Consider the following 110,378-nt stretch of genomic DNA (forward strand, 5'->3'; position numbering starts at 1 on the left):
AAGGAACGGACGCTTCCTTTGTACTCACCCGAGAGACTCTCTCAGGCTTTCCTCCGGGCGCTTCCCTTCGGTCTTGCGTTTCCGACTCTATCAGACCCTTTCGGCGTCCGATTCCCGGTCGGCGGGTTTGTCTTCGGGCTTCCGGCTTTCGCCTGTCGGCCTTTCGACATTCACTACGCTAGCCGATCCCCTCGCCAACTCATAATCGAGTCATTCGAGATTCGAATTCAGGCATGCGGACATGACGAATTCGACCCCGCTGAGGGGCGTCGTAGGTAGTGGGTTGGCCGCTTCCAGTCACTGGCGAACGCCGTAACCGGTCAAGCGGCTCGGGCTACGTTACGCCCCGACCCGAGGCGAGTCAACTTCGCCGACGCCTCGGTACATGGGCCCGGTAAGGGCTCACCGTCGGGTCGTCAGCTGCCCAGTAGCGCCAGGGGTGCACGGCCCCTTCGCCGGAGACTCCGGTGCGGGGGCCGTTGCGCACCTGGTCGGACGCAAGGGGCGTACCCGCCAGGACGCGCAAGGGGGTGTCCCCGACGGTGCAGGCGTCCGTGCCGTCGAGGGACCGGTCGACGTCCAGAGCGGTCGCCAGGCGGGCGGGACCTTTGGCGAGTTCACTGTCGTTGCGGGCCGAGAGGCGACGTTTGCGCGCCGGCTCGGCCCCCTCGACGATCTCGCCGGCACGAAGCAGGACCGCGCTCGCCCGCCCCTCGGGACCGCACACGAGGTTCATGCAGTGCCACATGCCGTAGGTGAAGTAGACGTACACGTGTCCGGGCGGGCCGAACATCGTGTCGTTGCGGGCCGTGCGGCCGCGATAGGCGTGTGAGCCGGGGTCGTTCGGGCCGTCATAGGCCTCGACCTCCGTGAGGCGCAGGGTGATCGGACCGTCCGGGGTCGTGCGGACGAGGAGGCGGCCGAGGAGGTCGGGGGCGACTTCCAGGACGGGGCGGTCGAAGAAGGACCGGGGCAGGGGCGTACGGTCGGGGGTCGCGATCATGCCCTCCGAGCGTAGTGCAGCCGGGTGGGTGCGTCGGGGGTGGTCAGCGGGCACTCGGCTTGCGAGGGTGGGATCGCGGAACCGGCCGCGGCCGGATCGCGTTTGTAGGGATCAGGGATCCCGTCACAGAGGTCGTAGGTCGTAGAGGGAGAGTCATGGCGTTCAAGAAGCTGCTCGCGAGTCTCGGAGCCGGCGGTGCTTCGGTGGAGACGGTGCTGACCGAGGCCAACGTCGTCCCGGGTGGCGTCGTCCAGGGCGAGGTGCGCATCCAGGGCGGCTCCGTCAACCAGCAGATCGAGGGGCTGTCGGTCGGTCTGCAGGCCAAGGTCGAGGTGGAGAGCGGCGACCAGGAGTACAAGCAGGACATCGAGTTCACCAAGCAGCGGCTGGGCGGGGCGTTCGAGCTGCAGGCGGGCGCGGTGCACGCGGTGCCGTTCGGGCTGGAGATCCCGTGGGAGACGCCGGTCACGATGATCGACGGTCAGGCGTTGCGCGGGATGAACGTCGGGGTGACGACCGAGCTGGAGATCGCCCGGGCCGTGGACTCCGGTGACCTGGACCCGATCAACGTGCACCCGCTCCCGGCGCAGAAGGCGATCCTGGACGCTTTCATCCAGCTGGGCTTCCGTTTCAAGAGCGCGGACCTCGAGCGCGGCGTCATCCGGGGTACCCGGCAGAAGCTGCCCTTCTACCAGGAGATCGAGTTCTACCCGCCGGCGCAGTACCGCGGGCTGAACCAGGTCGAGCTGAGCTTCGTGGCCGACGCGCACGCCATGGACGTCGTGCTGGAGATGGACAAGAAGCCCGGGCTGTTCAGCGAGGGCAGCGACACGTTCCGTTCCTTCCAGGTGGGGCTGCACGACTACCAGGGGACCGACTGGGCGGCGTACCTCAACCAGTGGCTCTCCGAGGTCGGCAGCAAGCGAAACTGGTTCTAGCCTGTTCTAGGCTCGGCACGGAACGGAACTACTGACTCCAGAACCGATTCAGGAGGTACCGAGGTGACCGAGCTCAAGCGGCGGCCGCTGCCCCACGACTTCCATCCGCCCGTGCCGTCGTTCACGGTGACGAGCGACGACGTCGTGGAGGGGGCGACGCTCAGGAGTGCTCAGGTCCAGGCGGCGGGGAACACCTCGCCGCACCTGCGGTGGGAGGGCTTTCCGCCGGAGACCAAGAGCTTCGCCGTGACCTGCTACGACCCCGACGCTCCGACGGGGAGCGGGTTCTGGCACTGGGTGGTCTTCGATCTTCCGGCCTCGGTGACGGAGCTGCCGGTCGGTGCGGGCAGCGGGAAGTTCGAGGGGCTGCCGGAGGGTGCCGTGCACGCGCGCAACGACGCCGGGACCAAGGAGTTCGTGGGGGCCGCTCCGCCGCCCGGGGACGGTCCGCACCGGTATGTGTTCACGGTGTACGCGGTGGACCAGGAGAAGCTGGGGCCGGACTCCGACGCGTCACCGGCCGCGGTCGGCTTCAACCTGCGCTTCCACACGCTCGCGCGGGCGCAGCTGATCGGTGAGTACGAGGTTTCCGCCGGGAACTGACCTCGTCATCGTTCATTCAACGTTTGCCCGCCTCTGGTCTTGGAATTGATCAGGGGCGGGCATTTTTGTTGCCGGGGGTCGCGGGGGTCACCCCGCTTCGGAGCAGCAGATATTGCGTTGTCCATCTCGGCGTGCCCGGCCAGAGTTGATCCCAGCCCGCCAGGGGGTGGGCCGGTGCACACAGGAGGTGGGCTGGTATGCGGGACACGCTGGTACTGAACGCGAGCTTCGAGCCGCTGTCGACGGTGACGTTGAACCGAGCCGTCGTTCTCGTGCTTCAGGACAAGGCTGTCGTCGAGCAGGCCCACCCCGAACTGCGGATGCGGGGAGCCGCGGTCGACATACCGGCGCCCCGGGTGATCCGGCTGTGCAGGTTCGTACGGGTGCCGTTCCGAAGACAAGCTCCTTGGTCGAGGCGGGGTGTGCTGGTCAGGGACCGGCACCGGTGCGCGTACTGCGGGCGGCGGGCGACGACCGTGGACCACGTGGTGCCGCGGGCGCAGGGCGGGCGGGACTCGTGGCTGAACACGGTCGCCTCGTGCGCGGAGGACAACCACCGTAAGGCGGACCGGACTCCGGAGCAGGCGGGGATGCCGTTGCTGCGGGAGCCGTTCGAACCCTCGCCGCAGGACGCGATGTTGCTGGCGCTGGGGCAGGAGGACCTGGCCGCGTTGCCGGAGTGGCTGTCCGTGGACGCGGCCTAGGCATGTCTCCCTGGGGGCCCTGAGGTGGGGTGCCGTCAGTCGATCGACGGCTTCTCGCGGCGTTCCGGGATGCGCTTCTCGGTGCTGCCGCCGTTGGTGCCGCTGCTCGAATTGCCGCCGAGGTTGCCGAAGTTGCCCATGGCGCCGGAGAGGCCCTTGAGGGCGTCGCCGATCTCGCTGGGGACGATCCAGAGCTTGTTGGCGTCGCCCTCGGCGATCTTCGGGAGCATCTGGAGGTACTGGTAGGAGAGGAGCTTCTGGTCCGGGTCGCCGGCGTGGATGGCCTCGAAGACCGTGCGGACGGCCTGGGCTTCGCCTTCGGCGCGCAGGGCGGCGGCCTTGGCCTCGCCCTCCGCGCGCAGGATCTGGGACTGCTTCTCGCCCTCGGCGGTGAGGATGGCCGCCTGGCGGGTGCCTTCGGCGGTGAGGATCGCGGCGCGCTTGTCGCGGTCGGCGCGCATCTGCTTCTCCATCGAGTCCTGGATGGAGGTGGGCGGTTCGATGGCCTTGAGCTCGACGCGGTTGACGCGGATGCCCCACTTGCCGGTCGCTTCGTCGAGGACGCCGCGCAGGGCCGCGTTGATCTCCTCGCGGGAGGTCAGGGTGCGCTCGAGGTCCATGCCGCCGATGATGTTGCGCAGGGTGGTGACGGTGAGCTGCTCGATCGCCTGGATGTAGCTGGCGACTTCGTAGGTGGCGGCCCGGGCGTCGGTGACCTGGTAGTAGATGACCGTGTCGATGTTGACGACCAGGTTGTCCTGGGTGATCACCGGCTGGGGCGGGAAGGGCACGACCTGTTCGCGCAGGTCGATGCGGTTGCGGATGGTGTCGATGAACGGGACGACGATGTTGAGGCCCGCGTTGAGCGTCCGCGTGTAGCGGCCGAAGCGCTCGACGATGGCGGCGCTCGCCTGCGGGATGACCTGGATCGTCTTGATCAGGGCGATGAAGACCAACACCACCAGGATGATCAGGACGATGATGACCGGTTCCATCGCGTTCCCCGTACCCTTCTCCGCCTCGGCGCTTCTGGAAGATCTTATGCTTGTCGAAGATCTTGCTGGTCGAGTCTGACAGACCGTCGTGTGGCTCGTGGGCCGTTCGGTTCACTTACGTCGTGCGGGAGTTGTGCAAGGTCAGCTGTGCGGGGCCGGAGTACGGGGTCAGATGACGATCGCCGTGGCCCCCTCGATCTCCACGACGTCGACCTCCTGTCCGACCTCGTAGGCGCGGTCCGTGTCGAGCGCGCGGGCCGACCAGACCTCCCCGGCGAGCTTGACGCGTCCGCCCGAGCCGTCGACGCGTTCCAGGACGACTGCTTGCTTTCCGCGCAACGCGTCCACTCCGGTGGCGAATTGGGGGCGCTGGGTGCGGTGCCGGTTCGCGATGGGGCGGACGACGGCGATGAGGGCGACGGACACCGCGACGAACACGAGGACTTGGGTGACGGCGCCGAAGCCGAGTCCCGCGGCGACCGCGGCCGCGACGGCGCCGGCCGCGAACATGCCGAACTCCGGCATGGCGGTCACCACGAGAGGAATGCCCAGCGCTGCCGCGCCGACGAGCCACCACACCCACGCGTCGATGTCGTCCACGCGTTCATCGTAGGACCGAGGGTCCCGCTGCCGACAGGGCGCGAAAGGGGGCGGTCGCCGGGATGTGCCGTCCGCGGGGGCGGGGTCAGGACATCGGGAGGCCCTGGGCGGTCCAGCGGTCGCCGACCTGTTCCACGACGAGGGGCAGGCCGAAGCAGTGGGAGAGGTTGCGGGAGGTGAGCTCCAGCTCGACCGGGCCGGCGGCGAGGACCTTGCCCTGGCGGATCATGAGGACGTGGGTGAAGCCGGGGGCGATCTCCTCGACGTGGTGCGTGACCATGATCATCGAGGGGGCGATGGGGTCGCGGGCGAGGCGGCCGAGGCGGCGTACGAGGTCCTCGCGGCCGCCGAGGTCGAGGCCGGCGGCGGGCTCGTCGAGGAGGAGCAGCTCGGGGTCGGTCATCAGGGCGCGGGCGATGAGGGCGCGCTTGCGTTCGCCCTCGGAGAGGGTGCCGAACCTGCGCTCCAGGTAGTCGCTCATGCCGAGGCGGTCGAGGAAGGCGCGGGCGCGCTGCTCGTCGACGGCCTCGTACTCCTCCTGCCAGCCGGCCGTCATGCCGTAGGCGGCGGTGAGGACGGTCTGCAGGACGGTCTGGCTCTTGGGCAGCTTGTCGGCCATGGCGATGCCGGCCATGCCGATGCGGGGGCGCAGCTCGAAGACGTCGGTGCCGGGGGTGCCGAGGGTCTCGCCGAGGATGGTGGCGGTGCCCTTGCTCGGGTAGAGGTAGCTGGAGGCGACGTTCAGCAGGGTCGTCTTGCCGGCTCCGTTGGGGCCGAGGATGACCCAGCGCTCGCCCTCCTTGACCGACCAGGAGACCTGGTCCACGAGAGCCCGGCCCTCACGGACCACGGATACGTCCTGAAGCTCCAGAACATCGCTCATGAGCGCGTTGTCTCCCCTTGCAGTGTGGCCGGACTCGGTCGTCGCGTACGCCTGTGGCTCGGACCGCCGCGCGCGGGTGGGCGCGGCCCTCCGGGAAAATCTACGCCACCGGTCGGGGGACCCGTCCCCTCGGTCCGGTCCTTGGGCCCTTCCGACGGTTGCGGGCGACGCCGGGATGGGTTTCGATCAGTGCGCCTGGGCGTGCTTCGAAAGCGGCGTCGTCCGCCCGGAGGGCGGGGCTCGCGGCGTCCGGTGCGTGTGATCGCAAGGCGGAGGGGCGCCCTCGTACCGGGTGTACGAGGGCAATCCCGACCACGCGGCGAGCGCGTGTGCCGGAAGCCGCGAGTCAGACGGGGCTTTCGAAGCACGCCCTAGGGTGGGGGGATGCTTTCGGAACCGCGCTCTGGTCGCCTTGCTGCTTGGGGAAATGCCCTTTTGGCCGGACTTGTCTCGCCGGACGACGCCGTGCTCGCCATCGTCGGGGAGGACGCGGTGCACCGGGTGGAGGGGCTGCCCGGCGAGACGGCGCCCGTCGGGCTCACGCTGGCGCTGGGTCGGCTGCGGGCACTGGGGGTGCGCGGGCTGCGGCTGGCGCTGCCTGCGCCGGGGCACCCGCTGGGGTTGAGCGGGCCGCCGGAGTTCAACGCGCGGGCGCTGGACGCGCGGGAGGCGGTGGTGTGTCAGGGGGCGGCGTTCGGGCTGGTGCCCGAGGTGTCCGAGGCCGGGCCCTCGGGCGATGTGCACGTGGAGGTGGTGTGGCACTGCCTCGCGGTGCGGGAGGCGCCGCCCGCGGATGTTCCGTCGCTGGGCGAGGCGGAGCGGGAGTTGGCGGAGGCGTTGCGGGAGGCGACGGCTGTGCTGTCGCGGCTGGACGTGGCGGGGTCGGGGCCGGTGGCGGAGGCGGCGATCGACGCGTACCGGGCGCGGGCGGAGCGGGGGCGGGAGGTGCTGGCGCCGGGGTATCCGCCTCGGGCGGTGCGGGTGCTGGAGCTGGCGCAGCGGGTGTCGTTGCTGGTGTCCCTGGCTCAGGAGCGGGGGGAGGGGGGCGCGGTGAGCGCTGCCGAGATGGCGGCGCGCGGGGAGGCGTTGCGGCCGGTGGAGCGGACGGCCCGGCGGGCGCAGGTCGCCGCGTACAACTCCGTCGGGGAGGCGTGGGGGTGAGGTGAGGGTGCGTCCGCCGGGGTGCCGGGCCCGGCGGGGTGCCGCCTGCGCCCACCCTCCCCCATCGCCCCAGCGGCACGACTGCCCGCAGGCTGGGCGGGTGTCAGCCGACCGCTCCGTGGCGTACGGCCCACAGGGCGGCCTGGGTGCGGTCGGCGAGGTCGAGTTTCATCAGGATGTTGGAGACGTGGGTCTTGACCGTCTTCTCCGAGAGCACCAGGGCGCGGGCGATCTCGCGGTTGGAGCGGCCGTCCGCTATCAGGCCCAGCACCTCCCGCTCCCGCTCGGTGAGCGAACCTCCCCTGCCCTGGCCCGAGTTGGCTTCCTCTTGGGACAGGAGCGCGCCCGCGACCTCCGGCTGGAGCAGGATGTGCCCGGCGTGGACGGAGCGGATCGCGCCGGCCAGCGCGTCGGGGTCCACGTCCTTGTAGACGTATCCGGCGGCGCCGGCGCGCAGGGCGGGGACCACCGTGCGCTGTTCGGTGAAGCTGGTGACGATCAACACGCGTGCGGGGTTGGCGAGTTCACGGAGGGTGCGCAGCGCCTCCACGCCGTCCATGCCGGGCATCTTGACGTCCATCAGCACGACGTCGGGCTTCAACTCCTCGGCGCGGGCGACGCCTTCGGCGCCGTCGGAGGCCTCGCCGACGACTTCGATGTCGTCCTGCACCTCGAGGAACGTGCGCAGTCCCCGGCGGACGACCTGGTGGTCGTCGACGAGCAGCACCTTGATTGGGTCAGCCACCGGGGGCCTCCATCTCGATCGTGGTGCCCTTCCCGGGCGCCGATTCCACCGTCAGGCTGCCGCCGATCCCGCCGGCCCGGTCCCGCATCGAGACCAGGCCGAGGTGGCGGCCGGCGCGGCGGACCGTGGTGGGGTCGAAGCCTTTGCCGTCGTCGGTGATGCGCAGCACCGTGTCGGGGCCGCGTTTGTGGAGGGTGACGTCGACGTGGTCGGCACCGGAGTGGCGCAGGGCGTTGTGCAGCGCCTCCTGGGCGACGCGCAGCAGGGCCTCCTCCTGTGCGGCGGGGAGGGCGCGGACGTCTCGGCTGGTGAAGGTGACGCGCGCGGTGTGGGCGCGGTCGAGGACCTGGGCGTGGGTGCGCAGGGTGGCGACGAGGCCGTCCTCGTCGAGTGCGGCGGGGCGCAACTCCACGACGGCGGCGCGCAGTTCGTCGGCGGCTTCGGCGGCGAGCGTGGTGACCTGCTGGAGTTCGCCCTTGGCGCGGGAGGGGTCGCGGTCGACGAGGGCGGCGGCGGCCTGGGCCGTCAGGCGCAGGGAGAACAGCTTCTGGCTGACCGCGTCGTGCAACTCGTGGGCGAGCCGGGAGCGTTCCTCGGCGATGGTGAGTTCGCGGCTGCGCTCGTAGAGGCGGGCGTTGGTGAGGGCGATCGCGGCGTGCTGGGCGAGGATGGAGAGGAGTTCCTCGTCGTCCTCGGTGAAGCCGCAGCCGCTCTCGGGCTTCCGGTGCGGGGAGTCCGCGTTCTCCGGGCGCAGCTTGTTGGCCAGGAAGAGGGCGCCGATGATCTCGTCGCCGTCACGGATGGGCAGGCCCAGGAAGTCGGACATGTCGGGGTGGGCGGCGGGCCAGCCCTCGAAGCGGGGGTCCTCGCGGACGTCGGCGAGGCGCTCGGGGCGGGCCTGGTGGAGCATGGCGGCGAGGATGCCGTGCTGGCGGGGCAGGGGGCCGATGGCCTTCCACTGCTCCTCGCTGACGCCGTCGACGACGAACTGGGCGAAGCCTCCGTGGTCGTCCGGGACGCCGAGCGCGGCGTACTGCGCGTCGAGCAGCTCACGGGCGGAGGCGACGATCGTCTTGAGGACGTCGCGCACCTCCAGGTGCCTGCTCATGGCCAGCAGCGCGGAACTCACCGCGGCAAGGCCGGACCGGGGGCCTTGAGTCATGTCCTCACGGTACCGGCGGGGTGCGACACCGCGGATCGGACCCGTGACGCACCGGGGTAGGGCCGCGGACCTAGGTCCGGGGTCCCCCTCTCGTGGACGTGGAGCGCGGGGTCTGGGCACCGGGGCGTACGACGAAGGGTCCCGGTGACGCCGGTCGGACGGCCGAGGCGGTAGGGGCGGGGCCGTTCCTAGCGTGAGGGGACCGCCGTGCGGCGGTTCGGACGAGGGGACGGTTTGTCATGCCGGTAGCGATCATCACTGGGGCGTCGAAGGGGCTGGGGCGGGCGCTGGCCGAGGCGCTGGCCGCGCGGGGGTGGGACCTGGTGCTGGACGCCAGGACCGCGGAGGTGCTGAAGGAGACGGCGGCGGCGGTCGCGGTGCACGGGACGAGGGTGGAGGCGCTCGCGGGGGACGTCGTGGACGCGGGGCACCGTTCGGCGCTGGTGGCGGCGGCCCGGGGGCTGGGCGGCTGCGATCTGCTGGTGAGCAATGCGAGCGCGCTGGGCGCCGAGCCGCTGGTGCGGCTGGAGGAGCTGGCCGTGGACGGGTTGCGGCGGGCGCTGGAGGTGAACGTGGTGGCGGCGCTGGGGCTGGTGCAGGAGGCGCTGCCGCTGCTGCGGGCGGCCCCGGCCGGGGCGGTGATCGCGGTCAGTTCGGACGCGGCGGCCGAGGCGTATGCGACGTGGGGCGGTTACGGGGCGTCGAAGGCGGCGCTGGATCAGCTCGCGGCGGTGCTCGCGGCGGAGGAGCCGGGGCTGCGGGTGTGGGCGGTGGATCCGGGGGACATGGCGACCGACCTGTACGCGGCGGCCGTGCCGGGGGACGGGGACGCGCGGCCGGAGCCGGGCGATGTGGCGCCGGCCTTCCTGCGGCTGGTCGAGGAGCGGCCGGCGAGCGGCCGGTACGCGGCGCCGGCGCTGCTGGAGGTGCGGTGATGCCGTCGGCCGTGCGGGCGCCGGGCGGGCTCTCGGCGGGGAGGTCGGCGCGGGTGCCGGCCGAGCGGCGCGGGCCGGGGCGGGAGCGGGACGACGTACGGCTGCTGGTGTCGCGGGGCACCGAGGTGACGCATCACGCGTTCCGTGAGCTGCCGTCGGTGCTTCGGGCCGGGGATCTGCTGGTGGTGAACACCTCGCCCACGCTGGCGGCGGCGGTGGACGGGCGGATCGGGTCCGTGCCCGTGGTGGTGCACTTCTCCACCCGTGGTGACGACGGCCGGTGGGCGGTCGAGCTTCGGGATCCGGACGGGAAGGGGACCACGCGTGCGCGTGCGGGCGGGCCGGCGGGCGCGCGGGTGGGGCTGCCGGGCGGTGCGGGGCTGGTGCTGGAGGAGCCGCTGAGCGGGGGCAGTGGGCGGTTGTGGTGGGCTCGGGTGTCGGGTGGGGCGGTGCCGGGGCTGCTGCGTGCGCACGGGCGTCCGATCCGGTACGCGTACACGGAGCGGGACCAGCCGTTGTCGGCCCACCAGACGGTGTTCGCGTTGCCGTCCGCGGACGGGGCGGGCAGTGCGGAGATGCCGAGCGCGGCGCGGCCGTTCACGGCGCGGCTGGTGGCGGAGCTGGTGAGCCGTGGTGTGGGGTTCGCGCCGGTGACGCTGCACACGGGGGTGGCCTCGGCGGAGGCGCACGAGCCTCCGTATCCGGAGCGGTTCGCGGTGTCCGCGGCGTCGGCGCGGGCGATCGGCGCTGCGCGGGCCGCCGGCTGCCGGGTGATCGCGGTGGGGACGACGGCCGTGCGGGCCGTGGAGTCGGCGGTCGGGGCGGACGGGGTCGTACGCGCGCGTGAGGGGTGGACGGATCTCGTCGTCACTCCGGAGCGGGGGGTGCGGGCGGTGGACGCTCTGCTGACCGGGCTGCACGAGCCTGAGGCCTCGCATCTGCTGATGCTGGAGGCCGTGGCGGGGCGGGACGCGCTGGAGCGTGGATACGCGCAGGCGGTGCGGGGACGCTATCTGTGGCACGAGTTCGGCGATGTGCACCTCCTCCTGCCGGGGACGGGCGTCGTGGAGGGGGCGTGAAGCAGTCGCGCACACTCACACAGAGCATTGCTTGCGCAACTGCCGGTGAGAACGATCGAGGGGGCATGTGAGCCCGCACATAGGGCGCACATCACGTACGAAAGTCAATAGGACACAAACCACCCCCTTCCGAACGGGACAGACGTGTTGGTCTGTCCCGTTTTGCCCTTCCCTGATCCACTATCGGGGATCGTACGTCACACCTTTGCCACCGGATTTTGCGGCCGCTAAGAATTGCTCTCGTCGCTCAGCGCCGCGGATTTCGGTCCGCGGCGTTCGTGCCGGAAAAGCACCCGTGTCCGCCGTCGGACGAAAGAGCGACCTCCCGTCTATTCGAAGAGGTCCTTCCGCATGCCCAAGAACACTCACAGGATCGCGATCGCCGGTGCCGCCACGCTCGGCGCCGCTGCCATCGCCTTCTCGGTGGTCCCGGCCGACGCGCACACGACCACGACGGACGCCGCCCCCCTGTCCCACGTCGCCTACAGCTCCGAGCCGGTGCGGGACGTCAAGGCCAGTGTGACCGACCAGCTGGCCGGCGCCAGCCTGAAGGTCCAGGCCATCGAGGCGAAGAAGAAGGCGGCCGCGGACGCGGCGGCCGCGAAAAAGGCGGCTGCTGACGCGGCGGCCGCGAAGAAGGCCGCCGCTGCTGCCGCCGTGGCGAAGAAGGAGGCGGCCGCCGCTGCCGCCGCCAAGAAGAAGGCCGCCGCCGAGAGGGCGGAGGAGCGCGCCGCGAACCGGTCCGTGAAGCGCGTCGCCGTCCAGCAGGTCGCCGCCAAGCGGGTCGCCGCCAAGAGCTACTCCAACAACCTCGACGGCTGGATCCGCGAGTCGCTCGACATCATGAAGAAGCACGGCATCCCCGGCTCCTACAGCGGCATCCACCGCAACGTGATGCGCGAGTCCTCCGGTAACCCGAGGGCGATCAACGACTGGGACATCAACGCCATCAACGGCATCCCGTCGAAGGGTCTGCTGCAGGTGATCCCGCCGACCTTCGCGGCCTACCACGTCCCGGGCACCTCCTGGAACATCTACGACCCGGTCGCCAACATCACCGCCGCGTGCAACTACGCGGCCGACAAGTACGGCTCGATGGACAACGTCGACAGCGCGTACTGATCCTCCTTACGGACACACGGACACACGGACACACGGAAGGGCGGCCCCCCGGACCGGGGAGCCGCCCTCGGGCGTCGTACGGGCGCGGCCCGCGGCGACGCTACTTGCGCATGACCTCGGGCTCGTGCCGGCGCAGGAAGCGGGACACGAAGAACCCGCAGATCACGCCGAGGGCGATCAGGGCGGCCATGTCCAGGCTCCAGGCGCCGACGGTGTGCTCCCACAGCGGGTCGTTGTCGCCGGGCGTCTCCGGCGGGCTGATCCGGTTGAAGTCCAGCGTGGCGCCCGCGGCGCCGACCGCCCAGCGCGACGGCATCAGGTACGAGAACTCGTTGGCGCCGATCGAGCCGTGCAGGGCGAACAGGCAGCCCGTGAAGACGACCTGGATGATCGCGAACATCACCAGCAGCGGCATGGTCTTCTCGGCGGTCTTCACCAGCGCCGAGATGATCAGGCCGAACATCATCGACGTGAAGCCCAGGGCCATGATCGGCAGGGAGAGCTCCAGCAGCGTGAGCTTGCCGAGGACCAGGCCCTCCTGCGGGATCTCCCGGCTGGACAGGCCGATGACGCCGACCAGCAGGCCCTGCAGCACGGTGATCATGCCCAGTACGAACACCTTGGACATCAGGTACGCCGAGCGGGACAGGCCGGTCGCACGCTCCCGCTCGTAGATCACCCGCTCCTTGATCAGCTCACGCACGGAGTTGGCCGCGCCGGCGAAGCACGCCCCGACCGCGAGGATCAGCAGAACGGTGGTGGCCGTGCCGTTGGGGATGATCCGGCCGCTGCGCGGGTTGACCGGGTTGGGCAGCAGCCCCCGGTCCGGGTCGATCAGCAGGCTCACCGCGCCGAGGACCGCCGGAAGGATCACCATCAGCGCCAGGAAGCCCTTGTCGGAGGCGATCACCGAGGTGTAGCGGCGCACCAGTGTGACGAACTGCGACATCCAGCCCTGCGGCTTCGGCGGCTTCATCGCCTGCATCGGCGGGACCTGTACGGACTGCGGCGCGATGGCGTCGATGTCGGCGGCGTACATCTGGTAGTGCTGCGAGCCCTTCCAGCGGCCCGCCCAGTCGTAGTCGCGGTAGTTCTCGAAGGCGGAGAAGACGTCGGCCCAGGTGTCGTAGCCGAAGAAGTTCAGCGCCTCCTCGGGCGGTCCGAAGTAGGCGACCGCGCCGCCCGGGGCCATCACCAGCAGCTTGTCGCACAGGGCGAGTTCGGCCACGGAGTGGGTGACGACGAGGACCGTGCGGCCGTCGTCGGCGAGGTCGCGCAGCAGCTTCATGACATCGCGGTCCATGCCCGGGTCGAGGCCGGAGGTCGGCTCGTCCAGGAAGATCAGCGACGGCTTGGTGAGCAGTTCCAGGGCCACCGAGACACGCTTGCGCTGGCCGCCGGAGAGGGAGGTGACCTTCTTCTCCTTGTGGATGTCGAGCTTCAGCTCGCGCAGCACCTCGTCGATGCGGGCCTCGCGCTCGGCGGCCGTGGTGTCGGCCGGGAAGCGCAGCTTGGCCGCGTACTTGAGGGCCTTCTTGACGCTCAGCTCCTTGTGCAGGATGTCGTCCTGCGGGACCAGACCGATGCGCTGGCGCAGCTCCGCGAACTGCTTGTACAGGTTGCGGTTGTCGTAGAGGACGTCGCCCTCGTTGGCGGGCCGGTAACCGGTCAGCGCCTTGAGCAGCGTGGACTTCCCGGACCCGGACGGGCCGATGACCGCCACCAGGGACTTCTCCGGGACGCCGAAGGAGACGTCCTTCAAAATCTGCTTGCCGCCGTCGACCGTGACGGTCAGATGGCGGGCGGAGAAGGACACGGCGCCGGTGTCGACGAACTCCTCGAGCCGGTCGCCGACGATCCGGAACGTCGAGTGGCCGACGCCCACGACGTCGGTCGGGCCGAGCAGTTGCGAACCGCCCTTGGCGATCGGCTGGCCGTTGACGTACGTGCCGTTGTGGGAGCCGAGGTCGCGGATCTCCATGCGGCCGTCGGGCGTCGAGTGGAACTCGGCGTGGTTGCGGGAGACCTGGAGGTCGGAGACGACGAGGTCGTTCTCCAGGGCACGGCCGATGCGCATGACACGGCCGAAGGAGAACTGGTGGAACGTGGTCGGGCTGCGGTCGCCGTAGACCGGCGGCGCCCCCGCGCCGTCGCCGGCCTCCTTGGACACGTACGACTCGCTGGGGCCCGGCTGCTGCGGGACGTGCGGCGCGGGCTGCTGCGGCTGCTGCGGCTGCTGCCAGTCGGCCTGCGGCTGGGGCGGGGCCGGCTGGGACCAGCCGGCGTTCGCCGACTGGGCGGCGTACGGCTGCTGTTGAGGCTGGGCGACGGGGTCCGCCGCTCCGGAGAGGTTCAGACGCGGCCCGTCGGTGGCGTTGCCCAGGTGCACCGCCGAGCCGGGGCCGATGTCCACCTGCTGGACCCGCCGGCCCTGCACGTACGTGCCGTTGGTGCTGCCGTGGTCCTCCAGGACCCAACCGCGGCCGTTGAAGCTGACCGTGGCGTGCCGCCAGGAGACCCTGGCGTCGTCGAGGACGATGTCGCCCTGCGGATCACGTCCGAGGGTGTAGTTCCTGGACGGATCGAGCGTCCAGGTGCGTCCGTTCAATTCCAGTACGAGTTCCGGCACTCCACGCCCCACTGAGTAGTCCCCCGAGATACCCCCGTCGCAGGGAGTCTAGGGATGTCGAACATCGTCGGGAACTATTTCAGGCGGTGCCCCCTGTCCGAAAGTCGGGCCTTGTGAAGACCGCACGGACGGGCAACGGCCGGTGCCGTTGACGGGGTTGAAACCGGGCCGGAGAGTGGTAAAAGCACGCGAGGGGGGACGGAAGCGGCGATCTTCGCCGCCACACCGTGGTTCGCCGCGGATCGGGGGGTTCTGCATGGGTACCCACAGCGGAGTCGGGAGCGACGGAGCCCGGCGCGGGGGGAACGGGCGGGGCGGGGGGAAACGCCGGGGCGAGGGGTACGGCCGGAACAGGGGGCGCGGCCGGGGCGAGGTGGGCGTGCCCTGGGCGGATGTGCTGGTGTGCGCGGTCGCCGCGGTGAGTTGGGCGTTGATCGCGATGGCGGGCACGGCGGCGCTCGGGCTGCGTCTGCTGGGGGCGGACGCGGCGGGCTCGCTGGGTCCGATGACGGCCGCGGTCGTGGCGCTCGGCGCGGGCGGCTCGGTGAAGCCGTCGGGCGATGTGTCCGCGTTCGGCCTGACGGGCGCGCAGGCGACGACGGCCATCGAGATCACGCCACTGGGCGTGAGCCTGGTCGGGGCGCTGCTGCTGTCGTGGTTCTTCCTGCGGTCGCTGCGCACGGCGGGAGCCGTGATCGCGCCGGCCGAACTCGTGGCGCGGGCGGGGTCGGTGGTCGCGCTGTTCGTGGCGACGATGGGCGGGCTGGCCTGGGCGGGGCACGACGTCATCACGTTCGACGGCTCGTCCCTGGGGCTGGACGACCTGTCCGGCGGAGGTGGGGGCTCGGGCGGCGGGAGCGGCGTCACGGTCCCCGGGCTGGGCGATCTCGGTGATCTGGGCGGTGTCGGCGGGCTGTTGCCGGAGCGGCTCGGCGATCTCGTCGACGCACGGGCGGCGGTGGGCTTCAGCGTCGACACCGTGCCGACGCTGCTGGGCGCGCTGGGCTGGTCGGCGGGGGTGCTGCTGATCGCCCTGCCGGCCTCGCGCCGCACGCGGCTGCCTCGTGGGTGGGAGGCGGTGCACCGGGTGGTGCGGCCCGCGGTGTCCGCCGTCGTGACGGTGCTGCTGGTCGCCGTGGCGGCCGGGTTCGCGGCGGCAGCGTACGCGGCGGCCGGTGACGATCATCCGAAGCGGATCGCCGGAGCGGCGGTGCTCGGCGCGCCGAACGGGGTGTGGCTGGGCGTCGGCCTGGGCCTGTTCGTCCCCTTCGACGGCCGTGCGACGGGCGCGCTGACGCACGTGCTGCCGGATCCGCTGGACGACTTGCTCGCCGTGCACACCGACCAGCCGGTGACGCTCGCACGCCTGACCGAACTGGACTCCCGCGTCTGGCTGTTGGGGGTCGCTGTGGCCGCGATGATGCTGCTGGCGGGGGTGTTGACGGCGGTGCGGACTCCGGTGCGGAGGGGTGCGGTCGGCCGTGAGCCGGGGTTGGCCGGCTTCGTCGCGGGGTGCGCGCTGCCATTGGGGGCCACTACGGCGGTGGCGTCGCCGCTGCTCGCCTGGCTGACGGGTGTGTCCGTGGACGCCTCCCTGTCGGTGCTCGGCTTCGACGCCTTCGGGGCCGGTCTCGACCTGCACGGCCGCCTCGGCATTGCGCTGCTTCTCGGCGCGGTGTGGGGCGTGGCGGCGGGAGCCGTCGGCGCGCTTCTGGCGTGGGCGACCGGAGCGGCGGGTGGACGGGCGTCGGCATCGGCCCGGGGAGAGGTGGCGGTGACCGCGGCTCCTCCGTACCGGGGTGGGCGTGGCCCGGGGGCCGGCGAGGGCGGCTCGGCGGCGGGTGGCTCGGGCGGGGGCGGCTCGGCGGCGGGCGGTTCGGGCGGGCCATACACCCCGGGTGTGCCTTACCGGCCGCCCAACCCGGCGACGAATCCGTATCTGCGGATGCCGGAGACCCTGCGGGAGCCGGAGCCCATGCGGGAGCCTGGGGACGCGCGTCCGGGGGGCGGTCTCCACAACGCTCCGACCGTGATCGGGCCCGTCGGTCCTCCGCCGCGTTCGCCGGCGCGGAGGGACGACTCCGAGGAACGTTCGCCGGGCGACTGCCGGCTGCCACCGCCGCCTCCCCCGCCCCGGTCCCCTCCCGCTCCCGACCGGTGACCGGTCGGGGCGGCCCCTCGGTGACCGGCCGGGGCTCACTCGATGTCACCCGCACGACACCTGGAGTTCGCTGTCCGTCAGGCGGACCTCGGCGGCGGTGGGCACGGCGTCCCGGATACGGTGGATACCACCATGAACGCTTCACAGATCACGTCCTCCGACGTCCCGACTCTCCTCGTCAAGATTTTCGGCAAGGACAGGCCGGGCATCACGGCAGGTCTCTTCGACACCCTCGCCGCCTACTCCGTCGACGTGGTCGACATCGAGCAGGTCGTCACGCGGGGACGGATGGTGCTGTGCGCGCTCGTGACCGAGCCGCCGCAGGGGATGGAGGGGGAGCTGCGCAAGACCGTCCACAGCTGGGCTGAGTCGATGAAGATGCAGGCGGAGATCATCTCCGGCATCGGCGACAACCGGCCCCGTGGCCTCGGCCGCTCCCTCGTCACCGTGCTCGGGCATCCGCTGACGGCGGAGGCGACGGCCGCTGTCGCCGCCCGGATCACCAAGGTGGGCGGCAACATCGACCGTATCTTCCGGCTCGCCAAGTATCCCGTCACCGCAGTCGAGTTCGCCGTGTCCGGCGTGGAGACGGAACCGCTGCGCACGGCCCTGGTCACCGAGGCGGCGGCGCTCGGCGTCGACGTGGCCGTGGTGGCGGCGGGCCTGCACCGGCGGGCCCAGCGGCTCATCGTGATGGACGTGGACTCCACCCTGATCCAGGACGAGGTGATCGAGCTCTTCGCCGCGCACGCCGGCTGTGAGGACAAGGTCGCCGAGGTGACCGCGGCGGCGATGCGCGGCGAGCTCGACTTCGAGCAGTCGCTGCACGCGCGTGTGGCGCTGCTGGAGGGACTGGACGCCTCGGTCGTGGAGAAGGTGCGCGCCGAGGTGCGGCTGACGCCGGGCGCGCGCACCCTGATCCGCACCCTCAAACGGCTCGGCTACCAGGTGGGCGTCGTCTCCGGCGGCTTCACCCAGGTCACCGACGATCTGAAGGGGCGGCTCGGGCTGGACTTCGCCCAGGCCAACACGCTGGAGATCGTCGACGGCAAGCTGACCGGCCGGGTCACCGGCGAGATCGTGGACCGCGCGGGCAAGGCGCGATTGCTGCGCCGGTTCGCCGCGGAGGCGGGCGTGCCGCTCTCCCAGACGGTGGCGATCGGTGACGGCGCGAACGACCTGGACATGCTGAACGCGGCCGGTCTCGGCGTCGCCTTCAACGCGAAGCCCGTCGTACGCCAGGCCGCGCACACGGCGGTGAACGTGCCGTTCCTGGACACCGTCCTGTACCTGCTGGGCGTCACCCGCGAAGAGGTGGAGGCGGCGGACACGCACGTCGAGTAGTCCCGGTCGCCGGGGCCCGGTGGGATGCCGGGCCCCGCGTCACCGTCACGGGATCTTCACTCCGAGGGCGCCCAGTAGTCGAGCAGCGTGGCCGTGCCGGGCTCCAGGGACTTCCAGGGGCCGTCGAAGGAGACGACGGCGAAGGCTGCGGCGGGGAAGCCGCGGCCGTTCATCCGCTCGCGAGCGTCCCCCTCCGACGTGCCGGAGAGGATGTCGGCGAGGCCGTGGACGCCGGGGTTGTGGCCGACCAGGATGAGGTTGCGGACGTCGTCCGGGGTCTCGTTGAGCACGGCGATCAGCTCGCCCGGGGAGGCCTCGTAGATCCGCTCCTCGTAGACGGTCTTCGGCCGGTGCGGGAACTCATGGACGGCGAGCTTCCAGGTCTCCCTGGTCCGGGTCGCGGTGGAGCACAGGGCGAGGTCGATGGAGATGCCGGTGTCGGTCAGCTTGCGTCCGGCGACGGCGGCGTCCTGGCGGCCCCGCTCCGCGAGCGGCCGCTCGTGGTCGGTCACCTGTGGCCAGTCGGCTTTCGCATGCCGGAAGAGGACGATCCTGCGGGGTTCTGCGACGCTCATGGCTCCCAGCTTCGCATGAAACACGCCATGTGGCGCAGGGAGTTGACATGGGTCTTCACCGGTGACCCGGGGTGTGTGAGGCGTGTGCCCGGGGCGTGATCGACTTTCCTACCGCGCGAGCAGTTGCCGCACGTGGTCGGCGAGCTGTGCGATCACCGGGTCGTCCGTGGCGGCGTGGGCGTCGGAGGGATTGATTATCAGCAGGAGCAGGCCGACGAAGGCGAGGACGGGCAGGGCGAGCGCCCACCAGGGCAGCAGGGCGCCGACGCCGCCGCGCTGGGCGGCCGGGTGGGGCCGGGTCTGCGTGTGCGCCGACATGGGTGCCTCCGCTGGTCTTCGAGTGGTCCGTGGACCGCCCCCTGCGGCCACACTTCGAAGATACGGACGCGGAGGCCCTCGGCCCATCCGGTGATCCACCCACTTGACCCTGACCCTGACCCCCTAGGGGATGGGGGGTTAACCCCACCGTCGTGCGGACGATCCGGGCGTGGGCGGCGGGTGCGTCAGGGCGAGGCGATCGTCGCGATGACGGCGATGACCACAAAGATGAGGAAGAACGAGCCGAAGACGAGCAGCATCTTCTTCTGGCCGTTCCCGGGGTTCGGATCGAGCACTGGCATGCACCAAGTCTCGCACCCGGCGCACGTGGGCATCGTCCGGGGGTACGCCGAAGATCCGCCGGGACCGGGGCCCGGTTCGGCGGGGTCGTCCGGCAGGGCAACGGTCCCGGGGGGCTGCGACGGCCGTGGTGGGCAGCGGGGCGACCGTTCGGGAGGCCTGGGGGCGGCCGCCGGCTAGCGGGCCGGGGCGGTCCGGGTCCGGGAGGTCGTCCGTCGGGGCCAGCGGGAGCGGCCGCCCGGCAGCAGGCCCGAGGGGCGGCAGCCCGCCGGCACAAGCAGGGCCGCCGCCTCGATCAGCCGGCCAGTCGCTGGACCGGCGGGCGGGGGCCGCCGCCCTCCGGGTCAGCGGGGAGAGGTCAACCGGGTGTCACCGGGGCGGTCGCCGAGGTCAGTGAGGAGCCGCTACCCCGCGTCAGCGGGTTGCCTCGTCCTCCACCGTGCGGTCTCGGCCTGCCAGGACTCCTACCGCCATCTGCGGGACCATGAGCGCCGCCATCAGCGCGAGCGGCAGTCCCCAGCCGCCGCTGTGCTGATAGAGCACCCCGACCAGCAGCGGGCCCGGGATGGAGATCAGGTAGCCGGTGCTCTGCGCGAAGGCCGACAGCTGGGCCACGCCCGCGCCCGTCCTGGCGCGCATCCCGACCATCGTGAGCGCCAGCGGAAACGCGCAGTTGGAGACGCCGAGCAGCAGCGCCCACGCCCAGGCGCCGCCGGCGGGAGCGACGTAGAGGCCGGCGTATCCGACGAGTCCGCACAGGCCCAGCGCGATGACGATCGGCCCCTGGTGCGGCAGCCGGGTCGCCACGCGCGGGATGACGAACGCCAGCGGCACGCCCATCGCCATGGTGACGGCGAGCAGCAGACCGGCCGTGCCGGCGGAGACTCCCGCGTCGCGGAAGATCTGCGCCATCCAGCCCATGGTGATGTAGGCGGCGGTGGCCTGGAGGCCGAAGAACACGGCGAGCGCCCAGGCGGTGCGGCTCCGGGTCATCCGCAACCCACCGGCAGCCCCGCCGGTGGCGGCCTCGGTGCGTGCCGCGGTCGCCTCGCCACGCTCGCGTGTGAGCGCCAGCCACGGGAGGACGGCCGCCGCGGCAAGGGCGGCCCAGACGGCGAGTCCCAACCGCCAGTCGCCGCCGAGCGCCTCGGTCACGGGCACGGTGGCCGCGGCGGCGGTCGCGGTGCCGAGGGCGAGGGCCATGGAGTACAGCCCGGTCATGGAGCCGACCCGGTCGGGGAACCAGCGCTTGACGATGGCGGGCATCAGGACGTTGCTGACGGCGATGCCCATGAGGGCGAGGGCGCTGGCGGCCAGGAAGCCGGCCGTGCCGCCGGCCCAGGGCCGTATGAGCAGACCCGCGCCGATGGCGGCCATGCCCGCGCAGACGACCGCGCCCGGACCGAAGCGGCGGGCGAGCCGGGGTGCGGCCAGGCCGAAGACGGCGAAGCAGAGCGGCGGCACGGAGGTGAGCAGGCCGGCGACGCTGCCGCTCATGCCGAGGTCGACGCGGACCTCTTCGAGGAGGGCGCCGAGGCTGGTGATGGCGGGGCGGAGGTTGAGGGCGGCCAGCACGATGCCCACCACGACCAGTCGCGTCCGCCACGCGCGCGTGGGCGCACCGGGCGGCCGGCCCGCGGACAGGGACGTGTCCGTCGTCCGCATCGGATCGCCCGTGGCCGCCCGGGCCCCCCGGGCGGCGGGCAGGGTCGTGGACGTCGACGTCCGTGTCTCCTCGGTCTCCTCGCTCACCATGTCGCCCATCATAGAATCATAGGATGATTGACTGTCCATTCCGTCCGGACGAAGGTGTGCCATGCCCCTGAGCCATCCCCGCCGCTCGGCCCTCTCCGAGCAGGTCATCGCCGCGCTGCGCACCCAGATCACCTCGGGCGAGTGGCCGGTGGGCTCACGCATCCCCACGGAACCGGAGCTGGTCGAGCAGCTCGGCGTCGCCCGGAACACGGTCCGGGAGGCGGTCCGCGCACTGGCGCACAACGGCCTGCTGGACATCCGGCAGGGTTCGGGCACCTACGTCGTCGCCACGAGCGAGCTGGCCGGCGTGATGCACCGCCGTTTCGCCGACGCCGACCCCCGGCACATCGCCGAGCTGCGCTCCACGCTGGAGTCGGGCGCGGCGAAGCTGGCCGCCGAGCGGCGTACCGAGAGGGATCTCAAGCAGCTCGACGCGCTGCTGCTGCGGCGCGAGGAGGCGTGGCGGTCGGGCGACGCGGAGGCGTTCGTCGCGGCGGACGCCACGTTCCACCTGGCGGTGGTGGCCGCGTCCCACAACGACGCGATGACGGCGATGTACGCGGACCTGGGCGAGGTGCTGCGGGACTGGCTGCGCGCCGACGTCGGCGAGGAGCTGACGCCGGAGACGTACATGGACCACGCGCCTCTGGTGGACGCGATCCGGGCCCGGGACGCGGCGGCGGCCGGCGCGGAGGCGGCGGGCTATCCGTTCCAGTGCAGGACCGGACGCTTCACCGCGCCGGCATGAGGTGCATGAGGGTTCACCGCCACTGATGGCTGACCCAGGCCGCGCGGACCTCCATCCAGCAGCGGCCGGCCAGTCGTACGGTCATGGCGGGCCCGGCGTCGGCGGGGGCGGTGTCGGTGTCGAGGTCCCACCAGCGCGCGCACTCGATGTGCAGGCGCACGCGGTCGACGCCGGCGTCGGGATTGTGGCAGTGGGCGACCACATGGGAGCCGCGAACGTCGATCCGGCACTCCGCGCCGAGCGACTCCCGCGTGGCGGTGGGTTCCGGTGCCTCCACGCGTGTGTGCGACATCGCGTCGTACGGCAGCGCGAGGACGAGGCAGACGGCGACGGTCAACGGGGCGAGGCTGCGAGACAGGCGCACAAGGGAACCTCCTCGACCGTGCTGGGGAGGGGACCGCGGTGACGAACCCGCACCTCAGAGTGGCGTGCCGGACCCGCCCCGCGCCCGGTCAGCTAGGCCGAACGGGTGAGGGCCCGCGCCCTCCCGGACGCGGGCCCTCACCCGTGCTGCGCGCTGTCGGACGTCAGGCGCCGATGGCGTGCAGACCGCCGTCGACGTGGATGATCTCGCCGGTGGTCTTCGGGAACCAGTCGCTCAGCAGCGCGACGATGCCGCGGCCGGCCGGCTCGGGGTCTTTGAGGTCCCACTCCAGCGGGGAGCGGGTGTCCCACACGGAGGCCAGCTCGCCGAAGCCCGGGATGGACTTGGCGGCCATGGAGCCGATGGGGCCCGCCGAGACGAGGTTGCAGCGGATGTTCTGCTTGCCGAGGTCGCGGGCCATGTAGCGGCTGGTGGCCTCCAGGGCGGCCTTGGCGGGGCCCATCCAGTCGTACTGCGGCCAGGCGAACTGCGCGTCGAAGGTCAGACCGACGACCGAGCCGCCGTTCTGCATCAGCGGCAGGCAGGCCATGGTGAGCGACTTCAGGGAGTACGCCGAGACGTGCATGGCCGTGGCGACCGACTCGAACGGCGTGTTGAGGAAGTTGCCGCCGAGCGCGTCCTGCGGGGCGAAGCCGATGGAGTGGACGACGCCGTCGAGGCCGCCGAGCTCCTCGCCCACGATGTCGGCGAGGCGCCCGAGGTGCTCGTCATTGGTGACGTCGAGCTCGATGACCTTGGTCGGCTTCGGCAGCTTCCTGGCGATGCGCTCGGTCAGCGTGGGCCGCGGGAACGCGGTGAGGATGATCTCGGCGCCCTGCTCCTGGGCCAGCTTGGCGGCGTGGAAGGCGATGGAGGACTCCATCAGCACACCGGTGATCAGGACGCGCTTGCCCTCGAGAATTCCGCTCATGGTGATCAGTGACCCATTCCCAGTCCGCCGTCAACGGGGATGACGGCTCCAGTGATGTACGAGGCGTCGTCCGAGGCGAGGAACCGCACCGTCGCGGCGATCTCCTCCGGCTGCGCGTACCGGCCGAGCGGCACCTGGGAGACGATGCCCTCGCGCTGCTCGTCGGTGAGCGCCTTGGTCATGTCGGTGTCGACGAATCCGGGCGCGACGACGTTGAAGGTGATGTTGCGCGAGCCCAGCTCACGAGCCAGGGAACGCGCGAAGCCGACCAGACCGGCCTTGGAGGCCGCGTAGTTGGCCTGGCCCGCGGAGCCGAGCAGCCCGACGACCGAGGAGATCAGCACGACGCGGCCCTTCTTGGCGCGCAGCATGCCGCGGTTTGCGCGCTTGACCACACGGAAGGTGCCGGTGAGGTTGGTGTCGATGACGGACGCGAAGTCCTCCTCGGACATGCGCATCAGCAGCTGGTCCTTGGTGACGCCGGCGTTGGCGACGAGGACCTCGACGTTGCCGTGGGCTTCCTCGACCTCCTTGTAGGCCTGCTCCACCTGCTCGGGGTCGGTGATGTCGCACTTGACGGCCAGGAAGCCGGCCGGCGGCTCCCCCGAGCGGTACGTGATCGCGACCTTGTCGCCGGCGTCGGCGAACGCGCGGGCGATGGCGAGGCCGATGCCCCGGTTTCCTCCGGTGACGAGAACCGAGCGGCTCAACGGATCACCCTTTCGATCGGCAGTCTGGTACTCGTCGAAACTATCCTTCCGAGGCACCGGCCGCCGAAGCCGGGGGCGACAGGGCGTTGCGGCGGGAACTGTGGGGTCCCCACAGTCACCACCCGGCCCGTCCTGCCGTCATCGGCCGCAACGCGCTCGGAAAGTTGTGGTCGGGAGTCGTTCGGCGCGACATGATCGGGGCATGCACGCGCGACGACCACAGGGAGCTACGCAGGTGCCTCATACGATCGACGAGAGTTTCACGGCACTACCCCTGCGCGCCCTCGCCGACGCCGCGCTCGCTCGCGCGCGGGCGCTCGGGGCCGAGCACGCCGACTTCCGGTTCGAGCGGGTGCGCAGCGCGTCCTGGCGGCTGAGGGACGCCAAGCCGGCCGGGTCGTCGGACACGACCGACCTCGGGTACGCGGTGCGGGTGGTGCACGGCGGGACCTGGGGGTTCGCGTCGGGCGTGGACCTGACGATGGACGGGGCCGCCAAGGTGGCCTCGCAGGCCGTCGCGATGGCCAAGCTGTCGGCGCAGGTGATCAGGGCGGCCGGCTCGGACGAACGCGTGGAGCTGGCCGAGGAGCCGGTGCACGCCGAGAAGACGTGGGTGTCGTCGTACGAGATCGACCCGTTCACGGTGCCCGACGAGGAGAAGGCGGCGCTGCTCGGCGACTGGAGCCACCGGCTGCTGGCCGCCGACGGGGTCGATCATGTGGACGCCTCGCTGCTCACCGTCCACGAGAACAAGTTCTACGCCGACACGGCGGGGACGGTGACCACGCAGCAGCGCGTGCGGCTGCACCCGTCGCTGACGGCGGTGTCGGTGGACGAGTCCAGCGGCGAGTTCGACTCGATGCGGACCATCGCGCCGCCGGTCGGGCGGGGCTGGGAGTACCTGACCGGGACCGGCTGGGACTGGGACGACGAGCTGGAGCGGATCCCCGGGCTGCTCGCCGAGAAGATGCGGGCGCCCAGTGTGGAGCCGGGGCTGTACGACCTGGTCGTCGACCCGTCCAACCTGTGGCTGACCATCCACGAGTCCATCGGCCACGCCACCGAGCTGGACCGCGCGCTCGGCTACGAGGCCGCCTACGCCGGCACCTCCTTCGCCACGTTCGACCGGCTCGGCAAGCTGCGCTACGGCTCGGAGCTGATGAACGTCACCGGCGACCGCACCGCCGAACACGGCCTCGCGACGATCGGGTACGACGACGAGGGCGTCGAGGGCCAGTCCTGGGACCTGGTGAAGGACGGGACGCTCGTCGGCTACCAGCTGGACCGGCGGATCGCGAAGCTCACCGGGCTGGGGCGTTCCAACGGGTGCGCCTTCGCCGACTCCCCCGGGCACGTGCCCGTGCAGCGCATGGCCAACGTGTCGCTCCGGCCCGACCCGGCGGGCATGTCGACGGAGGATCTGGTCGGGAGCGTCGACCGGGGCATCTACGTCGTCGGGGACCGGTCCTGGTCGATCGACATGCAGCGGTACAACTTCCAGTTCACCGGGCAGCGCTTCTTCCGGATCGAGAACGGGCGGATCACCGGGCAGTTGCGGGACGTGGCCTACCAGGCGACGACGACCGACTTCTGGGGTTCCATGGCGGCGGTGGGCGGGCCGCAGACATACGTCCTCGGCGGCGCGTTCAACTGCGGCAAGGCCCAGCCGGGCCAGGTGGCCGCGGTGTCGCACGGCTGCCCCTCCGCCCTGTTCAAGGGCGTCAACATCCTCAACACGACGCAGGAGGCCGGCCGATGAGCGCCCGCATCGAGTCCGGCCGGGGGTCCGGGGGTCGTCCCCCGGGCAAGCACAGTCTCAACATCACTCAGGAGGCCGGCCGATGAGCGCCCGCATCGAGAAGCCGCACGAGGTCGTGGAGCGGGCGCTGGAGCTGTCGCGGGCCGACGGCTGTGTCGTCATCGCGGACGAGCAGTCGAGCGCCAACCTGCGCTGGGCGGGCAACGCGCTCACCACCAACGGCGTGACGCGTTCCCGCACGCTCACCGTGATCGCGACGGTGGACGGCGCCCAGGGCACGGCCTCCGGGGTCGTCTCCCGGACGGCGGTCACCCCGGACGAGCTGGAGCCGCTGGTGCGGGCCGCCGAGGCCGCCGCGCGCGGTGCCGGCCCCGCGGAGGACGCGCAGCCGCTGGTGACGGGCGTCGCGCCGTCCCCGGAGTTCACGGAGGCGCCCGCGGAGACCTCGTCGGCGGTGTTCGCCGACTTCGCGCCGGCGCTGGGCGAGGCTTTCGCACGCGCGCGTGCGGGCGGCCGGGAGCTGTACGGCTTCGCCAACCACGAGCTGGTGTCGACGTACCTGGGCACCTCGACGGGGCTGCGGCTGCGGCACGACCAGCCGAACGGGACGCTGGAGCTCAACGCCAAGTCGCCGGACCGTACGCGTTCGGCGTGGGCGGGCCGGTCGACGCGGGACTTCAAGGACGTCGACCCGGCGGCGCTCGACGCGGAGCTGGCCGTACGGCTGGGCTGGGCGCGGCGGCGGATCGAGCTGCCCGCGGGGCGGTACGAGACGCTGCTGCCGCCGACCGCCGTGGCGGACCTGATGATCTACCAGCTGTGGTCGGCGTCGGGGCGGGACGCGGTCGAGGGCCGGACGGTGTTCTCCAAGCCGGGCGGCGGCACGCGGGTGGGCGAGCGGCTGGCCGCGCTGCCGCTGTCGTTGCGCAGCGACCCGTACGAGCCGGGTCTGGAGTCGGCGCCGTTCGTGATCGCGCACTCCTCCGGCGGCGACCGGTCGGTCTTCGACAACGGGCTGCCGATCGCCTCCACGGAGTGGATCCGCGGGGGCGAGCTAAAGCGTCTCAGCACCAGCCGGCACAGCGCCGCCCTGACCGGCCTCCCGGTCGCCCCCGGCGGCGACAGCCTGATCCTGGACGGCGGCGACGACCGCTCCCTGGAGGACATGGTGGCGAACACCACGCGCGGGCTGCTGCTGACCTGCCTGTGGTACATCCGTGAGGTCGATCCTGCGACGCTGCTACTCACCGGTCTGACCCGGGACGGCGTGTACCTGGTGGAGAACGGCGAGGTGGTGGGTGAGGTCAACAACTTCCGCTTCAACGAGTCGCCGGTCGACGTGCTGGGCCGGGCGACCGAGGCGGGGCGCACGGAGAAGACGCTGCCCAGGGAGTGGAGCGACTGGTTCACCCGGGCCGCCATGCCCGCGCTGCGGGTGCCGGATTTCAATATGAGCTCTGTCAGTCAGGGCGTATAACCTCGTAGCCGGCGGTCACTCGACCGGCCGAGGGCGTCAAGAAGATCATCGAGGAGACACGAGAACCGTGACGGACATCGTCGACGAGCTGAAGTGGCGGGGGCTGTTCTCCCTGTCCACCGACGAGGACGCTTTGCGCAAGGCGCTCGCGGACGGTCCCGTCACGTTCTATTGCGGCTTCGACCCGACCGCGCCGTCCCTGCACGTCGGGCATCTGGTGCAGGTGCTCACCGTGCGCCGGCTCCAGCAGGCCGGTCACCGGCCGCTGGCGCTGGTCGGCGGCGCCACGGGTCTGATCGGCGACCCCCGCCCGACCGCCGAGCGCACGCTGAACGCGCCGGAGACGGTGGCGAGCTGGGTGGACAAGCTGCGCGGCCAGATCGAGCCGTTCCTGTCCTTCGAGGGCGAGAACGCGGCCGTGATGGTCAACAACCTCGACTGGACGGCCGGTCTGTCCGCGATCGAGTTCCTGCGGGACATCGGCAAGCACTTCCGCGTCAACAAGATGCTGACGAAGGACTCGGTGGCCCGCCGGCTGGAGTCCGACCAGGGCATCAGCTACACCGAGTTCAGCTACCAGATCCTGCAGGGCATGGACTTCCTCCAGCTCTACCGGCGCTACGGCTGCACGCTCCAGCAGGGCGGCAGCGACCAGTGGGGCAACCTGACGGCCGGCCTGGACCTGATCCACCGGCTGGAGCCGACGGCGTCGGTGCACGCGATCGCCACGCCGCTGATGACGAAGGCCGACGGCACCAAGTTCGGCAAGACCGAGGGCGGCGCCGTCTGGCTCGACCCGGAGATGACGACGCCGTACGCGTTCTACCAGTTCTGGCTGAACGTGGACGACCGGGACATCTCCCGGTACATGCGCATCCTGTCCTTCCGCTCGCGGGAGGAGCTGGAGGAGCTGGAGCGGCAGACCGAGGAGCGGCCGCAGGCGCGGGCCGCGCAGCGTGCGCTGGCCGAGGAGCTGACCACGCTGGTGCACGGCGCCGAGCAGACGGCCGCCGTCATCGCGGCGAGCCGTGCCCTGTTCGGCCAGGGTGAGCTGGCCGGCCTGGACGACCGGACGCTGGCGGCGGCGCTGTCGGAGGTGCCGCACGTCAAGGTCGCCGAGCTCGGTCCGGTCGTCGACCTGTTCGCCGAGGTCGGGCTGGTGCCGAGCAAGTCGGCCGCACGGCGGACGGTGAAGGAGGGCGGGGCCTACGTGAACAACGTGAAGGTCACCGCCGAGGATCACGTCCCGGCGCGGGAGGACCTGCTGCACGGGCGGTGGCTGGTGCTGCGGCGCGGCAAGAAGAACCTCGCTGCGGTGGAGGTCGTCACCGGCGGATGAGGTTCGCTCCGCGGGTAGCGCCGTAAGGGATGCGGTGCGCTCCGCGGGGTGCGCCGTGAGGGTGCGGGTCTGTTGCGGGCCGCGCGTGCGTCGTGGCCGGTCGCGCAGTTCCCGCGCCCCTCATGTGCGGCGCCCTTCGGGCGCCTGCAAATGGCTTCCTGTCACACCCTCTGCTTCCTCTTGCCCAGGGTCCGCGTGTACAGCATGTCGCCGAAGGCGACGATGATGATCGCGGCGATCAGCTGGAAAATGTGCCGGCTCCAGTCGATGCCGGGGGTCTCGTCGACGCCGAACCCCCGGGCGACGGCGTTGCCGACGACCGCGCCGAGGATGCCGAAGATGGTGAGCAGCCAGAGCGGACTGTGCTGTTTGCCCGGGATGATCGCCTTGGCGATCAGGCCCAGTACGAATCCCACGATGATCGCCCACAACCAGCCCATGGCTGCCTCCTCGTACGGCTCGACGTGAGCATTGCCCCCAGTTTCAGCCCGCCTGCCGTACGGCGCATGTCGGGTGATGTCGTACACGGGACGGCGTAGCGGTCTCCCGCGTGCCGGGGCGGCCCCGGTCTCGAAGGCGGCCGGACCGCGGCGTACGGTGGATGCCGGGGAGTGTTCGACGCGGGCGGATGGTGGAACGCGATGCGGAAGCAGAGTGGCGGCGGGAACGTCCAGGTGTTCCGGATCACCGGGGCCCGGCAGGGGCTTCAGGACGACGTCCGGGCCCGTCAGCGGCGGTATGTGATCTCGATGTCCGTCCGTACGGTGTCGGTGGTCCTGGCCGCGGTGCTGTGGAACGTGGAACGGCATGTGGCGATCGTGGCGCTGGTCCTCGGCCTGGTGCTGCCGTACATCGCGGTGGTGATCGCCAATGCCGGGCGGGAGAACGCGCCGGGGCTGCCGACGACGTTCGTGACGATGCCGACGCGGCCGATGATCCAGCCGCCCGAGGCGGACGGGCGCGGGTCCCAAGAGGAGCGTTCCGCGGAATCCGGAGGGCGGGGCGCGCAGTCCCTCCACGAGGAACCGCAGGGCGGTCCGGCCGAGCCGCGGCCGTGAGGCGGCGGCGGGTCGACTGTGAGCCAAGCTCAAGAAAAGCTCAGATCAATCATGTTGTTCCGGTGCCCCGGGGCCAGTTGGCCGTGACATACTTCGTACGACGCTCCGCATCCCCCGTCGGAGCGACAGACCGACGCCGGGCAGCTCCCCCCGTGGCTGCTCGGCGTCGCCTTTTGTGTGCATCCAGGCGAGACGAATCTGTGAGTGACGTCCGTGAGTGACGAGACCCCCATCTGCTCCGCCAAGGGCTGCCGCGTCGACGCGGTGTGGGTGCTGGCGTGGAACAATCCGAAGATCCACCCGCCGGAGCGGCGCAAGACGTGGCTGGCCTGCGAGGAGCACCGCGAGCATCTGTCGCAGTTCCTCGGCGTCCGGGGCTTCCTGAAGGACGTGGTGCGCTTCGAGGACTGGCAGGCGCCCGCGGGGTCCTAGGGCCGCGGCAGGCAACGTCTGCGGGCTCCCGGGTGGCCTCAGCCGCCGATGGCGGACATCGGCCGGTCCGGCTGGACGAACGAGGGGTCGTCCAGGCCCGCGCCGGCCTTCTTGCCCCACATCGCCTCACGCCAGAGGGCGGCTATCTCCTCGTCGGGGGCGCCGGAGCGCAGGGCCGCCCTGAGGTCGGTCTCCTCGCGGGCGAAGAGGCAGGTGCGGACCTGGCCGTCGGCGGTGAGGCGGGTGCGGTCGCAGGCCGCGCAGAACGGGCGGGTGACCGAGGCGATCACGCCCACGCGGTGCGGGCCGCCGTCGACGATCCAGCGTTCCGCGGGGGCGGAGCCGCGCTCCTCGACGCTCTCCGCGGTGAGGTCGAAGCGGGTGCGCAGGGAGGCGAGGATGTCCCCGGCCGTGACCATGCCGTCGCGCTTCCAGCCGTGCTGGGCGTCCAGCGGCATCTGTTCGATGAAGCGCAGCTCGTAGTCGTGCTCGACGGCCCAGGCCAGCAGGTCGGGGGCCTCGTCCTCGTTGAGGCCGGGCATCAGGACGGAGTTGACCTTGACCGGGTCGAGGCCCGCGTCGCGGGCGGCCCGGAGGCCGTCGAGGACGTCCTTGTGGCGGTCGCGGCGGGTGAGGGCCTTGAAGACGTCGGGGCGCAGCGTGTCGAGTGAGACGTTGACGCGGTCGAGGCCGGCGGCCTTCAGGGCCGTCGCCGTGCGCTTGAGGCCGATGCCGTTGGTCGTCAGCGAGGTCTGGGGGCGCGGGGTCAGGGCGGCGACGCGCTCCACGATGCCGACGAGGCCGGGGCGCAGCAGCGGTTCGCCGCCGGTGAAGCGGACCTCCTCGATGCCGAGGGAGGTGACCGCTATGTCGATCAGGCGGACGATCTCGTCGTCCGAGAGGAGGTCGGGCTTGGCCAGCCACTGCAGGCCCTCCTCGGGCATGCAGTACGTGCAGCGCAGGTTGCAGCGGTCGGTCAGCGAGACCCTCAGGTCGGTGGCCACTCGGCCGAAGGTGTCGATGAGCACGGGGCCCCCTCCCTCGTCGCGGAACAGTCCTCTTCTTCCGTCATCTGCGAGCCTACGCGACGGCTACGACATCGGGGGCGGCGCGATCACAGGAACGCGGCGCGGGGCCGTCGCGGTGGTACGCGACGGCCCCGCGTGCGGGCAGGCGGGTCAGTGGGCGCCGGTGCCCGTGAGGGAGCGGACCTCCAGCTCGGCGTACTTGCCGGTGTCCGGGCTCTCCTTGGACAGGATCGTGCCGAGGAAGCCCATGAGGAAGCCGAAGGGGATGGAGATGATCCCGGGGTTCTTCAGCGGGAACCAGGCGAAGTCGGCGTCGGGGAACATCGCCTTGGGGTCGCCGGAGACGACCGGCGAGAACAGCACCAGCCCGACGGCGACGACCAGGCCGCCGTAGATCGACCACAGGGCGCCCTGGGTGGTGAACCGCTTCCAGAACAGGCTGTAGAGGATGGTCGGCAGGTTGGCGGAGGCGGCGACGGCGAAGGCCAGGGCGACCAGGCCGGCCACGTTGAGGTCGCGGGCGAGGGCGCCCAGGGCGATGGAGACGACGCCGATGAAGACGGTCGCCCAGCGGGCCGCCTTCATCTCCTCCTTCTCCGTGGCCTTCCCCTTGCGGATGACGTTGGCGTAGATGTCGTGCGCGAAGGACGAGGAGGAGGCGAGGGTGAGGCCGGCGACCACGGCGAGGATCGTCGCGAAGGCGACCGCGGAGATGGTGGCGAGCAGGATCGCGCCCCAGGTCGAGTCGACGCCGCCGAGGTGCAGGGCGAGCAGGGGGGCGGCGGTGTTGCCCGACGGGTTGGAGGCGATGATCTCCTTCTGGGAGATCAGGGCCGCCGCGCCGAAGCCGAGCGCGATCGTCATCAGGTAGAAGCCGCCGATGATGCCGATCGCCCAGTTGACGGACTTCCGGGCCGCCTTGGCGTTGGGGACGGTGTAGAAGCGGATCAGGATGTGCGGCAGGCCGGCGGTGCCGAGGACCAGGGCGATGCCCAGGGACATGAAGTCCAGCTTGGAGGTGCCGGTCGCGCCGTACTGGAGGCCGGGCTCCAGGAAGGCGGTGCCCTTGCCGCTGTTCTCGGCGGCCTTGCCGAGCAGGTCGGAGATGTTGAAGTCGAACTTCAGCAGAACCAGGAAAGTGATCAGCAGGGTGCCGCCGATGAGGAGCACGGCCTTGACCATCTGGACCCAGGTGGTGCCCTTCATGCCGCCGATGGAGACGTAGACGATCATCAGGACGCCGACCAGGGCGACGATGAGGATCTTGCCGGCGTCGGAGGTGATGCCGAGCAGCAGGGAGACCAGGACGCCGGCGCCCGCCATCTGGGCCAGCAGGTAGAAGATCGACACGACGATGGTGGAGGTGCCGGCGGCGGTGCGGACGGGGCGCTGGCGCATGCGGTACGCGAGGACGTCGCCCATGGTGTAGCGGCCCGAGTTGCGCAGCGGTTCGGCGACCAGGAGCAGGGCGACCAGCCAGGCGACGAGGAAGCCGATGGAGTAGAGGAAGCCGTCGTAGCCGAAGAGGGCGATGGCTCCGGCGATGCCGAGGAACGACGCGGCCGACATGTAGTCGCCGGAGACCGCGAGACCGTTCTGGAAGGCGCTGAACTGGCGGCCGCCCGCGTAGAAGTCGGCGGCGTCCTTGGTCTGGCGGCCCGCCCAGACGGTGATGACGAGGGTGGCGACGACGAACAGGCCGAACAGGGTGATGATCAGGGGCCGGTGCTCGCTCGCCTCACCGGCCGCCAGTGTGATCGCGGGGCTCATGCGCCGCCCTCCATCCGGGACTTGATGGCGTCCGCCTTGGGGTCGAGCTTCGCGGCGGCGTGCCGCGAGTACCACCAGGCGATGAGGAACGTGGTGCCGAACTGGGCGATGCCGAGGGCGAAGGCGATGTTCACGTTGCCGAAGAGCTTGGTGCCCATGAAATCGCCGGCGTAGTTGGACAGCAGGACGTACAGCAGGTACCAGGCTATGAAGGCGACGGTCAGGGGGAACGCGAAACCCCGGTGGGCGCGGCGCAGTTCACCAAACTCCGCGCTGTCCTGCACCGCGACGAACTCCTCGGTGGACGGGAGTCGGGCTTGCGTCTTCGAGGGGGGCGGTGTCTCGGTGGCCACGGAGTCTCCTCGCGTTGCGGACGACGGGTGGAGCGGGGGCTCGATCGTAGGCTCCCTGCCCAAGGTCACGGCGGGCAGCAGCCAACGGTTCACGTCGATTCTGCGCCGCCGACCAACCAGCTATTCCTCCGCCCGGAACCTCAGATAAAGCTCAAGGGCCAATGATCTCCATTGCACCGCCCTTGGCGTCATGTTCATGATTGAAGCGCTAGCGATCAAGGCCTGACCAGCCGTATCACGGGAGTCGATGTGAATCCAGGCGCCACCCCCCGCCATGAACCGTCTCACGACGCGGCAGCCCTGCTGCTGGACCTCCTACCCACAGTCCAACGACGAGCAACGGCTGTCGCTCCCGCCTCGTCAGCCGACGACGCCACTCAGCTAGCCTGCGAGCGACTGCTGAGACACTCCGCCGAGTTCACTCGTCACCCCAATCCTCGCGCTTACGCGATTCGCACCGTCACGAATATCGCCTACGACATGTTTCGCTTACATCAGCGCGAGGTGCTGACGCCTCAGCCCCCGGAGACCGCGCCATCCCAGGACGACCTGAACCATCGCGAGGCGACGTGGGAGGCCACCCGCCTCATCTCAACACTCCCACCAGCGCAGAAGACCGCCGTGCTGCTCGTCGACTTGTACGGATACACAATCGATCAGGCAGCGGGTCTGTTAGGGGTGCATCGCGGCAGCGTGGCCCGCTCTCGTACCCGTGCACACGAGAAGCTCCGGTCGTCCGTCCGTCCAGCAGGAAGAAAACCCAGCGTCCCTGTCAGACAAACGCACAGCTGAAACGTTCCCACATCAGAGACATGACGCAGGAGGACATCCTGCCGTCATCTCCGGGTGCGATCACAACAGTACGCATCCCTGCACACGGTGACTGAAAGGTCAGCCACATGAGCGCAAGCACCAGAACGGTCGGTCTAGCTGCGGGCGTTGCGGCGACTATGGCCGCTTCCCTTCTCACGATGGCCGGGACGGCTCAGGCCAAGCCCGACGTCATTTGGGAAGAGCCCTACGTCATCTCCATGGTCGAGACTGCCACCGGGACCTCCGACATAGTCCGCAACTCCTCCAGTGACGCGGACAGCGCCGCCATCGTCACGACAGCAGCGGGGACCATCGACGTCCCCAAGAACAGCAGTTCTCGCGTCACTCTCACCAATGACAACAACGTACAGATCGGCTTCAACCTTCCCGAGTCCGGCCTCGTCAGCAAGTCCAAGTCAACGGCTGGGACGGTGGCTTACGTAGACAGCGACAACCCGGTCGCCCCCGCCCTTCAGCCCACCACTGACGGCGGAGTCAGGGCGCTCGTCGGGGTACGCAACGCCGCTGCCCCCAGGAAGTTCAACTTCAAGCTTCATGTCCCCACAGGCGCCATGGTCATGGCCAACGAGACCAACGGCTTCGACATCGTCAAGCCTGCGAACGGCGCAGACCTTGACTTGAAGTTCACCGGCGAGGATGGCGCTGTCGACCCGGAGATCAACCCCCGCACCGAGGACGTCTGGGAGGTTGTGGGACACATCGACGCTCCGTGGGCCAAGGACGACAACGGGCTCTCGGTCCCGACGTCTTACCGCATGGAGGGCGACACCCTTGTACAAGAGTTTCAGCCCACACCTTCCACGGTCTTTCCCGTCGTAGCTGACCCAAAGGTGAGCTTTGGCCGCGGCGTCTACATCAAGTTCAACAAGTCCGAAGCCAAGTCCGTCGCGCGGTACGCCGATGCTTCGGCACTCGTCGTGGCGGCGTGCCAAAAGGCACCCAGTAGGGTCCGAAACGTCCCGGTGCGTACGATATGTCGGGGAACCCTCGGTTACGCTGCGTCGAGTATCGCGAACACCTTCAAGGACGCAGCACGAAGCAATAGGTGCGTCGAGCTTCGAGTCCCGTACCCGTCACCGATCGGAATCGTCATCGGACACCCGGCCTGGAAAGCCTACTCGTGCTAGCTGACCATGAAAACCGAGACGGCAAACCGAAAACCCTCTGGGTTCGAGCCCTGATCGAGTTCTCAGGTGTGTTCGGCGTGATCACGGCTATCGACCTAGTTCTAGATCACACCGTCAACGCCAGGTCACTTCTGGTAGCTACCGCAGCAGGTATCGTCGCCGCCATCGTTGATCCGCTGTGGAGTGCATGGCGAAATAGGAGTCACTGACTCCATCGGAGGCTCAAAAGCACCGAAAGCTGGGAAGGTCAGGGTTCGCACATCACCCTAGCGTTGGCCGATCCCTATGCAGGATGTCAGGGGCGGCGCTGTGGCGCGGGCACTTCACCACGTCGACTGCACGCCGACAGGACGTGTTGCCCACCCGTGGGCGTCGCCGGAGGCCCTGCATAAGCTGCTCAAGGAACAGGCGAGCATCCCGAGTCGTGTCGTATCAGGAGTCGAGGGCCGGACGGTTCGCCGTCCGGCCCTCGCACTCCCCGGACTCACGCGGGGACGCGTGGCGTCCGTCGCGGCCGGGTGGGCGCGGGCCGTGTGCCGAGGACGCCGTGCGTCAACAGCGACTGGGCCGCGATGTACGTGAGCATGATCCAGAGGTCGGGGCGCGGGAGTTGGGGCCAGTCGGCGACGCCGGTCGCGATGAGGCTGTCGGACAGCAGGAACAGCGCGCCGCCGAGCCCGGCGACGAGCCCGAGCCGGGCCGCCGCGGTGAAGGCCGTCACTGTGAGAAGCGTGCTGTAGCCGGCGACGGGGACGCGGAGGTCCGCCGGGAGGTCGGGCCACAGCAGGGCGACGGCGACGACCAGGGTGACGGCGTAGCAGGGGGCCAGGAGCGCTGCACGCGCGCGGGGCGGGCCGGGCGCGTGCCGGTGGAAGAGGGCCAGGTAGCAGACGTGGCCGGCGGCGAAGGAGGCCATGCCGGCGAGGAAGGCCGGTTCGGCGCCGGAGAGCAGCAGGACGTCACCGCCCCAGCCGCAGAGGAGGGCCGCCAGGAGGAGCCGGGGCGCGCCGCGGAGCGCCGCCCAGGCGGCCAGCAGGGGCATGAGGAGGGGCTTGGCCGCCTGGTGGCCGGGGGTGAACCCGGCCGCGAGGCTGAGGAGATCGACGGCGGCGGTGAGGGCGAAGGCGGCGAGGAGGATCCCGGGGAGGCGGCCGGAGGCGAGGGGGCGACGGGGGCCGGTCACGCGGCCGGACTCTTCTCGGCCGGCTCGACGGGCGTCGCCCGGGCAGCCGCCGGGGCCGTCGCGGGCGCCGGCTGCCAGCCGGGGCCGCCGAACACCCGCCCGGCCCGCTCCCGCCAACTGCGGGCCGCCCGCAGGTCCTTGGCGATGGCGACGTACTCGTGGGTGGCGACCTTCAGGGGGTTGTAAGTGTGGATGTTCTTCGTCAACCCGTAGACGGGCCGCTGCACTTCCGGCACGAACGACCCGAAGAGCCGGTCCCAGACGATGAGGATGCCGCCGAAGTTGCGGTCCAGGTAGCCGCCTTGGGAGGCGTGGTGGACACGGTGGTGCGAGGGGGTGTTGAAGACGAACTCGAACCACCGGGGCATCTTGTCGATGCGCTCGGTGTGGATCCAGAACTGGTAGACGAGGTTCGCCGAGGAGCAGAACGCCAGGGCGGCCGGGTGGACGCCGGCGGCGACGAGCGGGAGGTAGAACGGCCAGACGGTCAGCGAGGTCCAGGGCTGGCGCAGGGCGGTGGTGAGGTTGAACTTCTCGCTGGAGTGGTGGACGACGTGGCAGGCCCACAGGATGCGGATGACGTGGTGGCCGCGGTGGGACCAGTAGTAGAAGAAGTCCTGCGCGAGCAGCATCAGGGGGACCGTCCACCACAGGACGGGGACGCGCAGCGGCGTCAGTTCGTACACCGCCGTGTAGACGGCGACGATGGGGATCTTCCACAGGAAGTCGAAGACGAGGCTCCCGAGCCCCATCCCGACGCTCGTGGCCGCGTCCTTCACCTCGTATCCGGCCGCGTCCTCGTCGGGATGGAGGCGGACGCTGATCATCTCGACCACGGAGAGCAGCACGAAGGCGGGTATCGACCACAGCACGACATCGGGCAGGTTCGGCATGGGGGCACGGTATTTCCGCCGGTGGCCTGCGGCTAGTCGTTGTTACCCACAAGTATCAAGGGGGGTACGCGCTTGCTTCTTGGCGATCTCCGCCAACGTCTCCCGCCCGAGGGGGCGGGGCAGTTCGGCCCGGTCGAACGCGACGGGCGTGTCGGGGGCCACGTGCGGCGGGTCGGCGGCCCCGGTCAACTGCAGGTCGACGCCGCCGATATGGGCTCGTGCGGCGGGCGGTGTGCCGGAGCTGTCGGTGGGGGACCGTATCCTCAGTGACCATGCTCGAAGACCGTACGACCACAGCGCCCTCCCCCATGGAGTGGCCGGCCGCCTATCCCCAGGGGTACGCGGTCGTCGACGTGGAGACCACCGGACTGGCCCGCGACGACCGGATCGTCTCCGCCGCCGTCTACCGGCTGGACGGGCGCGGCGAGGTCGAGGACCACTGGTACACGCTGGTCAACCCCGAGCGGGACCCGGGGCCGGTGTGGATACACGGTCTGACGAGCGAGGCGCTCGAAGGGGCGCCCCTGTTCCGGGAGGTGGCCGAGGAGTTCGCCGAGCGGCTCGCGGGCCGGGTGCTCGTCGCGCACAACGCGGTCTTCGACTGGCAGATGATCGCGCGGGAGTACGCGCGCGCGGAGCGCGAGGCGCCGGTGCGTCAGCGGCTGTGCACCATCGCGCTGTCCAAGGAGCTGAGGCTGCCGCTGCCCAACCACAAGCTGGAGTCGCTGGCCGCCCACTTCGGCGTCGTCCAGCAGCGGGCGCACCACGCACTGGACGACGCGCGCGTGCTCGCGGAGGCGTTCCGGCCGAGTCTGCGGGCCGCGGCGGCGGGCGGGGTGCGGCTGCCGCTGCACGAGTGCCGTCCGCTGACGGAGTGGCAGGACCGGCCCGTGCCGCGCATCGGCCGGCAGGCGAGCGGGCCCGGCGACCACGGGGCCGGCGGATACCGGCCGGGCAGCTGGCGGCCGTCCCGCAAGCGTCCCGCCTGCCCCTACCCCAACCCCGGACGGTACGAACCGGGCGAACGACTCAAGCAGGGCATGCGGGTCGCGTTCTCCGGGGACACCTCCGTCGAGCGCGAACTGCTGGAGGACCGCGCGACCGAGGCGGGCCTGCACGTGGCCACGTCCCTCTCGCGGCTGACCAGTCTGCTGGTCACCAACGATCCCGACTCGGGCACCTCGAAGGTGGTCAAGGCCCGGCAGTACGGAACGCCGGTGGTCGACGAGGCGGCGTTCGGACAGTTGCTGGGCGACGTGGAGCCGGCCTCGCAGGGGTGACCGTACGGACGGGTGATTGACGGGCGACTCGCCTGGAGCCGACTCGCCCGCACCGCGCCGACGGCTCACCCTGTGGCGCATGGCGACATGTGAAGTCTGCGGCAACAACTACGGCATGACCTTCGAGGTGCACGCGCAGGGCGCGGTGCACGTCTTCGACTGCTTCTCCTGCGCGATCCACCGCATGGCACCGATCTGCGAGCACTGTCGTGTGCAGATCATCGGGCAGGGCGTCGATGTCGAGGGCCACTGGTACTGCGGCGCCCACTGCGCTCGCGCGGAGGGGAAGGTGGGGATCGTCGACCGGGTCTGAGACCGCCCCCACCCGCGTGCGCCCCATGGCAGAGTTGTACGGTCGTGGGGTGTACCGCTTCCTGTTGTCCCGGCAGTGGGTGATCCTCACGCTGGTCGCCCTGCTGCTCATCCCCACGATGATCAGGCTGGGCATCTGGCAGATGCACCGCTACGAGGAGCGCACCGCCCGCAACCAGCTGGTCTCGGACGCGCTCTCCTCCGCACCGGTGCCGGTGGAGCGCATGACGTCCCCGGGGCACGTGGTGACCAGGGACGAGCGGTACCGCAACGTGAGCGCCACGGGCCGGTTCGACACCTCGCGGGAAGTCGTCGTCCGGCGGCGCGTCAACGCCGACGAGGCGGTCGGCTTCCACGTCCTCACCCCGTTCGTCCTGACGGACGGCAAGGTGCTGCTGGTCAACCGGGGCTGGGTCCCCGCCGACGCCCCGACGCAGACCGCGTTCCCCGAGGTGCCCGCGCCGCCCGCCGGGCGGATCACCGTCACCGGGCGGCTCATGCCCGACGAGACGACCGCGGCGAGCGGCATCAAGGACCTCAAGGGCCTCCCCGACCGGCAGGTCATGCTGATCAACAGCGAGCAGGAGGCGCGCCGCCTCGGCGCGGTGGTGCTCGGCGGCTACATCGCGCTGACCTCGCCCGCGCCCCGGGGCGACACCCCGCAGCTCATCGGCCGCCCCGGCGACGAGGACGCCGCGCTGAACTACGCGTACGCCATCCAGTGGTGGCTGTTCTCCGCCGCGGTGCCGGTCGGCTGGGTCGTGCTGGTCCGCCGCGAGCTGCGCGACCGGCGGGACAGCGCGCAGGAGCAGACGGAGCGGACGGAACCGGCGGCGGTGTAGCCGGCGGGAGCCACGCGTCACTCCACGTGTCACTCCCCCGGCCGCATCCTGATTGCCCCCGGGGCCCGCCGGGAACCCGCACCCCGTGCACCCCCGCATCGAGGACTACGCCGTCATCGGCGACGAACAGACCGCGGCCCTGGTCGGCAGGGACGGCTCGATCGACTGGCTGTGCCTGCCCCGCTTCGACTCCGGCGCGTGCTTCGCCCGCCTCCTCGGCGACGAGGACAACGGCCACTGGCGGATCGCGCCCTCCGGCGCCGAAGGCCCCTGCACCCGCCGCGCCTACCGCCCCGACACCCTGGTGCTGGACACCGAGTGGGAGACGGCCGACGGCGCGATCCGGGTCACCGACCTGATGCCGCAGCGCGACCGGGCCCCCGACGTCGTACGCGTCGTGGAGGGTCTGCGCGGCCGGGTCACCGTGCGCAGCACGCTGCGGCTGCGCTTCGACTACGGCTCGGTCGTGCCGTGGATGCGGCGGTCCGACGGGCACCGGGTGGCGGTCGCCGGGCCGGACGCGGTGTGGCTGCGCAGCGAACCGGAGGTGCTCACCTGGGGCGAGGACTTCTGCACGTTCTCCGAGTTCACCGTCGAGGAGGGCGAGTCGGTCGCGTTCGTCATGACCTGGCACCCCTCGCACCATCCGCGTCCGCCGCTGGTCGACCCGCGTGAGGCGCTGCGCGTCAGCGTCGCCGACTGGCAGGCCTGGTCGGCGCGCTGCCGATACGACGGGCCGCACCGGGACGTCGTCGTACGCTCCCTGATCACCCTGAAGGCGCTCACCTACGTGCCCACCGGCGGGATCGTCGCCGCACTCACCACCTCCCTGCCCGAGGAGCTGGGCGGGGTGCGCAACTGGGACTACCGCTTCTGCTGGCTGCGCGACTCCACCCTCACCCTCGGCGCCCTGCTCGCCGTCGGCTACGAGGAGGAGGCCGAGGCCTGGCGGAACTGGCTGCTGCGCGCCGTCGCGGGCGACCCGGCCGACCTGCAGATCATGTACGGGCTGGCGGGTGAGCGCCGGCTCCCGGAGTGCGAGCTGCCGTGGCTGTCGGGCTACGCCGGCTCCGCGCCCGTACGCATCGGCAACGGGGCCGTGGACCAGCTCCAGCTGGACGTGTACGGCGAGGTCATGGACTCGCTGTCGCTGGCCCGGGTCGCGGGGATGACGCCGCGGCCGCACATGTGGGCGCTGCAGTGCGCGCTGATGAAGTGGCTGTGCGAGCACTGGCGGCAGCCGGACGAGGGGCTGTGGGAGGTGCGCGGCGGCCGACGGCAGTTCACGCACTCCAAGGTGATGGTGTGGGTGGCCGCCGACCGCGCGGTGCGCACGCTGGAGCGCTATCCGGCGCTCGACGGGGAGCCGGAGCGGTGGCGGGAACTGCGCGACGAGGTGCACCGTGAGGTGTGCGAGAAGGGCTACGACCCCGAACGGAACACCTTCACGCAGTACTACGGCTCACGTGAACTGGACGCGTCCCTGCTGCTCATCCCGCGCGTCGGTTTCCTGCCCCCGGACGATCCGCGCGTGATCGGCACGGTGGACGCGGTCCGGGCGGAGCTCGGCCACGACGGGCTGGTGCGCCGCTACAGCACCGAGCGGGCCACCGTGGACGGCCTGCCGGGCGACGAGGGCGCGTTCCTGGCCTGCTCGTTCTGGCTCGCACAGGCCCTGCATCTGACGGGCCGTGCCGACGAGGCGCGGGAGCTGTTCGAACGGCTGGTGGGCCTCACCAACGACGTGGGGCTGCTGGCGGAGGAGTACGACCCGGTGGCGGGCCGTCACCTGGGGAACTACCCGCAGGCCTTCAGTCACCTCGGCCTGGTGAACACCGCCCTCACCCTGTTCGACGGCGAGAAGGCAGGATAGGGGCCATGGATCTTGGACTGAGGGACCGGGTGTACATCGTCACGGGAGCCACGCGCGGGCTCGGCAACGCCGTCGCGCGCGAGCTGGTCGCGGACGGCGCGAAGGTCGTCGTCACCGGGCGGGACGAGCAGGGGGTCGCCGACGCGGCGGCCGGGCTGGGGCCGAACGCGCTCGGCGTCGCCGTCGACAACGCCGATCCGGAGGCGGCCGAACGGCTGATCGCCGCCGCGCGGGAGGCCTTCGGCCGGTTCGACGGGATTCTGGTGAGCGTGGGCGGGCCGCCGCCCGGGTTCGTCGCCGACAACTCGGACGAGCAGTGGCAGACGGCGTTCGAGTCGGTGTTCCTGGGCGCGGTGCGGCTGGCACGGGCGGCGGCGGCCGAGCTGGAGGCCGGGGGTGTCATCGGGTTCGTGCTGTCCGGGTCGGTGCACGAGCCGATCCCGGGTCTGACGATCTCCAACGGGCTGCGCCCCGGGCTCGCCGGCTTCGCGAAGTCCCTCGCCGACGAGTTGGGGCCGCGGGGCATCCGGGTGGTGGGGCTGCTCCCCTCACGCATAGACACGGACCGCGTCCGCGAGCTGGACGGGCTGTCCGCCGACCCGGAGGCGACCCGGGCCGCCAACGAGTCCCGTATCCCCCTGCGCCGCTACGGCAGCCCTGAGGAGTTCGGCCGGGTGGCCGCCTTCCTGCTCTCGCCGGGCGCCTCTTACCTGACCGGGATCATGCTCCCGGTGGACGGCGGGATGCGGCACGGCTTCTGAGCCGTGAGCCGCGTGCGGAAAGTGATCAACTCACCCTCTCCGCCGGGTGCTTGGCGGTCTTGAGGCGCACCTCGGCGGGGAGCGCCGGGAGGGCGGCGGAGTCCCTCGCGTGAGCGATGGACCGGTGCGTCAGGTGGTCCAGGGCGTCCGCCGGGTCGACATGGGGCTCCAGGGTGAGGCGTACGCGGGCCTCGGGTGCGTCCCTGCGCCCGGTGAGGTGGGTCCGGGCGTGGGCGACGCCGTCCAGGCGGGCGGCGTCTCCGTTCAGCACGCCCTCCAGGGCCCGGCCGCGCAGCAGGGCGCCCGCGCCGTCCCCGGTGTCGACGAGGACCTCTCCCAGCCGGCGGCGGCGCAGGTCGGCGATCAGCCACCACAGGGCGAGCAGCACGAGGAGCGCCAGTGCGGCGATGACGGCCGGCCACCACCAGGTCTCGTCCCGCCAGTGGGTGCGTTCGGCGGTGCTGAGCAGCACGTCCCGCTTGCCGTCGTGGATCCACCAGGAGGGCGGCGGGGCGCCGAGGCCCACCGCGAGCACGGCTGCGCCGACGGCCAGCAGGACGAGTCCCACGAGTCCGATCGCGACGCGGTTGACGGTCCTGAGCATCGCCTCACCCCTTCCTGCCGAGCCGGCGCACGCGCACCGACAGCGCGGGCGGCCGGGCCAGGCCCAGTCCGCGGATCGCGTCGCCGAGCACGGCGTCGAGGTCGGCGCGTACGTCGTCCAGGTCGCGGAAGTGGGAGACCGCGTGCACGTCGGCCTTGCGGCGCCCGGCGTGCACCCGGACCGACTGCACGCCGGCGACCTCCATGGCCCGGTCGCGCAGCACCAGTGCGGCGGCGCCCCGGTGGAGCCCGGCGCGCACGTCGGGGTGGGTGCGCCGCATGGGCAGGACGTGGCGCATGCCGGGCGTGACGGCGAGGACGACCAGCCACAGGCCGAGGGCGGCGGCGACGCCCGCGCCGACGAGCACCCAGGTGTCGTCCAGGGGCCGTTCGGCGAGTTGCCGGGCGAGTTCGCGCCGGGCGCGCAGGGCGGGCCGGTCGGCGCGGACGGCGGCGACGTCGTAGAGGAGGGCGCCCGCCAGGACCAGGAGCGGGAGCGCGACGAGGGCCGCCGGGACGCGCCGCGCGGACCAGAAGCGGCCGCCGCGCGTGGTCGGGGCGGGCCCGGGGCCGGCGTCCGGCGGGCCCTGCGGCTCGTGCGGGTCGTCGGAGTCGTAGGGGTCCTGCGGGTCCTGGGGGGACTTGTCCAGAACCGGCAGTCGTCGTGTGGTGCCCTCGGAACTCCGGGGCTCGTTCATCGAGTCCTCCCGTGCGCCGGGCCGTGTGCCGCCGTCAGGTGCAGCCGTTCGACGTGCACGGCGACCTCCGGCACCTCCATTCCCACCAACGCGCCTACCCGCTCGGTGACATGACGACGCACCGCGTGACAGCGGGGGCCGATGTCCGTCGGGTAGCCGAGTTCGAGGTGGACGCGGACGCGGGCCGCCTCCTGGTGCTGCACGACGACGGTGGCGTGCGGGCGGGCGGCCTCGGGCGGCAGCGGTCCGACGGCCTCGCGGGCGGCCTGCGAGGCCACCTTGGCGACGACCCGGTCGGCGATCCGGGTCGCGCCGCGTTCTCCGGGCGGGACGCCCGCCGCCGCCGGGCGCCCGCCGGGGGCGCCGGTCCCCTCGTTCACGGCGGTCACCTGCGCCGGTGCTCACGGGTGCGGAAGAAGTCGCCGAGGTCCAGGTCCCCCTCGAGGAACCGGCCCACGACGAAACCGACGGCGCCCAGCGCCGCCACCAGCACGAAGGCCCCGAACCCGCCGAAGTATCCGGCGAAGCCCAGTGCCATGCCGGCGATCATGCCGACCACGGCCATGTTCAAGATGCACTCCCCTCAGCGGTCCGGTCACCCGGCCGCCGACGCGTCACTGGATCCGGGGCTCCGGCTCCTCGTCCTCTTCCTCGGGCAGTTTCACGTCGCTCACCGCGATGTTGACCTCCACGACCTCCAGGCCGGTCATCCGCTCCACCGCGGCGACGACGTTCTCCCGCACGTCCCGGGCGACGTCGGAGATGGACACGCCGTAGTCGACGACGATCTCCAGGTCGAGCGCGGTCTGCACCTCGCCGACCTCCGCCTTGACGCCCCGGGTCACCGACTTGCCCCCGCCGGGCACGCGGTCCCGTACCGCGCCGAAGGTGCGGCTGACTCCGCTTCCCATGGCGTGGACGCCGAAGACGTCGCGCGCCGCCAGCCCGGCGATCTTCTCCACGACCCCGTCGGCGATGGTGGTCCGCCCACGGCTGCCCGGGTCCCCGCCGCCCCTTCGGGTGGTCCTGCGGGTCTGCGTCGGATCGGCGCCGCTGTCCGGTGCCTGCGTCCGGTTCTGCTCCGTCGTCTCGCTCATCGCCGCACGTCCTTCTTATGCGATTTACCCTCTACGTCAATTGTCGTCCTTATTGTCACGTTAAGCGCCGTTTCCTGAACTCGCTCCGGGAATGCGGCAGGCTGGAGGAATGACGGCTGAACGGTGGACGCGTGCGGTGCGGGAGCAGCTGGGGCTGGGCAGACTGCTGCCGCTGGGCGGGCCGCGGGACGGCGTGTGGATCGCGGAGGGCGCGGCGGACACGGCGCTGAGGCGTGCGGTGCGGGAGGTGCGGGGCGTACGCCTGGGAGCGCTGCGGATCGCGCTCGCGGATCCGTCCGGGGTGTACGAGCCGGCCGTGCCGCCACCGCCGAGCGGGCTCCCGCCGGGGCCGCTGCGGGTGACGGCCGACTTCGCGGCGACGGCGTCCGAGCCGCTGCCGGCCGCGGCGTCCCGTCTGCGCGAGGCGCTGGCCGCGGCTGCGGAGGGGGTGGGGCTCGCGGTCTCGGAGGTGGATCTGCGGGTGACGGCACTGCTGGAGGCAGGGGAGGAAGAGGCCGACGGGGAGCGGGAGCCGGTCTCCGGGCCGCCGCCGTCGGCGACCGCGCCGGACCAGCCCGCCCGGGAGGGCGACGAGCTGCGGGTGAGCGTCGCGGCGCTCGCCGTCCAGGGGGTGGCGGGGCTGACCGCGACGCTCGGGCGGAGCGTCCACATCGAGGAGCGGCAGCTCACCGACGCCGCACTCCCCCGCCGCCATGTGCGCGTGGAGCTCGCGGTGAGCACGGCCCACCGGGCGCTGGACGTGGCCCGGCGGGTCCGCGAGGCGGTGACGACGGCACTGCCGGATCACCCCACGGTGACGGTGCTGGTCACCGCCGTGCGGTGACCGGGAGCGCGCCGTCCCGGTGCGGCCGGCTCAGTCGCCGAGGCCGGCCAGGTCCCGCAGTCGGCGGGCCTGGGCGGCGCGCTCGGCGGCGCGCTGCTCGTCATAGGTCCGCTCGCCCGCTCCCCGCAGCAGCGCCTTGGTCTCGATGACGGCCTCGCGCGGCGCGGCCAGCAGCGCCGCCGCCAGTTCGCCGACGGTCGCGTCGAGGTCCGCCGCGGGCACGGCGATGTTGGCGAGGCCGGAGGTCACCGCCTCCTCCGCGTGCACGAAGCGGCCGGTGAGGCAGATCTCGACGGCGCGGCCGTAACCGACCAGCGAGACGAGCGGGTGGGTGCCGGTGAGGTCGGGGACCAGGCCGAGGCTCGTCTCACGCATGGCGAACTGCACGTCGTCGGCGACGACGCGCAGGTCACAGGCGAGCGCGAGCTGGAATCCCGCCCCGATGGCATGGCCCTGCACGGCGGCGACGGACACGAGGTCGTTGCGCCGCCACCAGGTGAAGCCTTCCTGGAACTCCGCGATGGCGCCGTCGAGTTCGGCGTCGCCACTGCGCGCGAGGTCGATGAAGGACGGTTCGCCCTCGATCCCCTCGGGCGTGAACATCTGCCGGTCGAGTCCGGCGGAGAAGGACTTGCCCTCGCCGCGCAGCACGACCACGCGGACGGAGCCCGGCAGTTTCCGCCCGGCTTCGGCGAGCGCACGCCACATCGCGGGGCTCTGCGCGTTGCGCTTGGCCGGGTTGGTCAGCGTCACCGTGGCGAGCGCGTCGTCGACGGTGAGCCGTACGCCGTCCTTGTCGAGCAGGGGAACGAGTTCCTGGTCGGGCGAAGCCATGGGGCGCCTCCGAGGGGTGCGGTCAGCAGAGCATGCTGTGAGCGGTGCTAAGTGACTGCACAGTAACCACCCGGCCGGCCATCAGTCGCCCCGGGCCCCTCGCGGGGCCGGGGAGCGACCGGCCGTGTGGTCACCGTCGAAGGCGGTGGGACCGCGCCCGGTTCAGGACGAGGCGGCCTTCTTGCCCCGCGTCGCCCCGCCACGCCCACGGAGCGTGACGCCCGACTCGCTGAGCATCCGGTGCACGAAGCCATACGAGCGGCCGGTCTCTTCGGCCAGCGCCCGGATGCTCGCACCGGAGTCGTACTTCTTCTTCAGGTCTGCCGCGAGCTTGTCGCGCGCGGCGCCGGTCACCCGGCTGCCCTTCTTCAGAGTCTCGGCCACCCGTGCCTCCTCATGGGAAGTGCGCTCTGGTCCCCTCATGATCACCCCTCCGGGCCTGGATGGCCACCCATTCGGCAAGGTCCGTGCGACATGGTTTTGACGACAGGAGCGCGTACCCACGAACGGAAGCTGCCGTTCCGGACGGTGATGTTCGTACGGCCGAACGGGTTGTTTCGCGAATCCGCAGGTCAGAGACGCGAGACGGCCGACCCCCCGTCACTTGGGGGATCGGCCGTGAAATCGGTGTAGGACACACCTCGATACGAGGGGATATCACTCAGATGATGGATCACCGGTAAGCCGAATGATCCATACTCCGCGGATCACGCCATGAGCATGCCGTGAAACACCCCTGAGGTCACGCCAGGGCGACGAGGTCCGCGTAGTCGGCGCCCCACAGGTCCTCGACACCGTCGGGGAGCAGGATGATCCGCTCGGGCTGGAGCGCCTCCACGGCGCCCTCGTCGTGGGTGACCAGCACGACGGCGCCCTTGTAGGTGCGCAGCGCGCCGAGGATCTCCTCGCGGCTGGCGGGGTCGAGGTTGTTGGTCGGCTCGTCGAGCAGCAGCACGTTCGCCGAGGAGACCACCAGGGTGGCGAGGGCGAGACGGGTCTTCTCGCCGCCGGAGAGGACCCCGGCGGGCTTGTCGACGTCGTCGCCGGAGAACAGGAACGAGCCGAGGACCTTGCGGACCTCGACCAGATCCAGGTCGGGGGCGGCGGACCGCATGTTCTCCAGGACCGTGCGCTCGGGGTCGAGGGTCTCGTGCTCCTGCGCGTAGTAGCCGAGCTTGAGGCCGTGGCCCGCGACGACCTGGCCGGTGTCGGGCTGCTCCGCCCCGCCGAGCAGCCGCAGCAGGGTGGTCTTGCCGGCGCCGTTCAGGCCGAGGATGACGACCCGGGAGCCCTTGTCGATGGCCAGGTCGACGTCGGTGAAGATCTCCAGCGAGCCGTACGACTTCGACAGGCCCTCCGCCATCAGCGGGGTCTTGCCGCAGGGTGCCGGCTCCGGGAAGCGGAGCTTGGCGACCTTGTCGGAGACGCGGACGGCGTCCAGGCCGGAGAGCAGCTTGTCGGCGCGGCGGGCCATGTTCTGCGCGGCGACCGTCTTGGTGGCCTTGGCGCGCATCTTGTCGGCCTGCGAGTGCAGGGCCGCCGCCTTCTTCTCGGCGTTGGCGCGCTCGCGCTTGCGGCGCTTCTCGTCGGCCTCGCGCTGCTGCTGGTAGAGCTTCCAGCCCATGTTGTAGACGTCGATCTGGGAGCGGTTGGCGTCCAGGTAGAACACCTTGTTGACGACCGTCTCGACCAGGTCGACGTCGTGGCTGATGACGATGAAGCCGCCGCGGTAGGTCTTGAGGTAGTCCCGCAGCCAGACGATGGAGTCGGCGTCGAGGTGGTTGGTCGGCTCGTCGAGGAGCAGGGTGTCCGCGTCGGAGAACAGGATGCGGGCCAGCTCGACCCGGCGGCGCTGACCGCCGGACAGCGTGTGCAGGGGCTGGCCGAGCACCCGGTCGGGCAGGTTGAGCGCGGCGGCGATGGTGGCGGCCTCGGCCTCGGCGGCGTACCCGCCCTTGGTGAGGAACTCCGTCTCCTGGCGCTCGTACTGCCGCAGGGCCTTCTCGCGGGTGGCGCCCTGGCCGCCCGCGATGCGCTGCTCGTTCTCGCGCATCTTGCGGATCAGGACGTCCAGGCCGCGCGCGGAGAGGATGCGGTCACGGGCGAGGACGTCGAGGTCGCCGGTGCGGGGGTCCTGCGGGAGGTAGCCGACCTCGCCGGAACGGGTGACGGTGCCGCCGGCGGGCATGCCCTCGCCGGCGAGGACCTTGGTGAGGGTGGTCTTGCCTGCGCCGTTGCGGCCGACGAGACCGATGCGGTCGCCCTTGGCGACGCGGAAGGAGGCGTTCTCGATGAGGATGCGGGCGCCGGCGCGCAGCTCGATGCCGGAGGCGGAGATCACGGACAGACTCCAGGGCGGGTGGGAGACGGGATGGACGGCTGAGGGCGTTCCCGCCGTCTAATGCGCGAGGAGAATGGCCATGGAGCCATTCTAACGGGGTTGTGCAACCAGTTTTCCGGGCTTCGGCGTCCGGCCGGCGGGGCGCCCGTCCGGGTCGAGGTCAGCGGCTTGCCGGGGCGTTGTCAGTGGCGGGTGCCAGACTGGGCGACGGGTGATATTCCCGACAAGGGCGCCCATGAGGGAGCGAGTCGCACGACCGGCGGGGACCACGAGGGAGTGATCGGCATGACAGGGACGGGCGGCGGGCGTCCGGGCATCAGCCCGACGGTGCTGTACAAGGACGCGAAGGCGGCGATCCGTCAGCTCACGGAGGCCTTCGGCTTCACCGAGCTGGCGGTGTACGAGGGCGCGGACGGGGCGGTGGCGCACGCCGAGCTGACGCAGTCCGGCGGAGTGGTGATGCTCGGTTCGAAGGGCACCGGCAGCGCCTTCGACACGGCGATGAAGGACGGGGGCCCGGTCGGGGTGTACGTCGTGGTGGACGACGTGGACGCCCACCACCGGCGGGCCGTGGAGCACGGCGCGGAGATCCTGATGCCGCCGACGGACCAGGACTACGGCTCACGCGACTACATGGCCACAGACGCCGAGGGCAACGTCTGGAGCTTCGGGACGTACCAGCCGTCGGTGCCGGGCTGAGGGCCTGCCGTGCGGGGCGGCCGGCGGGGCCGCCCCGTGGTCGAGCTGCCGCCCGTGGTTCAGCTGCCTCCGGTGTGCACCTGGAAGGCGGCGCGGCGGACGGCCTTGGCGAGGGCCGGGTCGGGGTGCGCGGCGGCGAGCGCCACCAAAACCTGCACGGTGCGCGGGTGCCCGACGGCACGGACCTCGGCGAGGAGCGCGGGGACGGTCGGCTGAAGCGCGGACTCCAGGTGTCTGACGAGCATCGGGGCCTCACCGTGGTCGGCGACGGCCGCGGCGGTGTCGACCCACAGCCAGGTGGCCTCCTCGCGGGTGAGCACCTCGTGGGCGTCCTCGGGGTCCACTCCGTCGTGCTCGGCGAGCCAGAGCAGGGCGTACGGCCTGAGGGCGGGCTCGTCCACCACGGCGCGGACGTCGTGCTCGGCCGGGGCGCCGACCACGCGCAGCGCCTCGAAGGCGAGGCCGCGCAGCAGGGCGTCCTCGCCGCGGGCGGCGTTCAGCAGTTCGGTGACGGCGCTGCCGACGGGGCGGGCGGCGAGCCAGGCTCGGTACTCGGCGCGGGCGGCGTTGGGGCGGAGCTGGGCGCAGCCGCGGAGCATGTCCTCGGCGGACTGCTCGATGTGGCCGGCGGGGCTCTGCGCGGCGACGCAGATCTGCTCCAGCTTGACCCAGACCGCCCAGTTGCCGAGCGGGGTGAGGGTGGCGTGTCCGTCGCCGCAGGTGAGGGCGCCCACCGAGGCGAGGGCGTGCAGGGCCCAGTCGAGGAGGGGGGCGAGCTCGGCGTCCTGGGCGGGCTCCGCCTGGCCGGCGACGGCGGCGGGGCGCGGGGCCTTGGGGCGCGCGGTGACGGCTTCGGGGCCGTAGGAGACCTCGCAGCGTTCGGTGCGCAGTTCGGTGACGCGCTGGCAGAGGAGGTCGAGGAGCTGGTCCACGGGGACGGGGCCGGCGGACAGCTGGAGGAAGGAGAGCACCTGGGGCATCGCCGAGACGACCTCGGCGACGGCGGCGGACTCCTGGTCCCGGGGTTCGGGCAGGGCGAGGGACCAGGCGTCGAAGAGGGCGACCCAGCCGCGCAGGACGGCGCTGTCGTCGCGGTCCCAGGCGCGCAGGCGCCAGCCGGGGCGGGCGCTGTCGCCGTGGACCTCGACGAGGCCGGCGAGGCGGGCGGTGTCCCAGTCGGCGCGGACCTGGGAGAGGCTCAGGCCGAGGTCGCCGGCCGCCCGTTCGGCCGTGGTGTCGGAGAGGGTGGCCTTGCCGTCGGTCGCCGCGTCCCTGCCGGGGCCGAGGGCGCTGTCGGCCCAGCGGGCGACGCGGGCGGCGGCGGCCAGACCCGAGCGCGCCATTCTGGCCAGCTCCGCCGGGGCGGGGGTGCCCTCCGGCGGGCGGGGCGCGGGGCGGCGCGTGCGCCGCTGGTTCACTGCTGAGGGGGCGGCGGCCAGGGGTCGCGGGCGGACGAGTCGAAGCCTGGAGTCGCGCGGGATACGGGACGTCACGGGTGCAGTCTTCCGGTTGACGGTCCGAAAACCCAAACGGAATGCCACGGAGGGCTATGGGGGCGGTCAACGGGTGGGGGTGGGAGGGGGTGTGGAGATGCGATCTGGCCAGTGGTACGGCGTTTAACGGAACGTGGGGTGTCCTGGGGGGTGGGGTCGGGTGAGGCGGGCGTCTGGGGTGCGTTGACCGGGGTCGGTGCCGGGGGGGGTGGGGTGCGTGGCCCGGCGTTGCGGGGTGCCGCCTGCGCCCACCCGTGCCGCCCCAGCGGCAGGACTGCCCGCAGGCTACGTGGGGCCGGGGGCTGCGGCGCGATGGGGAGCTGGCCGGATGGGTGGGGGCGGGGGGTTACATCAGGGGGGTGAGGAAGCGGCGGAGGGATTCTTCGTAGGGGGTGGGGGTTGTGTTCCACATGGCTGCGTGGGGGGCCTCGGGGATCGGGTGGAGGGTGACCAGGTCGGGGCGCCGGGCGGCCAGGGTGCGGGACGGGGCCCAGGGGGCGACCCGGTCGTCCGGGCCGTGGAAGATCAGGGTGGGGGCGGCGAGGAGGGAGGGGTCCGAGGCGGGGTCGGCGTGCAGGCCGGTGCGGCCCTGGGCGGCGCGGACCGCCAGCGGCAGCAGCGGACCGGGGGTGTGGCGGGCGGCGGCGAGCGCGCGCAGGGTCGCCTGCCAGTCGAGGACCGGGGAGTCGAGCACCAGCCCGGAGATCAGATGCCGCAGACCCGAGCGGGTGGCGGCGCGCAGGGCCATCGTCGCGCCGGTGGACCAGCCGAGCAGGACAAGGCGTTCGGCGCCGTAGCGGACGGCGTACCGCATCGCCGCGTCCACGTCGCGCCACTCCGTCTCACCGAGGTGGTTCAGCCCGTCCGGGGGGCGGGGTGCCCCGAGGTCGCCTCGGTAGGCGAGGGCCAGGACCGGGAAGCGGCGGCTGTGCAGGAAGCCGGTCAGGTTGAGGGCGTGCTCCCGGGTGGCGCCCAGGCCGTGCACGGCGATGACCCAGGTGCGGCGCGCCCCGGGGACGAACCAGGCGGGCAGCGCGCCGAGTTCGCCGGGCACGTCGACGTCGGCGTGGTCGAGGCCGAGCGCGCTGCCGGGGTTGCCGACGTACAGGTTGGGCGTGAGCCAGACGGCGTCGCCGGCGCTCAGGCTGCCGTGGGTGACGCGTTCGAGGCGGCGTACGACGCTGTCGGCGGAGTGCGGGGCGTCGGTCAGGACGGGCCCGACGACCGCGTGGGAGCCGTCGCCGGCGAGGCCGTAGGTTCCGGGGCGCAGGCTCGCGAGGTCGCGGGTGAGGGTGATCCGGCCGGGGGCCGTGCCGTGCACGGTGAGGCGGGGTTCGGTGGGCAGGGGCCGGCCGGGCGGCGCCTTGAGCGCGGCGTCGCTGGCGAGTCTGCCGGCGGCGACACTGACGGCGCCGGCGGCCAGGGCTGCGGTGACGGCGGCGGCCGTCGCGGTGACAGTGCGCACCCGTCCAGTGTCCCGGCGGATTCCCGTACCGGCCAGTGCTGGGACGTACACCGGTGCCCCCGGCGCACCGACACCGGTTCACGTGCCCCCGGCGACCGCCTCATCCGAGCCGTCGCCCGTCCCCCGTTGGCCGTACCCCCGCAGCCGCTCCCCCGCCTCGGTCATCTGCTCGGCGGTGAGGAGGCTCGGGGTGAGGCCGGGGACGCTGGACGCGGTCAGCCACAGACGGCACATCCACTCCAGTTGGGCCGTGCGGTCGTAGGCCTGGTCGAGGGTGGCGCCGTAGGTGAGGGCGCCGTGGTTGCGCAGGAGGCAACCGGTGCGGTCAGCGAGGGCGCGCAGCGCGTTCGCGGCCAGCTCGTCGGTGCCGTAGGCGGCGTAGGGGGCGACCCGTACGGGGCCGCCGAGGGCGGCGGCCATGTAGTGGACGGTCGGGAGCTCGGCCACGAGGGTCGAGACGGCCGTGGCGTGCACGGCGTGGGTGTGGACGACGGCGCGGGCGTCGGTGGCGCCGTACACGGCCAGGTGCATGGGCAGTTCGCTCGTCGGGACGAGCGAGCCGAGCACCTGCCGTCCGTCGAGGTCGACGCCGGTGACGTCGTGCGGCGTCAGCCGGTCGTAGGGCACGCCCGAGGGGGTGACCAGGACGGTGTCGCCGACGCGGACGGAGACGTTGCCGGAGGTGCCGACGACCAGTCCGTCGGCCACCGTGCGGCGGGCCGTCGCCACCAGCTCCTCCCAGGCGGCCGCCACCTGAGCCGTGTCATGACCGGCGCCGGGGGCGGCGGGCTCCTCGATCGCCCGTTCGTGGTCTCTGCCGTGATCCATGCCGTGATCCTCCCAGCGGCCGCGCCCCCGGGCCCGCGGACGCACAAGCGGAATGCGTTCCGCCATGTGGTGACACCACGAAGCCCGCCCCAGTTCACCTTCCGTTCACCCTGGTTACTTACGTTCTTCGAGCCAATGACGCTCGAACGATTGCCTGGGTAAATGGAAAGCTTCTCGCTGATCCTCGCGATTGTGGTGGTAACCGCACTCGCGTTCGATTTCACGAACGGTTTCCACGACACCGCCAACGCGATGGCCACCACCATCTCGACCGGTGCGCTCAAGCCCAAGGTCGCGGTGGCCATGTCCGCCGTACTCAACCTTGTGGGTGCTTTCCTCTCCGTGGAGGTCGCCAACACGATCTCCAAGGGGCTCGTCGACGAGACCGGTATCCGTCCCGAGGTCATCTTCGCGGCCCTGGTCGGCGCGATCCTCTGGAATCTGCTGACCTGGCTGGTCGGACTGCCCTCCAGCTCCTCGCACGCCCTGATGGGCGGTCTGATCGGCGCCACCATCGCCTCCGCGGGCGTCGGCGCCGTCCACGGTGACGTGCTCGTCACCAAGGTGCTCCTCCCCGCGGTCGCGGCCCCGATCGTCGCCGGCATCGCCGCGATGCTCGCCACCCGCCTGTCGTACACGATGGGCAAGAAGGCCGACGGCAAGGCCGCCGAGAAGGGTTACCGGGCCGGCCAGATCGCCTCCGCGGGCCTGGTCTCCCTCGCTCACGGCACCAACGACGCCCAGAAGACGATGGGCATCATCACCCTCGCCCTGGTCGCCGGCGGCACGGTCGCGCCCGACTCCGACCCGCCCCTGTGGGTCATCCTGTCCGCCGGCCTCGCGATCGCGCTCGGCACCTACCTCGGCGGCTGGCGCATCATCCGCACCATGGGCAAGGGCCTGACCGACCTCCAGCCGCAGCAGGGCTTCGCCGCCCAGACCAGCGCGGCCACGGTCATCCTGGCCTCCTCCCACCTCGGCTTCTCCCTCTCCACCACCCACTCGGTCTCCGGCGCGGTGATGGGCGCGGGCCTGGGCCGCAAGGGCGGCGTCGTCCGCTGGTCGACCGCCACCCGCATGTTCGTCGCCTGGGGCCTGACGCTCCCGGCCGCGGCCCTGGTCGGCGCGCTCGCCGAGTACGTCACGGGCCTCGGCGACTGGGGCACCGCGGTCGTCGCGCTCTTCCTGATCGGCTCCAGCGCCGCCATCTGGAAGATCTCCCGCCGCGAGGTCGTCGACCACACCAACGTCAACGAGCCCGAGGAGCCGGCCGGCGTCGTCACCCAGGCGATCGCCGCGGTGACCCCGCCCCCGGCGGGCACGGTCGCCGACGGTCTGACGGCCACCATCCCGGCGCCCACCGCCGAGTCGGCCCCGCCGGCCGCGACCACCACCGTCTGAGCCCCGCCCACCCCGGTACGAAGGAAGAAATCGTATGAAGATCGACTGGGCGGCTCTCGGCTCCGTCTTCGGCGTCAGCCTGGTGGTCACCGTGGCCCTCGTCGGCCTGTTCACCCTCGGCATCATGGGCCTCTCCCGCCGCGAGCGGGCCGTGGCCCAGGGCGACTCGGCCGCTCTCGCGGTCACCGGCGCGTACGCGTGCTTCGCGGCGTGCGCGGCGGCGGTGACGTACGGCATCTCGCTGATCGTCGCCTAGCACCCCCGAGGGACGCGCATCCGGGGCGCGGGACGGTTCGCCGTCCCGCGCCCCACACGCGTCCGCCCCGCGCCCCACGCGTGCGTACAGGTGGCGCACGGGACGAGACGGGGGCGCGAAGGGGCGTGTGGGCTTCTGCACACACCCCCGTCGCAGGTCAACAGCAAGTTGACGGCCCTTCCGCGCCCGTGGTGGACTGCCCACGCCATGTACGGCGGCAGGAGAGGAAGCCGGTGCGAATCCGGCGCGGTCCCGCCACTGTCACCGGGGGCGGTCACGATCCCCGGGAGCCAGGAACTCTCGCCGTCGGTCTCGTCGAACCAGGGCGCGGACACCCTGAGTGAGGACATAACGCCATGCCCGGCTGCCGTTCGAGGACCAGCACCAGGCCGCTCCCCGCCCCCGCGGCCGGCTGAGCCCATGGGTGCCGATCGCGTCCACGCGTACGGCGCCGCCGCCGGCCTCCTGGGGGACCTGCTCCTCGGCGATCCGCGCCGCGGGCATCCCGTGGCCGTGTTCGGCCGGGCCGCCGCCGGTGTGGAGCGGGCGCTGTACCGGGACCACCGCGGCTGGGGCGCATTGCACACCGCCGTGTGCGCCGGGGGCGCCGTGGCGCTCGGAGCGCTCGCCTCCCGGACCGTACGCTCCTCCCCCGCCGTCTCCGTCGCGCTGACCGGGGCAGCCACCTGGGCCGTCGTCGGGGGGACGTCCCTCGTACGCGAGGCGCGGGCCGTCGGGCGGGCCCTGGAGGCGGGCGACGTCGAGGCCGCGCGGGAGCGGCTGCCCCATCTGTGCGGGCGGGACCCGCAGTCGCTGGACGCCGACGGGATCGCCCGAGCGGTGGTGGAGTCGGTCGCCGAGAACACCTCCGACGCCGTCGTCGGGGCGCTGGTGTGGGGGGCCGTCGGCGGAGTGCCGGGGCTGCTCGGCTTCCGGGCCGTGAACACGCTGGACGCCATGGTCGGGCACCGGTCGCCCCGCTACCGGCGCTTCGGGTGGGCCTCGGCCCGCCTCGACGACGTCGCCGGCTGGCCGGGGGCGCGGCTGACCGCCGTCCTGGCGGCCCTCGCCGGGGACGACCGGCGGGGCGCGGTGCGGGCCTGGCGCGCCGACGCCGGCAAGCACCCGAGCCCCAACGCCGGGCCGGTGGAGGCATCCTTCGCGGGCGCCCTCGGGGTGCGGCTGGGCGGGACGCTCTCCTACGGCGGCCGCGTCGAGCACCGGCCCGTGCTCAACGGGGCGGCCGGGCGGGCCGTCGTGCCCGGGGACATCGAACGTGCCGCGCGGCTGTCCCGCCGCGTCGGCCTGCTCGCGCTCGGCGTCACGGTGGCCGCACGCGCCGTCGCGGCGAAAGCGAAGGCCACGAGCACGGTCACAGCCACAAGCACAGCCACAGCCACAGCCACAGCCACAGCCGCAGTCACAGCGGGATCGAAAGGGCGTGCGTCATGAGCGGGGGGCTCCTCGTCGCCGGCACCACCTCCGACGCCGGCAAGAGCGTCGTGACCGCCGGGATCTGCCGGTGGCTGGTGCGGCAGGGCGTGAAGGTGGCGCCGTTCAAGGCGCAGAACATGTCGCTGAACTCGTTCGTGACGCGTGAGGGCGCCGAGATCGGGCGGGCCCAGGCCATGCAGGCCCAGGCCTGCCGGGTCGAGCCGACCGCGCTGATGAACCCCGTGCTGCTCAAGCCGGGCGGCGAGCAGAGCAGCCAGGTCGTGCTGCTCGGCAAGCCCGTCGGCGAGATGAGCGCCCGGGGCTACCACGGCGGCCGCCGGCAGCGGCTGCTGGAGACGGTGCTGGACTGCCTGGCCGAGCTGCGGGGCACGTATGACGCCGTGATCTGTGAGGGGGCGGGCAGTCCCGCCGAGATCAACCTGCGGCGGACCGACATCGTGAACATGGGGCTCGCGCGCAACGCGCGGCTGCCGGTGCTGGTGGTGGGCGACATCGACCGCGGGGGCGTCTTCGCCTCCTTCTTCGGGACCGTCGCCCTGCTCTCCCCCGAGGACCAGGAACTCGTCGCCGGGTTCCTCGTGAACAAGTTCCGCGGTGACGTCTCGCTGCTGGAGCCGGGCCTGGACATGCTGCACGGGCTCACCGGGCGGCCGTCGTACGGGGTGCTGCCGTTCCGGCACGGCCTCGGCATCGACGAGGAGGACGGGCTGAGGGTCTCGCTGCGGGGCACCGTGCGGGAGTCGAACGTCGCCCCGCCCGTCGGCGAGGACGTGCTGCGGGTCGCCGTCTGCGCGATCCCCCTCATGTCCAACTTCACCGACGTGGACGCGCTGGCCGCCGAGCCCGGGGTAGTGGTGCGATTCGTGGACCGGCCGGAGGAACTGGCCGACGCCGACCTCGTGGTGATCCCGGGGACCAGGGGGACCGTGCGGGCGCTGGAGTGGCTGCGCGAGCGCGGGCTCGCGGACGCCGTGCGGCGCAGGGCCGCCGAGGGACGGCCGGTGCTCGGCGTCTGCGGCGGGTTCCAGGTGCTCGGCGAGCACATCGACGACGAGGTGGAGAGCCGCCGCGGACAGGTGGAGGGGCTCGGCCTGCTGCCGGTGCGGGTGCGGTTCGCCCGCGAGAAGACCCTCACCCGGCCGGTGGGCGAGGCCCTCGGCGAGCGGGTCGAGGGGTACGAGATCCATCACGGCGTGGCCACCGTCGAGGGCGGCGAGCCCTTCCTGGACGGCTGCCGCGTCGGGCAGACCTGGGGCACCCACTGGCACGGCTCGCTGGAGTCGGACGGCTTCCGGCGGGCGTTCCTGCGCGAGGTGGCCGCCGCCGCGGGCCGCCGGTTCGTGCCGGCCTCCGACACCTCGTTCGCCGCGCTGCGCGAGGAGCAGCTCGACCGGCTCGGCGACCTGATCGAGGAGCACGCGGACACCGGCGCGCTGTGGCGGCTCATCGAGTCGGGCGCGCCGCCGGGACTGCCGTTCGTCCCGCCGGGGGCGCCCGTATGAGCCTTTCACCCCTGTCCCCGTCCTCGCCGACCGCCTACGCCGACCCGGCGTCCGAAGGAGTGATCGTCACGTGACCGCCCCCTTTCCGTTCACGGCCGTCGTCGGACAGGACGACCTCCGGCTGGCCCTGCTCCTGAACGCGGTGAGTCCGGCGGTCGGCGGGGTCCTGGTGCGCGGCGAGAAGGGCACCGCCAAGTCGACGGCGGTGCGGGCGCTTTCGGCGCTGCTGCCGGAGGTGGCGGTGGTGCCCGGGTGCCGTTTCTCCTGCGACCCGGCGGCGCCGGACCCCGGCTGTCCTGACGGGCCGCACGAGGCGGCGGCGGGCGCGACGCGCCCCGCGCGCATGGTGGAGCTGCCCGTCGGCGCGTCGGAGGACCGGCTCGTGGGAGCGCTGGACATCGAGCGGGCTCTCGCGGAGGGCGTGAAGGCGTTCGAGCCGGGTCTCCTCGCGGACGCGCACCGCGGCATCCTCTACGTCGACGAGGTCAACCTCCTGCACGACCATCTCGTCGACCTGCTGCTGGACGCGGCGGCGATGGGCGCCTCGTACGTCGAGCGTGAGGGCGTGTCGGTGCGGCACGCCGCCCGCTTCCTGCTCGTCGGGACGATGAACCCCGAAGAGGGCGAGCTGCGGCCTCAGTTGCTGGACCGGTTCGGGCTGACCGTCGAGGTGGCCGCGTCGCGGGAGCCCGAGCAGCGGGTGGAGGTCGTGCGGCGGCGGCTCGCCTACGACGACGACCCGGCGGGGTTCGCCGCGGGCTGGGCGCGGGAGGAGGCCGACGTCCGGGCGCGGGTCGTGGCGGCCCGGGACCTGCTGCCGCATGTGCGGCTCGGCGACGGTGCGTTGCTGCGGATCGCCGCGACCTGCGCCGCGTTCGAAGTGGACGGCATGCGGGCCGACATCGTGATGGCGCGGACGGCGACGGCGCTGGCGGCGTGGGCCGGACGGACCGACGTGCTCGCGGAGGACGTACGGCAGGCGGCGCTGCTCGCGCTGCCGCACCGCCGTCGCCGCAACCCCTTCGACGCGCCGGGCCTGGACGAGGACAAGCTCGACGAGACGCTGGACCGGTTCCCCGACGACGACCTCGACGAGCGAGGCGGCCGGAACGACCGGACCGACCGGACCGACCGGACCGACGGCGACGACGGCGACGAGGACCCCGACCCCGACGGACCGGGCGGCCCGGACGGCCCGGGCGGGGGCGGCGGGCTGCCGCCGCAGGACGGGCCCGAGGGCGGCGAGCCGCCGTCCGGTGAGGCGCCCGCGCCGGCGGACCCCGGCGAGAGCAAGGGCGAGGGCGGCCGGCCGGCCGGCGCCGGGGAGCAGTCCGCCGTGCGGGCCGCCGAGCCCTTCCGTACGAAGGTGCTGAGCGTGCCCGGTCTCGGGGAGGGCGCCGCCGGGCGGCGCTCGCGGGCCCGGACCGAGCACGGGCGTACCACCGGGGCCCGGCGTCCCCGCGGGGCGCTCACCAAGCTGCACCTGGCGGCGACCGTGCAGGCCGCCGCGCCCCACCAGCACGCGCGGGCGCGGTCGGGGCCGGGACTGGTGGTGAGGCGGGACGATCTGCGGCAGGCGACCCGTGAGGGGCGTGAGGGGAACCTCGTGCTGTTCGTGGTCGACGCCTCCGGGTCGATGGCGGCGCGGCAGCGGATGAGCGCCGTGAAGGGCGCCGTGCTGTCGCTGCTGCTGGACGCCTACCAGCGGCGGGACAAGGTGGGGCTGGTGACGTTCCGGGGCTCGGGCGCCGATGTGGCGCTGCCGCCCACCTCGTCGGTGGACGCGGCGGCGGCCCGGCTGGAGGCGCTGCCGACGGGCGGGCGCACCCCGCTCGGCGCCGGGCTGCTGAAGGCGCACGACGTGCTGCGGGTGGAGCGGTTGCGGGATCCCGCGCGGCGGCCGCTGGTCGTGGTGGTCACCGACGGGCGGGCGACGAGTGGAGGGGCGGCGCGAAGCGCCTCCGGCCGGGGTGGTGGTCGGGTGACGGGTGGGACCGAGCCGGTGGCGCTCGCGGGGCGGGCGGCCCGGCTGTTCGCCGCCGAGGGCACCGCGTCGGTGGTCGTGGACTGCGAGACCGGACCGGTGCGGCTGGGGCTCGCCGGGCGGCTCGCGGGTGAGCTGGGAGGTACGGCGGTGACGCTCGACGAACTGCGGGCGGACTCGATCGCCGGGCTGGTCAGGGAAGTTCAGGGCGACAGGAGGGCCGCGTAGATGCCGCAGGGACAGCCGAGCGTCGTACCCGACGACGGACTGACGACACGTCAGCGCCGGAACCGGGCGCTCGTGATGGTGCACACCGGTGTCGGGAAGGGCAAGTCGACCGCCGCCTTCGGGCTGGCGCTGCGGGCCTGGAACCAGGGCTGGCCGATCGGGGTGTTCCAGTTCGTCAAGTCGGCGAAGTGGAAGGTCGGCGAGGAGAACGCGCTGCGGGTGCTGGGCGCCAGCGGTGAGGGCGGCTCGGTCGACTGGCACAAGATGGGCGAGGGCTGGTCGTGGATCCAGCGCGACCCCGACGGCGACAACGCCAGCAACGAGGAGAAGGCCCGGGAGGGCTGGGAGCAGGTCAAGCGCGACCTGGCCGCCGAGCGCTACAAGCTGTACGTGCTGGACGAGTTCGCCTACCCGATGCACTGGGGGTGGATCGACACCGCCGAGGTGATCTCCGTGCTGCGGGACCGGCCCGGGACCCAGCACGTGATCGTCACCGGGCGCAACGCGCCGCAGGAACTGGTCGACTTCGCCGACCTCGTCACCGACATGTCCAAGGTCAAGCACCCGATGGACGCGGGGCAGAAGGGGCAGCGGGGTATCGAGTGGTGACGTCCGCCTCGTTGTCCTCGCTGGTGTCCTCCTCGGTGTCGGTGCCCCGGCTGGTCGTCGCCGCGCCGTCCTCCGGCAGCGGCAAGACCACCGTCGCGACGGGGCTGATGGCCGCGTTCGCCGCGCGGGGGCTCGCCGTGTCCCCGCACAAGGTGGGCCCGGACTACATCGACCCCGGGTACCACGCGCTCGCGACCGGGCGGGTGGGACGCAACCTCGACGCGTACATGTGCGGGCCGGCGTCGGTCGGGCCGCTGTTCGCGCACGGGGCGCGCGGCTGCGATCTGGCGATCGTCGAGGGCGTGATGGGGATGTTCGACGGGGCCGCCGGGGAAGGGGAGTTGGCGTCCACGGCGCATGTGGCGAAGCTGCTGCGGGCTCCGGTGGTCCTGGTGGTGGACGCCTCGTCGCAGTCGCGGTCGGTGGCCGCGCTGGTGCACGGGTTCGTGTCGTGGGACCCGGAGGTGCGGGTCGGGGGCGTGATCCTGAACAAGGTGGCCTCCGACCGGCACGAGGCGTTGCTGCGGGAGGCGATGGAGTCGGCGGGGGTGCCGGTGCTGGGGGTGCTGCGGCGGACGGCGCAGGTGGACACCCCGTCACGGCATCTGGGGCTGGTGCCGGTGGCGGAGCGGAGGGCAGCGGCGCTGGACGCCGTGGCGGCGATGGGGGCGCAGGTCGCCGACGGGTGCGATCTGGACGCGGTGATGTCGCTGGCGCGCGGTGCCGGTGTGCTGTCCTGTGCGGCGTGGGACGCGGCCGGGGCTCTCGGCGAGCCGTCCGGGCCGGGCGCGACGGGCCGGGGTGACAGGCCGGTCGTCGCTCTCGCCGGGGGGCCCGCGTTCACCTTCTCCTACGCCGAGCACGCCGAACTGCTCAGCGCCGCCGGGGCCGAGGTCGTGACCTTCGATCCGTTGCGGGACGAGGGGCTGCCCGACGGGAGTGCCGGACTGGTCGTCGGGGGCGGGTTCCCCGAGATGTACGCCGCGGAGCTGTCCGCCAACGAGCCGTTGCGCAAGACCGTCGCCGAACTGGCGCTCAGCGGCGCCCCGATCGCCGCGGAGTGCGCCGGACTGCTTTATCTGTGCCGGGAGTTGGACGGGCAGCCCATGTGCGGGGTGCTCGACGCCTCGGCGCGGATGTCCGGGCGGCTCACCCTCGGCTACCGGGACGCGGTGGCCGTGAGCGACAGCGCGCTGGCCGCGGCCGGGACGCGGATGCGGGGCCACGAGTTCCACCGGACCGTCGTCGAACCGGGGGCGGGGACGGCCCCGGCGTGGGGGATGCGCAGCCCGCAGCGGCGGGTCGAGGGCTTCGTCCAGGGCGGCGTGCACGCGAGCTACCTGCACACGCACTGGGCGGCCGAGCCGGGCGTGGCCCGGCGCTTCGTGGAGAGGTGCCGTACGCCGTGAACGGCGGCGGCTCAGCCCGACAGGCCCACCACCAGCCAGATGAAGGCCGCGCCCGCGATCGTGCAGAGCACGGTGGAGCGGGCGGGGTGATCGTGGTGGGCCTCGGGCAGGATCTCGGCCGCCGCCAGGTAGAGCAGCGCGCCGGCGAAGAGAGCGAGATAGCCGCCGAGCAGGTGCTCGGGGATGGTGACGAACGTGGTCGAGGCCGCGCCGAGGACCGGCGCCGCCGCGTCGGCGAACAGCATGACCAGGGCCTTGCGGCGGGCGTTCCCGTACAGGCTCGTGATGGTGTACGTGTTGAAGCCGTCGGCGAAGTCGTGGGCGACGACCGCCAGCGCGACCGCCGTGCCCATGCCGCCGCCTACCTGGAAGGCCGCGCCGATCGCCACGCCGTCCATGGCGCTGTGGCCGACCATCGCCGCGGCCGCCGTCAGGCCGACCTCGGGTGTGCGGCCGTCGTGCTCCCCCGCGCCGTGGGCCGCCCGGCGCAGGGCCAGCAGCCGTTCCACCAGATGGGCCAGCAGGAAGCCGGCCACGAACAGCAGCAGCGCGGCCGGCACGCCGAACACCTCCGTGCCGGCTGCCTCCAGGGCCTCCGGCAGCAGATCCAGGCCGACCACGCCCAGCATCAGGCCGCCGGCCAGCCCCAGCACCAGGTGGCGGCGGTCGGTCACGCGTTGTGCCGTCCAGCCGCCGGCCAACGTCATCAGGAACGCGCCGAGCGCGACGAACACCGCCATGCCCTCTTCGTATCCGATCAGGGCCCGTCCACGCACCTCCGTCCCCGGGGCAGCGGGGAGGAGGGCCGGTGAGCCTCGTGGTGGGCGTCGGCGCGTCCCGGGGCGTGCCGGTGGAGGAGGTGCTCGGCGTGATCGAGGACGCGCTGCGGGAGGCGGGGCTGTCCGGGCGCGATGTGGCCGAGCTCGCCACCGTGGACGCCAGGCGCGGCGAACCCGGCGTCATCGGGGCGGCCTTGCGGCTCGGGGTGCCCCTGGTGACGTACCCCGCCGCGGAGTTGGCCGCCGTGCGGGTGCCGAACCCGTCGGACGCGCCGGCCGCCGCGCTGGGCACGCCGTCCGTCGCGGAGGCGGCGGCACTCGCGGGCGGGGGCGAACTCCTCGTACCGAAAAGGAAGTCGGCGCGGAGGGACGGGCGGCCGGGCAGGGCGACCTGTGCGGTGGTCCGACGCGACGGTTCCGGGCAGCATCAGCACGAAGGGCATGTGGACTGCCATGCACACTGACGGACACGACCTGCGCCACCACGGGGACTCCGAGGTGCGGGACGACGGCGCCGCGCTGGTCGACCTCGCGGTGAACGTCCGCGCGCACACGCCTCCGGACTGGCTGCGCGAGCACATCGCGGCCTCCCTGACCGGTCTCGCCGCCTACCCCGACGGGCGGCGGGCGCGGGCCGCGGTGGCGGAGCGGCACGGGCTGCCGCCGGAGCGGGTGCTGCTGACGGCGGGCGCGGCGGAGGCGTTCGTGCTGCTCGCCCGCGCTTCGAAGGTGCGCCGGCCGGTGGTGGTGCACCCGCAGTTCACGGAGCCGGAGGCGGCGCTGCGGGACGCCGGGCACAGCGTGGACCGGGTGCTGCTGCGGGAGGAGGACGGCTTCCGCCTCGACCCGGCGGCCGTTCCCGAGGACGCCGACCTGGTGGTGATCGGCAACCCCACGAACCCGACGTCGGTGCTGCATCCCGCGCGGGACGTCACGTGCCTGGCCCGGACCGGGCGCACGCTCGTCGTCGACGAGGCGTTCATGGACGCGGTGCCGGGCGAGCGGGAGTCGCTGGCCGGGCGGACGGACGTGCCCGGACTGGTCGTGCTGCGCAGTCTGACGAAGACGTGGGGGCTGGCGGGGTTGCGCATCGGCTATGTGCTCGGCGCGCCGGAGACGATACGGGAGCTGGAGCGGGCGCAGCCGCTGTGGCCGGTGTCCACGCCCGCGTTGGCGGCGGCGCGGGCGTGTGTGTCGGGGCGGGCGGTCGCGGAGGCGGCGCACGCGGCGCGGCGGGGGGCAGCGGACCGGGGGTACCTCGTGGCGGGGCTTGAGCGGTTCGCGGGGCACGGGGTGCGGGTGGCGGGACCGGCGCAGGGGCCGTTCGTGCTGGTGCGGGTGCCTGACGCGGGGGTGGTGCGCGGGCGGTTGCGGGAGCTGGGCTACGCGGTGCGGCGGGGGGACACGTTTCCCGGCCTCGGGGAGGAATGGGTGCGGGTGGCGGTGCGGGACCGCAGGACGGTGGACGGATTCCTGGAGGCTCTGGGACGGGCGCTGGCCACCGGCTGAGCCAGTGCCTGCCGGGGCACTGGCTCTCCGGGAAGCCGGCGGAGCCCCCGGACCGACGCCGTGGGTCAGCCCACCACGCGTCCGTTCAGCACGATCCGTCGCGGGGCGGCCAGCACGCGTACGTCGGCGCGCGGGTCCTGTTCGTAGACCACCAGGTCGGCCGGGGCGCCCTCGTCCAGGCCCGGCCGGCCCAGCCACGCGCGCGCCGCCCAGGTGGTCGCCCCCAGGGCCCGTACCGGGGGGATGCCGGCCGTGACGAGTTCCGCGACCTCCCCCGCGACCAGCCCGTGGGGCAGGCTGCCGCCGGCGTCGGTGCCGACGTAGACCGGGATGCCGGCGTCGTAGGCGTTGCGGACGGTGTCGTAGCGGCGGGCGTGCAGGCGGCGCATATGGGCGGACCAGGCAGGGAACCTGGCCTCGCCGCCGGCGGCGAGGCCGGGGAAGGTCGCGATGTTCACCAGGGTGGGGACGATGGCGACGCCGCGCGAGGCGAACAGGGGGATCAGCTCGTCGGTGAGGCCCGTGGCGTGCTCGACGCAGTCGATGCCGGACTCGACGAGGTCCTTCAGCGAGTCCTCGGCGAAGCAGTGGGCCGTGACCCGCGCGCCCAGCCGGTGGGCCTCCTTGATCGCCGCCTCGGCGGCCTCCCGGGGCCAGCAGGCGGACAGGTCGCCGAGCTCGCGGTCGATCCAGTCGCCGACCAGCTTCACCCAGCCGTCGCCGCGCCGGGCCTCCTGGGCGACGTAGGCGACGAGGTCGTCCGGCTCGATCTCGTGGGCGTAGCCGCGGAGGTAGCGGCGGGTGCGGGCGATGTGCCGGCCCGCCCGGACGATCTTCGGGAGATCGGGGCGGTCGTCGGTCCAGCGGGTGTCGGAGGGGGAACCGGCGTCGCGGATCAGGAGGGTCCCGGCGTCCCGGTCGGTGAGGGCCTGCCGTTCCGCCGTGTCGCGGTCGACCGGGCCGTGCGCGCCCAGGCCCACGTGGCAGTGGGCGTCGACGAGGCCGGGCAGGGCCCAGCCGGTCACCGTGCGCACGTCACGGGCGCCGGCGGGGCGGTCGTAGGAGATCCGCCCGTCGACGACCCACACCTCGTCGTGGATCTGGTCGTCACCGGGTCCGGCGAGGACCCTGCCCTTCACGTGCAGCACCGCGCGATCGCTCATGTACGGCACCCTAGTGCCGCGGCGGGCAGCGTTCGTCCGTGAAGGAGCGGCGTCCGGTGCGTGCTCTCGGCGTGCCGGCCGGAAGTCCTCGTACTGGGTGTACGTGGGCTTTCGGCCGGTGCGGCGAGTGGGGTCCCCCCTCTGGGGGAGCGTGCCGCGCGTCGCGACGGGGCGAACGCGGCCTGCCGGGGCACTGGCTACTGGGTCTTCTTCAGCTCGTTCGGTGTCCCCTCCTCGACCTCGGCCATCGCCGGGTCGAGGATGCGGGAGAGGAAGTGGCGGGTGCGTTCGTGGGCGGGGGCGCCGATGACCCGGTCGGGGGCGCCGTCCTCGACGATCACTCCGCCGTCCATGAAGACGACCCGGTCGGCGACCTCGCGGGCGAAGGACATCTCGTGCGTGACGACCATCATCGTCATGCCCTCCCGCGCGAGCCCGCGCATCACCGCGAGGACGTCGCCGACGAGTTCGGGGTCCAGGGCCGAGGTCGGCTCGTCGAACAGCATCACCTCGGGGCCCATGGCGAGGGCGCGGGCGATCGCCACCCGCTGCTGCTGGCCGCCGGAGAGGGAGGAGGGGTAGGCGTCCGCCTTGTCGGCGAGGCCCACCCGTTCCAGGTTGGCCGCGGCCACCTTCGCGGCGGCCGCCTTGTCGCGCCGCAGCACCCGGCGCTGCGGCAGGGTGAGGTTCTCGGTCACCGTCAGGTGCGGGAAGAGGTTGAACTGCTGGAAGACCATGCCGATCCGGCGGCGGGCGGCGTCGATGTCGACGTCCGGGTCGGTGAGTTCGGCGCCGCCGACGAAGACCTGGCCCCCGGTCGGCTCCTCCAGCAGGTTCACGCAGCGCAGCAGCGTGGACTTGCCCGAGCCGGACGGGCCGATGACGCAGACGACCTCGCCGCGCCGGATCTCCAGGTCGATGCCGCGCAGGACCTCGTTGTCGCCGAACGACTTGCGCAGGCCGCGCACTTCGATCTCCGGTCGGCTCATTTCACGGCCTCCTGGGCCTTGGCCTCCATACGGCGCACGACGAAGCCGAGCGGGATCGTGACCAGCAGGTAGCACAGGCCGGCGACGAGGATGGGTGTGGAGTTGGCGGTCGTACTGGCCAGGTCGCGGCCGTACTTGGACAGTTCGCGTTCCTCCAGGGTGACGCCGAGGAACAGCACCAGCGAGGAGTCCTTGAAGAGGAGGACCAGTTCGTTGGTGAGCGGCGGGAGGATGACGCGGAACGCCTGCGGGATGATGATCGAGACCATCGCGCGGGCCGGGGAGAAGCCGAGCGAGCGGGCCGCCTCCATCTGCCCCTTGGGGACGGCCTGGATGCCGGCGCGGATGGTCTCCGCCATGTAGGCGGCGGCGACCAGGCCGAGGGCGAGGGCGACCTTGCCGTAGGTGCCGCCGATGATCTCCGTGCCGGGGAAGGCCAGCGGCACGGCCACGCCGATGAAGATGAAGATCAGCAGGGCGGGCAGGCCGCGGAAGATCTCGATGTAGATCCCGGCGAGCCAGCGGTAGGGGCCGACGGACGACAGCCGCATCAGGGCGATGACCATGCCGAGGGCCAGTCCGACCAGGAACCCGGACACCGTGTAGAGCACGGTGTTCTTCAGCGCCAGCGTGATGACCTCGGGGAACATCTGCTCGGCGATGTCGGCCTGGGCGAACTGGTTCTGGAGCCGGTCCCAGTCCGCCGAGAGCGCGAAGGCGATCACGGCGGCGACGAAGACGGCGTACTGGACGCCGCGGGAGACGCCGCGCTTCTGCCGCCGGGTCAGGCCCTTGCGGCGGGGTGTCGCGTCGGGTTCGGCGGCCGCCGCGGGTTCGGTGTCGCTCATGATGCGGCGGGGGCGGACGGGGCGGCCGCCGCCGGGTCGTACGGGCCGATCCACTGCTCGTAGAGCTTCTTGTACGTGCCGTCGGCCTTGGCGTCGGCGATCGCCTTGTTGATGGCCGCGACCAGCTTGGCGTTGCCCTTCTTCACCGTGAAGCCGTACTGCTCGCCGGTGTCGAGGTTGTCGACGACCTTGAAGGCGTTCGCGTTGGCCTTGTCCTTCAGCCAGCCCTGGACGACGGGGTAGTCGATGACGACGGCCTTGACCTGGCCGGTGCGCAGGCCGTTGAGGACGGCGTCGGAGGACTCGAAGGAGACCGGGTCGAAGCCCTGCTTCTTGACGTAGTCCTCGCCGGTGGTCTGCGCCTGGGCGCCGAGCTTGACCTTCTTGGCCTTGATGTCGGCGAGTGAGCCGACGCCGGCGCTCTTGTCGACGAGGACGGCCTGGGTGGCGTCGAAGTAGGGGTCGGAGAAGTCGACGTTCTTCTTGCGCTCCTCGGTGATGGTCATGCCGGCGGCGGCCAGGTCGCACTCGCCGGAGTTGAGGAACGCGCCGGTCTTGAAGTTCTCGAACGGGGTGTCGAGGATCGCCTGCTTCACGCCCAGGTCCTTGGCGACCAGGTCGATGAGGGAGACGTCGAAGCCCTGCACCTTGCCGTCGATCTCCGACTGGAACGGCGGGTACGGCAGGTGGGTGCAGGTGGTGAGCTGTCCGGCCTTGACGAGCTGGACCCCGCCGGCGGTCTTGGCGCCGCCCGAGTCGTCGGTCTTCGTGCAGGCGGTCATGAACAGCAGGCCGGCCGTCACGGTGGCGGCGGCCAGGATGCGGGGGGTCCGGCGCCCGGAGAGCGTGGTCACGGCGGGCCTTCCTGTGCAGGGGTTCGTGGGGGTGATACGCGATCGTTGTTCAGATTATAAGGATGGGTTTGAGGTACTCAAACCAAACCGATGGTCACAGGGTCGCGCGGCCTGCGAAATCGGCCCTCGGGGTGGGCCGATGGGCGTTTCGCGGGGGTGGGACGGCTGCCGGTTACTCTCGTCACCTCTACCCCCGTGAGCCGAAAGAGCACCGCTGTGACACACCCGTTCCTGGATCTTGCCCCGCTGAGTGCCGCCCGCTTCGCGTCGATCGAGGACCGGGTGGCGCGGCTGCTGAGCACCCGGCAGGACGTCGTGATCATGCAGGGCGAGGCGCTGCTTCCGCTGGAGGGCGCGATCCGCGGCACGGCGGGGCCCGGCACCACCGCACTGAACATCGTCACCGGGCCGTACGGGCAGACGTTCGGGGACTGGCTGAGGGACTGCGGCGCCACGGTGATCGACCTGGCGGTGCCCTTCCACACGGCGGTCACCGCCGAGCAGGTCCGGGCGGCGTTCGCCGAGCACCCGGAGATCGACTTCGTCTCGCTGGTGCACGCCGAGGCCGCCACCGGCAACACCAACCCGGTCGCGGAGATCGGCGCGGTGGTGCGCGAGCACGGCGCGCTGTTCTACCTGGACGCGGTCGCCTCGGTGGCGGCGGAGCCGGTGCTGCCGGACGCGTGGGGCGTGGACCTGTGCGTGATCGGGGCGCAGAAGGCGATGGGCGGACCGGCGGGCGTGTCGGCGGTGTCGGTGAGCGAGCGGGCGTGGGCGCTGATGGCGGCGAACCCGGGGGCGCCGCGCCGCTCGTACCTGTCGCTGCTCGACTGGAAGGAGCGCTGGGTGGACGGCGGCCGCAAGGCGCTGCTGCACGCGCCGGCGCAGCTGGAGATGCTGGCACTGGAAGCGTGCGTGGAGCGGATCGAGGCGGAGGGCCTGGAGACGGTGATGGCCCGCCACGCGTCGGCCGCCGCGGCGACCCGTGCGGGCGCGGCGGCGCTGGGCGGTGGCCTGGAGCCGTACGTGCACGAGGCCCGGGAGGCGGCGCCGGTCGCCACGACCCTGCGCGCACCGGCGGGCACGGCGGCCTCGGAGCTGGTGGCCCGGGCCCTGGCGAGCGACCCGACGCTGCCGCTGGCGGCAGGCGGCGGCGCGCTGGCGGGCGAGATGATCCGCGTGAACCACTACGGCCCGGCGGCGACCCCGGGCACGGTGCGCGGCGCCCTGACGGCCCTGGCCTCCGCCCTCACCGCGCACGGCCACGAGGTGGACCTTGCGTCGGCCCTCCGGTCGGCGGACGAGGCCTGGATCTGACGCCCGTTTCCCGCGATCGCGAGGGCGAGATGACGGGAGTCTGAATTCAAGGTGATTCAGGAATTCCTTGATTGCTTATGCGGATAGCTTTCCCAGGTTCTTCTGCCCCGGTTTCCCAGCTCTAAACACAGGCAAATTTCGAGCTGATTACCTTCGGGTGACGCATTGCACAGAGGTTTATCTTTGTCCCGATTTGACCGGTGCAAATCGGGACACAGTCACCTCCGGCCACGAGTGCATCACCAAACCGACGCCGCCTCTCCACGCATTTTTTGATTTCACTCGGTAAATTCAATCCGCATGACTGCCACGCAAGCAGACCTGCAGATCGACCGCCCCACGGTGGCGGACGGGGCCGCGCTCTGGCGTATCGCCAAGGATTCCGGAACCCTCGACCTGAACTCGTCCTACAGCTACCTGCTGTGGTGCCGTGACTTCGCCGGCACCTCGGCGGTGGCGCGTGCCGAGGACGGCACCCCCGTCGGGTTCATCACCGGATACGCACGCCCCGAGGACCCGCACACCCTTCTGGTCTGGCAGGTGGCGGTCGACGCCGCGTACCGCGGCCGCGGACTGGCCGCGGCCCTGCTCGACGGGCTGATCGCCCGGGTCACCGCCGAACACCCCATCACCGCCGTGGAGACGACGATCTCCCCCGGCAACACCGCCTCCGAGCGGCTGTTCACGTCCTTCGCCGCCCGGCACGGAGCCGGCCTCACCCGCGAGGTGCTGTTCGGCGCGGACCAGTTCCCCGACGGCCCGCACGACCCGGAGGTCCTGTACCGGATCGGCCCCCTCGCCGCCCGGCCCTGACAGCCGGTCCGCCCCGAACTTCCGCCCCGCCCAGGGCACATCCCCACACCCCGCAACGAGGAGCGCTTCGCCGTGACCATCACTCAGCCCGACCTCAGCGTCTTCGAGACCGTCGAATCCGAGGTTCGCAGCTACTGCCGTGGCTGGCCCGTCGTCTTCGACCGGGCGCAGGGCAGCCGCATGTTCGACGAGGACGGCCACCAGTACCTCGACTTCTTCGCCGGCGCCGGCTCACTCAACTACGGCCACAACAACCCGGTGCTGAAACGGGCGCTGATCGACTACCTGTCGCGTGACGGCGTCACCCACGGCCTCGACATGTCCACCGTCGCCAAGCGGTCCTTCCTCCAGGCCTTCCAGGACCTGGTGCTGCGGCCGCGCGACCTGCCGTACAAGGTCATGTTCCCGGGCCCGACGGGCACCAACGCCGTCGAGTCCGCACTGAAGCTGGCCCGCAAGGTGAAGGGGCGCGAGGCGATCGTGTCGTTCACCAACGCCTTCCACGGCATGTCGCTGGGCTCGCTCGCCGTCACGGGCAACGCCTTCAAGCGGGCCGGCGCCGGCATCCCGCTGGTGCACGGCACGCCGATGCCGTTCGACAACTACTTCGACGGCACGGTCCAGGACTTCCTGTGGTTCGAGCGGCTCCTGGAGGACCAGGGCTCGGGCCTCAACAAGCCCGCCGCCGTGATCGTCGAGACCGTGCAGGGCGAGGGTGGCATCAACGTCGCCCGTCCGGAGTGGCTGCGCGCCCTCAGCGAGCTGTGCGAGCGCCAGGACATGCTCCTGATCGTCGACGACATCCAGATGGGCTGCGGCCGCACCGGCGCGTTCTTCTCCTTCGAGGAGGCGGGCGTCACGCCGGACATCGTCACCGTGTCCAAGTCCATCAGCGGCTACGGCCTGCCGATGTCGCTGTGCCTGTTCAAGCCCGAGCTGGACGTGTGGGAGCCGGGCGAGCACAACGGCACCTTCCGCGGCAACAACCCGGCCTTCGTCACCGCCACCGCCGCGCTGGAGACGTACTGGGCCGACGGTTCGGCCATGGAGAAGCAGACCCGCAAGCGCGGCGAGCAGGTCGAGCAGGCGCTGATCTCGATCACCGAGGAGAACCTCGCCGACGTCCGCGAGTACCGCGGCCGCGGCCTGGTCTGGGGCCTGGAGTTCCACGACAAGGAGCGCGCGGGCCGGGTCGCGAAGCGCGCCTTCGAGCTCGGGCTGCTCATCGAGACGTCCGGTCCCGAGAGCGAGGTCGTCAAGCTGCTGCCCGCCCTCACCATCACCCCGGAGGAGCTGGACGAGGGCATGCGCATCCTCGCCCGCGCCGTCCGGGAGACCGTCTGACATCCCGGCTTCCCGGCAGCTCGGCCGTCCGGCTCCCCCGCCGGCCGGCCGACCGCCCGAGCGGCCCGCTCCGTCAGAGACACCATCCACCTAGGAGGCATCGCACCACCGTGATCGTCCGTTCGTTCAAGGACATCGAAGGCACCGACCGGCACGTCAAGGCGGCGTCCGGGACGTGGGAGAGCAAACGCATCGTGCTGGCCAAGGAGAAGGTCGGCTTCTCCCTCCACGAGACGGTCCTGTACGCCGGCACCGAGACGTCGATGTGGTACGCGAACCACATCGAGGCCGTCGTCTGCGTCGAGGGCGAGGCCGAGCTGACCGACCACGAGACCGGCCGGACGTACTCGATCACGCCCGGGACCATGTACCTCCTCGACGGCCACGAGCGGCACACGCTGCGCGTCAAGGAGGACTTCCGCTGCCTCTGCGTGTTCAACCCGCCCGTCACGGGACGGGAGGACCACGACGAGAACGGCGTCTACCCGCTGCTCACCGAGCCCGAGGAGGTGTGAGACCCATGACCACTCACCTGACCAGCCCGGCCCAGACCCCTGCCGCCACCGTCCCCGACCTCTACCCGAGCCGCGGCGCCACCGAGGTGAGCACGCCGCGCCAGGACCCGGTCGTCTGGGGCGCCCCGGACGCGCCCGGCCCGTTCGAGCCGCTGGACCTGCAGTCGTTCGAACGTGACGGTTTCGTCGCGGTCGACCAGCTGCTCACCGACGACGAGGTCGGCGTCTACCGGCAGGAGCTGGACCGGCTGGTGACCGACCCGACGATCCGGGCCGACGAGCGGTCCATCGTCGAGCCGCAGTCCCAGGAGATCCGGTCCGTGTTCGAGGTGCACCGGATCAGCGAGGTCTTCGCCCGTCTCGTGCGCGACGAGCGGATCGTCGGCCGGGCCCGCCAGATCCTCGGCTCCGACGTGTACGTCCACCAGTCGCGGATCAATGTCAAGCCGGGCTTCGGCGCCTCCGGCTTCTACTGGCACTCCGACTTCGAGACCTGGCACGCCGAGGACGGTCTGCCCCGGATGCGGACGGTGTCCGTCTCGGTCGCGCTGACCGAGAACTACGACACCAACGGCGGCCTGATGATCATGCCGGGCTCGCACAAGACGTTCCTGGGCTGCGCCGGCGCCACGCCCAAGGACAACTACAAGAAGTCGCTGCAGATGCAGGACGCGGGCACCCCGTCCGACGAGGCGCTGACCGCGATGGCCTCCGAGTACGGCATCAAGCTGTTCACGGGCCGCGCCGGTTCGGCGACCTGGTTCGACTGCAACGCCATGCACGGCTCCGGCGACAACATCACGCCGTTCCCGCGCAGCAACGTCTTCATCGTGTTCAACAGCGTGGAGAACGAGGCCGTCGAGCCGTTCTCGGCGCCCGTCAGGCGGCCCGAGTTCATCGGCGCCCGCGACTTCACCCCGGTGAGGTAGGCGCCACCCTCAGGGACACCGGGCCGGGCCCCCTCGTGTGGGACGGGGGACCCGGCCCGGTCCTGTGCGCTCAGCCGGACAGGACGTCGAGCAGGCGGTCCACGTCGGCGGGGGTGTTGTGGAGGTGGAAGCTCGCGCGCAGGTTGCCGGCCCGGTCGGAGACCTCGACGCCCGCGCGGCTCAACTCCGGCTGCCGCACGCCCAGTCCGGGCACCGAGACGATCGCCGAGCCGGGGGCGGGCACCGGCTCGTGGCCGAGCGCCGTGAGCCCGTCCCGGAACCGGTCGGCGAGCGCGATGTCGTGGGCGTGCACGGCGGCCACGCCGAGTTCCTCGATCAGGTCGAGCGAGGGCCGCAACCCCGCGAGCGTGAACAGCGCGGGGCTCAGGTCGAACCGCCTCGCTGAGCGGGCGAGTTCCGCCACGGGGCCGTAGCAGCTGTCCCAGGGCCGCTCAGCGGCGACCCATCCTGCGAGCACCGGCGTCAGAGCGCCGAAGTCCTCCGGGACGGTGAAGAAGGCGGCCCCGTGCGGGCCGAGGAGCCACTTGTAGGAGACGGCGGCGGTGAAGTCGTAGGCGCCGGCGTCCATCGCCAGCCAGCCCGCCGACTGGGAGAAGTCGACGTAGGTGCGGGCGTCGTGGGCGCGCGCGGCCTCGCGCAGGGCGGGCAGGTCGGCGATCCGCCCGTCCGCCGACTGGACCGCGCTGACCGCGACGAGCGCGGTGTCCGGGCGGACGGACTCGGCGATCCGCTCCAGCGGCACCGAGCGGACCTTGAGGTCGCCCCGCACATGGAACGGGTTCAGCACGGAGGTGAAGTCGCCCTCGGCGGTGAGCACCTCGGCCCCGGCCGGCAGCGAGGCGGCGACCACCCCGGTGTGCGCGGTGACCGTCGCGCCGACCGCCACCCGGGTGACGGGGACGCCGGCGAGCCGGGCGTAGGCGGCCCGGCAGGCCTCCACGTCCTCGTACAGCGGGGTAGTGGGACGGCCCTCGGCCCGCAGCAGCGCCGCCTCGTGCAGGGCGGCGACCGTACGGGCCGGGAGCAGGCTGTTGCTCGCGGTGTTGAGGTAGACGCCCTTCGGGGCGAACTCGGAGCGGACGAGGGCTTGGAAGGTCTCCGTGGTCTCCATGACTCCACTGTGGGGCCAGGGCAAGTCCACGTCCATCGCGCGTCTCCAAGCGGTTGTGCCAAGCAACGCTTATAGATCGCTCCGGGCCGCCACCGCCGCCGGCCGTGTCAGTTCTGCGGGACCGCGCATCCGTCGGGGCCGCAGGCCTCGGCTCCGCCCTCGTCGATCAGCGTGAGCGGGGAGCGGTCGCCCCATGCCCGGGCCAGCGCCTGGGCGAAGACCTCGGCGGGCTGGGCCCCGGAGACGCCGTAGGCGCGGTCGAGGACGAAGAACGGCACGCCGTTCGCGCCGAGTTCGGCCGCCTCGCGTTCGTCGGCGCGGACCTCGTCGGCGTAGGCGGCCGGGTCGGCGAGCACCTCGCGGACGGCGCCGGCGTCGAGACCGGCCTCCACGGCCAGCTCCACGAGCCGCTCGTCGCCCTCGCTGAACAGGGAGCGCTCCTCGGCGAAGTTCGCCCGGTACAGGATCTGGATCAGCTCGTCCTGCCGGCCCCATTCCTTGGCGAGGTGCAGCAGGCGGTGCAGGTCGAAGGTGTTGCCGTGGTCGCGGTCCCGGGTGCGGTAGTCGAGGCCCTCGGCGGCGGCCTGCGCGCCGAGGTTGTCCTCGCCGGCCTGGGCCTGCGCCTCGCTCATGCCGTACTTCTTGGTCAGCATCGTCAGCACGGGCTGGACGTCGCCCTTGGCGCGGCCGGGGTCCAGCTCGAAGGAGCGGTGGACGACCTCGACCTGGTCGCGGTGCGGGAAGGCCGCGAGCGCCTTCTCGAAGCGGGCCTTGCCCACGTAGCACCAGGGGCAGGCGATGTCGCTCCAGATCTCGACGCGCATGTCTCGGCTCTCTCCAGGTCGTCGTGTCGGCTGCGGAGACGCCCTCCGGCCGATACGTGAACGTTCAAGCGCCGCGGCGCATTCCCGCGCCTGTCATTCGCCTTTCACGAAGAAGCGCAGACAGAGGTGGTGGTCGTCCTCGGCGGGCGGGTTCTCGGGGTCCGGCACCCAGCCCCGGCGGGCGTAGAAGGCCTGGGCGCGCCGGTTGTCGACGTGCACGTCGAGGACGGCGGCGGCCCTGCCGTCGGCGCGCCACCGCTCGACGCACTCCGTGTGCAGGGCCGTGCCGATGCCGCCGCGCCAGCGGTCGGGGTCGACGTGGAACTGGAACAGCTTGACCGTGTCGGCGGGCGCGTCCGGCGGGGTGCGGAAGGAGGCGACGGCGACGATCCGGTCGCCCTCGACGGCGCACAGCACCTGTCCGTCGGGCCGCTCGATCGCCGTGCGCCAGTTGGCGAGCCAGTCGCTGCCGTCCTGCGGGATCCCGTCCGGGTAGTACGTGGCCCGTGCCCGCGCGTGCAGCGCGGTCACGGCCTCCACGTCGGCGGGTACGGCCTCGCGGATCACGTGGATCATCCGTACGCCTCAGCTTCCGTCACGCAGGTCGTCCGGCCAGCCGGGGCGGAACTCGATGTGGTCGTAGGTGACCACGCAGCCCTCCCCCATCGGCGCCTGCGCCAGGAAGCCGACCAGGGCCGCGCCGGTCTCCTTCTCGCCGCCGAGCGTGAACAGCCGGACGAAGGTCCAGTGTTCGCCGTCCCGGGAGGCGTGGAAGGCGAAGGCCCGTCCGGTCCGGCTCACTCGAAGCCAGACCGAACTTCCGTCCACGGTGAAGGAGTTGGCGTCGTCGGAGTGTCCCCGGGTGACCACCGTGCAGACGGTGGGCACGTCCGGGGAGTACTCCAGGCAGAGCTTGGCCCAGGCCCGCTCACCGACGTGGACGTACAACGCCCCCGCGTCGAAGGCCCCGTTGAACCCGACGGTGACGCGGGCGATGAGCTGGAAGTCCCCCTCGGGCGCGCCGAGCAGCCGGGGCGCGTCGGAGGCGGGGTCGAGTGCCTCGCCCGTGGGCGGCACGAACCGGTCCTGCCGGGGACCGGCCCACCCGGTGAGCACACCGTCCTCGTAGGACCAGTTCCCGTCCGGCCCGTAGGTCCGCAAGGGGAAGGGAAGTCGGGGAAGTTCGATGTCCATGGCTCCATCATCGTCCGCCCGCAGAGCAGGCGGGGGTCTGTCGGACAGGGCCTAGCGTTCCAGCCGTCCGTTGAACCGCCGCGGCAGGCCGAGCGGGTTGTCGTCGCGGAGCTCCGGCGGCAGCAGCGCCTCGGGCGCGCCCTGGTAGGCGACCGGCCGCAGCCACCGCTCGATCGCGGTCCCGCCCACCGACGTGGACGTGGACGTGGTCGCGGGGTAGGGCCCGCCGTGGTGCTGGGCCGGTGCGACGGCGACGCCGGTCGGCCAGCCGTTGACCAGCACGCGCCCGGCGAGCGGCGTCAGCTCGGCGAGGATCTCCGCGCCGCGCCCCTGGCCGGCCGCCTCCTCGGAGGACAGGTGGACCGTCGCCGTGAGGTTGCCGGGCAGCCGGGTCAGGACGGCCTTCACCTCGTCCTCGGAGTCGTAGCGGGCCACGACGGTGACCGGCCCGAAGCACTCCTCCAGCAGCAGGTCGTGCTCGCCCCGGGCCGCCAGGCGCGCGGCCGGCACGGTCAGGAACCCGGCGCTGACGGTGTGCTCGCCGCCCGCGCCCGGCGTCACCGGGGACTCCACCTCGGGCAGCGCGGTCCGCTCGGCGACCCCGGCGATGAAGTTGTCCCGCATCCGGTGGTCGAGGAGGACGCCCGCGTCGGTGTCGCTGACGGCGTCCGTGAGCGACTTCAGCAGGCCGTCGCCGGCGGAGCCGGACGGCACCAGCACGAGTCCGGGCTTCACGCAGAACTGGCCGACGCCCAGGGTCATGGAGCCGGCGAGGCCGGTGCCGATGGTCTCGGCGCGTTCGGCGGCCGCCGCCTCGGTCACCACGACCGGGTTCAGCGAGCCCAGTTCACCGTGGAAGGGGATCGGCGTGGGCCGTGCCGCCGCCGCGTCGAACAGGGCGCGGCCGCCGCGCACGGAGCCGGTGAAGCCGGCCGCGGCGACCAGCGGGTGCTTGATCAGCTCGACGCCCGCCTCGAAACCGTGGACCAGGCCCACGACGCCCTTGTCGACGCCGTGTTCGGCGGCGGCCGTCCGCAGCAGGCTGGCGACCAGCTCGGACAGGGCCGGGTGGTCGGGGTGGGACTTGACGACGACCGGGCAGCCCGCGGCGAGCGCGCTCGCGGTGTCGCCGCCGGCGACGGAGAAGGCGAAGGGGAAGTTGGACGCCGAGTAGACGGCGACGACTCCCAGCGGCACCTTGTAGCGGCGCAGGTCCGGCACGGGCGGGGTGGCGGTGTCGTCGGGGTGGTTGACGACGACGTCGAGGAAGGCGCCCTCGTCGACGATGTCGGCGAACGCGCGCAGCTGGTAGCAGGTGCGGGCGAGTTCGCCGGTCAGCCGGACCGGGCCGAGCGCGGTCTCGGCGTCGGCGACCTCGACGAGGTGGCCCCTGGCCCCCTCCAGGCGGTCGGCGGCGGTGCGCAGGAAGGCCGCGCGGACGCCGCGGTCGGCGAGGGCGTCGCGAGTGGCGTGCGCGGCGCGGACCACGGCGTCCACCTCCTGGGCCGTGGCCTCCACCGCAACCTGTTCACGCTGCTTCCCGGTTCGGGGGTCGACACTCCAGACTGGTGCTGCTGCCACCGCGGGTCCTCCACGTGCTCTGCCTCGAGGGCGTTCGATATACTGAACGTTGTCTCTGATGGTGAATATGGTGGAGATTATTTCCCGTCGAACGAAGGGGTCAAGGGCGATGTCGGCTGGCGAGACGGGGGGCGGAGCGCAGGTCAAGTCCGCGGTGCGGACGGTTGAACTGCTGGAATACTTCGCCGGCCGCCCCGGTATGCACTCCCTCGCATCGGTCCAGGAAGCCGTCGGGTATCCCAAGTCGAGCCTCTACATGCTGCTGCGCACCCTGGTGGAGCTGGGCTGGGTCGAGACCGACGCCACCGGCACGCGTTACGGCATCGGCGTGCGGGCGCTGCTGGTCGGCACCTCCTACATCGACGGCGACGAGGTCGTGGCGGCGGCCCGGCCGACGCTGGACCGGCTCTCGGACGACACCACCGAGACCATCCACCTGGCCCGCCTCGACGGCACCAACGTGGTCTACCTCGCGACCCGCCAGTCCCAGCACTATCTGCGCCCCTTCACGCGCGTGGGCCGCCGTCTGCCCGCCCACTCGACCTCCCTGGGCAAGGCGCTGCTGAGCACCTACAGCGACGAGCAGGTCCGCAAGATGCTCCCCGAGGCGCTGCCCGCGCTGACCGAACACACCATCACGGACCGCGAGAAGCTCATCGAGGAGCTGCGCCAGATCCGCGAGCAGGGCTTCGCGGTGGACCGGGAGGAGAACACGCTCGGCCTGCGCTGCTTCGGCGTCGCCATCCCCTACCGCACGCCCGCGCGGGACGCGATCAGCTGCTCCGTGCCGGTGGCGAGGCTCACGCCCGCGCACGAGCAACTGGTCAAGGACGCGCTGTTCGACGCGCGTGACCGGCTGACGCTGGCGACCCGCCGGCTGTGAACACGCGGCGGTAGCCTCGGGGGCATGCAGATCGACCTGCGTCCCGTCCATGACAGCGATCTGCCGGTCTTCTACCGGCAGATGAACGACCCCGAGGCCCTGCGGATGGCCGCGTTCACCCCGCCGGACCCGGCCGACCGGTCCCAGTTCGAGGAGCACTGGAAACGGGTGAGGTCCGGCGCCCTGGTGCGCACGGTGCTGACCGACGGGGACGTCGTCGGTCATGCGGCGGTGTACGGGGAGCCGGGCGAGCGCGAGGTGACGTACTGGGTGGACCGCTCCCACTGGGGCCGGGGCATCGCGACGGCCGCGCTGCGGGCGCTCCTCGCCGAGGTCCCCGAGCGTCCGCTGTACGCCCGGGCGGCGGCCGACAACGCCGGTTCCCTGAGGGTGCTGGAGAAGTGCGGCTTCCGCGTCACCGCCCACGCCTCGGGCTTCGCCAACGCGCGCGGCGAGGAGACCCCGGAGGTCGTCCTGAGGCTGGAAGCGTGAACCGGGCGAGCGGAGGCCTCAGGTGAGAAAAAGCGTGAACAGGTAAGAAACATGAGCGCTTGATGAGAAAACCGGCGGAAGGGAACGATCCCCTTCCGTCGGTTCGTCTTTCCGGGTGCGATGAACAAGACGATCAGGCGCGCCTCGCTCTTCACGCTGCTGCTGACCCTCGCCCTGTTGCTCCGGGCGACCTGGGTGCAGTTCTACGAGGGCCGGGCGCTGGCGGACGACCAGGACAACCGGCGGAACGCGATCGAGACGTACTCGGCGCCGCTGGGCGACATCGTCGTGGCCGGCAAGGCGATCACCGGCTCGGCGGCCACGACGGGCAGCGACCTCAAGTACCGCCGCACGTACACGGACGGCGAGCTGTACGCGGCGGTGACGGGCTACGCCTCGCAGAGCTACGCCCCCACACAGCTGGAGGGCGTCTACGCCGATCTGCTCAACGGCACCGACCCGAGGCTGCGGACCGTGACGGACGCGGTCACCGACACCCGGGCCGCTCCGGGTGACGTGGTCACCACGATCGACCCGGCCGTGCAGAAGGCCGCCTACGACGCGCTCGGCGACAAGAAGGGCGCGGCCGTCGCCCTCGACCCGGCCACCGGGAAGCTGCTGGCGGTCGTGTCGACGCCGTCGTACGACCCGTCCTCGCTGACCGCCGCCGACACCGCCGGGGCCGCGTGGAAGAAGCTCACCGCCGACCCGGACAAGCCGCTCACCAACCGGGCGCTGCGGCAGCCGCTGCCGCCGGGCTCCACGTTCAAGCTGGTCGTCGCGGCGGCGGCGCTGGAGAGCGGCCTGTACACGTCGGTGGACCAGCCGACGGACAGCCCGGACCCCTATCCGCTGCCGGGCACGAGGACGGTCCTGCGCAACGAGAACGCCTCCGCCCCGTGCGCGAACGCCTCGATCCGGGTGGCGCTCCAGTACTCGTGCAACACCGTCTTCGGCCGCATGGCCGTCCAGCTGGGGCAGGACAAGGTGCGGGCCATGGCGGAGAAGTTCGGCTTCGACGACACGTCGCAGGACGTGCCCGTGCGGGCCTACCCGAGCGTGTACCCGTCCGGCATGAACGCGTCGTCGACCGCCCTCAGCGGCATCGGCCAGTACGACGTGACCGCGACCCCGCTCCAGATGGCCATGGTGTCGGCCGCCATAGCCAACGACGGGGTGCTCGTCCAGCCGCACATGGTCTCGGAGATCACCGACGGCGGCGGCAACGCGCTGGAGGAGTACGACAAGCCGTCGACGACGCGGGTCGTCAGCGCCGGCACGGCCGAGCAGTTGCGGTCGGCGATGCGGACGGTCGTGGAACAGGGCACCGGCACCAACGCCCGGATCGACGGGGTCGCCGTCGGCGGGAAGACGGGCACCGCCCAGCACGGCGAGAACAACAGCCAGACGCCGTACGCCTGGTTCACCTCGTACGGGAAGGCCGGCGGCAAGGCGGTCGCCGTGGCGGTGGTGGTGGAGCAGTCGAACGCGCAGCGCTCGGAGGTCAGCGGCAACGGCCTGGCCGCCCCGGTCGCCAGGGCCGCCATGAAGGCTGCCCTGAAGGGCTGAGGGGCGGTCGGGCGCTGAGGCGCCAGGATGCCTGAGCACGCGGCGCAGCGTTCGAGCCAACTCGAACCCCTGTGCCAGGCGGGGCAGATGATCACTGCTACGCTTCCGGATCTCGTCCCGACGTCCTCCCCGGGACATCCTCATGTCATTCACATGACATGCACGCGCCCCCGGCCGGGACGCCGGCAGTCCGCAGCGAGAAGAGGTCACCCGTGGGCACAGTCGTCGACGACGCCGCCTCGGTGGAGTTCCACGACTTCTTCGAACGCCACTACGCCGAACTGTCCAGACTCGCCCATCTGTTGACCGGGGAGGCGGACGCCGCCGACGATCTGGCGGCGGACGCGCTGCTGGCGCTGTGGCACCGCTGGGACCGGGTCCGCTCGGCCGACCACCCGCTGGCGTACGCGCGCGGCGTCGTCGCCAACCTCGCCCGCACCCGGATCCGCAGCGCCGTGCGCGAGCGCCGCAGGATCACCCTGTTCTGGTCGCAGCGCGAGGAGAAGACGGAGAACCCCGACGTGGCGGGCGTGGTGGACGTCCAGTCGGCGCTGCGTAGACTCCCGTTCCGCAAGCGGGCCTGTGTGGTGCTGCGGCACGCCTTCGACCTCTCGGAGAAGGACACCGCGCTCGCGCTCGGGATCTCGGTGGGTACGGTGAAGAGCCAGACCTCCAAGGGAATGGCCGAGTTGCAGAAGCTGCTCGGCCCACAAGGCGCTCCGCGCAAGGTGCAGCACGCCGTGCTCACGGTCCGCACCGGCCAGGCCGGAGGAAGGAACCGATGACGATGCGGCGGGACGTGCACGACGAGCTGCGCGCCCGGCTGCGGGGGGCGGCCGGGGCGCACGAGCCGAACCGCGAGCGGATCCTCGCCCGGATCGAGCGCGGCATGGCCGGCGAGGAGCACGCCGCACGCCGGGACACCCGGCCGCCCCTGTGGAGCTGGACGCGCATCGTGGGGGCCACGGCGGCCGTCGCGGGCATGCTCGCGGTCGGCGGCTACGCGGTGGCGTCCGCCGTACGGGGCGACACCCCGCCGCAGCAGCAGACCGTGGCGGTGTCCTCGCCGCCGGTCCCCTCCCCCGAGGCCACCAGCCGTCCGCCCGCCTCCCCCAGGCCGGCGCCGAGTTCCGGCCAGGAGAGGCGGGAGCCGGTCGAGCCGAGCGCCGCCCCGTCGCACAGCGCCCGGTCCACACCCTCGGCCCCGGCCCCGCCCCCCGCCACCACGGCTCCGCCGCCCTCCCGCGGCGCCGAGGACGGCCCGCTGTGGTCCGACGGCTCGGTCGACCCGCACAGCAACGACTTCTGGGCGCAGAGCAACGTCACCCTCAAGGCCGCCGAGCAACTGACCTCGCTCACCGTGACGTTGAAGGTGGCGCAGACCGGCGGCGTGTCCCCGGCCGGGGCCTGGCGCTCCCTGGCGGAAGCCGACTTCACGTTCACGGTCGCCGAACGGGACGGCTGTCTCGTCTACACCTGGGTGCTCAAGGAGGGCCGTACGGTCCCCAAGGGCGAGTGGGTGTTCGCGGGGCAGTACAGCCACGAGCGCGGCGGCCGGGACGCCAAGGACGACAGCTACGCCGTCACCGCGAGGGCGGGCTCCGCCGACCGTTTCGCGGGCGGCGGTTTCGCGGCCCAGGACGACGACTGAGGCAGCCGGGGCCGCGGGGACGGGACGCGCGGGAGGGCGCCGGGCCGGTCAGGAACCAGGTGCGGTGATCACAGGTTCCTTCCATGGGGCCCAGTCGCCGAGCCACGCCGCCCGAGTCGCCGACTCGACTTGTGCGCACGTGAGTTGGGGCCTGTTCTCGGCCACGGTGATCTCGGCGCCCGGTCCGGAGTTGCGGTACTCGGCGAACCGCATCGACTGCCAGGGGAAGGAGCTCGACATGTCGGTGTAGGGCGCGGCCGCGTCGATGCCGGGCCCGAGGCGGCTGTCGCGGACGATGAGCATGGGTCGGGCGGTGGTGTCGGAGCTGGGCACCCAGGGGCGGGCCAGCTTGTAGTACGCGTCCGGGGCTTCGCTGGTCACGCGGCTCTCGGTGACCAGATAGCCGCGCGGGTTGGCGGCGGCGGTGGAGGGGGCGAAGACGAACCCGTAGGGGGCGCCGGCCAGGTCGGTGCGCATCAGGGTGCGCAGGCGGCAGTGCTCGAAGACCGCGGTGGCCCGGCCGAAGACGAAGTCCACGTCCCCCTCGGCGTAGCAGTGGGAGTAGTACTGGCGGGCGAGGACGCCGAGGGCCACGGTGTCGGCGTACAGGGTGTCCTGGTGGCCGAGGAAGCGGCAGTGATGGAAGGCGGAGCGGTCGCCCTGGACCTTGAGGGCGACGGCCTGGGTGCCGGTGACACCGGGGTGGTCGGCGCGCAGCCAGTCGTTGGCGAAGGTGATCCAGCGGGCGGTGAAGCCGTCGGCCTGCAGGGTGGTGGTGGCCGACCCGGTGGTGCCGTGGGTGCCGCCGCCGGGCTTGGGGGTGCCGGCCGCGTTGTCGTACACGATCACCACGTCGTGCGGGTCCTCCGAGGCGCCGATCCAGGTCGCCTCGGTGCGGGTGGCGTCGACGGCGACGGTCTCGCGGTAGACGCCGGGGGCGAGGACGAGGGTCCGGCCGCTGCCCGTGGCTGCGGCCACGGCGTCGCGGACCGAGGTGTGGTCGCCGCGGCCCAGCGGGTCGACGTACAGGGTGGACGGGGTCAGGCGGGCGGCCGGGGAGCCGAAGCGGCCGAACGGGCGGTCCGGGCGGGTCCGGGGTCCGGCGGCGGCGTGGGCGGAGTGCGCGGCCGGCAGTCCGAGGGCGGCGGGCGCGCCCGCGGCGAGGGTCAGGAAGCCCCTGCGGGACAGGAGCGGCCGGGGATGGGGCGAGGGCATGCGGGTGCTCCTTCGCGTGCGGCTCGGGTGGAGGGGAGCGGGCCGGGACCGTGGGGTCCCGGCCCGTCGTGCGGCGTCGGGTCAGCAGATCTTCCCGGCGCCGGCTCCGGCGCGGACGATCCCGGGGACGGCCCGGGGCGGGTCGACCCTGGTGCGCAGGGTCGGCGTCCAGCCCGCGCCGGAGCGGAGCGTCTCGCCGGGGATCTCGGCGTTGTGCACGGCGATCAGGTCGACGGGCTTGCCGTTGACGTGGTTGTCGTCGGCGGTGACCGGCGAGTCGTTCCACCGCTTCAGCGCCTTGGCCGCGCTGACCCCGCTGGGCAGGGTGAACGCGTTGTGCTGGGCGACGAGTTGGGACTCCTTGCCGATGCCGAAGCTGTAGGAGTAGGAGGAGTCGGCGACGAAGTGGTTGTTGTAGGAGTCGACCTGCCCGAACCGCACCCGGGGCGCCCGCTCGACCAGGTGGGAGAACAGGTTGTGGTGGAAGGTGACCTTGAGCTTGCCCCGGTCGCCCGCCGCGGTGGACTCGCTGTCGCTGTTGCCGATCAGGATCGTCTTGTCGTGTTCGGTGAAGACGTTCCAGGAGGCGGTGACGTGGTCGGAGCCGCGGACGATGTCCAGTTCGCCGTCGTGCTGCTGGTAGAGCATCCCGAAGTACGTGGGCGCGGCGCTGTCGGGGTGGGAGCCGTCGGTGAAGGTGTTGTGGTCCAGCCAGACGTGGGTGGAGCCGTGGACGACGGCGGTGTCGTACTCGGAGTTCCAGTTGCCCTTGGAGCCGTCGGTGGGGTCCCATTGGGGGAAGCAGTCGACGGGGCTCTCGAAGGCGAGGTTGCGGACGATGACGTTGTCGACGGCCCTGATCTGCAGACTGGCGCCCTTGAACCCGGCGTTGCGGCCGACGCCGATGACGGTGGTGTTGGCGGGGACGCTCGCCTTGATCCGCTGGTCCTGGTTGGCGGCGGAGACGCGGCGCAGCCCTTCGGGGCTGTCGTCGGGCTCGGCGCTCAGGTCGGTGTCCAGGCCCCACTTCTCCGGCGCGTACTTCGCGAGGTAGGCGTCGAAGTCGTAGCCGGGGGCGGCGAGCGAGTCGCACCCCTGCGACACGGCGTCGATCGTGCCCTTCACCTTGATGATCTTGGGGGCGCTGCCTCCGGCGGCGAGGGCGGCCTTGAACTCGGCCCAGGTGGTGACGGTATAGACGTGCTGGGCGTCGGCGGCGGCCCCGCCGGTGGTCCCGGTGCCGTACGACGCCCATCCGTCGCCCGCCGGGAGGGTCTGCCGGGCGGGGTCGCGGAAGGGCTGTGCCTGGGCGGTGGGGGCGGTGACGGTCAGCGCGAGGGCGGTGCAGCCGACCACGGCCCTGCCTACAGCATGCCCATGCCATCTCTGTGCGTTCACGGTGCGGCTCTCTTTCGGCGTCGAAGGGATGACTCTCAGGAAGCGGCCGACGGCCAGGTGATCCAGGAGACCGGGATCTCCGCGTCCAGCCGGCACACGTCCCGGCGCGCGAGCACCCGGTCGCACGCCAGACCCGCGGCGACGAGCCGGGCCAGGGCGATCGCGCCGGGCGGATTGAAGTGCGTGTTGTCCTGCTCGGACTCGGTCCAGTTGAAGCAGGTCTTCGTCCCCTCCACCCCGAGCTCCTGCCACAGCGCGAGCGACTGCGCCTGGAGGTCGAGCAGGGTGACGCCCTCCTCCCGCGCCAGCGCGCGCATCGCCGCCGGATACTCGCCGTGGGTCGGCACGGCGTCGCCCGCCGCGTCGAACCGCCGCCGCTCCACGGGCGTCAGCAGCACCGGCCGCGCCCCGCGCGCCCGGGCCCCGTCGACGTACCTCCGTAAGAAGTCCCGGTAGGTCGTCCAGGGCTCGGTGTACCGGGTGGGGTCGGTCGTCTTCTCGTCGTTGTGCGCGAACTGCACGAGCAGCACGTCGCCGGGCCGGATCACGGCAAGGATCGCGTCGAGCCGTCCTTCGTCGACGAAGCTCTTCGAACTCCGGCCGTTCACGGCGTGGTTGGCGACGGCCACCGACTCGCGGAGGAAGAAGGGCAGCGCCGTCCCCCACCCGGTCTCGGGCGCGGCGTCGGCGTACTTCTGGGCGGCGGTGGAGTCGCCTGCGATGTGGAGGGTCCTCTCCCGGCTGGGCCTGGCGTGCGCGGCGCCGGCGCCCGCGAGGGCGAGGGGGACGGAGAGGGCGGCAGCGGCGGCCTGTCTGCGCGTAAGGGACACGATGGCGCACCTTTCAACAGAGTGGGTGCAGTTTCCTCAGGGGCGCGGGGCCGTATCGATGTACGGCTCCGCCGCGTGGGCGTGAAAGCCGGGGACGGCCCGCGGGACCACGGGCCGCCCCGTGCGACGTCAGCTCTTCTGCTGCTTCTTCCACTCGGCCTGAGCCTTGTTCAGCTGGTCGGCCAGCGTGTCCAGGAAGTCCTTCGCGCTCGTCTTGCCGAGCAGCACCTTCTGGAAGTTCGGCTCGTTGTCCGACTTGGAGATGGTGTTCCAGTCCGGCAGGTAGTACGGCAGCTGCACGATCGTCGTCGAGCCGTCCGTCAGCGCCTGCGCGGCCAGCTTCGTCGGCTCGGCCTTGGAGATCCACGCGTCCTTGGCCGCGTCGTTGTTGGCGGGCACCTGCCCCGCCGACTCGTTGAACTTCGAGTTCTCCGCCTTGGATGTGGCGAACTCGATGAACTTCCACGCCGCGTCCTTGTTCTTCGAGCTCTTGAACAGGCCGAGCCCGTCGACCGGGTTGGACACCTGGACCCGCTTGCCGTCGGCGCCCGCCGGCTGCGGGATGCCCCGGAACTTCTCGACGCCGAGCGCCTTCACGTGGTCCTGGTACGAGCCCAGGTTGTGGTTCAGCATGCCGATGGTGCCGGAGTCCCACTGCGCGACCATCTTGGTGAAGTCGTTGTTCAGGTCGGCCGCGGGGGTGACCTTCTTGTAGAGCGCCGCGTACTTCTCCAGCGCCGCGACGTTCTTCGGGTCGTTGACGGTGGTCTTGTCACCGTTCCAGAACGAGGTGATCCCGCTCTGGCCGTACATCGCGTCCAGCGCCTGGGCGATGGAGCCCTTGCCGCCGCGGATGGTGTACCCGAACTTGTTCTTGCCCGCGTCGGTGAGCTTCTCCGCCGCGGCGAAGAACTTGTCCCAGGTCGTCGGCGCCTCCAGGCCGGCCGCCTTGAACAGGTCGGTGCGGTAGTACAGGACGCCGTTGTTGGCGGAGGTCGGCACCGAGTACAGGGTGCCGTCGCCGCCGCCGGACGCCTTGAGGACCTTGACCATGTCCTCGTTGAGCTTGCCGTTGAGGGAGGACTTGCCGACCCGGTCGTCCAGCGGCTCCAGCACGTTCTGCGCGGCGAACCCGGCGAGCATCGCGGCGCCGACGCCGCCGACGTCCGGCAGACCGCCGCCCTGGATGGCGGTGTCGACCTTGGACTGGTACTCGGTGGAGGCGATGCCGACGTACTCGACCTCGATGTCCGGGTTCTGCTTCTCGAAGTCGGCGATGACCTCCTTCCAGATGTCGGTGCGGACACCGCCGTTGTTGTCCCAGAAGACGATCTTGCCCTTGCCGCTGCCGTCGGATCCCTTGTCGCCGCCGCTGCCGCTGCCGTCGTCACCGCAGGCGGTGGCGGTCAGGGCGAGGACGGATCCGAGCGCGACGGCCACGGCGGCACGCCTGCTTCTGTGAACGCTGATCTTCATTGGTCGGCTCTCTTCTTTGGGATCCAACGAGGGTTTCTGTGAAGGTGTGGGGGCCGAGCGTGGGGGGGCGGCGGTGCGTCAGAGGGGGCTGATCCGGAAGCGCGAGAAGACGGCGGCCCCGGCGTGCCCCGGCCGGTCCGGGGCGGCGGCGAACAGCCCGAGCAGCGCTCCGACCCAACGCCAGGGGGTGGCGGCGAAGACGGGCCCGGAGGGGCGCATGCCGTCGCCGACGTCGGAGAAGAAGCGGCAGCGGGCGCCCTCGCCGATCTCGACGCGCAGCCGGGCCCGCCCGTCGGGCGCTGCCTGCCGCGGCACCGGCCGTGGATGGCCGGCGTCCCGCTCCCGGTCGGCGACGGCCTCGGCGAACCGGTGCACGAGGTGGACCGTCCCGTCGGTCCCGCGTTGCAGTCCGATCCACGAGAAGGCGTCGCCGAGGACCGCGAGTCCGGCCCGTGCGCCGGACTCCTCGGCGTGCAGGGTGAGTTCGACCTCCACGGCGCAGGGGTCGCCGGGCAGCCGCTGGGTGAGGACGTGCGGCAGAGTGCGCAGGTCGTGCACGGTGGGCGCGCTCACACAGGTCAGGCGCAGCCCGTCCGCCGAGTGGTGGGTGGCCCAGCCGTCGCGGGGGTTGGCCGTCCAGCTCCACTGGCGGCCGAAGCGTCCGCCGGGGAAGTCGTCGTCGGCGGCGGGCGCGGCGGGCGGCTGCGGGGGCAGGTCGGGCCGCCGGTGGACGGCGACGGGCGCGCCCTCGTCGCCGATGACCGGCCAGTCCCCGCCGGGGCCCCAGCGCATCGGCTGGAGGTGGACGACCCTGCCGTACGCGCCCCGCTGCTGGAAGTGCAGGAACCAGTCCTCGCCGGCCTGGGTGCGCACCCAGCCGCCCTGGTGGGGGCCGTTGACGCCGGTGTCCTTCTGCTCCAGGACGATCCGGTGCTCGTAGGGGCCGAAGAAGTCTTGGGAGCGTAAGGCTCCCTGCCAGCCGGTCTCCACTCCCCCGGCGGGCGCGAGGATCCAGTACCAGCCGTCGCGCCGGTAGAGCTTGGGGCCTTCGAGGGTGAACCAGCCGGGGATGCGGTCGCCGTCGACGATGACCTTGCCCTCGTCGAGCAATGACGTCCCGTCGGGGTGCATCCGGTGGCCGGTGAGGCGGTTCTTCACGCCGGAGCGGGACCTGGCCCAGGCGTGCACGAGGTAGGCCTCGCCGCTCTCCTCGTCCCACAGGGGGCAGGGGTCGATCAGTCCCTTGCCCTCCTTCACCAGGTGCGGCCGGGTCCAAGGGCCCCTGATCTCGGGGGCGTTGATCTGGAAGATGCCCTGGTCCGGGTCACCCCAGAAGATCCAGAAGCGTTCGTCGTGGTATCGCAGGGCGGGCGCCCAGACGCCGCAGTCGTGCCGCGGGGAGGCGAACTCGCGGGCCGGTTCCAGGCGTTCGAGGGCGTGGCCGACCAGCGTCCAGTTGACCAGGTCGCGCGAGTGCAGCAGGGGCAGGCCGGGGGCGCGGCCGAAGCTGGAGGCGGTGAGGTAGTAGTCGTCGCCGACGCGCACGACGTCCGGGTCGGACCAGTCGGCGTTCAGCACCGGGTTGGTGTACGTCCCGCCGCTCACTGGCTGACCGCCTTCCGCACGAGCGTGGCCGCCCCGTCGCGGTCAAGCCGGCCGTCGGCGACGACGGTGACGATCCGCCGGACGGCCGTCTCACCGGGCGCGATCGCGAGCCGCCGCTCGCCGGCCAGGGAGGAGCCGACGCCCGGGTACTCGGCGGTGCGCACGAACCAGGGGTCGCGGCGGGTGGCGTCGGTGGCGCCCGCGAAGACGAGGGTCCAGTCCGCGCCGGCCAGGGCCAGCCAGTCGGCGCGCTCACCGTGGACCGCCCTCTCGCCCTCGGCCGCCGCGGTGAACACCTCCGGCGCCGTGGCCTCCTTGCGGGCGCGCCAGAAGAAGCCGCCGTAGGCGGCGCCGGGGCGTCCGTTGGTGGCGGGGCTGCCGATGGTGACCGGGCCGGAGGTGACGTTGGTGAGGGAGAAGGTGAAGTCCAGCGCCCAGGCGGAGTCGGCGAGCTCCCCGGCGGCGACCGTGCGGCGCTCGCGCAGCAGCTCGGCCCCGGCGGCGACCCAGCGCAGTTCCTCCACCAGCCCGTCGGGGTCGCACAGCTGGAACGCTGTGTGCCGCTGGGAACCGTGGTTGTCGAGCTCGGTGGGGCCCTGGTCGCGGACGTAGGTGCGCCCGCCCCAGAAGTTGAACCCCTCGACGTCGGGAACGGCGACACCGACGCCGAGGTGGTGGGTGTGGTCGGCGGGGCTCAGCTCGGTGACCGCCGTGCCGGCCAGGGTGGTGACGGGATGCAGATAGGGACGCGGGGAGAGCCGTGCGGGCAGCTCCGGCCGGGTGACGTACCGGCCGACGGGGCGGCCCGCGACGCGCAGGACGACCGGTGCGTCGGGTGCCGTCATCAGGTGCTCACCTCTTCGGGATGCGCGGGCGGGTACGTGGTGGTGCGCGCCCAGGGGGCGCCGAGCTCGGAGAACAGCGCGAGGGTGTCGGCGGCGGCCGCGACCAGCCCGTCGACGCCGGGGACGGCCCGGCGGTCCTCGCCGGGCACCGGACGCCAGGCGTCGTCGGGCAGCCGCACCGGGTCGGGGGCGACGCGGATCGCCTCGACGACCCGCATGAACGCCTCGGTCGCGGCCGGCGGGACGAGCAGCTCGGCGCCGTCGGTGAGGTGGTCGACGAGGTTCTCCAGCAGGTCGGTGCGGCCGTGCTCGATCTCCTCGGGGCCGTGGCCGGCGCGCTGGACCAGGACGCGGTCCTGCTTGTACCAGTAGGTGATCCGGCCCCGGGTGCCGTGGACGAGGACGTACGGGTCGTCGGGGTCCTCGGCGCACAGGGTGGCCGCGACGACGAGGGGCAGGTCGCCGGCGGTGGTGACGCGGACGCAGGAGGTGTCGTCGGACTCGATGGCGTTGGCGTGCGCCAGCTCGGTCTCGATACGGGTGACGTCCTCGGCACGAGTGGCGCCGGCCAGGGCGAGGGCGGTGGCGACGGCGTGCGCGAGCGGGTTGGTGAGGGCGCCGTCGATGACGTCGACGCCGTTCAGCCGCCGCTTGCCGGCCCAGGGCGCGCGCCGGAAGTAGGCCTCCGCGCGGGCCCAGGCGCCGGCCCCGCCGACCCCGACGACCTCGCCGATCGCCCCCTCGCCGAGAAGCCGCCGGATCGCGGGCACGGCGTGCGAGCCGAGCGACTGGAAGCCGATCTGGCAGGCCACGCCCGCCGCGGCGACCCCGTCCGCCATCCGCCGGAACTCGGCGTACGACGGGGCCGGGGGCTTCTCCAGCAGCAGGTGCACGCCCTTGGCCGCCGCGGTCAGGGCCAGGTCGGTGTGGGTGGGGATCGGGGTGCAGATCACGGCGATCCGCGCGCCGGTGGAGTCGAGCAGCGCGCCGAAGTCGGCGGACTGCTCGGGCGTGCCGAGGCCCTCCGGGATCTCGTCCGGGGTGAGCGGGGTCAGCTCGCACACGCCCGCGAGGCGGACGACGCCCTTGTCCTGGAGCCGGCGGATGTTGTCCAGGTGCCAGCGGCCGTGGCCGCGTGCGCCCGCGAGGACGATGGGGACTGCGGTGTTCATGGGGTGGTCCTCCCTGCGCCTGCGCCGGGCGCCGCCTCACGGGCGGCCGCCGCGGCGCCGTCGATCTTTCGGTGCAGGGTAGGCGTCCGGCCGGGGTGTGCCGTGGAAGCGCTCATCCCTTGACCGCCCCCGCGCTGAAGCCCGTGATCAGCCACTTCTGGATGAAGGCGAAGACGATCACCACAGGGACGGCGGCGATGATGCCGCCCGCGGCGAGCGCGCCCAGGTCGACGCTGTCGGCGCTCATCAGGGTGTTGAGGCCGACCGGGATGGTCTGCTTGTCCTGGTTGTTGAGGAACATCAGGGCGAACAGGAAGTGGTTCCAGGAGTGCACGAAGGCGAAGGAGCCGACGGCGATCAGACCGGGCCGCAGCAGCGGCAGCACGACGATCCGGAACGCCGTCAGACGGTTGCAGCCGTCGACCCAGGCCGCCTCCTCCAGCGAGTACGGCACGTTCTTGATGAAGTTGCTGATCAGGATGATCGACAGCGGCAGCTGGAAGACGGTCTCGGCGAGGATGACGCTGCCCAGCGAGTTGATCATCTTCAGTTCGGCGAAGATCTCGAACAGCGGGACCAGCAGCAGCGCGCCCGGCACGAACTGGGAGCAGAGCAGGGCCAGCATGAAGCCCTGCTTGATCTTGAAGTCGAAGCGGGCGAGGGCGTAGCCGCCGGCCAGCGCGACCACCGTCGTCATCGCCAGGGTGGCGACGCCGACGAGCAGGCTGTTCTGGAAGTAGGTGCCGAAGCTGCGCTGCGTCCAGACCTTGTCGAAGTGGTCGAACGTCATCGGCCAGGGCACGAGCGAGGTCGAGCCGGCCGGGCGGAGCGCGAAGAGCAGGATCCAGTAGAAGGGGATCAGGGTGAAGACGAGGTAGACCGACAGGGGCAGGTAGATCTGCCAGCGCGGGACCTCGTCCCAGGGGCGGTTGCCGCCGCGCGGCCGCTGCTCGGGCGCGGGGGGCGCGCTCACGGGCGTGGGCGCCGGCACAGTGGCCTCCTTGGTGATCACTTGGCCTCCCTTCCGAACTTGCTCAGCCGCAGGTAGACCATGGAGCAGAAGAGCAGGATGACGAACGCGACCGTCGTCAGCGCGGACGCGTAACCGAAGTTGTGGGCGTCGACGCTGGTGTCGGCGATGTAGAGCGGGAGGGTGGTGGTCTCGCCCGCGGGGCCGCCGCCGGTCAGGGTGTAGAGCAGGTCGACGTTGTTGAACTCCCACACCGCGCGCAGCAGCGTGGACAGGACGATGGCGTCCTTCAGATGGGGCAGCGTGATGTGCCAGAACTGCTGGAGCCGGGACGCCCCGTCGACCTCGGCGGCCTCGTACAGGTCCTTGGAGACGGACTGGAGGTCGGCGAGGATGAGGATCGCGAAGAAGGGCACGCCGCGCCACAGGTCGGCGACGATCGCCGCCGGGAAGACGGTGGAGGTGTCCGACAGCCAGCTGGTCCCGTAGGAGCCGATGCCGACGTCTGCGAGGTAACGGGTGATGCCCGTCTGGGAGTTGTAGAGCAGCACCCAGATCGCGGAGGTCAGCACGCCGGAGACGGCCCAGGGGGAGAACACCAGGGCGCGGCCCAGGGCGCGGCCCACGAAGGTCTGGTTGACGATGAGGGCCAGGGCGAGGCCGAACATCAGCTGGAGTCCGACCTCGACGAAGACCCACTTGGCGCTGAAGGTCAGCGTGTCCCAGAAGACGGGGTCCTCGGTGAAGGCGTGGACGAAGTTGTCGAAGCCCGCGTAGCCGTTGCGCCACGGTTTGGTGGGGTTGTAGTTCTGCAGGCTGTAGTAGAAGACGCTGATGACCGGGTAGGCGATGAAGCCCAGCATGAGCAGGGCCGCCGGTGCGATCAGCAGGTACGGCAGTCTGCGGGGCGTGGCGGAGGCCCGGCGCCGCCTCGGTGGCGCGGGCGGCTTCGCCACGGCTGCGGCTTGGGCCATGACTGTTCTCCGTTCTCGTACGGGGTGCGTGCGCGTGCGTGGCGCGTGCGTGGTGCGTGGTGCGTGGGTCACGCGTGGTGCGTGGGTCACGCGTGGCGCGGGAAGCGCTTTCTCCGTGCACATGGGTGTGCCGAGTCGTGCGTGTGGTGCGGCGGTTCAGCCCGCGTACGGGTCCTGCACCTTGCCCGGGCGGGCCAGGAACTCGAAGTCGCAGCCGGTGTCGGCCTGAGTGATCTGCTCGTTGTAGAGCGCGCCGTAACCGCGCTCATAGCGCACGGGCGGCGGCGTCCACCGCGCCCGGCGGCGCTCCAGTTCCTCGTCGTCGACGTTGAGTTGAAGGGAGCGCGCCTCGACGTCCAGGGTGATCGAGTCCCCGGTGCGCACGAGGGCGAGGGGTCCGCCGACGTACGACTCGGGCGCCACGTGCAGGACGCAGGCGCCGTAACTGGTGCCGCTCATACGGGCGTCGGAGATGCGGACCATGTCCCGCACGCCCTGCTTGAGCAGGTGGTCGGGGATGGGCAGCATGCCGTACTCGGGCATGCCCGGGCCGCCCTTGGGGCCGGCGTTGCGCAGGACGAGCACGCTGTCGGCGGTGATGTCCAGGGCGGGGTCGTTGATGGTGCGCTGCATCGTCCGGTAGTCGTCGAAGACGACGGCGGGGCCGGTGTGCTTGAGCAGGTGCGGCTCGGCGGCGATGTGCTTGATGACGGCGCCGTCCGGGCAGAGGTTGCCGCGCAGGACGGCGACCCCGCCCTCGCTCGCGACCGGGTTGTCCCGGGTGCGGATCACGTCGTCGTCGTGCACCAGGGCCCCGGCGATCTGCTCGCGCAGGGTGTCGTGGGCGACGGTCGGGCGGTCCAGGTGGAGCAGGTCGGGGATCCGGGAGAGGAAGCCGGGCAGGCCGCCCGCGAAGTGGAAGTCCTCCATCAGGTACTTCTGGCCGCCGGGGCGCACGTCGGCGAGGACGGGCACCGTGCGGGCGATGCGGTCGAAGTCGTCGAGGGTGAGCGCGACGCCGGCCCGGCCCGCCATGGCGATGAGGTGGATCACCGCGTTGGTGGAGCCGCCGAGACCGAGGACGGTGGTGACGGCGTCGGTGAAGGCGTCCTGCGTGAGGATGTCGTTCAACGTCCGGCCCTTGTGGACCAGTTCGACGATGCGCAGGCCCGCCGCGGCGGCCATCCGGTCGTGTCCGGAGTCCACGGCGGGGATGCTCGACGCGCCCGGGACCGTCACCCCGAGCACCTCGGCGGCGGCGGTCAGCGTGGACGCCGTGCCCATCGTCATGCAGTGGCCGGGCGAGCGGGCGAGGCCGTTCTCCAGCTCGGCCATCTCGCAGTCGCCGATGAGGCCGGCCCGTTTGTCGTCCCAGTACTTCCACATGTCGGTGCCGGAGCCGAGGACCTCGCTGCGCCAGTGGCCCGGCAGCATCGGCCCGGCGGGCACGAACACGGTCGGCAGGTCGACGCTCGCCGCCCCCATCAGCAGGGCCGGGGTCGTCTTGTCGCAGCCGCCCATCAGCACCGCCCCGTCGACCGGGTAGGAGCGCAGCAGCTCCTCGGTCTCCATGGCGAGGAGGTTGCGGTAGAGCATGGGGGTCGGCTTCTGGAAGGTCTCGGACAGGGTCGAGACAGGGAACTCCAGCGGGAATCCGCCCGCCTGCCACACGCCCCGCTTGACCGCCTGCGCCCGCTCACGGAGGTGGACATGACAGGGGTTGATGTCCGACCAGGTGTTGAGGATCGCGATGACCGGCTTGCCGAGGTGCTCCTCGGGGAGGTAGCCGAGCTGGCGGGTGCGGGCGCGGTGGCTGAAGGAGCGCAGGCCTTCGGTGCCGTACCACTGGTGGCTGCGCAGCTCCTCGGGGCGCTTCCTGACGTCGTCGCTCATATGGACCACCCGGCGGCGATGGCGGCGACCTCGGCGCGCCCGCCCTCGGGCAGCGGCCGGCTCGGCGGGCGGACCTCGCGGCGGCACAGCCCGAGGGAGGCGAGGGCCTCCTTGACGACGGTGACGTTGTCGGCGGAGCCGTCGGCGGCGCGCAACTCCTCGAAGCGGCGGATCTGCTCCCAGACCTTCATGGCGGCCGGGTAGTCGCCGGAGCGCAGCGCCTCGATCATGTTGAGCGAGACGGCCGGGGCCACGTTCACCAGGCCCGAGGTGAAACCGGTGGCGCCCGCGGAGAAGTAGGAGGGGGCGTAGGGTTCGGCCAGGCCGGCGACCCAGACGAACCGCTCAAGACCGGCGTCCCGCGCGAAGGCGGCGAAGCGGGCGGCGTCCGGCACGGCGTACTTCACGCCGATCACGTTCGGGCAGGCGTCGGCGAGTTCGGCGAGCCGAAGGCCCGCGAGCTGCGCGTTGCGGATGTACGGCACGACGCCCAGCTCGGGCACCGCCTCGGCGATGGCGCGGTGGTAGTCGACCCAGCCGCTCTGCGACACATAGGGGTGGACGGGCTGGTGGACCATCACCATGCGCGCGCCCAGCTCGCGGGCGTGGCGGGCGGAGGCGACGGCGGTGGGGACGTCGTGGCCGACGCCGGCCAGGACGACGGCCCGGTCGCCGGCCTCCTCGACGGTCAGCTCGGTGACCAGGCGGCGCTCCTCGGGGGTGAGGGCGTAGAACTCGCCGGTGTTGCCGTTGGGGGTGAGGGTGGTGATCCCGCCGTCGAGCAGCCTGCGCAGCAGGGCCCGGTGGGTGTCCTGGTCGACGGAGCCGTCCTCGGCGAAGGGGGTCACCGGGATCGCCACCACGTCGGCCAGGGCCGCCCGTTGGGTCTCGAACGCCACGCTGCTCACTGCTGACCTTCCTGTCCCTGGGCTTCCCCGGCCTCGGGGAACGCCCGCCGTACGAACGACGCGATGTGCGCGTGCAGAGCGCTCGCCGCGCCGTCGGCGTCGCCCGCCAGCGCGAGCCGCAGGATCTCGCGGTGCTCGCCGGCCTCCCGCTCCCAGGAGGGGGAGGCGGCCCAGGCGACGGCGGAGACAAGGGCGGCCTGGTCGCGGACCTCGTCGAGCATCCGGCCGAGCAGCGGGTTGCCGCAGGGCAGGTAGAGGGCGCGATGGAACTCCCGGTTTGCCAGGGAGCGTTCGGCGGTGTCGGCGGCCTCGTCGGCACGGGTCAGCGCCGAGCGGGCGGCGTCCAGGGACGCCCCGCGCCGCACGGCCCGCTTCAGCGCCTCGGGTTCGAGGAGGAGCCGTACGTCGTAGACCTCGCGCGCCATGTCCGCGTCCACCATGCGCACCGTGACGCCCTTGTACTGGTTCATGACGACCAGTCCGGTGCCGGCGAGTGTCTTGAGCGCCTCCCGCACCGGGGTCTTGGAGACCCCGAACTGAGCGGCGAGGTCGGTCTCGACCAGTGCCTGACCTGGCGTCAACTGCCCGGTGAGGATGCGGCGTTTGATCTCCTCCAGCACGTACTGCGTGCGGGAGGGGATCGGCGTGGGCACAGAGGTCATGCGCGCCTCTCGGTGTCTGACGAGTTGTGTGACGTGCTGCGTGGCTGACGTGCGGTATGGCTGACGCGCTGCATCGGATCTCGTGTATCGCGTCTCATATATGACGTACGAAGTACGACGCGTTGAAGGTAGGAGCGGGCCGGGGTTTCGTCAATGCTTCCGGCAGAGGAAGTTGCGGAAGGAGTTGCCGCGCCGGGTGGGGTCAGAGGGGAACGGTGTCGCCCTCGTGCGCGGAGCGGGTGGGGCCGCCGAACGCGGCGGCGGCCCGCGCGGCCGCGTTCTCACGGGTCAGCGTGGGCCCGACGTGGGTGACGACGAGTTCGCGCACGCCGGCCTGCCGGGCCGTGTCCCCCGCGTCCTCCGGGGTCAGATGGACCTGTTCGCCGTCGCGATGCCGGTCGATGTCCGCCTCGCACAGGAACAGGTCGGCGCCGGAGGCGAGTTCGAAGAGCGCGGGGCACGGCCCGCTGTCCCCGGAGTACGCGAGGACGCTCCCCTGGCACTCGGCGCGCAGCCCGTACGCCTCGGTGTCGTGGGCCACCGCGCGGGAGGTGAGCTTGAGGTTCCAGTGCCGTACCGAGTGGCCGTCGTGCAGGGCCCTGAAGTCGAGGATTCCGGTCAGGAACCGGGCGTCCGGCTGCCCGAAGAAGGCAGCCAGCCGCCGCGCGCAGTCCCTCGGCGCGTACACGGGGACCGGCGCCGGCGGGGTGAGGCCGCCGAACGCGAACGCGTAGACGGCCGGGAGGAGGTCGGCGCAGTGGTCGGCGTGCAGATGGGAGATCCAGATCGCGGTGAGCCGCCGCGGGTCGGTGTGCCGCTGCAACTCGGCGAACGTGCCCGTGCCCGCGTCCACCCACACCTCCGCGCCCCCGCCGCGCAGGAGATAGCCGGAGCAGGGGTGGCCCGGTCCCGGATGCGGAGAGGCGGTGCCGAGGACGGTGAGGCTGAGGGGCATGGTGGGGAGCGTACGTTTCACCACGGCGCGAAGCGCCGCGATCACCTCCGTCTACGCCGTGCTCATGGGTGCGTCTACGCGATGCGTCTACGGGTACGCAGCCGGAGCGCTCACGGCGTCCAGCCCGGGTCGCGGCCGCTCAGGCCGACGGCACGGGCGAGCAGCGGGGCGTCCGGCGGGACGGGGACGACGGGGCCGAAGATCCCGCTGCCGCCCTCGCCGGCCTCCTCGGCGGCGGCCCGCAGGAACGCGTGGGAGGCGCGCAGCGCCGCCGGGTCGGGCGCGTAGCGCTGTCCGGTGGCCCGCGCGAGGTCCCAGCCGTGGACCACGAGTTCGTCGGCGGCGACGGCGCCGGCGACCTCGCCGGGCAGGTCGACGCCCCCCGCACGGGTCATGCCGGCCCAGGCGGTGGGGTCCCGCCAGGCCTCGGCGAGCGCGTCGAGCGCCGCCGGCAGCTCCTCGCGCCAGCCGGGCGGGAGGTCCGGCAGGGTCGTCCCGGGGTCCGTGTCGGTCGTGGCGCCCAGGTCCTTGCGCGCGGCGTCCCGGAAGGCGACGGCGAGGTGCCCGAGATGGCCGAGCAGGTTCCGCACGGCGTACCGCGGGCAGGGCGTGCGCCCGTCGAGCTGCTCGTCCCGGACGCCCGCGGCGAGCCGCGCGACGATGCGGGCCTGAGGTGCGAGGTCGAGTGTGGTGGCGATGTCGGTCATATGAGGTGGACCGCGCGGAGGGGGGAAACTCATCGCTCCCCGCGGACGTTCGTGGCCCCGGGCTCCCCCGGACCCTCGTGTGGGGGACGCGTGGGCCTCAGAGCGCGCCGAGGGCCTTCCGGGTCGCCTCCAGGTCGGCGTCGGACGCCAAGCCCGCGTGGTAGAGGCGGAGCTCGGTGGCTCCGAGGTCGCGCGCGCGGGCCGCGCCGGCCGACAGGCCGTCGGGGTCGCCGCCCATGCCGGAGACGATCGGGAAGTTGGCGGCGAGCACCGCCCCGTCCCGGCCCTGCTCGGCGAAGGGTGTGATCAGGCCGGGCCCGTCCGCGCAGGGGACGACCACACCGTCCGCGACGGACAGGACGTGCGCGGGGTCCACGCCCGGGTTGGCGCCGACGTGGTACGTCACCGGGTCGGCGTGCAGCAGCACCTGGAAGCCCTTGGGGGCCTCGGCGCGGACGGCGGCCACCGCCGCCTCCTGGAGGGTGCGGGCGGTCTCGTCGCGCCACGCGCGTGTGGCCCTCGCCGTCTCCTGCCCGAGGAGCCTCTCGACGCCCGCCCAGCCGGCGTCGTCGGGCGCCCCCTGCCACAGCGGCTCCAGCGCGGTGCGTACGGAGTCAGCCAGCAGGCCGGGGTCCAGGCCCCGGCCGGCGTAGCCCTCCCGGCAGGACGGGCAGAAGCAGAGCGCCATCAGGTACATGCCGGCGTCCCCGAGGGCGACGCCGGACGTCTTGTCGTGGGCGTGCAGGTGCTGGAGGCCGTACCAGCCGAGGGACTCCAGCTCGGTGCCCGCCGCGCCGGGCCGTACGGCGGCCTCGGCGGCCAGGTCGACGAGGTACGCGCGTGTGGTGGGCTGCGCGATGCACGGGGCCCAGGGGTAGCGGTCGCCGTAGGCGTTGACGACCGAGGTGCCGGGGTGCTCTGCGCCGAGGCGGGAGTTGTGCGCGAGGACCACCCAGGTGTGGACCTCCAGGCCGGCCCGCTCCAGCGCGGCGGCGGCCTCGCCGTAGGCGTCGCCCGGGGCCCAGTCGCCGGCCGGGTGGGGCCGCAGGGCGCGGCCCGCCCAACGCGGGCCCGCCGGGTCCGTCGGGTACAGCACGGCGGCGTGCTCGGCGGTGACGATGCGGTGGCGGGGGTGGCGCGGGGTGAGGGCGCGGGTGGAGTGGTAGGCGGCGGCGAGCGTCGCCTGCCGTACGCCGAGCGCGGCGATCCGCTCGGGCGCCTCCGGATCCCCGTTGACGTCCCAGGGATAGACGAAAGTCGACGCCTTCACCGGTCCTCCCCCAGCAGCGCGTGTCCACGCTCGATCACTGCGGCGAGCTGTTTCACATGGTCCTCGTTCGGTTCGTGCAGCGGCGGGCGCACCTCGCCGACGTCGAGGCCGCGCAACCGCACACCGGCCTTGACCAGGGAGACGGCGTAGCCGCGGCCGAGGGCGCGCAGCTCGACGAGGGGGCGGTAGAAGCCGTCCAGCAGGCGGTGGACGACGGCCAGGTCGCGCGCGGTGAGCGCCCGGTGGAAGGCCAGGGCGATCTCGGGGGCGAAGCAGAACACGGCCGAGGAGTAGAGGGTGACGCCGATGCCGTGGTAGGCGAGCTGGGTCTGTTCCGCGGTGGGCAGGCCGTTGAAGTAGAGGAAGTCGCCGGGGACCTCGCTGCGGACGGCGCTGACGACGCGTTGCATGAGGTCGAGGTCGCCGACGCCGTCCTTGAGGCCGATGATCCCCTCGGTGCGGGCGAGTTCGACGGCGGTCCCGGGGGTGAGGACGGCGTTGTCGCGCTGGTAGACGATGACGGGGAGTTCGGTGGCGGCGGCGAGTTCGCGGTAGTGGCGCAGCAGCCCTTCCTGGGCGGCGACGACGAGGTAGGGCGGCATCGCGAGCAGTCCGTCGGCGCCGGCGTCCCGCGCGAGCCGTGCGTAGCGGACGGCGAGCGCGGTCCCGTACCCGGCCCCCGCGACGACGGGCACCCGCCCGCCCGTCTCCTCCACGGCCGCCCGGACGCACGTCTGGAACTCCTCGGGGGTGAGCGCGTGGAACTCACCGGTACCGCAGCAGGCGAAGACGGCCGCCGCGCCGGCCTCCACCCCGCGGCGCACGTGCTCCCGGTAGACGTCCAGGGCGACGGAGCCGTCGGGGCCGAAGGCGGTCACGGGGAAGAACAGCGGTCCGCTGGGGACGCGAAGGCGTGCGGCGAGCGGAGCTGACGCTGACGTCACGGACTCTCCCTGAGGCGACGCGTGCATTGTTATGACCGACATCCACATTTCTGAACGCACTTCACCCTAGGGAGCCGATCAGGCCCGGTCAAGCGCACGAACGGCGACGCGAGACGGAGACTTGTCGACTCGGCACCCCTTGACGGAGGTCGGGCGAGATCCCTAGCGTGTCCACAGATGTGAATGACGTCCACAGACTCGGCCGTGAGATCCAAGGAGACCCGGGGATGCCCGCTGCGCGCACCGTCCTGCTCACCGGCGCCGCCGGTGGCCTCGGCACCCTCATGCGGGAACTGCTCCCCGCCTACGGCTACGAGCTGCGCCTTCTCGACGTGCGGCCCGTGGAGGGCGCGCCGGACGCGATCACCGCGGACCTCGCCGACCTGGACGCGCTGCGAGAGGCCGTACGGGGCGTCGACGCGATCATCCACCTCGCGGGCATCTCCCTGGAAGCCCCCTTCGAGAAGATCCTCAAGGCGAACATCGAGGGGACGTACCACCTGTACGAGGCCGCCCGCCAGGAGGGCGTCGGGCGCGTGGTGTTCGCCTCCTCCAATCACGCGGTCGGCTTCACCCCCCGGCCCGAGGGCGACGCCCCCCTCCCGCCGGAGTCGCTGATCCCGGTCCACACCCCGCGCCGCCCGGACACTTTCTACGGCCTGTCCAAGTCCTTCGGCGAGGACCTCGCCCAGTTCTACTGGGACAAGCACGGCCTGGAGACGGTGTCGGTGCGGATCGGCTCCTGCTTCGCCGAGCCGACCAACGTGCGCATGCTGTCGGTGTGGATGAGCCCGGCCGACGGCGCCCGCCTCTTCCACGCCGCGCTCACCGCCCAGGGCGTGGGCCACACGGTGGTCTACGGCTCCTCCGCCAACACGCGTCTGTGGTGGGACCTCACCAGCGCGCGAGCCCTCGGCTACGAGCCGCAGGACGACTCCGAGCCGTACGCCGAGAAGCTGATCGCCGAACAGGGCGAACCGGACCCGTCCAACCCCGCCCACACCCACCTGGGCGGCCCCTTCGTGACCGACCCCCCGATCTGGCCGTACTGACGCCGTCCGGGGACGGGGAGAATGCGGCCATGGAGGATCATCACGGGCGGGGCTGACGATGTCGACGCGATAGCCGAGCTGCACACGACCAGCTGGCGAAGGCCTGCGCGGGCCTGTTCCCCGCGCAGTACCTGAACGGTCCGCTGCTCGCCGAACGCCGAAGGTGTGGCGGGCCCGGCTGGACGATCCGGTTCCGGGCGCCGCGCTGTTCCTGGCCGTGGAGGCCGGCCGGCTGCTCGGCTTCGTCCATCTGGAACCGAAGCCGGACGGCCGGATCCTGCTGGACAGTCTGCACGTCCGGCCCGGCGACAGCGGCCGCGGACTGGGCCGGCTGCCGCTCGGACGTGCCCTGGCCTGGGCCGCCGCCGCGCACCCCGGCCGGGACGTCTACCTGGAAGTCCTCCAGGACGACACCCGCGCCGTCGCCTTCTACGAACGCCATGGAGGCCACCGCACCGCGTCCCGCGTCTGCCGGTTCGACCAGAGTTTCGAGCTCCCCGAGTTCGAGTACACCTGGCCCGCCGGCGCGGCCGGCCCCCTCGACGACGGCCTCCCCGCCGAACGGGGACGGTAAGGGAACGGTAAAACGGCCTCGCTCGTTCTCCTGGCATGACAGCTATGACCCCCGGCTCGAACATCCCCCTCACCGCCCCCCGCGTGGCGGTCGACGTCACCGCCCCCGTGCGCCTCGACGTCTCGGGCCTGCTGCTCACCGCCGACGGCAAGGTGCGCTCCGACGACGACTTCATCTTCTACAACCAGCCGAGCGGCCCCGGCGTGACCCACCGCTCCGGCGGCGGCGCGGCCCCCGACGCGATCACGGTCGACACCTCCGCGATCCCGCCGGGCATCGAGAAGATCGTCGTCACGGCGAGCCCCGACGCCGCCGGACAGACGTTCCGGGGCATCGAACCGACGGCCACCATCCGCAACGCCGACGACCACAGCGTCCTGGCGACGTTCACGCCCCCGCAACTGGGCGACGAGACGGCGCTGCTGATCGTGGAGATCTACCTGCGCAACGGCGCGTGGAAGGCCCGCGCGGTGGGCCAGGGGTACGCCGACGGTCTGGCCGGCATCGCCACCGACTTCGGCGTCACGGTCGAGGAACCGGCTACGCCGCCCCAGCCGGCGGCGCCCAGCGTCCCCGCAGCGCCCGCAGCCCCCGCCGTCACCGCGCCCCCGATGCCGCAGGCGCCGCCTCCCGCACCCCCCGCGCCGGCCGCCGGCACCGGCAAGATCAACCTCGACAAGGGCCGCGTCAGCCTCCAGAAGAACCAGACCGTCTCCCTCATGAAGGGCGGCCTGCCCCTGCTGTCGCAGGTCAGGATGGGCCTCGGCTGGGAGCCGGCGTACCGGGGCCGGGACATCGACCTGGACGCCTCGGTCATCGCGTACGGCCCGCAGCGCAACCACATCGACAGCTGCTACTTCGGCAAGCTGAGCATCCTCAACGGCGCGATCAAGCACTCCGGTGACAACCTCACCGGCGAGGGCGGCGGGGACGACGAGGTGATCGCCGTCGACCTGGGCCGGCTCCCGCAGGAGGTGACCGGTCTGGTCTTCACCGTCAACTCGTTCTCCGGGCAGAAGTTCACCGAGGTGGCCAAGGCCTACTGCCGTCTGCTGGACGCCGCGACCGGCGAGGAACTGGTCCGCTTCGACCTCACCGGCGCGGAGCCGCAGACGGGCGTGATGATGGCGAAGCTGATCCGCCAGTTCTCCGGTGAGTGGGAGATGACGGCGATGGGCGAGTTCGTGAAGGCCCGGACGGTACGGAACATGGTGAAACCGGCCGCCCAGGCACTCTGAACGCGGACCCCGTCCGATCACTCCCCGCACGGCAGCCGCGGGCGCGCTCCCCGAGGGCGCGCCCGCCGCCCGCCTCAGCGCCCCGGCCGCAGTCCCTCCGTCAGCAGCGTGACGTACCGCCGGATGCTGTCGCCGCCCCCGTCGGTCAGTTCCGCCGCCGTCGCCAGGCCGTGCGCCAGCCGCAGCAGTTCCATGGGGGTGACGTCGGTCCGCAGGGCGCCCTCCCGCTGCGCCGCCATTACCAGCCGCGCCGCCGCCTCCGTCACGCTCGTCGCGCACGCCGGGACCGCACGGCCGCCGCCGTCCGTGACGGCCGAGCCCAACAGGGCCTTCAAGCCGCGGACCTGGAGCGTGCCGGCGCACAGGTCGATCAGCCACGCCACCAGCGCCTCCCCCGGCGGGAGCCGCGCGCCGAGTTCGTCCGCGCGGACAGCGAACGCCTCGATCCGGTCGACGTAGGCAGCCTCCAGCAGCGCCTGACGCGTCGGGAAGTGCCGGTACAGCGTGCCCGAGCCGACGCCCGCCCGCTTGGCGATGTCGTCGAGGGACGCGCCCTCCCCGTGTTCGGCGAAGGCCTGGGCGGCTGCCTCCAGCAACCGCTCGTAGTTGCGGCGGGCGTCCGCGCGCATGGGTCTGGCCCGCGTCATACCGCGCCTCCTCTTCAGGACCGGCGTCAGCCGCCCTGCTGGGAACGGGCCTTGAAAGCGGCCTTGCGGGCCTCCTTGGCGACGCGCTTGTCGGGGTGGAGGCGGCCCATCGCCTCCAGCACGTCCGGAGTGGCCGGGTGCTCGACCCGCCAGGCGGCAGCGAAGAACCCGCTGTGCTGCTGGGCCAGCCCCTCGACCAGCGCCTGGAGTTCCTCGGAGTTGCCCTCGGCGGCGAGCTGGGCGGCCAGGGTGTCGATGGTGAGCCAGAAGATCATCGCCTCCGACGGCGGCGGAACGTCGGTCGCGCCCAGCTCGGTGAGCCAGACCCGGGCCAGACCGCCGAGTTCGGCGTCGTCCAGGACCTCCCGCACGGCCGGTTCGGCCTGGTCCCCGACCAGGGAGAGGGCCTGCTGGCAGCGCAGCCGGCGCAGCGGCGCACCCGCGTCGGAGCCCCGGGCCGCGGCGAGCAACTCGCGTGCGGCGGCGACGGGTTCGCGGCGGGCGAGCCAGTGCTCGGTCTCGGCACGGGCGGCCTGCGGACCGTACCCGGCGCTGCCGTCGAGGAGGGCGTCGGCGCCCTTGTCGGCGAGGTCGCCGACGGCGGGCGCGGTGAAGCCGGCCTCCAGCAGCCGCGCCCGCAACCCGTACAGGCCGAGCGGGGTGAGGCGGACCATGCCGTAGCGGGCGACCTCGATGTCGTCGGCCGAGGCGGCGGCCCCCTCCCCCGAGCCACCGGCCCCGTCGGACCCCGCGGAACCCTCGACCCCCGCGGTCCCGCCGCTCTCGTCGGCGTCCCGCATGAGCGCCTCGTCGACGGGCCGGTAGGAGACGAGGCCGATCGGCTCCAGCAGGCGGAACTGGTCGTCGAGGCGCATCATCGCGTCGGAGATCTGCTCCAGCATGTCGTTGCTGGGCTCGGCCGCATCACCGGGGACGATCATGGAGGCGGCGAGCGCGGGCAGCGGGACGGCCGCGTCGCCGGGGCCGTCCTCGCCGACGGTGAGCAGGTAGAGGTTGCCGAGCACGCCGTCGAGGAAGGCGGCCTCCCGCTCGGGGTCGAAGTCCAGCTGGGAGAAGTCGACATGACCGCCGTCGGCGTCCATGGCGTCGATCAGGTCGTCGAGATCGGGCACGCTCGCGTCGGCGAGGACCGTCTCCAGCGCGGCGAGCCAGACGGCGAGCACGTCGTGCGGGGAACCGCCCGTCAGCAGGGCGAGTTCCTCGCCGGGGGCGACGGCGCCGTTCTCCTCGTCGGTGATCTCGACCAGCCCGGTGTCCACCGCGACCCGCCACGCCTCGCTGGCGCAGGCGGCGGCGTCGTCGCCGGTGAGGCCGAGGAGTTCGGCGGCGGCCGGAAGCTGTTCGTCGACGAGTCCGCCGCCGGCGTCGACGAGGGTGCCGGGCCCGGCCCAGCGGGCGAGGCGGGCGGCCCGGGCGAGCAACGGGGTCGACAGCGCGTCGCGCGCCAGCTCCGCTTCGGAGAACAGCCGTACGGGCGGCAGGGGCGAGCTGTCTGACATCGGCTGGTTCTCCTCGAAACGCGTGGTGCCACTCAGTCGCTCAGCCTAGACGGATATCCACCCATGCCGCCCGGTTCATCTGCCGGACGGCATTCGTACATGGCCGAAACCTTGACAACTGGCCGGAGCAGGCAGGAGATTGACGCGCGTAGAAGTTGGGGGGACAGGTGTTCACTGATCTTTCTCCGCGCGTCCGTCCGCGCCCACGCCTCACCCTCGTCCCGGCGCTCATGCACGTCCCCCGGAGGGAATCCGTTGCCTAGCAGGTCTTCCGCGCGCCTCGCCGCGCTCACCGTCGCCGCCGTCTGCTCCGCGGCGTCCGCCGTCGTCATCGCCTCGCCCGCGCACGCCGACGCCGTGCGGATCCACGACATCCAGGGAACCACCCGGATATCCCCCTACGCCGGTCAGCAGGTCACCGACGTCACCGGGATCGTCACCGGGGTGCGCTCCTACGGCTCCTCCAGAGGCTTCTGGATCCAGGACCCGTCCCCGGACGCCGACCCCGCCACCAGCGAGGGCGTCTTCGTCTTCACCAGCTCCGCGCCCAAGGTCGCCGTGGGCGACGCCGTCACCGTGAACGGCACGGTCTCGGAGTTCGTCCCCGGCGGCGCCTCGACCGGCAACCAGTCGGTGACCGAGATCGTGCGGCCGACGGTCACCGTCGTCTCCGGCGGCAACCCGGTCCCGGCCGCCGTGGTCGTGGACGCCGGGACGGTCCCGAACAAGTACGCCCCGGAGGGCGACCCGGCCGCGAACGGCTCGGTCAACGGTCTGACGCTGAAGCCGCGGAAGTACGCCCTGGACCACTACGAGTCCCTCGAGGGCCAGAACATCCGGGTCAAGGACACCCGGGTGGTCGGCGCGACCGACCCGTACACCGAGCTGTGGGTCACGGTGAAGCCGCAGGAGAACGCCAACCCCAGCGGCGGCACGGTCTACGGCTCGTACAAGCAGCAGAACACGGGCCGGCTGCAGATCCAGTCGCTCGGCGCGGTGGCCGCCTTCCCGAAGGCGAACGTCGGCGACGTGCTCGCGGGCGTGACCGAAGGGCCCCTGGACTACAACCAGTTCGGCGGGTACACCCTGGTCGGCAACCGGATCGGCACGCTGGAGAGCGCCGGCCTGGAGCGTGAGACCACGCGCAAGCAGGACGAGCGCGAGCTGGCCGTGGCGACGTACAACGTCGAGAACCTCGACCCGGGCGACACGACCTTCGCCGCGCACGCCGCCGCCATCGTGCAGCACCTGCAGTCGCCCGACGTCGTGTCCCTGGAGGAGATCCAGGACGACAACGGCGCGAAGAACGACGGCACGGTGACCGCCGGGCAGACGGTGCGCAAGCTGATCGACGCGATCGTCGCCGCGGGCGGCCCGCGCTACGACTGGCGCTCCGTCGACCCGGTGAACAACGCCGACGGCGGCGAGCCGGGCGGCAACATCCGCCAGGTGTTCCTGTTCAACCCGGAGCGGGTCTCCTTCACCGACCGCGCGGGCGGCGACGCCACGACCGCGGCCGGCGTCACCGGAGTCCGCGGCAAGGCGGCCCTGACGGTCTCCCCCGGCCGCATCGACCCGGCGAACACCGCCTTCAACTCCAGCCGCAAGCCGCTGGTCGGCGAGTTCGTCTTCCAGGGCCGCACGGTCTTCGTGATCGCCAACCACTTCAACTCCAAGGGCGGCGACCAGGGTCTGACCTCGCAGTACCAGCCGGCGGCGCGCAGCTCGGAGGTCCAGCGCCACCAGCAGGCGGCCCTGGTCAACGGGTTCGTGAAGGACATCCTGGACACCGAGCGCAAGGCGAACGTCATCGCGCTCGGCGACATCAACGACTTCGAGTTCTCCGGCACCGCCGACGTCCTCGAAGGCGACGGCGAGCTGTGGTCGGCCATCAAGTCACTGCCGAGGCAGGAGCGTTACTCCTACGTCTACCAGGGCAACAGCCAGGTCCTCGACCAGATCCTGGTCAGCCCGGCGATCCGGCGCGGGGTCTTCGAGTACGACAGCGTGCACGTGAACTCGGAGTTCCACGACCAGATCAGCGACCACGACCCGCAGGTGCTGCGCTTCCAGCCGTAGGCGGCGGCCGGCACAGGCCGGCGGGGCCGGCCGGACACACGGTTCGGCCGGCCCCGGGCTCCCGGCCGGGCAAACCCGGCCTGCGCGCGGTTCGCGGCCCCGTTTCGGGAGACACGCAGGTCATGGACGAGGATTCGCAGGAGGCGGGGCGTGGTCCCGGCCGGTTGCCCGCCCGTTCGTGGTGGGCGGTGACACGGCGCACGGCGAAGGAACTGCTCGACGACGAACTCTCCGACCGGGCGGCCGCGTTGACGTACTACGGCGTGCTGTCGCTGTTCCCGGCGCTGCTGGTGATGGTGTCCGCGCTGGGCGTGGTCGGCCGGCGCGCCACCGACGCCATCCTCGACAACATAGGGGAGCTGACCCCCGGCCCGGCCCGGGACATCCTGCGCGACTCGGTGGTCCAGCTCGGCGACAGCGGCGGCACGAGCGGCGTGCTGGCGATCGCCGGTCTCCTCGCCGCGCTGTGGTCGGCGTCCGGTTACGTCGCCGCGTTCATCCGGGCGTCGAACGCGGTGTACGACCTCCCGGAGGGCCGGCCGGTGTGGAAGCTGACGCCGCTGCGCCTCGCGCTGACCGTGACGCTGATGCTGATGCTGGCGGCGAGCGCGCTGATCGTCGTCTTCACCGGGCCGCTGGCCGAGCGGGCGGGCAGGCTGGTGGGGGCCGGCGACGCGGCGATCGCGGTGTGGGGCGTGGCCAAGTGGCCGGTGCTGCTGCTCCTCGTCGTGCTGATGATCGCCCTGCTGTACTGGGCCGCCCCCAACGTCCGTGGCCGCGGCTTCCGTTGGGTCTCCCCCGGCAGTTTCGTCGCCACCCTCATCTGGCTCGTCGCCTCGGGCGGGTTCGCGCTCTACGCGGCCAACTTCTCGCTCTACAACCGGACGTACGGGACTCTCGCGGGGGCCGTCGTCTTCCTGGTGTGGCTGTGGCTGAGCAATCTGGCGATCCTGCTGGGGCTGGAGTTCGACGCGGAGCTGGCGCGGGAGCGGGCGATCGTCTGCGGCGGGCGGGGACGGGAGGAGACCGAGGCCCCGTACACCGAGCCGTACGTGGAGCCGCGGGACACCCGGAAGTGGCCTGCGTGGCTGCGCACGACGTGGGCGGCGGCCCGGCGCGGCCGCTCGGCCCCGCCGCCCTCGGCGCCGTCGGCCTGAGGGCGCGGGACGCGCGACCAGCCCGGCACACACGGACGGGCCCGGCACCCACACGGGGTGCCGGGCCCTTCCGTCCTTCCGCCGTCACAGGCCGCCGTCAGCGGCGGGCCGCCCGGCGCCGCCCCACGACACCTGCCGCGATGAGCACCGCGCCCGCCGCCGCGGCGACGATCATCGGGCGCGGGTGCTGCCGGGCGAACCGCGCCGGGGCGCGCATCGCCTCGGGCATGCCGCGGCCCGCGCGGGACGTCGTCTCCTGCAGGCCGTGCCGTGTGTGCACGGCCTTGTCCTGGGCGGTGAGGGTCGCCTCCTTGGCCTTGCTCTGGACGGCGTGGCCCGCCCGCCCCGCCTTCTCCTGGACGGTGTGCCCGGCCCGCCCCGCGCCGTCCTGCACCGCGTGCGTCGCGCGCCCCGCCCTGCTCTGCACGGTGTGGGTCGCTCGACCGGCCTTCTCCTGCACGGTGTGGCCCGCCTGGGCCGCCGTGCTGCGGAGCTGGACCGTCATCGCGCCCGCGCGGTCCCTGAGGTCCGCCGCCCGCGCGCGGGCCCGTCCGCGAAGGTCCGTCTTGGCCGCCAACTCCTCGACGGTGTGGCCGAGTTGGCTGCGCGTCTCGGCGATCTGCCGGCGCAGCTCCGCCGCCGTGGTCCTGTCCGTCATCGATGCGCCCTTTCCCTGATCTCCTCGACGTCGGCCTTGACACTGCCGATGGTTTCCTCGGGGGTGGGGGGCGTGGCCCGGCGCAGCTGGCTGCGGCCGGTCACGGCCAGCACGGCGGCGATCGCGAACAGCACCGCCGTGACGATGAGCGCCGCCGCCCAGACGGGCAGCACCAGCGAGAGTGCGGCGACGCCCGTCCCGGCGAGCGCGAGCAGGCCCGCGTAGGCGAACGCGCCCGCCCCGCCGAGCATTCCGCCGCCGCGCCCCGCGCGACGGCCTTTCTCGGTCAGCTCCTCCTTGGCGAGGGCGAGTTCCTGCCGCACGAGCTGGGAGAGCTGTTCGCCGGCCTGGTTCACGAGTTGGCCGACCGTGTGGTGCCCGTCGTGGACGGGCCGGGTGTCCGTGGTCCCGGTCACGCTGTTCCGCCTCCTCTCGGTTCCGGACCACCCGGGTACCCGCACGCGCCGGCGCTACCCCTGCCCCACGACGCCGCTCACCATGCAGTATCGCTAATCTTTGTCCCGTAGCAGATTTAAGTGGAGCTTCACCTCTGTCTGGCCGAAGCTACCCGTATGACAACCGGACTCCCGCACACCCCCGCCCCTCCCTTCGGCCGCGCCCTCTGCGCGATGATCACTCCCTTCACGGAGTCGGGGGCGCTCGACCTCGACGGCGCGCAACGGCTCGCCGACCGGCTGGTCACGCACGGCTGCGACGGGCTCGTGCTGTCGGGGACGACGGGCGAGTCCCCGACCACGTCGGACACGGAGAAGGCGGAGCTGGTCCGGGCGGTGCGCGAGGCCGTCGGGGACGGGGTGCCGCTGGTGGCGGGCGTGACCACCGCCGACACCCGGCACACCGTCGATCTCGCCCTGTCCGCCGGGAAGGCCGGCGCGGACGGCGTCCTCGTCGCCGCCCCCTACTACAGCAGACCCCCGCAGGACGCCCTGGAGGCCCACTTCCGCGAGGTCGCGGACGCCTGCGGGCTGCCGGTGATGCTGTACGACGTGCCCGGCCGCACCGGCGTGCGCATCGCGCCGGAGACGATGATCCGGCTCGCGGAACACCCGGGGATCGCAGCGGTGAAGGACTGCTCCAACGACCTCCTGGGCGTCCAGAAGATCCTGGCCCGCACCCGACTGGCGTACTACGCGGGCTGCGACGAGCAGATCCTCGCCCTGTACGCGGTGGGCGCGGTCGGCTACGTCAGCACGGTCGCAGGCGTCGCCCCGCGCCGGCTCCGCTCGATCCTGGACGCGTTCGACCGGGGCGACACCCGCGAGGCCGCCCGGCTCCAGCTGCGCGCGCTGGACCTCATCGAGGCGATGATGGCCGCGGACCTGCCCGGCACGGTCACCGCCAAGGCCCTCCTGACCTCCCTCGCCCTCCCCGCCGGCCCGCTCCGCCCCCC

The 110,378-nt window shown here is 72.2% G+C and carries 109 protein-coding genes, 1 pseudogene and 1 riboswitch (1 of these 111 running past the window's edge); of the genes and pseudogenes, 49 read left to right on the top strand and 61 right to left on the bottom strand.

Annotated elements, in window-relative coordinates; genetic code table 11:
* Positions 1–361 precede the first annotated feature (361 nt).
* Positions 362–1,003, bottom strand: a complete 642-nt coding sequence (locus ACIOC0_RS25015; RefSeq protein WP_402157684.1) for a DNA-3-methyladenine glycosylase — start codon at positions 1,001–1,003, stop codon at positions 362–364.
* Between the two features lie 155 nt (positions 1,004–1,158).
* Here ACIOC0_RS25015 and ACIOC0_RS25020 point away from each other — a divergent pair, with 155 nt between their 5' ends.
* The 3 genes from ACIOC0_RS25020 to ACIOC0_RS25030 all read left to right on the top strand — a co-directional run bounded on the left by ACIOC0_RS25020 (position 1,159) and on the right by ACIOC0_RS25030 (position 3,248).
* A complete protein-coding gene (locus tag ACIOC0_RS25020) occupies positions 1,159–1,941 on the top strand; it encodes a sporulation protein (protein ID WP_402157685.1) in 783 nt (260 codons plus the stop codon).
* Positions 1,942–2,004: 63 nt separating this feature from the next.
* Positions 2,005–2,544 (top strand): YbhB/YbcL family Raf kinase inhibitor-like protein, encoded by a 540-nt coding sequence (locus ACIOC0_RS25025; protein WP_402157686.1) that lies wholly within the window; start codon positions 2,005–2,007, stop codon positions 2,542–2,544.
* Between the two features lie 197 nt (positions 2,545–2,741).
* The gene (locus ACIOC0_RS25030; protein WP_130437496.1) at positions 2,742–3,248 is read left to right on the top strand and encodes an HNH endonuclease; all 507 of its coding nucleotides are present in this window, start codon (positions 2,742–2,744) and stop codon (positions 3,246–3,248) included.
* 35 nt (positions 3,249–3,283) lie between these two features.
* Here the strand turns inward: ACIOC0_RS25030 and ACIOC0_RS25035 are convergent, their stop codons facing one another.
* The 3 genes from ACIOC0_RS25035 to ACIOC0_RS25045 all read right to left on the bottom strand — a co-directional run bounded on the left by ACIOC0_RS25035 (position 3,284) and on the right by ACIOC0_RS25045 (position 5,726).
* Entirely contained in the window at positions 3,284–4,243 is a 960-nt protein-coding gene (locus ACIOC0_RS25035) for an SPFH domain-containing protein (protein WP_402157687.1), read from the bottom strand.
* 168 nt (positions 4,244–4,411) lie between these two features.
* Positions 4,412–4,843 (bottom strand): NfeD family protein, encoded by a 432-nt coding sequence (locus ACIOC0_RS25040; protein WP_130437494.1) that lies wholly within the window; start codon positions 4,841–4,843, stop codon positions 4,412–4,414.
* Positions 4,844–4,928: 85 nt separating this feature from the next.
* Positions 4,929–5,726 (bottom strand): ABC transporter ATP-binding protein, encoded by a 798-nt coding sequence (locus tag ACIOC0_RS25045; protein ID WP_130437493.1) that lies wholly within the window; start codon positions 5,724–5,726, stop codon positions 4,929–4,931.
* A 384-nt stretch (positions 5,727–6,110) separates the two neighbouring features.
* Here ACIOC0_RS25045 and ACIOC0_RS25050 point away from each other — a divergent pair, with 384 nt between their 5' ends.
* Positions 6,111–6,887 (top strand): hypothetical protein, encoded by a 777-nt coding sequence (locus ACIOC0_RS25050; RefSeq protein ID WP_402157689.1) that lies wholly within the window; start codon positions 6,111–6,113, stop codon positions 6,885–6,887.
* 103 nt (positions 6,888–6,990) lie between these two features.
* Here ACIOC0_RS25050 and ACIOC0_RS25055 read toward each other — a convergent pair whose 3' ends face one another.
* Together ACIOC0_RS25055 and ACIOC0_RS25060 are read right to left on the bottom strand one after the other, a co-directional pair.
* Positions 6,991–7,632, bottom strand: a complete 642-nt coding sequence (locus tag ACIOC0_RS25055; RefSeq protein ID WP_402157691.1) for a response regulator — start codon at positions 7,630–7,632, stop codon at positions 6,991–6,993.
* Entirely contained in the window at positions 7,625–8,794 is a 1,170-nt protein-coding gene (locus ACIOC0_RS25060; RefSeq protein ID WP_402157694.1) for a GAF domain-containing sensor histidine kinase, read from the bottom strand. Before ACIOC0_RS25060 ends, ACIOC0_RS25055 begins: the two co-directional genes overlap by 8 nt.
* 239 nt (positions 8,795–9,033) lie before the next feature.
* Here ACIOC0_RS25060 and ACIOC0_RS25065 point away from each other — a divergent pair, with 239 nt between their 5' ends.
* From ACIOC0_RS25065 to ACIOC0_RS25075, 3 genes are all read left to right on the top strand, one after another.
* The gene (locus ACIOC0_RS25065) at positions 9,034–9,729 is read left to right on the top strand and encodes an SDR family NAD(P)-dependent oxidoreductase (RefSeq protein WP_402157696.1); all 696 of its coding nucleotides are present in this window, start codon (positions 9,034–9,036) and stop codon (positions 9,727–9,729) included.
* Positions 9,729–10,808 (top strand): S-adenosylmethionine:tRNA ribosyltransferase-isomerase, encoded by a 1,080-nt coding sequence (locus ACIOC0_RS25070; RefSeq protein WP_402157698.1) that lies wholly within the window; start codon positions 9,729–9,731, stop codon positions 10,806–10,808. Before ACIOC0_RS25065 ends, ACIOC0_RS25070 begins: the two co-directional genes overlap by 1 nt.
* 351 nt (positions 10,809–11,159) lie before the next feature.
* Positions 11,160–11,930: a transglycosylase SLT domain-containing protein gene (locus ACIOC0_RS25075; protein WP_402157700.1), complete on the top strand. Its 771-nt coding sequence runs from the start codon at positions 11,160–11,162 to the stop codon at positions 11,928–11,930.
* A gap of 100 nt (positions 11,931–12,030) precedes the next feature.
* On the opposite strand, the gene ACIOC0_RS25080 is transcribed toward ACIOC0_RS25075, so the two are convergent.
* Complete coding sequence (locus tag ACIOC0_RS25080) at positions 12,031–14,559, bottom strand: FHA domain-containing protein (protein WP_402157702.1); 2,529 nt, start codon at positions 14,557–14,559, stop codon at positions 12,031–12,033.
* Positions 14,560–14,938: 379 nt separating this feature from the next.
* Between ACIOC0_RS25080 and ACIOC0_RS25085 the strand changes: the two genes are divergently transcribed.
* Both ACIOC0_RS25085 and serB read left to right on the top strand, forming a co-directional pair.
* The gene (locus ACIOC0_RS25085; RefSeq protein WP_402157704.1) at positions 14,939–16,720 is read left to right on the top strand and encodes a streptophobe family protein; all 1,782 of its coding nucleotides are present in this window, start codon (positions 14,939–14,941) and stop codon (positions 16,718–16,720) included.
* Positions 16,721–16,852: 132 nt separating this feature from the next.
* Entirely contained in the window at positions 16,853–18,064 is a 1,212-nt protein-coding gene (gene serB, locus ACIOC0_RS25090; RefSeq protein WP_402157705.1) for a phosphoserine phosphatase SerB, read from the top strand.
* A gap of 56 nt (positions 18,065–18,120) precedes the next feature.
* On the opposite strand, the gene ACIOC0_RS25095 is transcribed toward serB, so the two are convergent.
* The 4 genes from ACIOC0_RS25095 to ACIOC0_RS25110 all read right to left on the bottom strand — a co-directional run bounded on the left by ACIOC0_RS25095 (position 18,121) and on the right by ACIOC0_RS25110 (position 21,021).
* Positions 18,121–18,639 carry a SixA phosphatase family protein gene (locus ACIOC0_RS25095; protein WP_402157706.1) on the bottom strand — a complete coding sequence of 173 codons (519 nt, stop codon included), beginning with the start codon at positions 18,637–18,639 and terminating at the stop codon, positions 18,121–18,123.
* A 108-nt stretch (positions 18,640–18,747) separates the two neighbouring features.
* Positions 18,748–18,957, bottom strand: a complete 210-nt coding sequence (locus ACIOC0_RS25100; protein WP_352247686.1) for a hypothetical protein — start codon at positions 18,955–18,957, stop codon at positions 18,748–18,750.
* A gap of 185 nt (positions 18,958–19,142) precedes the next feature.
* A complete protein-coding gene (locus ACIOC0_RS25105) occupies positions 19,143–19,259 on the bottom strand; it encodes an SGM_5486 family transporter-associated protein (RefSeq protein ID WP_278044734.1) in 117 nt (38 codons plus the stop codon).
* 412 nt (positions 19,260–19,671) lie between these two features.
* A complete protein-coding gene (locus ACIOC0_RS25110) occupies positions 19,672–21,021 on the bottom strand; it encodes a CynX/NimT family MFS transporter (RefSeq protein WP_402157708.1) in 1,350 nt (449 codons plus the stop codon).
* A gap of 52 nt (positions 21,022–21,073) precedes the next feature.
* Here ACIOC0_RS25110 and ACIOC0_RS25115 point away from each other — a divergent pair, with 52 nt between their 5' ends.
* The gene (locus ACIOC0_RS25115; RefSeq protein ID WP_402157709.1) at positions 21,074–21,760 is read left to right on the top strand and encodes a FadR/GntR family transcriptional regulator; all 687 of its coding nucleotides are present in this window, start codon (positions 21,074–21,076) and stop codon (positions 21,758–21,760) included.
* Positions 21,761–21,773: 13 nt separating this feature from the next.
* Here ACIOC0_RS25115 and ACIOC0_RS25120 read toward each other — a convergent pair whose 3' ends face one another.
* The 3 genes from ACIOC0_RS25120 to fabG all read right to left on the bottom strand — a co-directional run bounded on the left by ACIOC0_RS25120 (position 21,774) and on the right by fabG (position 23,765).
* Positions 21,774–22,124 (bottom strand): hypothetical protein, encoded by a 351-nt coding sequence (locus ACIOC0_RS25120; RefSeq protein ID WP_402157710.1) that lies wholly within the window; start codon positions 22,122–22,124, stop codon positions 21,774–21,776.
* A gap of 163 nt (positions 22,125–22,287) precedes the next feature.
* On the bottom strand, positions 22,288–23,055 hold the full coding sequence (gene fabI, locus ACIOC0_RS25125; RefSeq protein ID WP_130437479.1) for an enoyl-ACP reductase FabI: 768 nt from the start codon (positions 23,053–23,055) through the stop codon (positions 22,288–22,290).
* Between the two features lie 5 nt (positions 23,056–23,060).
* Positions 23,061–23,765 carry a 3-oxoacyl-[acyl-carrier-protein] reductase gene (gene fabG / locus ACIOC0_RS25130; RefSeq protein ID WP_351096788.1) on the bottom strand — a complete coding sequence of 235 codons (705 nt, stop codon included), beginning with the start codon at positions 23,763–23,765 and terminating at the stop codon, positions 23,061–23,063.
* A 235-nt stretch (positions 23,766–24,000) separates the two neighbouring features.
* On the opposite strand from fabG, the gene ACIOC0_RS25135 reads away from it, so the two are divergent.
* From ACIOC0_RS25135 to tyrS, 3 genes are all read left to right on the top strand, one after another.
* Positions 24,001–25,524, top strand: coding sequence for a TldD/PmbA family protein (locus tag ACIOC0_RS25135; protein WP_402157711.1), 1,524 nt, complete (start codon positions 24,001–24,003; stop codon positions 25,522–25,524).
* Between the two features lie 82 nt (positions 25,525–25,606).
* Positions 25,607–27,001: a metallopeptidase TldD-related protein gene (locus ACIOC0_RS25140; RefSeq protein WP_402157712.1), complete on the top strand. Its 1,395-nt coding sequence runs from the start codon at positions 25,607–25,609 to the stop codon at positions 26,999–27,001.
* A gap of 67 nt (positions 27,002–27,068) precedes the next feature.
* Entirely contained in the window at positions 27,069–28,340 is a 1,272-nt protein-coding gene (gene tyrS, locus ACIOC0_RS25145; RefSeq protein WP_402157713.1) for a tyrosine--tRNA ligase, read from the top strand.
* 161 nt (positions 28,341–28,501) lie between these two features.
* On the opposite strand, the gene ACIOC0_RS25150 is transcribed toward tyrS, so the two are convergent.
* A complete protein-coding gene (locus tag ACIOC0_RS25150; RefSeq protein ID WP_351096794.1) occupies positions 28,502–28,780 on the bottom strand; it encodes a GlsB/YeaQ/YmgE family stress response membrane protein in 279 nt (92 codons plus the stop codon).
* A 201-nt stretch (positions 28,781–28,981) separates the two neighbouring features.
* On the opposite strand from ACIOC0_RS25150, the gene ACIOC0_RS25155 reads away from it, so the two are divergent.
* Together ACIOC0_RS25155 and ACIOC0_RS25160 are read left to right on the top strand one after the other, a co-directional pair.
* On the top strand, positions 28,982–29,398 hold the full coding sequence (locus ACIOC0_RS25155; RefSeq protein WP_352247667.1) for a DUF3099 domain-containing protein: 417 nt from the start codon (positions 28,982–28,984) through the stop codon (positions 29,396–29,398).
* Positions 29,399–29,611: 213 nt separating this feature from the next.
* A complete protein-coding gene (locus ACIOC0_RS25160; RefSeq protein ID WP_402157714.1) occupies positions 29,612–29,830 on the top strand; it encodes a hypothetical protein in 219 nt (72 codons plus the stop codon).
* Between the two features lie 38 nt (positions 29,831–29,868).
* On the opposite strand, the gene moaA is transcribed toward ACIOC0_RS25160, so the two are convergent.
* The 3 genes from moaA to ACIOC0_RS25175 all read right to left on the bottom strand — a co-directional run bounded on the left by moaA (position 29,869) and on the right by ACIOC0_RS25175 (position 32,981).
* On the bottom strand, positions 29,869–30,858 hold the full coding sequence (moaA, locus tag ACIOC0_RS25165; RefSeq protein WP_402157715.1) for a GTP 3',8-cyclase MoaA: 990 nt from the start codon (positions 30,856–30,858) through the stop codon (positions 29,869–29,871).
* Between the two features lie 150 nt (positions 30,859–31,008).
* Positions 31,009–32,628: a cation acetate symporter gene (locus tag ACIOC0_RS25170; RefSeq protein ID WP_402157716.1), complete on the bottom strand. Its 1,620-nt coding sequence runs from the start codon at positions 32,626–32,628 to the stop codon at positions 31,009–31,011.
* Complete coding sequence (locus ACIOC0_RS25175) at positions 32,625–32,981, bottom strand: DUF485 domain-containing protein (RefSeq protein ID WP_402157718.1); 357 nt, start codon at positions 32,979–32,981, stop codon at positions 32,625–32,627. Before ACIOC0_RS25175 ends, ACIOC0_RS25170 begins: the two co-directional genes overlap by 4 nt.
* 249 nt (positions 32,982–33,230) lie before the next feature.
* Between ACIOC0_RS25175 and ACIOC0_RS25180 the strand changes: the two genes are divergently transcribed.
* Together ACIOC0_RS25180 and ACIOC0_RS25185 are read left to right on the top strand one after the other, a co-directional pair.
* Positions 33,231–33,773, top strand: a complete 543-nt coding sequence (locus tag ACIOC0_RS25180) for an RNA polymerase sigma factor (RefSeq protein WP_402157720.1) — start codon at positions 33,231–33,233, stop codon at positions 33,771–33,773.
* A 107-nt stretch (positions 33,774–33,880) separates the two neighbouring features.
* A complete protein-coding gene (locus tag ACIOC0_RS25185; protein ID WP_402157722.1) occupies positions 33,881–34,942 on the top strand; it encodes a hypothetical protein in 1,062 nt (353 codons plus the stop codon).
* A 484-nt stretch (positions 34,943–35,426) separates the two neighbouring features.
* On the opposite strand, the gene ACIOC0_RS25190 is transcribed toward ACIOC0_RS25185, so the two are convergent.
* Positions 35,427–36,125: a lysoplasmalogenase gene (locus ACIOC0_RS25190; protein ID WP_402157725.1), complete on the bottom strand. Its 699-nt coding sequence runs from the start codon at positions 36,123–36,125 to the stop codon at positions 35,427–35,429.
* The gene (locus ACIOC0_RS25195; protein ID WP_402157727.1) at positions 36,122–37,018 is read right to left on the bottom strand and encodes a sterol desaturase family protein; all 897 of its coding nucleotides are present in this window, start codon (positions 37,016–37,018) and stop codon (positions 36,122–36,124) included. Before ACIOC0_RS25195 ends, ACIOC0_RS25190 begins: the two co-directional genes overlap by 4 nt.
* A gap of 272 nt (positions 37,019–37,290) precedes the next feature.
* On the opposite strand from ACIOC0_RS25195, the gene ACIOC0_RS25200 reads away from it, so the two are divergent.
* From ACIOC0_RS25200 to ACIOC0_RS25220, 5 genes are all read left to right on the top strand, one after another.
* Positions 37,291–38,298 (top strand): DEDDh family exonuclease, encoded by a 1,008-nt coding sequence (locus ACIOC0_RS25200; protein WP_402158205.1) that lies wholly within the window; start codon positions 37,291–37,293, stop codon positions 38,296–38,298.
* A gap of 79 nt (positions 38,299–38,377) precedes the next feature.
* A complete protein-coding gene (locus ACIOC0_RS25205) occupies positions 38,378–38,611 on the top strand; it encodes a hypothetical protein (RefSeq protein ID WP_130437465.1) in 234 nt (77 codons plus the stop codon).
* Positions 38,612–38,660: 49 nt separating this feature from the next.
* Entirely contained in the window at positions 38,661–39,452 is a 792-nt protein-coding gene (locus tag ACIOC0_RS25210) for an SURF1 family protein (RefSeq protein WP_402158207.1), read from the top strand.
* Positions 39,453–39,537: 85 nt separating this feature from the next.
* Positions 39,538–41,325, top strand: a complete 1,788-nt coding sequence (locus ACIOC0_RS25215; RefSeq protein ID WP_402157729.1) for a glycoside hydrolase family 15 protein — start codon at positions 39,538–39,540, stop codon at positions 41,323–41,325.
* A 5-nt stretch (positions 41,326–41,330) separates the two neighbouring features.
* Positions 41,331–42,086 (top strand): SDR family oxidoreductase, encoded by a 756-nt coding sequence (locus ACIOC0_RS25220; RefSeq protein ID WP_402157730.1) that lies wholly within the window; start codon positions 41,331–41,333, stop codon positions 42,084–42,086.
* 25 nt (positions 42,087–42,111) lie between these two features.
* On the opposite strand, the gene amaP is transcribed toward ACIOC0_RS25220, so the two are convergent.
* From amaP to ACIOC0_RS25245, 5 genes are read right to left on the bottom strand one after another with little or no spacing between them, the layout of a single operon-like run.
* Complete coding sequence (gene amaP, locus ACIOC0_RS25225) at positions 42,112–42,690, bottom strand: alkaline shock response membrane anchor protein AmaP (RefSeq protein WP_402157732.1); 579 nt, start codon at positions 42,688–42,690, stop codon at positions 42,112–42,114.
* Positions 42,691–42,694: 4 nt separating this feature from the next.
* Positions 42,695–43,387, bottom strand: a complete 693-nt coding sequence (locus ACIOC0_RS25230) for a DUF6286 domain-containing protein (RefSeq protein WP_402157734.1) — start codon at positions 43,385–43,387, stop codon at positions 42,695–42,697.
* Positions 43,384–43,776 carry an Asp23/Gls24 family envelope stress response protein gene (locus ACIOC0_RS25235; protein ID WP_402157735.1) on the bottom strand — a complete coding sequence of 131 codons (393 nt, stop codon included), beginning with the start codon at positions 43,774–43,776 and terminating at the stop codon, positions 43,384–43,386. The genes ACIOC0_RS25230 and ACIOC0_RS25235 overlap by 4 nt, the downstream gene beginning before the upstream one ends.
* Positions 43,773–43,958, bottom strand: coding sequence for a hypothetical protein (locus ACIOC0_RS25240; RefSeq protein WP_351096822.1), 186 nt, complete (start codon positions 43,956–43,958; stop codon positions 43,773–43,775). The genes ACIOC0_RS25235 and ACIOC0_RS25240 overlap by 4 nt, the downstream gene beginning before the upstream one ends.
* A 43-nt stretch (positions 43,959–44,001) precedes the next feature.
* Positions 44,002–44,484: an Asp23/Gls24 family envelope stress response protein gene (locus ACIOC0_RS25245; RefSeq protein WP_402157737.1), complete on the bottom strand. Its 483-nt coding sequence runs from the start codon at positions 44,482–44,484 to the stop codon at positions 44,002–44,004.
* 109 nt (positions 44,485–44,593) lie between these two features.
* Between ACIOC0_RS25245 and ACIOC0_RS25250 the strand changes: the two genes are divergently transcribed.
* Positions 44,594–45,328 carry a nucleopolyhedrovirus P10 family protein gene (locus tag ACIOC0_RS25250; RefSeq protein WP_402157738.1) on the top strand — a complete coding sequence of 245 codons (735 nt, stop codon included), beginning with the start codon at positions 44,594–44,596 and terminating at the stop codon, positions 45,326–45,328.
* Between the two features lie 30 nt (positions 45,329–45,358).
* Here ACIOC0_RS25250 and ACIOC0_RS25255 read toward each other — a convergent pair whose 3' ends face one another.
* The 3 genes from ACIOC0_RS25255 to abc-f form a co-directional block, all read right to left on the bottom strand.
* Positions 45,359–46,162 carry an enoyl-CoA hydratase/isomerase family protein gene (locus ACIOC0_RS25255; protein WP_402157739.1) on the bottom strand — a complete coding sequence of 268 codons (804 nt, stop codon included), beginning with the start codon at positions 46,160–46,162 and terminating at the stop codon, positions 45,359–45,361.
* A 162-nt stretch (positions 46,163–46,324) separates the two neighbouring features.
* Positions 46,325–46,546, bottom strand: coding sequence for a helix-turn-helix domain-containing protein (locus ACIOC0_RS25260; protein WP_004002281.1), 222 nt, complete (start codon positions 46,544–46,546; stop codon positions 46,325–46,327).
* Positions 46,547–46,904: 358 nt separating this feature from the next.
* Positions 46,905–48,503: a ribosomal protection-like ABC-F family protein gene (gene abc-f / locus ACIOC0_RS25265; RefSeq protein ID WP_130437451.1), complete on the bottom strand. Its 1,599-nt coding sequence runs from the start codon at positions 48,501–48,503 to the stop codon at positions 46,905–46,907.
* Positions 48,504–48,788: 285 nt separating this feature from the next.
* On the opposite strand from abc-f, the gene ACIOC0_RS25270 reads away from it, so the two are divergent.
* The gene (locus ACIOC0_RS25270) at positions 48,789–49,202 is read left to right on the top strand and encodes a VOC family protein (RefSeq protein ID WP_402157741.1); all 414 of its coding nucleotides are present in this window, start codon (positions 48,789–48,791) and stop codon (positions 49,200–49,202) included.
* A 59-nt stretch (positions 49,203–49,261) separates the two neighbouring features.
* On the opposite strand, the gene ACIOC0_RS25275 is transcribed toward ACIOC0_RS25270, so the two are convergent.
* The 3 genes from ACIOC0_RS25275 to ACIOC0_RS25285 all read right to left on the bottom strand — a co-directional run bounded on the left by ACIOC0_RS25275 (position 49,262) and on the right by ACIOC0_RS25285 (position 52,988).
* The gene (locus ACIOC0_RS25275; RefSeq protein ID WP_402157744.1) at positions 49,262–50,695 is read right to left on the bottom strand and encodes a hypothetical protein; all 1,434 of its coding nucleotides are present in this window, start codon (positions 50,693–50,695) and stop codon (positions 49,262–49,264) included.
* Positions 50,696–51,041: 346 nt separating this feature from the next.
* The gene (locus tag ACIOC0_RS25280; protein ID WP_402157745.1) at positions 51,042–52,160 is read right to left on the bottom strand and encodes an alpha/beta hydrolase; all 1,119 of its coding nucleotides are present in this window, start codon (positions 52,158–52,160) and stop codon (positions 51,042–51,044) included.
* Between the two features lie 78 nt (positions 52,161–52,238).
* Entirely contained in the window at positions 52,239–52,988 is a 750-nt protein-coding gene (locus ACIOC0_RS25285) for a class II aldolase/adducin family protein (protein ID WP_402157748.1), read from the bottom strand.
* Between the two features lie 162 nt (positions 52,989–53,150).
* Between ACIOC0_RS25285 and ACIOC0_RS25290 the strand changes: the two genes are divergently transcribed.
* The 7 genes from ACIOC0_RS25290 (at position 53,151) to ACIOC0_RS25320 (ending at position 61,832) form a co-directional block, all read left to right on the top strand.
* Positions 53,151–54,389: an anion permease gene (locus tag ACIOC0_RS25290; protein WP_402157749.1), complete on the top strand. Its 1,239-nt coding sequence runs from the start codon at positions 53,151–53,153 to the stop codon at positions 54,387–54,389.
* 34 nt (positions 54,390–54,423) lie between these two features.
* Positions 54,424–54,645: a hypothetical protein gene (locus tag ACIOC0_RS25295; protein ID WP_402157750.1), complete on the top strand. Its 222-nt coding sequence runs from the start codon at positions 54,424–54,426 to the stop codon at positions 54,643–54,645.
* 222 nt (positions 54,646–54,867) lie between these two features.
* Positions 54,868–54,945: riboswitch (cobalamin riboswitch) on the top strand.
* A 120-nt stretch (positions 54,946–55,065) separates the two neighbouring features.
* The gene (locus ACIOC0_RS25300; RefSeq protein ID WP_402157751.1) at positions 55,066–56,097 is read left to right on the top strand and encodes a cobalamin biosynthesis protein; all 1,032 of its coding nucleotides are present in this window, start codon (positions 55,066–55,068) and stop codon (positions 56,095–56,097) included.
* Positions 56,094–57,602 carry a cobyric acid synthase gene (locus ACIOC0_RS25305; protein ID WP_402157753.1) on the top strand — a complete coding sequence of 503 codons (1,509 nt, stop codon included), beginning with the start codon at positions 56,094–56,096 and terminating at the stop codon, positions 57,600–57,602. Before ACIOC0_RS25300 ends, ACIOC0_RS25305 begins: the two co-directional genes overlap by 4 nt.
* Positions 57,603–57,672: 70 nt before the next feature.
* Entirely contained in the window at positions 57,673–59,814 is a 2,142-nt protein-coding gene (locus ACIOC0_RS25310; protein ID WP_402157755.1) for a putative cobaltochelatase, read from the top strand.
* Complete coding sequence (gene cobO / locus ACIOC0_RS25315; protein ID WP_402157756.1) at positions 59,815–60,423, top strand: cob(I)yrinic acid a,c-diamide adenosyltransferase; 609 nt, start codon at positions 59,815–59,817, stop codon at positions 60,421–60,423.
* Between the two features lie 23 nt (positions 60,424–60,446).
* Complete coding sequence (locus ACIOC0_RS25320) at positions 60,447–61,832, top strand: cobyrinate a,c-diamide synthase (RefSeq protein WP_402158209.1); 1,386 nt, start codon at positions 60,447–60,449, stop codon at positions 61,830–61,832.
* Positions 61,833–61,843: 11 nt separating this feature from the next.
* Here ACIOC0_RS25320 and ACIOC0_RS25325 read toward each other — a convergent pair whose 3' ends face one another.
* Positions 61,844–62,572, bottom strand: coding sequence for a ZIP family metal transporter (locus ACIOC0_RS25325; protein WP_402157758.1), 729 nt, complete (start codon positions 62,570–62,572; stop codon positions 61,844–61,846).
* 65 nt (positions 62,573–62,637) lie between these two features.
* Here ACIOC0_RS25325 and ACIOC0_RS25330 point away from each other — a divergent pair.
* A pseudogene (locus ACIOC0_RS25330) lies at positions 62,638–63,036 on the top strand (cobalamin biosynthesis protein); the annotation flags it as partial.
* Between the two features lie 28 nt (positions 63,037–63,064).
* Positions 63,065–64,120 carry an Rv2231c family pyridoxal phosphate-dependent protein CobC gene (gene cobC, locus ACIOC0_RS25335; protein ID WP_402157760.1) on the top strand — a complete coding sequence of 352 codons (1,056 nt, stop codon included), beginning with the start codon at positions 63,065–63,067 and terminating at the stop codon, positions 64,118–64,120.
* A gap of 65 nt (positions 64,121–64,185) precedes the next feature.
* Here cobC and ACIOC0_RS25340 read toward each other — a convergent pair whose 3' ends face one another.
* The 4 genes from ACIOC0_RS25340 to ACIOC0_RS25355 all read right to left on the bottom strand — a co-directional run bounded on the left by ACIOC0_RS25340 (position 64,186) and on the right by ACIOC0_RS25355 (position 67,974).
* Positions 64,186–65,283 (bottom strand): amidohydrolase family protein, encoded by a 1,098-nt coding sequence (locus tag ACIOC0_RS25340; protein ID WP_402157761.1) that lies wholly within the window; start codon positions 65,281–65,283, stop codon positions 64,186–64,188.
* A gap of 197 nt (positions 65,284–65,480) precedes the next feature.
* Positions 65,481–66,272, bottom strand: coding sequence for an amino acid ABC transporter ATP-binding protein (locus tag ACIOC0_RS25345; protein ID WP_402157763.1), 792 nt, complete (start codon positions 66,270–66,272; stop codon positions 65,481–65,483).
* Positions 66,269–67,120 (bottom strand): amino acid ABC transporter permease, encoded by an 852-nt coding sequence (locus ACIOC0_RS25350; protein ID WP_352247630.1) that lies wholly within the window; start codon positions 67,118–67,120, stop codon positions 66,269–66,271. Before ACIOC0_RS25350 ends, ACIOC0_RS25345 begins: the two co-directional genes overlap by 4 nt.
* On the bottom strand, positions 67,117–67,974 hold the full coding sequence (locus tag ACIOC0_RS25355) for a transporter substrate-binding domain-containing protein (protein ID WP_402157765.1): 858 nt from the start codon (positions 67,972–67,974) through the stop codon (positions 67,117–67,119). Before ACIOC0_RS25355 ends, ACIOC0_RS25350 begins: the two co-directional genes overlap by 4 nt.
* 216 nt (positions 67,975–68,190) lie before the next feature.
* Between ACIOC0_RS25355 and ACIOC0_RS25360 the strand changes: the two genes are divergently transcribed.
* The 5 genes from ACIOC0_RS25360 to thpD all read left to right on the top strand — a co-directional run bounded on the left by ACIOC0_RS25360 (position 68,191) and on the right by thpD (position 72,892).
* On the top strand, positions 68,191–69,291 hold the full coding sequence (locus ACIOC0_RS25360; RefSeq protein WP_402157766.1) for a pyridoxal-phosphate-dependent aminotransferase family protein: 1,101 nt from the start codon (positions 68,191–68,193) through the stop codon (positions 69,289–69,291).
* A 300-nt stretch (positions 69,292–69,591) separates the two neighbouring features.
* A complete protein-coding gene (ectA, locus tag ACIOC0_RS25365) occupies positions 69,592–70,104 on the top strand; it encodes a diaminobutyrate acetyltransferase (RefSeq protein WP_402157768.1) in 513 nt (170 codons plus the stop codon).
* A 72-nt stretch (positions 70,105–70,176) separates the two neighbouring features.
* Complete coding sequence (gene ectB, locus ACIOC0_RS25370; protein ID WP_402157770.1) at positions 70,177–71,448, top strand: diaminobutyrate--2-oxoglutarate transaminase; 1,272 nt, start codon at positions 70,177–70,179, stop codon at positions 71,446–71,448.
* A 110-nt stretch (positions 71,449–71,558) separates the two neighbouring features.
* The gene (locus ACIOC0_RS25375) at positions 71,559–71,963 is read left to right on the top strand and encodes an ectoine synthase (protein ID WP_130437432.1); all 405 of its coding nucleotides are present in this window, start codon (positions 71,559–71,561) and stop codon (positions 71,961–71,963) included.
* Between the two features lie 5 nt (positions 71,964–71,968).
* Positions 71,969–72,892 carry an ectoine hydroxylase gene (gene thpD, locus ACIOC0_RS25380; protein WP_402157771.1) on the top strand — a complete coding sequence of 308 codons (924 nt, stop codon included), beginning with the start codon at positions 71,969–71,971 and terminating at the stop codon, positions 72,890–72,892.
* A 70-nt stretch (positions 72,893–72,962) separates the two neighbouring features.
* Here thpD and ACIOC0_RS25385 read toward each other — a convergent pair whose 3' ends face one another.
* From ACIOC0_RS25385 to ACIOC0_RS25405, 5 genes are all read right to left on the bottom strand, one after another.
* A complete protein-coding gene (locus ACIOC0_RS25385) occupies positions 72,963–74,024 on the bottom strand; it encodes an aminotransferase class V-fold PLP-dependent enzyme (RefSeq protein ID WP_402157772.1) in 1,062 nt (353 codons plus the stop codon).
* A 107-nt stretch (positions 74,025–74,131) separates the two neighbouring features.
* Complete coding sequence (locus tag ACIOC0_RS25390) at positions 74,132–74,848, bottom strand: DsbA family oxidoreductase (protein ID WP_402157774.1); 717 nt, start codon at positions 74,846–74,848, stop codon at positions 74,132–74,134.
* A gap of 93 nt (positions 74,849–74,941) precedes the next feature.
* On the bottom strand, positions 74,942–75,424 hold the full coding sequence (locus ACIOC0_RS25395; protein ID WP_402157775.1) for a GNAT family N-acetyltransferase: 483 nt from the start codon (positions 75,422–75,424) through the stop codon (positions 74,942–74,944).
* Between the two features lie 9 nt (positions 75,425–75,433).
* Positions 75,434–76,042, bottom strand: a complete 609-nt coding sequence (locus ACIOC0_RS25400; protein WP_402157776.1) for a DUF1349 domain-containing protein — start codon at positions 76,040–76,042, stop codon at positions 75,434–75,436.
* Between the two features lie 51 nt (positions 76,043–76,093).
* Positions 76,094–77,623, bottom strand: a complete 1,530-nt coding sequence (locus ACIOC0_RS25405; protein ID WP_402157779.1) for an aldehyde dehydrogenase (NADP(+)) — start codon at positions 77,621–77,623, stop codon at positions 76,094–76,096.
* A 109-nt stretch (positions 77,624–77,732) separates the two neighbouring features.
* Here ACIOC0_RS25405 and ACIOC0_RS25410 point away from each other — a divergent pair, with 109 nt between their 5' ends.
* The 5 genes from ACIOC0_RS25410 (at position 77,733) to ACIOC0_RS25430 (ending at position 82,218) form a co-directional block, all read left to right on the top strand.
* A complete protein-coding gene (locus ACIOC0_RS25410; protein ID WP_130437426.1) occupies positions 77,733–78,506 on the top strand; it encodes an IclR family transcriptional regulator in 774 nt (257 codons plus the stop codon).
* A gap of 24 nt (positions 78,507–78,530) precedes the next feature.
* Positions 78,531–78,998, top strand: a complete 468-nt coding sequence (locus tag ACIOC0_RS25415; protein ID WP_402157781.1) for a GNAT family N-acetyltransferase — start codon at positions 78,531–78,533, stop codon at positions 78,996–78,998.
* Between the two features lie 120 nt (positions 78,999–79,118).
* Entirely contained in the window at positions 79,119–80,567 is a 1,449-nt protein-coding gene (locus ACIOC0_RS25420) for a peptidoglycan D,D-transpeptidase FtsI family protein (protein WP_402157782.1), read from the top strand.
* Between the two features lie 212 nt (positions 80,568–80,779).
* Entirely contained in the window at positions 80,780–81,352 is a 573-nt protein-coding gene (locus ACIOC0_RS25425) for a SigE family RNA polymerase sigma factor (protein ID WP_402157784.1), read from the top strand.
* Positions 81,349–82,218 carry a hypothetical protein gene (locus tag ACIOC0_RS25430; RefSeq protein ID WP_402157786.1) on the top strand — a complete coding sequence of 290 codons (870 nt, stop codon included), beginning with the start codon at positions 81,349–81,351 and terminating at the stop codon, positions 82,216–82,218. The genes ACIOC0_RS25425 and ACIOC0_RS25430 overlap by 4 nt, the downstream gene beginning before the upstream one ends.
* 48 nt (positions 82,219–82,266) lie before the next feature.
* On the opposite strand, the gene ACIOC0_RS25435 is transcribed toward ACIOC0_RS25430, so the two are convergent.
* The 16 genes from ACIOC0_RS25435 to ACIOC0_RS25510 all read right to left on the bottom strand — a co-directional run bounded on the left by ACIOC0_RS25435 (position 82,267) and on the right by ACIOC0_RS25510 (position 100,069).
* Complete coding sequence (locus ACIOC0_RS25435) at positions 82,267–83,433, bottom strand: pectinesterase family protein (RefSeq protein WP_402157789.1); 1,167 nt, start codon at positions 83,431–83,433, stop codon at positions 82,267–82,269.
* Between the two features lie 81 nt (positions 83,434–83,514).
* On the bottom strand, positions 83,515–84,831 hold the full coding sequence (locus ACIOC0_RS25440; protein ID WP_402157790.1) for a polysaccharide lyase family 1 protein: 1,317 nt from the start codon (positions 84,829–84,831) through the stop codon (positions 83,515–83,517).
* 35 nt (positions 84,832–84,866) lie between these two features.
* The gene (locus ACIOC0_RS25445; protein ID WP_402157792.1) at positions 84,867–85,661 is read right to left on the bottom strand and encodes a rhamnogalacturonan acetylesterase; all 795 of its coding nucleotides are present in this window, start codon (positions 85,659–85,661) and stop codon (positions 84,867–84,869) included.
* Positions 85,662–85,790: 129 nt separating this feature from the next.
* Positions 85,791–87,137, bottom strand: a complete 1,347-nt coding sequence (locus ACIOC0_RS25450; protein WP_402157793.1) for an ABC transporter substrate-binding protein — start codon at positions 87,135–87,137, stop codon at positions 85,791–85,793.
* Positions 87,138–87,215: 78 nt separating this feature from the next.
* The gene (locus ACIOC0_RS25455) at positions 87,216–88,742 is read right to left on the bottom strand and encodes a family 43 glycosylhydrolase (protein ID WP_402157794.1); all 1,527 of its coding nucleotides are present in this window, start codon (positions 88,740–88,742) and stop codon (positions 87,216–87,218) included.
* Positions 88,739–89,587 (bottom strand): PmoA family protein, encoded by an 849-nt coding sequence (locus ACIOC0_RS25460; protein ID WP_402157795.1) that lies wholly within the window; start codon positions 89,585–89,587, stop codon positions 88,739–88,741. The genes ACIOC0_RS25455 and ACIOC0_RS25460 overlap by 4 nt, the downstream gene beginning before the upstream one ends.
* On the bottom strand, positions 89,587–90,759 hold the full coding sequence (locus ACIOC0_RS25465; RefSeq protein ID WP_402157796.1) for a Gfo/Idh/MocA family protein: 1,173 nt from the start codon (positions 90,757–90,759) through the stop codon (positions 89,587–89,589). Before ACIOC0_RS25465 ends, ACIOC0_RS25460 begins: the two co-directional genes overlap by 1 nt.
* A 112-nt stretch (positions 90,760–90,871) precedes the next feature.
* Positions 90,872–91,771, bottom strand: a complete 900-nt coding sequence (locus ACIOC0_RS25470) for a carbohydrate ABC transporter permease (RefSeq protein WP_402157798.1) — start codon at positions 91,769–91,771, stop codon at positions 90,872–90,874.
* Positions 91,768–92,703 (bottom strand): carbohydrate ABC transporter permease, encoded by a 936-nt coding sequence (locus ACIOC0_RS25475; RefSeq protein WP_402157800.1) that lies wholly within the window; start codon positions 92,701–92,703, stop codon positions 91,768–91,770. The genes ACIOC0_RS25470 and ACIOC0_RS25475 overlap by 4 nt, the downstream gene beginning before the upstream one ends.
* A 156-nt stretch (positions 92,704–92,859) precedes the next feature.
* The gene (gene araD, locus ACIOC0_RS25480; RefSeq protein ID WP_402157801.1) at positions 92,860–94,596 is read right to left on the bottom strand and encodes an L-arabinonate dehydratase; all 1,737 of its coding nucleotides are present in this window, start codon (positions 94,594–94,596) and stop codon (positions 92,860–92,862) included.
* Entirely contained in the window at positions 94,593–95,504 is a 912-nt protein-coding gene (locus ACIOC0_RS25485) for a dihydrodipicolinate synthase family protein (protein ID WP_402157804.1), read from the bottom strand. The genes araD and ACIOC0_RS25485 overlap by 4 nt, the downstream gene beginning before the upstream one ends.
* Positions 95,501–96,166, bottom strand: coding sequence for a GntR family transcriptional regulator (locus ACIOC0_RS25490; RefSeq protein ID WP_402157806.1), 666 nt, complete (start codon positions 96,164–96,166; stop codon positions 95,501–95,503). Before ACIOC0_RS25490 ends, ACIOC0_RS25485 begins: the two co-directional genes overlap by 4 nt.
* 202 nt (positions 96,167–96,368) lie before the next feature.
* The gene (locus tag ACIOC0_RS25495) at positions 96,369–97,121 is read right to left on the bottom strand and encodes an MBL fold metallo-hydrolase (RefSeq protein ID WP_352247605.1); all 753 of its coding nucleotides are present in this window, start codon (positions 97,119–97,121) and stop codon (positions 96,369–96,371) included.
* Positions 97,122–97,231: 110 nt separating this feature from the next.
* Positions 97,232–97,828: a TIGR03086 family metal-binding protein gene (locus ACIOC0_RS25500; RefSeq protein WP_402157809.1), complete on the bottom strand. Its 597-nt coding sequence runs from the start codon at positions 97,826–97,828 to the stop codon at positions 97,232–97,234.
* Between the two features lie 97 nt (positions 97,829–97,925).
* Positions 97,926–99,098 (bottom strand): hypothetical protein, encoded by a 1,173-nt coding sequence (locus tag ACIOC0_RS25505; protein ID WP_402157811.1) that lies wholly within the window; start codon positions 99,096–99,098, stop codon positions 97,926–97,928.
* The gene (locus ACIOC0_RS25510; protein ID WP_402158211.1) at positions 99,095–100,069 is read right to left on the bottom strand and encodes a 5-dehydro-4-deoxyglucarate dehydratase; all 975 of its coding nucleotides are present in this window, start codon (positions 100,067–100,069) and stop codon (positions 99,095–99,097) included. Before ACIOC0_RS25510 ends, ACIOC0_RS25505 begins: the two co-directional genes overlap by 4 nt.
* Before the next feature lie 200 nt (positions 100,070–100,269).
* Here ACIOC0_RS25510 and ACIOC0_RS25515 point away from each other — a divergent pair, with 200 nt between their 5' ends.
* The 3 genes from ACIOC0_RS25515 (at position 100,270) to ACIOC0_RS25525 (ending at position 102,906) form a co-directional block, all read left to right on the top strand.
* A complete protein-coding gene (locus ACIOC0_RS25515) occupies positions 100,270–101,094 on the top strand; it encodes an NAD-dependent epimerase/dehydratase family protein (RefSeq protein ID WP_402157812.1) in 825 nt (274 codons plus the stop codon).
* Between the two features lie 163 nt (positions 101,095–101,257).
* Positions 101,258–101,668: a GNAT family N-acetyltransferase gene (locus ACIOC0_RS25520; RefSeq protein WP_402157814.1), complete on the top strand. Its 411-nt coding sequence runs from the start codon at positions 101,258–101,260 to the stop codon at positions 101,666–101,668.
* Between the two features lie 44 nt (positions 101,669–101,712).
* A complete protein-coding gene (locus ACIOC0_RS25525) occupies positions 101,713–102,906 on the top strand; it encodes a TerD family protein (RefSeq protein ID WP_402157815.1) in 1,194 nt (397 codons plus the stop codon).
* Positions 102,907–102,980: 74 nt separating this feature from the next.
* Here ACIOC0_RS25525 and ACIOC0_RS25530 read toward each other — a convergent pair whose 3' ends face one another.
* Positions 102,981–103,553 carry a TetR/AcrR family transcriptional regulator gene (locus ACIOC0_RS25530; RefSeq protein ID WP_402157816.1) on the bottom strand — a complete coding sequence of 191 codons (573 nt, stop codon included), beginning with the start codon at positions 103,551–103,553 and terminating at the stop codon, positions 102,981–102,983.
* A gap of 26 nt (positions 103,554–103,579) precedes the next feature.
* Positions 103,580–105,073 carry a hypothetical protein gene (locus ACIOC0_RS25535; RefSeq protein ID WP_402157818.1) on the bottom strand — a complete coding sequence of 498 codons (1,494 nt, stop codon included), beginning with the start codon at positions 105,071–105,073 and terminating at the stop codon, positions 103,580–103,582.
* 255 nt (positions 105,074–105,328) lie between these two features.
* Here ACIOC0_RS25535 and ACIOC0_RS25540 point away from each other — a divergent pair, with 255 nt between their 5' ends.
* Positions 105,329–107,152: an endonuclease/exonuclease/phosphatase family protein gene (locus ACIOC0_RS25540; protein ID WP_402157819.1), complete on the top strand. Its 1,824-nt coding sequence runs from the start codon at positions 105,329–105,331 to the stop codon at positions 107,150–107,152.
* A 122-nt stretch (positions 107,153–107,274) separates the two neighbouring features.
* Complete coding sequence (locus tag ACIOC0_RS25545) at positions 107,275–108,309, top strand: YihY/virulence factor BrkB family protein (protein WP_402157820.1); 1,035 nt, start codon at positions 107,275–107,277, stop codon at positions 108,307–108,309.
* A 97-nt stretch (positions 108,310–108,406) separates the two neighbouring features.
* Here the strand turns inward: ACIOC0_RS25545 and ACIOC0_RS25550 are convergent, their stop codons facing one another.
* Both ACIOC0_RS25550 and ACIOC0_RS25555 read right to left on the bottom strand, forming a co-directional pair.
* Positions 108,407–108,967, bottom strand: a complete 561-nt coding sequence (locus ACIOC0_RS25550; RefSeq protein ID WP_402157822.1) for a DUF3618 domain-containing protein — start codon at positions 108,965–108,967, stop codon at positions 108,407–108,409.
* Positions 108,964–109,383: a phage holin family protein gene (locus tag ACIOC0_RS25555; RefSeq protein WP_402157824.1), complete on the bottom strand. Its 420-nt coding sequence runs from the start codon at positions 109,381–109,383 to the stop codon at positions 108,964–108,966. The genes ACIOC0_RS25550 and ACIOC0_RS25555 overlap by 4 nt, the downstream gene beginning before the upstream one ends.
* Positions 109,384–109,539: 156 nt before the next feature.
* On the opposite strand from ACIOC0_RS25555, the gene dapA reads away from it, so the two are divergent.
* Positions 109,540–110,378 carry the 5' portion of a 4-hydroxy-tetrahydrodipicolinate synthase gene (gene dapA / locus ACIOC0_RS25560; protein ID WP_402157825.1) on the top strand. It continues 76 nt past the right edge of the window, so 839 of the gene's 915 nt are visible here — the first part of the coding sequence; the start codon lies at positions 109,540–109,542; its stop codon lies off the right edge, out of view.

This window comes from Streptomyces sp. NPDC088254, from assembly GCF_044740925.1.
In the GTDB taxonomy this organism is placed as follows: domain Bacteria; phylum Actinomycetota; class Actinomycetes; order Streptomycetales; family Streptomycetaceae; genus Streptomyces.

What these genes read in the sequence shown, in the direction of transcription:
- ACIOC0_RS25305 (WP_402157753.1), top strand. Translation starts at nt 56,094, where the DNA reads ATGAGCGGGGGGCTCCTCGTCGCCGGCACCACCTCCGACGCCGGCAAG.
- cobC (WP_402157760.1), top strand. Translation starts at nt 63,065, where the DNA reads ATGCACACTGACGGACACGACCTGCGCCACCACGGGGACTCCGAGGTG.
- ACIOC0_RS25295 (WP_402157750.1), top strand. Translation starts at nt 54,424, where the DNA reads ATGAAGATCGACTGGGCGGCTCTCGGCTCCGTCTTCGGCGTCAGCCTG.
- ACIOC0_RS25195 (WP_402157727.1), bottom strand. Translation starts at nt 37,018, where the DNA reads ATGCCGAACCTGCCCGATGTCGTGCTGTGGTCGATACCCGCCTTCGTG.
- ACIOC0_RS25095 (WP_402157706.1), bottom strand. Translation starts at nt 18,639, where the DNA reads ATGAGCGTCGCAGAACCCCGCAGGATCGTCCTCTTCCGGCATGCGAAA.
- ACIOC0_RS25490 (WP_402157806.1), bottom strand. Translation starts at nt 96,166, where the DNA reads ATGACCTCTGTGCCCACGCCGATCCCCTCCCGCACGCAGTACGTGCTG.
- fabI (WP_130437479.1), bottom strand. Translation starts at nt 23,055, where the DNA reads ATGAGCGGAATTCTCGAGGGCAAGCGCGTCCTGATCACCGGTGTGCTG.
- ACIOC0_RS25390 (WP_402157774.1), bottom strand. Translation starts at nt 74,848, where the DNA reads ATGCGCGTCGAGATCTGGAGCGACATCGCCTGCCCCTGGTGCTACGTG.
- ACIOC0_RS25300 (WP_402157751.1), top strand. Translation starts at nt 55,066, where the DNA reads ATGGGTGCCGATCGCGTCCACGCGTACGGCGCCGCCGCCGGCCTCCTG.
- ACIOC0_RS25475 (WP_402157800.1), bottom strand. Translation starts at nt 92,703, where the DNA reads ATGGCCCAAGCCGCAGCCGTGGCGAAGCCGCCCGCGCCACCGAGGCGG.
- ACIOC0_RS25070 (WP_402157698.1), top strand. Translation starts at nt 9,729, where the DNA reads ATGCCGTCGGCCGTGCGGGCGCCGGGCGGGCTCTCGGCGGGGAGGTCG.
- ACIOC0_RS25245 (WP_402157737.1), bottom strand. Translation starts at nt 44,484, where the DNA reads ATGAGCGAGACGACGGAGCAGAACCGGACGCAGGCACCGGACAGCGGC.
- ACIOC0_RS25415 (WP_402157781.1), top strand. Translation starts at nt 78,531, where the DNA reads ATGCAGATCGACCTGCGTCCCGTCCATGACAGCGATCTGCCGGTCTTC.
- thpD (WP_402157771.1), top strand. Translation starts at nt 71,969, where the DNA reads ATGACCACTCACCTGACCAGCCCGGCCCAGACCCCTGCCGCCACCGTC.
- ACIOC0_RS25035 (WP_402157687.1), bottom strand. Translation starts at nt 4,243, where the DNA reads ATGGAACCGGTCATCATCGTCCTGATCATCCTGGTGGTGTTGGTCTTC.
- ACIOC0_RS25530 (WP_402157816.1), bottom strand. Translation starts at nt 103,553, where the DNA reads ATGACGCGGGCCAGACCCATGCGCGCGGACGCCCGCCGCAACTACGAG.
- ACIOC0_RS25230 (WP_402157734.1), bottom strand. Translation starts at nt 43,387, where the DNA reads ATGAACGAGCCCCGGAGTTCCGAGGGCACCACACGACGACTGCCGGTT.
- araD (WP_402157801.1), bottom strand. Translation starts at nt 94,596, where the DNA reads ATGAGCGACGACGTCAGGAAGCGCCCCGAGGAGCTGCGCAGCCACCAG.
- cobO (WP_402157756.1), top strand. Translation starts at nt 59,815, where the DNA reads ATGCCGCAGGGACAGCCGAGCGTCGTACCCGACGACGGACTGACGACA.
- ACIOC0_RS25510 (WP_402158211.1), bottom strand. Translation starts at nt 100,069, where the DNA reads ATGCACGCGTCGCCTCAGGGAGAGTCCGTGACGTCAGCGTCAGCTCCG.
- ACIOC0_RS25030 (WP_130437496.1), top strand. Translation starts at nt 2,742, where the DNA reads ATGCGGGACACGCTGGTACTGAACGCGAGCTTCGAGCCGCTGTCGACG.
- ACIOC0_RS25045 (WP_130437493.1), bottom strand. Translation starts at nt 5,726, where the DNA reads ATGAGCGATGTTCTGGAGCTTCAGGACGTATCCGTGGTCCGTGAGGGC.
- ACIOC0_RS25105 (WP_278044734.1), bottom strand. Translation starts at nt 19,259, where the DNA reads ATGCCAGTGCTCGATCCGAACCCCGGGAACGGCCAGAAGAAGATGCTG.
- ACIOC0_RS25500 (WP_402157809.1), bottom strand. Translation starts at nt 97,828, where the DNA reads ATGACCGACATCGCCACCACACTCGACCTCGCACCTCAGGCCCGCATC.
- ACIOC0_RS25015 (WP_402157684.1), bottom strand. Translation starts at nt 1,003, where the DNA reads ATGATCGCGACCCCCGACCGTACGCCCCTGCCCCGGTCCTTCTTCGAC.
- ACIOC0_RS25065 (WP_402157696.1), top strand. Translation starts at nt 9,034, where the DNA reads ATGCCGGTAGCGATCATCACTGGGGCGTCGAAGGGGCTGGGGCGGGCG.
- ACIOC0_RS25150 (WP_351096794.1), bottom strand. Translation starts at nt 28,780, where the DNA reads ATGGGCTGGTTGTGGGCGATCATCGTGGGATTCGTACTGGGCCTGATC.
- ACIOC0_RS25020 (WP_402157685.1), top strand. Translation starts at nt 1,159, where the DNA reads ATGGCGTTCAAGAAGCTGCTCGCGAGTCTCGGAGCCGGCGGTGCTTCG.
- ACIOC0_RS25465 (WP_402157796.1), bottom strand. Translation starts at nt 90,759, where the DNA reads ATGAACACCGCAGTCCCCATCGTCCTCGCGGGCGCACGCGGCCACGGC.
- ACIOC0_RS25170 (WP_402157716.1), bottom strand. Translation starts at nt 32,628, where the DNA reads ATGAGCCCCGCGATCACACTGGCGGCCGGTGAGGCGAGCGAGCACCGG.
- ACIOC0_RS25340 (WP_402157761.1), bottom strand. Translation starts at nt 65,283, where the DNA reads ATGAGCGATCGCGCGGTGCTGCACGTGAAGGGCAGGGTCCTCGCCGGA.
- ACIOC0_RS25550 (WP_402157822.1), bottom strand. Translation starts at nt 108,967, where the DNA reads ATGACGGACAGGACCACGGCGGCGGAGCTGCGCCGGCAGATCGCCGAG.
- ACIOC0_RS25395 (WP_402157775.1), bottom strand. Translation starts at nt 75,424, where the DNA reads ATGATCCACGTGATCCGCGAGGCCGTACCCGCCGACGTGGAGGCCGTG.
- ACIOC0_RS25290 (WP_402157749.1), top strand. Translation starts at nt 53,151, where the DNA reads ATGGAAAGCTTCTCGCTGATCCTCGCGATTGTGGTGGTAACCGCACTC.
- ACIOC0_RS25430 (WP_402157786.1), top strand. Translation starts at nt 81,349, where the DNA reads ATGACGATGCGGCGGGACGTGCACGACGAGCTGCGCGCCCGGCTGCGG.
- ACIOC0_RS25285 (WP_402157748.1), bottom strand. Translation starts at nt 52,988, where the DNA reads ATGGATCACGGCAGAGACCACGAACGGGCGATCGAGGAGCCCGCCGCC.
- ACIOC0_RS25450 (WP_402157793.1), bottom strand. Translation starts at nt 87,137, where the DNA reads ATGAAGATCAGCGTTCACAGAAGCAGGCGTGCCGCCGTGGCCGTCGCG.
- ACIOC0_RS25270 (WP_402157741.1), top strand. Translation starts at nt 48,789, where the DNA reads ATGACAGGGACGGGCGGCGGGCGTCCGGGCATCAGCCCGACGGTGCTG.
- ACIOC0_RS25420 (WP_402157782.1), top strand. Translation starts at nt 79,119, where the DNA reads ATGAACAAGACGATCAGGCGCGCCTCGCTCTTCACGCTGCTGCTGACC.
- ACIOC0_RS25205 (WP_130437465.1), top strand. Translation starts at nt 38,378, where the DNA reads ATGGCGACATGTGAAGTCTGCGGCAACAACTACGGCATGACCTTCGAG.
- ACIOC0_RS25155 (WP_352247667.1), top strand. Translation starts at nt 28,982, where the DNA reads ATGCGGAAGCAGAGTGGCGGCGGGAACGTCCAGGTGTTCCGGATCACC.
- ACIOC0_RS25110 (WP_402157708.1), bottom strand. Translation starts at nt 21,021, where the DNA reads ATGGGCGACATGGTGAGCGAGGAGACCGAGGAGACACGGACGTCGACG.
- ACIOC0_RS25100 (WP_352247686.1), bottom strand. Translation starts at nt 18,957, where the DNA reads ATGTCGGCGCACACGCAGACCCGGCCCCACCCGGCCGCCCAGCGCGGC.
- ACIOC0_RS25495 (WP_352247605.1), bottom strand. Translation starts at nt 97,121, where the DNA reads ATGCCCCTCAGCCTCACCGTCCTCGGCACCGCCTCTCCGCATCCGGGA.
- ACIOC0_RS25185 (WP_402157722.1), top strand. Translation starts at nt 33,881, where the DNA reads ATGAGCGCAAGCACCAGAACGGTCGGTCTAGCTGCGGGCGTTGCGGCG.
- ACIOC0_RS25350 (WP_352247630.1), bottom strand. Translation starts at nt 67,120, where the DNA reads ATGAGCGACACCGAACCCGCGGCGGCCGCCGAACCCGACGCGACACCC.
- ACIOC0_RS25115 (WP_402157709.1), top strand. Translation starts at nt 21,074, where the DNA reads ATGCCCCTGAGCCATCCCCGCCGCTCGGCCCTCTCCGAGCAGGTCATC.
- ACIOC0_RS25140 (WP_402157712.1), top strand. Translation starts at nt 25,607, where the DNA reads ATGAGCGCCCGCATCGAGAAGCCGCACGAGGTCGTGGAGCGGGCGCTG.
- amaP (WP_402157732.1), bottom strand. Translation starts at nt 42,690, where the DNA reads ATGCTCAGGACCGTCAACCGCGTCGCGATCGGACTCGTGGGACTCGTC.
- ACIOC0_RS25400 (WP_402157776.1), bottom strand. Translation starts at nt 76,042, where the DNA reads ATGGACATCGAACTTCCCCGACTTCCCTTCCCCTTGCGGACCTACGGG.
- ACIOC0_RS25515 (WP_402157812.1), top strand. Translation starts at nt 100,270, where the DNA reads ATGCCCGCTGCGCGCACCGTCCTGCTCACCGGCGCCGCCGGTGGCCTC.
- ACIOC0_RS25545 (WP_402157820.1), top strand. Translation starts at nt 107,275, where the DNA reads ATGGACGAGGATTCGCAGGAGGCGGGGCGTGGTCCCGGCCGGTTGCCC.
- ACIOC0_RS25060 (WP_402157694.1), bottom strand. Translation starts at nt 8,794, where the DNA reads ATGACTCAAGGCCCCCGGTCCGGCCTTGCCGCGGTGAGTTCCGCGCTG.
- ACIOC0_RS25525 (WP_402157815.1), top strand. Translation starts at nt 101,713, where the DNA reads ATGACCCCCGGCTCGAACATCCCCCTCACCGCCCCCCGCGTGGCGGTC.
- ACIOC0_RS25435 (WP_402157789.1), bottom strand. Translation starts at nt 83,433, where the DNA reads ATGCCCTCGCCCCATCCCCGGCCGCTCCTGTCCCGCAGGGGCTTCCTG.
- ACIOC0_RS25200 (WP_402158205.1), top strand. Translation starts at nt 37,291, where the DNA reads ATGCTCGAAGACCGTACGACCACAGCGCCCTCCCCCATGGAGTGGCCG.
- ACIOC0_RS25250 (WP_402157738.1), top strand. Translation starts at nt 44,594, where the DNA reads ATGACGGCTGAACGGTGGACGCGTGCGGTGCGGGAGCAGCTGGGGCTG.
- ACIOC0_RS25385 (WP_402157772.1), bottom strand. Translation starts at nt 74,024, where the DNA reads ATGGAGACCACGGAGACCTTCCAAGCCCTCGTCCGCTCCGAGTTCGCC.
- ACIOC0_RS25410 (WP_130437426.1), top strand. Translation starts at nt 77,733, where the DNA reads ATGTCGGCTGGCGAGACGGGGGGCGGAGCGCAGGTCAAGTCCGCGGTG.
- ACIOC0_RS25460 (WP_402157795.1), bottom strand. Translation starts at nt 89,587, where the DNA reads ATGACGGCACCCGACGCACCGGTCGTCCTGCGCGTCGCGGGCCGCCCC.
- ACIOC0_RS25255 (WP_402157739.1), bottom strand. Translation starts at nt 46,162, where the DNA reads ATGGCTTCGCCCGACCAGGAACTCGTTCCCCTGCTCGACAAGGACGGC.
- ACIOC0_RS25535 (WP_402157818.1), bottom strand. Translation starts at nt 105,073, where the DNA reads ATGTCAGACAGCTCGCCCCTGCCGCCCGTACGGCTGTTCTCCGAAGCG.
- ectA (WP_402157768.1), top strand. Translation starts at nt 69,592, where the DNA reads ATGACTGCCACGCAAGCAGACCTGCAGATCGACCGCCCCACGGTGGCG.
- ACIOC0_RS25325 (WP_402157758.1), bottom strand. Translation starts at nt 62,572, where the DNA reads ATGGCGGTGTTCGTCGCGCTCGGCGCGTTCCTGATGACGTTGGCCGGC.
- ACIOC0_RS25220 (WP_402157730.1), top strand. Translation starts at nt 41,331, where the DNA reads ATGGATCTTGGACTGAGGGACCGGGTGTACATCGTCACGGGAGCCACG.
- serB (WP_402157705.1), top strand. Translation starts at nt 16,853, where the DNA reads ATGAACGCTTCACAGATCACGTCCTCCGACGTCCCGACTCTCCTCGTC.
- ACIOC0_RS25345 (WP_402157763.1), bottom strand. Translation starts at nt 66,272, where the DNA reads ATGAGCCGACCGGAGATCGAAGTGCGCGGCCTGCGCAAGTCGTTCGGC.
- ACIOC0_RS25050 (WP_402157689.1), top strand. Translation starts at nt 6,111, where the DNA reads ATGCTTTCGGAACCGCGCTCTGGTCGCCTTGCTGCTTGGGGAAATGCC.
- ACIOC0_RS25075 (WP_402157700.1), top strand. Translation starts at nt 11,160, where the DNA reads ATGCCCAAGAACACTCACAGGATCGCGATCGCCGGTGCCGCCACGCTC.